A 113576-nucleotide genomic window follows, 5' to 3' on the forward strand; every position below is an offset into this window, starting at 1 on the left:
TTGCTGCTGTGACGGAAGATCTGGTTGGCCGGTTTAGTGCGGTCGATCTGGTTCGTGCTGCTTCTGCGGCCCTTGGTGGTGCAGGTGGCGGCGGTCGCCCGGATATGGCGCAGGCCGGCGGGCCGGATGGCGATAAGGCTGATTCTGCGATTGCAGCGGTCAAGGCACTCATCATCTAATGCAATAAAAGGCCGGGTTATCCCGGCCTTTTATGTTAACGGAATTAGGCCGCATGAACCGTACGGCTATCGTCAGGCGCTTCGTTTCGCTCATCCAGGCCGTAGTCGCGCATGACGCTGGCTACACGCAAACGGTAGTTTTCAAAAACGCCATTGCGTCCCTTTCCCTGCGCCACCCGATGAGACGGTAGGTTGCGCCATTCGCGTACAGCATCGTCGTCGCGCCAAAACGAGAGCGAAAGCAATTTGTCGGGATCGGCCAGGCTCTGAAAACGCTCGATCGACAGGAAACCGTCAATCCTGGAAAGATCTTCGCGCAGGCCTGCGGCAATATCGAGATACTGTTTGCGTCTGTGGCCATCGGCAGGCCAGACTTCGAATATGACGGCAATCATAGCTTGATGAACTCCCCATGCGGTGCGGATTGGAGTTTAAGGAAGATGCGGTCTTCGGATCGGATGAACTGTTCCCGACACGCAAATTCATAATTCTCGCGTCCCAGCGGATCGGCGGCGAGCCGTGCCCGGTATGCTTCATACGCGGCAAGGTTTTCGATTGAATAGACGCCGTAGGCTGTGGTTGAAGAACCTTCATGCGGCCCAAAATAGCCGATGAGATTTGCACCGTTACGCGGAATGGCCTGTCCCCAGTTGCGCGCATATTCTGCAAAGGCATCCGCCTTGAACGGGTCGATCTGATAGCGGATGAAACAGGTAATCATGCGTGTCTCCTTCAAATGCATGTCTTCGATGCTGACAATGTAGCAATTGAAATGCCTTCATAGTTCGGTTAGCATCGAAGTATGAAAGATGGTCCGATCATAGCTTCCGTTGCAGCACTCCTCGGTGATCCGGCGCGTGCAAACATGCTCACGGCACTGATGGATGGCCGCGCGCTGACAGTCAGTGAACTTGCATCAGCCGCGGGTGTGACGCTGCAAACCGCCAGCGGACATCTTGCAAAGCTCGATGCGGCCAATTTGCTGGTTGCGGAGAAGCAGGGGCGGCACCGCTATTTCCGGCTTTCAGGAACAGATGTAGCGCAGGTCCTTGAGGGACTTATGGGCCTCGCGCAACGCACTGGCGCTGTGCGGGTGCGGACTGGCCCGAAAGATCAGGCGCTGCGCAAGGCACGCATCTGCTATGACCATCTGGCCGGTGAGTGTGGCGTGGAAATGCTCGATGCTTCGCATCGGCTGGGATTGATTGTCGACGATAGCGAACCGGTGCTGACAGAAAAGGGCAAGTCGTTTTTCAGTTGCCTCGGCGTGGATGTGACCACTTTGGAGCAGGGCAAGCGTCCAGTCTGCCGTCACTGCCTCGACTGGAGTGAGCGTCGCAATCATCTGGGTGGAGCGCTCGGGGCCGCACTCTTGAACCATTTTATTTCACAAGGCTGGGCACGTCGTGAAGCGGGGCGTGTCATCGCCTTTTCGCCGAAAGGCGCGCAGGCATTCTCCCGCACATTCGAGCTGGCTGGCCAGATCGCATGACCCGACGTAGCCAGCGTTAGTATTGTCAATGCTGTGTGGCAGCAGCTGCAGCTTCGTCCAGTTCCGCAGCGCGCTTCATGGCGGGGCGATCTTTTAGTCGGTCCCAATAGGCGACGAACGCTCCTCGGGTAGGCAAAGTGCCGAAGCGCAGGCCCCAGCCGATGTGCGAGCCGACATAAACATCAGCAGCCGTGAAACGGTCACCGGTGATGTATGGATGGTGCGAAACGGCTTTTTCCAATGTGTCGACCACCGTGTCGTAATTACCGTATCCGACCATTCCCTGCTTGTCTGCGGGGATTTCAAAGCCGAGCGCATGGTTGGACAAGGCAGCTTCCACAGGACCTGACGTAAAGAACAGCCAGCGGAAGAAATCCGCGCGCTCATTGGGGTGCGGCGCCAGGCCAGATTCCGGAAACGTCGTTGCCAGATAAGCGCAGATTGCGGCTACTTCCGTCACCACCGCATCGCCATGGCGCAGGGCGGGAACTTTGCCCATCGGATTGATTGTGCAGTAGTCAGGCCCCTTCATCGGGGGGCCGAAATCCAGAATTTCCACATCATAGGGTTTGCCGACCTCTTCCAGCATCCAGCGCGCAATGCGTCCGCGCGACATCGGGTTGGTATAGAGCTTCAACTCAGCCATTTCATCCTCCCTGTAAGCGGTGGCAGGATGCGCTTTTTCCCTTGAAAAAGAAATGAAAAAACCCGGCAGCGGTGCTGCCGGGTTTTCCATATCGACAATAAAAGTCGAAGATTTTATTAGGCGGCCATGGCCTTCTGGAGGTTTTCGTCGATCTTGTCGAGGAAGCCGGTGGTCGAAAGCCAAGGCTGATCCGGACCGATGAGCAGGGCCAGATCCTTGGTCATGAAGCCACTTTCGACGGTGTCCACGCAGACCTTTTCCAGCGTGTCAGCAAAGCGCTTCAGCTCGGCATTGTCGTCGAGCTTGGCGCGATGCGCCAGACCGCGGGTCCATGCGAAGATCGAAGCGATCGAGTTGGTCGAGGTTTCCTCGCCCTTCTGATGCTGGCGGTAGTGACGGGTCACGGTGCCGTGTGCAGCTTCAGCTTCAACCGTCTTGCCATCCGGCGTCATCAGAACCGAGGTCATCAGGCCGAGCGAGCCGAAGCCCTGAGCCACGATATCCGACTGCACGTCGCCGTCGTAGTTCTTGCAAGCCCAGACATAACCGCCGGACCACTTGAGAGCCGAAGCCACCATGTCGTCGATGAGGCGGTGTTCGTACCAGATCTTTGCAGCCTTGAACTTGTCTGCGAATTCGGTCTGGTAGACTTCTTCGAAGATGTCCTTGAAGCGACCGTCATAGGCCTTCAGGATGGTGTTCTTGGTCGAGAGATAGACCGGGTAGTTGCGCTGCAAGCCGTAATTCAGCGAAGCGCGTGCAAATTCGCGGATCGATTCGTCGAGATTGTACATGGCCATTGCCACGCCAGCCGACGGAGCCTGATAGACTTCGTGTTCGATGGTCTCGCCATCTTCACCGACGAACTTGATCGAAAGCGTACCCTTGCCGGGAAACTTGAAATCGGTCGCACGGTACTGGTCACCGAAAGCATGACGGCCAACGATGATCGGCTGGGTCCAGCCCGGCACGAGACGCGGTACGTTCTTGCAGATGATCGGCTCGCGGAAGATCACGCCGCCGAGAATGTTGCGGATGGTGCCATTGGGCGACTTCCACATCTTCTTGAGCTTGAACTCTTCAACGCGCGCTTCGTCAGGGGTGATGGTCGCGCACTTTACGCCGACGCCATATTCCTTGATGGCGTTGGCTGCATCGATGGTGACCTGGTCGTTGGTCGCATCGCGGTTTTCAACCGACAGATCGTAATATTTCAGATCGACGTCGAGATAGGGATGGATCAGCTTGTCCTTGATGAACTGCCAGATAATGCGGGTCATCTCGTCGCCGTCGAGTTCAACGACTGGGTTCGCAACCTTGATTTTTGCCATGGATGAAGCCTCTTTTTCAATGCGTCGCGCCCGTATAGCACTCACGGCGAATAAGGCAAAGCGTAAGAGGCTTATTCTTTGGCCTATAGAGCGTTTAGGTGGTCAAAATTTCGGGAGAGATTTGCGAGGGGGGTGGAACGGCTTTCGGATGGCGCAAATTATGCGGCGTGGTTGTTAACGTGAGATTTCTCCCATGACGATTGCCTCTCGCGATAGTTTTCCTGTTCCCCGGCCAAAATTGTTTCCGCATCCAGTGTGGAGATGGCGGTTGACTTGTCGGTGGGAACAAGGCCGTTCAACTGTAGCGAAAGATAGCGTCCGCAGCAGACTCGCAGGAACGACGCAAAATTATCGAGGTCGTGCCCCTCATTGCGTGATTCATCGTAAAGTTTGCCGATCAGGCGGCTGACCGTGAGATCATCGCGTGCCGCAATATCTTCCAGAGCCCACCAGAAGAAATTCTCAAGCCGAACGCTTGTTACGACGCCGTCGATACGCAGCGAACGTGTCACGCTCAGCCAGAGTTCAGGATCGGCACCGATGAACAGCCTGCACATGATTTCCTCCGGATCATTCTCCCAACTTTACTGTCGCTCAGTTTCGCCCCACCTGCAACCTTGTTGGCAAACAGGCAGGGCGGTGTTGCGATCAGCTATGGGTGATCCTGGTGCCGAGCACAGTAAGGAACTGTGACAGCCATGCCGGATGGGCGGGCCATGCGGGCGACGTGACAAGATTACCATCCGTGACAGCCTGATCGACCGGAATGTCGGCATAGGTGCCGCCGGCAAGCTCGACTTCCGGGCGGCAGGCCGGATAGGCAGAGCAGGTGCGACCTTCCAGAACGCGCGCTGCGGCCAGCAATTGCGCGCCGTGGCAGACTGCAGCAACAGGCTTGTTTGCCTCGAAGAAATGCTTCACCACGGCGATAACCTTACCGTCGAGACGCAGATATTCCGGTGCCCGGCCACCGGGAATGACAAGTGCGTCATAGCTCTCCGGTTTCACCTCGGCGAAGGTAGCGTTCAACGTGAAGTTATGCCCCGGCTTTTCCGTATAGGTCTGATGGCCCTCAAAATCGTGAATGGCTGTCGCGATATGATCGCCAGCCTTCTTTCCGGGGCAGACCGCATGAACCGTGTGGCCAACCGCCAAAAGTGTCTGGAACGGGACCATGGTTTCATAGTCCTCACCAAAGTCGCCGCAAAGCATGAGTATCTTCTTACCGGACATGGTTTCCTCCCTTGATCCTGTATCTGGTGGAAGCAGTCTGGCATGAATGGGCGGCAAACAGGTGTTATCGGGCTACTACACAGGCTTTTCCGTAAAACACGTAAGGGGAATCTTTGCGATTCCGCGTCAATTATGTAAGGGAAACGCCACGATACGATTGCAAATGCGGAAGAGATCATGGCAGGAACAGATAAACAGCGCCCCTTTATCGCGGAAGGACCGGCGATCGTGCTGGTGGAGCCGCAATTGCCGGAAAATATCGGCATGGTGGCGCGTGCCATGGCGAATTTTGGTCTGGCTGAACTGCGTCTCGTTAATCCGCGCGAGGAATTTCCAAGCGAGAAGGCGAGGGCAGCAGCCAGCAAGGCCGATCATGTGATCGACAATGCGGTGGTCTATGACGACCTCCCTTCTGCTATCGCCGATCTCAATTTCGTCTATGCGACAACGGCACGCGAACGCGATGGTTTCAAGCAGGTTCGCAGCGCCGTGGAAGCGGGTGGCGAACTGCGCCGCCGTTTCAGGACCGGAGAGAAGACCGGCATCCTGTTTGGTCGCGAACGCTTCGGTCTCAGCAATGAGGAAGTCGGTCTGGCGGACGAACTGGTGACGTTTCCGGTCAATCCGGCCTTCGCATCGCTGAATATCGCGCAAGCCGTTCTATTGATGTCCTATGAATGGATGAAGTCGGGTCTTGAGACGGAGACTGAAACGGTGTTCCGTGGACCGGAGCTTGAGATGGCGCCGAAGCAGGAGTTGCAAGGACTCTTTAATCATCTCGAAGAAGCTCTTGATGTCAGAGGGTATTTTCGCCCGGAAGCCCGTAAGGAAATCATGGTCAATAATTTGCGCGCCGTACTGACGCGCGCCGGTTTCGCATCTGCGGAGCTGAAGCTGCTACGCGGCGTTGTTACGTCTCTTGACGTGTTCACACCGAAGAAGCCGCGTGGCTCGGGTGCCCCGGAAGGCCGTGCGCGCAAGCCTGTGAGCGAGGCTCCGGCAACAAAGGACAAGGACGAATGAAAAACGCACCCGCTTTAAGCTTTTCCGCCATGCCTTCTGCCGACGCCGAAAGACCCATTCTGGTTTTTGACAGCGGTATCGGAGGGCTGACGGTTTTGCGCGAAGCGCGGGTGCTTATGCCGGATCGTCGCTTCGTCTACGTTGCCGACGATGCCGGGTTTCCCTATGGCGGATGGGAAGAGGATGCGTTGAGGGAGCGGATTGTCGAGCTGTTCGGCAAGCTCATCGCTGCTTATGATCCCGAAATCGCGGTCATCGCCTGCAATACGGCCTCCACGCTGGTGTTGGACGATTTACGGCAAGCCTATCCTTCGGTGCCGTTTGTCGGCACAGTGCCGGCAATCAAGCCCGCTGCCGAAAGAACATCGTCGGGGCTCGTTTCCGTGCTGGCGACCCCCGGTACTGTGCGGCGTGCTTATACGCGCGATCTCATTCAATCGTTTGCTTCCCAGTGTCATGTTCGTCTCGTTGGTGCTGACCAGCTTGCGGCGGTAGCGGAAGCGCATATTCGCGGCGAGAAGATCGATGAGGCGCTGGTTGTGGACCAGATCGCCCCGTGCTTCATTGAGCAGGATGACAGCCGGACCGACATTGTCGTTCTGGCCTGCACGCACTATCCGTTTCTTGCCAATGTGTTTCGTCGTTTGGCGCCATGGCCGGTTGACTGGCTCGATCCTGCGGAAGCGATCGCCCGGCGCACTGTCTCCCTGCTGAAACCACGCCGCGCCGATGAAGAGCTACATCATCACAATGATCTAGCGGTGGTGACATCCCAAAATCCGGATTATGCCATTCGCAGGCTCATGCAGGGTTTTGGTCTGCATTTTGCATGAGGCTTAATTCTTAGGGCCTTGAATTTTCCGGACGTGTAGCGATCATGGGAATGATCGTTTCATAGGGGAAGATGCAATGACCGGCACCATACCACAAATTACGCTGCCTTCGGGCCGGACGGTTCCAGCGCTTGGGCAGGGTACCTGGTATATGGGTGAGGACAGCACGCAACGCCGCTCTGAAATCGAATCATTGAGAAGCGGTATCGATCTCGGGATGACGCTGATCGATACGGCGGAAATGTACGCAGACGGCGAGGCGGAAGATGTTGTGGGCGAAGCCATTTCGGGACGCCGTGACGACGTGTTTATCGTCAGCAAGGTATTGCCGTTCAATGCGTCACGGAAGGGCACGATTGAGGCCTGCGAGAGAAGCTTGCAGCGCCTTCGCACTGATCGTATCGATCTGTATCTGCTGCACTGGCGTGGGCGATATCCACTTGAAGAGACCGTCGCGGCATTCGAAGAATTGCAGCATGCCGGGAAGATCGTGAGCTGGGGCGTCAGCAATTTCGATACGGCTGACATGAAAGAGCTGGTCGGTATAACGGGTGGCAAGGCCGTCTCGACAAACCAGATACTCTACAATCTGACGCGACGAGGCCCGGAATTTGATCTGATGCCATGGTGTGTTGAGCGCAAAATTCCGCTGATGGCTTACTCGCCCATTGAACAGGGTCGCTTGCTGGGCAATCCCGTACTGGCAGAGATTGCAAGCGAAACGGGAGGAACGCCTGCCTCGGTCGCGCTTGCCTGGACGATGCGTAGCGGGAATGTCATTGCAATTCCAAAATCCTCCAACCCGCATCATGTGCGGGATAATAGAAAAGCCGCAGAGTTGCGGCTTTCCGAAGATCAATTGAAACGTCTGGATTTGGCTTTCGCGCCACCTGCCCGAAAGACGGCGCTGGAAATGCTGTAGCCATTCATTTTCAAGCTTGTTACCCAAATTAGCTTCCACTTTTGGGCAACAAGCTTTAGCCCGCTTCCTTCTGACGAGTATCCTTCTTTGCCTGAGCGACGCTGGCGGCCTTCCGAAGCCGTCCACGTTCTGCGGGACGGACAAGGCTGTCGTATTTTTCGTTCGGGATGTTGCGCATACCATTAAGCGCATGACGCGTGTTGAAATCCTTCCCCTTTTTCTCGTTTGCTTCTTTGGTCGCGAGTGCCTTTCGGGCATTGGCTATTAATTCTGCGCTGGCGGACATTCGACGACGACGTTCAACTTCGGTATTGATGCGACGCACGGCCATGGCCAGTACAGAAACTTTCAAGTGTGAACCTTCATCCGCCTTGGAGGGCGTTGCGCCGCGAGCCGTGCCCTTTCCACGCATTTCACGTCTGCGTTGGTGGGCCTGGTCTTTTGCCTTTTTACGGCGTTCGCGGATCAGCTTTGCCAGATGGGAAAGCTCTTCGTCGGGAACGTCTTGCAAAAAAGGATGATGCGACTTTTCCACCAACTCTTTTTCGTCGGCATTGAGAGCGCGAGCTTCCTGCTTTTTGGTGACGGCCATGGGACATCCTTTCTGCTAACGACAAGATCTCTGCTGAGGAGATATAGGCCTGAACGTCACGCCGGGAAGATGTGTTGCTCATTCTGGCTCTTGAGTTGTGTTTTTTTCACTTTGTGCTTCGAGACGTTTCAGAATTGCCTTCAATTCGTTGAGGGGCAGATGTTCCGCGCCAATGGTTTCGCTTTTGGTCGTTGAGACGATACTCAAGATTTCATCGAGTTTTGCTTGTGTGGCGCTTGCTTCTCGATCCTGTGCGTTCTGGATCAGAAACACCATTAGGAAGGTGATGATGGTAGTCGATGTATTCACCACCAATTGCCACGTGTCGGAAAAGTTAAAGAACGGTCCGCTGATACCCCATATGATAATCGACAAGGTAGCCAGAACGAATGCCAGATAATGGCCGGCAAGTTCCGCAGTTTTCTCGCTGAGCTTTGTGAAGAACTGTGACATCGCAACCTCCAAACGACAGGTATGAAACGCTTGATTGAGGGGCGCGGTTCCGTATTTGCATATGCGGACGGAACCTTCGGGCGCTGGTTACCGTTTGATCTACGCAAAGAACGCGGAGGTAAAGCGATGGAGATTGTCGAAACCCGCATCAGTTCCGTCGGGGGATTCAAGCTCTATATGGTGGAGTTTGTCACTGAGGGCGAAGAAAAGATCACCGTCAAGGTTGAGAACGAGGCAGAAGCCGAACTGGCACGTGATGAAGTGCTACGCCGCGCTGCGATCAAGCTCGGTGAAGCGTTGGGTGTTGCATGTATGGAATGCGGTATTCAGCCTGAAAGCCTGCTGACACGCCCAAGCGCACGCCGTGCTGGAGACCGGGCAGAGCTCGAGCGCCAACTGGACGAAGGGTTGGAGGATACGTTTCCCGCCAGCGATCCAGTATCTGTTACTGGCTCGACGATTGCCGGTTTTGCCGGGCCGAAAAACTGAACGATGGTTATAAGCAAGAAGCCGGGCTATTCACCCGGCTTCTGAAGTTGTTCAGAAAATGAGTCCTGTAATGGGCGTATCTATCTGAAAATATTCACAGATTGCGACGCTTGCCTTCCATCAGATCAAGCACGGCGCGGGCGCAGTCGAGCACATTCGAACCTGGTCCGAATACTGCCGCTACACCATGGTCGAACAGATACTGATAATCCTGACGCGGAACGACGCCGCCGCAGACGACGATGATATTTTCCGCGCCCTTCTTGCGGAGGGTGTCGACAAGCTGCGGCAGGAGCGTTTTGTGACCGGCTGCAAGCGACGAAACTCCAAGAACATGCACCTTGGACTTGATCGCCATATCGGCTGCTTCATCTGGAGTCTGAAACAGGGGGCCAGCCAATACTTCGAAGCCGATATCACCAAATGCTGACGCAATGATTTTGGCGCCGCGATCATGGCCGTCCTGGCCGAGCTTTGCCACCATCACTTTCGGGGTTTCACCGATCTGCTTCGAGAAATCACCGAGCCGCTCAACCAGCGTCTGATATTCCGGCTCGTCCTTGTAGGCCGCGCCGTAGACTTTCTTGACGACTTTCGGAACGGCGGCATGATCTCCAAATGCGTGGCGCATGGCATCGGAAATTTCACCGACGCTGGCGCGGGCGCGGGAAGCTTCAACGGCGGCCGCGAGAAGATTGCCTTCACCGGTCCTGGCGACTTTTTCCAACTCCGCAAGGGCTGCTTCGACTTTTACTTTGCTGCGCGTTTCCTTGATACGATTGAGACGTACAATCTGCGACTGGCGAACGGCGCTATTGTCGATTTCCAGAATGTCGATTTCGTCTTCCTGCTCGAGGCGGAATTTGTTGACCCCGACAATGACTTCTTCGCCCTTGTCGACTGCTGCCTGCCGTTTGGTGGCTGCTTCTTCGATGAGGCGCTTCGGAAGGCCGCTTTCGACAGCCTTTGTCATGCCACCGAGTTTCTCGACTTCCTCGATCAGTGCCCATGCCTTTTCGGCCAGTTCATTGGTGAGGCTTTCAATGTAATAAGAACCTGCCAGTGGATCGACTACTTTGGTCACACCGGTTTCGTTCTGGAGGATAAGCTGCGTATTGCGGGCAATACGAGCCGAAAATTCTGTTGGCAAAGCAATGGCTTCGTCGAAGGAATTGGTGTGAAGCGACTGGGTGCCGCCCAAAGCTGCCGACATGGCTTCGAATGCGGTACGAACAATATTGTTATAAGGGTCCTGTTCCTGAAGCGATACGCCTGAAGTCTGGCAATGCGTACGCAACATCAGCGAGCCGGGTTTCTTCGGATCGAATTCCTTCATGATGCGCGACCAGAGCAGCCGCGCAGCGCGCAGCTTGGCGATTTCCATGAAGAAGTTCATGCCTATAGCGAAGAAGAACGACAAGCGACCCGCAAAATCATCGACATTCAGGCCCTTGTTCAGGGCTGCACGTACATATTCACGGCCATCCGCAAGCGTGAAGGCCAGTTCCTGAACCAGCGTCGCGCCCGCTTCCTGCATGTGATAGCCGGAAATGGAAATCGAGTTGAACTTCGGCATTTCGGTAGCGGTATAGGCGATGATATCCGCAATGATCCGCATGGAGGGTTCCGGCGGATAGATATAGGTATTGCGGACCATGAACTCCTTGAGAATGTCGTTCTGGATCGTTCCGGAAAGCTGCGCGCGGGGAACGCCCTGTTCTTCACCCGCCACAATGAAATTGGCGAGAATCGGGATCACCGCGCCGTTCATGGTCATGGAAACGGAGATTTTTTCAAGCGGGATGCCATCGAAAAGAACCTTCATGTCCTCCACGGAATCGATGGCAACGCCAGCCTTGCCCACATCACCTTCAACGCGTGGATGGTCGCTGTCATAACCGCGATGCGTGGCAAGGTCGAAAGCAACCGAAACGCCCTGCTGACCAGCGGCAAGAGCCTTGCGGTAGAAGGCGTTTGATTCTTCAGCCGTGGAGAAGCCCGCATATTGCCGGATGGTCCATGGACGGCCCGCATACATGGTTGCACGCGGCCCGCGCAGGAAAGGCTCAAAACCGGGCAGGGTGCCCAGATGGTCGATGCCCTGCAGGTCGTCTTCCGTGTAGAGCGGCTTGACGTCAATGCCTTCCGGCGTATGCCAAGTGAGGCTGTCGACTGGCCGTTTCAGTTCCTTCTCGGCCAAGGTTTCCCAGTCTGCTCGGGTGGTGGGGCGCTCGCTCATATCGAACCTCACTCAAATTCCATAATCAGTTCATCCACGGCGAGGCTTGCACCTGCTTCCGCCGTAATGCGCTTTACGGTAGCACGGCGTTCCGCTCGCAGCACGTTTTCCATCTTCATGGCTTCCACGGTGGCCAGCGGCTGACCAGCCTCGACCGTTTCACCATCCTTGACAAGGATTGATGTGATGACGCCGGGCATCGGGCAGAGCAACATCTTTGACGTATCAGGAGGCAGCTTTACCGGCATGAGCTGTGCAAGCTCTGCGATGCGCGGCCTGCGGACGTGGGCAACTACGTCCATGCCGCGCCAGCGCAAACGCCAGCCAGTGCCCGAGCGCGAAACCTTGATAGCGATGGGCTTGCCGCCAACGGTAAACGAGCCCAGATGGCTGCCCGGATGCCAGTCGCTGGCAACTGGCAGGCTGCCGCCATCCACGAAATTGATCGTCGTTCCGCCTTCACCTTCTGCAATTCGAACCGGCAAAGTGAGCCCGCCAAGTGTCGCCACCCAGTCGGTCGCCACAGATTGCTGTTCGCTGGAAATCCGCCCGGTAATCTGCATATTGCGCTGTTCGATTGCCAGATTGATCTGGGCTGCAACTGCTGCAAGCACCCGCGCATCATCTTCGGAAACCGATACTCCGGCAAAGCCGTCCGGATATTCCTCGGCGATGAATGCGGTTGTGAGGGCACCCTCGCGGAAGCGTGGATGATCCATCACAGCCGACAGGAAGGGCAGGTTGTGGCCGATGCCTTCGACCTCGAATGCGTCCAGAGCATCTCCCATTGCATCGATGGCGCTGATGCGGTCCGGGCCCCACGTGCAGAGCTTTGCGATCATCGGATCATAATACATCGAAATTTCGCCGCCTTCGAACACGCCGGTATCGTTGCGCACGATTGTACCATCCGAATTGCGGCCTTCGACTGGAGGGCGATAACGGGTAAGTCTGCCGATAGAAGGCAGGAAGTTACGATATGGGTCTTCCGCGTAGAGGCGGCTTTCCATCGCCCAACCGCTCAGCTTCACGTCGCTCTGGTCGAAACGGAGCTTTTCACCGGATGCAACGCGGATCATTTCTTCCACAAGGTCGATTCCAGTGATGAGCTCCGTCACCGGATGCTCGACCTGCAAACGCGTATTCATTTCAAGGAAGTAGAATTGACGCGCGCCATCAACGATGAATTCCACCGTGCCGGCTGAAAAATATCCAACCGCTTTTGCGAGAGCCACGGCCTGTTCGCCCATGGCTTTGCGGGTCGCTTCATCAAGGAAGGGTGACGGCGCCTCTTCGATGACCTTCTGATTGCGGCGCTGGATGGAGCATTCGCGTTCGCCGAGATAGACAACGTTACCGTGCTGATCGCCCAGAACCTGAATTTCGATATGGCGCGGCTGGGTGACGAATTTTTCGATGAAGATGCGGTCGTCGCCGAAAGAGGACTTTGCCTCGTTGCGCGATAGCTGGAAACCTTCGCGAGCTTCGTCGTCGTTCCACGCGATGCGCATGCCTTTACCGCCGCCGCCAGCAGAAGCCTTGATCATCACAGGATAGCCGATGGATGTGGAAATGCGAACTGCTTCGTCGGCGTCCTCGATCAAGCCCATATGACCTGGCACAGTGGAAACACCGGCTTCGGCTGCGAGTTTCTTCGAGGTGATCTTGTCGCCCATCGCGTCAATTGCGTTCACCGGCGGCCCGATGAAGGCGACGTTGGCGGCCTTCAGTGCTTCAGCGAAACGCGGGTTCTCCGACAGAAAGCCATAACCCGGATGCACGGCGTCCGCGCCAGTTTCCTTGATCGCCGCGAGTATCTTGTCGATGACGATATAGGACTGATTGGACGGCGCTGGTCCGATATGGACTGCTTCATCTGCCATTTTGACATGCAGGGCGTTGCGGTCGGCGTCAGAATAGACTGCCACCGTCGCGATGCCCATCTTCTTCGCCGTCTTGATGACCCGGCATGCGATTTCGCCGCGATTGGCAATGAGAATTTTCTTGATCATGTGCTTTTACTCAAATGAACCGGATCATTGCCACGGCATGATCCCGAAAAGTGGGAACCGGTTTTCGGATAAGATCATGCGAAACTAAAGCGGGATGGTGTCGTGCTTCTTCCACGGCGTGCTTTGCTGCTTATTGCGCAGGCTGGCAAAAGCGCGGGCAATGCGGCGACGCGAAGAATGCGGCATGATGACTTCGTCAATGAAACCGCGTTCAGCAGCCACGAACGGATTGGCAAACCGCTCTTCATACTCCTTCGTGCGCGCGGCGATTTTCTCGACATCGCCCAGTTCCGAACGATAGAGAATTTCTGTTGCCCCCTTTGCACCCATGACCGCGATTTCCGCCGTCGGCCATGCATAATTGATGTCAGCACCGATATGTTTCGAGGCCATCACGTCATAGGCTCCACCATAGGCCTTGCGGGTGATAAGCGTGACCATCGGAACGGTGGCTTGCGAATAGGCGAAGAGCAGCTTTGCACCGTGCTTGATGACCCCGCCATACTCTTGTGCCGTGCCCGGCAGGAAGCCCGGAACGTCCACAAGGGTCAGGATCGGGATATTGAAGGCATCGCAAAAGCGAACAAAGCGGGCAGCCTTGCGCGATGAATCGATATCAAGACAACCGGCAAGCACCATGGGCTGGTTTGCGACGACACCGATGGTTTGACCGTCCATGCGAATGAAGCCGGTGATGATGTTCTTTGCAAAAGATTCCTGAATCTCGAAGAAATCGCTTTCGTCGGCTAGTGCGTGGATAAGCTCCTTCATGTCATAGGGCTTGGTGGCGCTATCCGGGATCAATGTGTCGAGCCGCATTTCGAGCCGCGCCGGATCATCGAATACCGGACGTACAGGCGGCTTTTCGCGATTGTTGAGCGGCAGGAAGTCGAACAGAATGCGGACCTGTTCCAGCGTTTCGATATCGTTCTCATAAGCGCCGTCGGCGACGGATGATTTTCTGGTGTGGGTCGAGGCACCACCCAGTTCCTCCGCCGTGACAATTTCGTTGGTCACGGTTTTCACCACGTCGGGGCCTGTCACGAACATATAGGAACTGTCACGCACCATGAAGATGAAGTCGGTCATGGCAGGCGAGTAGACCGCGCCGCCAGCACAGGGGCCCATGATGACGGAGATCTGCGGCACCACACCGGATGCATCCACATTGCGCTTGAACACGTCGGCATAACCTGCGAGCGACGCAACGCCTTCCTGAATGCGGGCGCCACCGGAATCGTTGAGCCCGATGACCGGCGCGCCGTTCTTCATGGCCATATCCATGATCTTGCAGATTTTCTGTGCATGGGTTTCGGACAATGAGCCGCCCAGAACGGTAAAATCCTGGCTGAACACATAGACCTGCCGACCGTTGATCGTGCCCCAGCCTGTCACCACGCCGTCTCCGGCAACCTTCTGCTTTTCCATGCCGAAGTCGGTGCAGCGGTGGGTGACATACATATCGAACTCCTCGAACGATCCCTCGTCGAGAAGCACTTCGATTCTTTCGCGGGCAGTGAGCTTGCCTTTGCCGTGCTGGGCATCGATGCGGCGCTGGCCGCCGCCAAGGCGGGCCTCCGCGCGACGGGCTTCGAGCTGTTCAAGAAGTTCCTGCATAAAGTCCCCACTTTTGGGCGGCCTTTGGAAGGCGAGTTATGAAACTGAAAAGATAGTCTTTTTCTCCTTTCCTGCTTAAAATCCGAAGGCGCTCCGGAAAAGCTTGAAAAGGTGCGATTGTATAGGATATTAATTTGCAAATAGCGAAATGCGAATTTGCAAATATGGCACCGAGAAAACTTTATATCGGCAGAAAGATACGCGAAATACGCGAGCAGCATAAGGCAACCCAATCGGGCTTTGCCGAACGACTTGGTATTTCAACGAGTTACCTCAATCAGATTGAGAATAATCAACGGCCTGTTTCCGCTGCGGTCCTGCTGGCACTGGCTGAAAACTATCAGATCGATATAGGCGCTATTTCACTGGGGGATGATGATCGGTTGCTTTCAGCAGTTTCTGAAGCGCTCGCCGATCCCGTTTTTGACAATTACAAGCCGAACCTGCAGGAATTGAAGCTCATTACGCAAAATGCGCCGGGGCTGGCGCATGCGCTGATAGCGTGCCATCAGGCCTATCGCCGTAACAGCGAGCAGCTCGCAAGTCTGGATAATCAGCTTGGCCGCGCTCCCTCCACTGCCGAGCCTGCGCCCTACGAGGAAGTTCGCGACTTTTTCCATTTTATCGACAATTACGTACATGAGATTGATATTGCGGCAGAAAAGCTTGCGGTGGAACTAAATATTCCGGGCAGGGATATTGGCGTGGCCTTGCCGCAATATATGGAGCAGCATCACCGGGTGCATATTGCGCGGGCTGGACCGGAGGAGGCAGTCCTGCGTCGGTTCGATCCTGCAGCACGGGTGCTTTATCTCAACCCCTATTCCCCCGCCTCAACCCGCAACTTCCAGATCGCGTTCCAAATCGCCGAACTGGAGATGGAAGAACTGGTGAGCACGATTGCTAGGCGCGCCGATTTTCGCTCTGCCGAGGCTGTTGAAATTTGCAAGATCGGCTTGCGCAACTATTTCGCCGGGGCGCTGATGCTGCCCTATCAGATATTCCTCTCAGCAGCGAAAGAACTGCGTCATGACCTGGAGCTGCTGGCATCGCGATTTGGGGCAAGTCTTGAGCAGGTCGCGCATCGGCTCAGCACCTTGCAGCGTTCCGGCCATCGGGGCGTGCCGGTGTTCTTTGCGCGTATAGACCGGGCCGGTAATATCACGAAACGACACAGTGCCGCCAAGTTGCAGTTTGCACGCTATGGTGCTGCGTGTCCGCTGTGGAATGTGCATCAGGCGTTTGAGACACCGGGGCGGATCATTCGCCAGCTGGCCGAAACACCGGATGGCGCGCGTTATCTTTGCATTGCGACAGAACTAACCAAGAGCGAGGGCGGCTTCAATGCGCCCCAGCGGCGCTATGCTATCGCCCTTGGCTGTGAGGTGGCTTATGCGCAGGATTTTGTCTATGCTGACGGGCTCGATATCGCTGTCCGTTCGGCCTTCGATCCGATCGGTGTTTCCTGCCGTATTTGCGAGCGTGCTGAATGCGTGCAACGGGCCGTTCCACCGCTAAAAAGCAGATTGGCGGTCGATCACGACCGCCGCGGAATTTTGCCTTATCGTTTGCTCTGAAGATCAGAAGCCAGCGTGTTCCTTAAGGAACTCAGCTTCCTCATGGGTCGTATCGCGGCCAAGCACCTCGTTGCGATGGGGGAAGCGTCCAAAGCGTTCGATGATATCATGATGCTGGCGGGCAAAGCCGAGCGAGAATTCGTCGCCGAGCCTTTCGTAGAGATCGACGCAACGCTTCTGGTCGCTCAGATATTCGCTATGCATGAACGGAAGATAGAAGAACTGGCGTTGTTCTGGTGACAGCTTCCGGTCGAAATCATGATCGAGCGCCTGTGCCGCCACATCGCGGGCCAATCCGTCGCTTTCGAAAGAACGGGGTGAACCACGGAACATGTTGCGCGGAAACTGGTCGAACAGAATGGTGAGCGCAAGTGCGCTTTCCGGCTGCTGTTTCCAGTGTTCCAGTTTGTCGGCGCGAGCATCTTCATAAGCTGCCAGAAATTTCTCACGAATTTCCGTGTCGATCTCATCACTTTTGCTGAACCAGTTTTCCCGCATCTTGGGCGAAAACCAGAAATCGAGAACGTCCTTGTGTTCGATAGCCATGACAGGCCTCCTCTGGTCTTATTGTGCTGGCTGGTTTGCGCCTTCCGGCTGCGGGCAGGGTGGTTCGCCCTTGAAATTGCGCGACATGCAGGCGAATCGGTCAAAGCTCTTGCCTGTGTCCATGGCAGCCTTGCCTGCTCCCCCACATCCTGCAAGAACAGCCAGAGAAATCAGAATGGCGAAGTTTTTCATGGGGGTCCTTTCAGGGGCCATGTGGTCTGCTCGTATAATAGGGACCGCAATCTGCAGCCGCAACTGCGGCACTGATCAACTAGCCTCTACCACGATAGTGGGGCACGCCTTGTTCCGGTATCCAGACGTTCTGCGGTGCCGCTCCTGTTTGGAAGAAAACGTCGATGGGAATACCGCCGCGTGGATACCAATAGCCGCCGATCCTGAGCCATTCCGGCTCCAGAAGCTCCACGAGGCGCTTGCCTATGGTCACGGTGCAGTCTTCGTGGAATGCGCCGTGATTGCGGAAGGAGAAAAGAAACAGTTTCAGGGATTTGCTTTCCACCAGCCATTGCCCGGGAACATAGTCTATCACCAGATGCGCGAAATCGGGCTGGCCTGTCATTGGGCAGAGCGAGGTGAACTCAGGCGCGGTGAAGCGAACACAGTAAGGCGTGCCAGCTTGCGGATTTGCAACCCGTTCCAGGATAGCTTCCTCCGGAGATTGCGGTACCGGAGTGCTTGAGCCGAGCTGCTTTAGATCGGAATATATTGTCTTTTCAGACATTTGCGTGCCTTTGTTTCAAGCCACGTCGCAGTCTTGTCGCGCACGATTGCGCTTGTCCTTGTTTTGACCGGGTAGGCTGCGACCGGTGGCAAATTGCCAATGATGGGGAGCTAGCAGACCACAACGATCCCGTAAAGAGTGCAAACAAAAGCCCGCGCATGGAGCGCGGGCATAAGCATCAGACTGTTCTTGCTGTTCAGCGGCGATCAGAAATGGCACATCCAATGGCAACGCCGATGAGAATGCCGATAATTCCGGCAGTTCCGAAAAGTGTCGTCGCTGTGCCCGGATTTTCCCGAACCGTCTCGGCAACCACTTGTCCGCGTTCACGCACGGCTTGCGCGGCATGACGGAAACGACCGGACGCATCATCCATGGCGTCCTCTGCGCGTTCTCTCAGCTCGCCAGAATGTGACGCCAGTGACTTTGAAAGGCGCTTCAGTTCATTGCGCATATCGGCGATTTGCTTTTCGAGAGCCTGCTGGATGTCGTTCGTGATCTTTTCGTCGGCCATTTGAAGTCTCCGTTGAATTGATGACGATAAAACGAGTGAAAACGCGTTCGGTTCCATGCTGCGACAATGCGGTTAACAAACATGGTAAACTGCTCGTAAACCATTTTAATTTAATCTTTTCGAATACAAGAACGATCTGGAGCGGGGCCAGAATGTATATCGAAAAAGATGCGCGTGTTGGCGGTTGCGAGCCGGTAGCTGGGCGTGTTGTCCGTGCAGCTCTATTGGCAAGACAATGCGTCGATCAACTTCAGCCGGACCACGTTCGTGCACGGGCTGAAGCGGCTTTGACGCTGCTGCTTGATGATCCTTCGCCGAGAGTGCGCATGACTATGGCAGAGGTGCTTTCAACCAGCGTGCATTCGCCCCTGCATATTGTGACGGCGCTTGCCGCGGACCAGCCTGAAGTTGCGGGATATATTCTTGCACGCTCGATGCTCCTCAGTGACGCAGATCTGATTGATCGTGTGGCCTATAGTGCACCCTCGATGCAGGTTTTGGTTGCTGCGCGCCCACATGTTTCATTCGCAGTCGCGGCGGCAATCGCCGAAGTTGGAAATAACGAGGCAGTTGCTGAAATGCTGTTTAACAGCTGTGCCCGTATCGCTCCCGTTTCATTCCGGCGCATAAGCGAACGCTGCGGTCATGATGCCCTCGTGCGCGAGGCTTTGCTGGCTCATCCGCGTCTTCCTGCGGAATGCCGTCATCTTCTGGCTGTGAAAGTCGGGGAGGTTCTACAATCTTTTCCGCTGGTGAAATTGCTTCTGGGTGAACGCCGCGCCGATAAGCTTGTGGGTGATGCGACGGCTCGCGCATCCATGCAACTGGCGGAAACTTGTTCGCAGGAAGAACTTCCGGCGCTGGTCGAGCATTTGCGTCTGCGCGGTGAAATCACGACAAGTTTTGTTATCCGTGCAGTTGCCGGAGGCCGTATAGACTTCTTCGCGAGCCTGCTGGCTGCGCTTTCCGATCTCGATGACGCACGGATCTGTGCGATTATTTCCGGCGGTCGTCCGGCGGCACTTGCCGCACTACTTCGCTCCGCGGGGTTGAGCGATGCGACGCATGCGCCCTTGATTGTTGCCATCGAGGCCTGGCGTGCGGTTGCTGCCGGACGGATGCGGATGGGCGCCGCTGAAATATCGGCTTTGATGTGCGAGGCCGCAGGGGGCAGTCGGTTTGCTGCCGCCAATGACGATCTGGCTGCTTTGTTGCGTTCGATTCATCTGGAGTTCATGCGTGAAACGGCACGGGACAGGCTGCAAGCTATTCCAGCAGCCTGATTAGCTTTCCTGCCGGAAGGGACGGATAAGGCTGAGGCCATAGCCAACAGCAATGCCAAGTATGGCTCCGGCAGCTTTGAAAACGAAGTCGATGAATTCGCCATGACGTCCGGGCGCGAGACGCTGCATCAGTTCGAAAAGTGCGGCGCAGCCAACGGTCAACAAAAGAACGCCCATCCAGTGGCGAGGGTAGGCAAGGGCAAATAAGGCGCCGACCAGAAAGAAAGCTGCAAACCGTTCAAGATCGACGGGCTCACCTGTTACGGGGCGGAATTTTATCGGACTAATCGTAACTGCAAGGATGGCCAGAAGTATCAGCCAGGCGCCAATGCGCAAAAATCGCTTCATGAAATGCGCCTTTATTCATCCTTATGATCGCCGGGAGGCTCGTCTTGTTTCGGGTCGCCACAACGTTGGTACATTCGGTCGGTTATTGATTTCTTCAGTGCGTTACCGAATGGCAACTCATAATGGGAAATGACATCGACGCCCATACACCATTTAACGTCATGAGGCGACAGGCCATAATTGGTTTCGAGAAAACCAAGTGCATAATTCATGCCTTCGTCACATTGGTCCGTCTGGCAGAAATTACCGTCTCTGGCGAGCTGGCGAATCGAGCCTTCACCAATCTTGACCACAATTGGTTCAACGGCAAATGGTGCAGCACCTATTACTGCGATGACGACAAGTCCGATTAATGTAAATTTTATTGAGCGCCGCATGAATCGCCATTTGTAACTGGTTTTCGCAAGTTCATAACGCATGAGCGGCAATATGATGGCAAGTCGCCACAACGCGAAATCAACGAAAATACGGGGGTTTCGGCCCGACTATTTCTAAAAATGCGTTCACTGTTCCCAGTGATACGATGGGCTGATTATCCTCGTTTTCACTAAATTGTAGCTAAATATATTTTAGCTGTATCGGTTTAATGTTGACTTTTACGTAAGCGCAGGAGCACAACGTTATGCTCTGAACCAATTGAGTTTAGAGCCTGGTCCGCTTGATATAAGGCAGGAATGTTGTGGTGCGCGAATATTATACGATCACAGAGTTGACGCGGGAGTTCGGTATTTCGACCCGTACTTTGCGCTTCTACGAAGATGAAGGCTTGATCGCTCCTGTGAGACGCGGTCGCACGCGACTGTTTCGCCCCGCCGACCGCCATCTTTTGAAGCAGATTCTGCGCGGCAAACGGCTTGGGTTTTCTATCGCGGAAATTCACGAGATCATCCAGATGTATCGCGAGCCGCCCGGTGAGACAGGGCAGTTGAAACTGCTCATGAAGCGCGTCGAAGAAAAGCGCGCTGATCTTCGCCAAAAGCGGCGCGACATTGAGGAAACGCTTGGCGAACTCGACCAGATCGAGGAATCCTGCATCGAGCGTCTCGCCGAACTGGGCGTCAATACTTGATCTTTTTTACTGGGCGTCAGGCACTGGCGAGCATATTTGTGCGATGTTCTGAACCGTGCTGTTGTTCTCTTGGTCGATCTTGCCGCTGAAGACATCATCAAACAGTTTGGCCCTGTCCAGTTCTGTCACGACACAGCCGCAGAACTGCTGACATAGCTGTTTGCCGCCGTTTTGCAGGCATGCTGCCACGCAGGACTGCGTGAAGGCTTCACGCGGCGCAGGCTGTGCGGGAGGCATCAGTTGCGAGAACACATAAACCAGCGCGATCAGTACCGGCTGATGAATGAGATAAAAAGCCAGGCTATGCCTGCCGATGAATGTCAGCGGCTTTTCCAGAAACTGTGGCTTGATTCCGCCAGCCAATAGCTGGAGCCAGCCGAAGCGCTGAGACATGCGAGCGACGGCTATGCCGATGAGAACCGCGCCGAACCATGGAAACAGCGGCACATAATCATTCGAACGCGGCATTACGGTCGAAAGACCAACCCAACTCAGTACAGGATGATTAAAAATATCGGCACGCGCATAGAGCGGAGCGCTAATGACAAGCACTGCAGCAGCCAAGGTTATAAGTGCGGGCAAGCGCAGGAAAAGAAGACCGAGTACACTTGCCAGAGCGATCTGGTGAAGGATGCCGAAAAAGATAAAGCTGTCTGGCGACATGTACCAGGTGACGGCTGAGATCGCGGCGGCAGCGACAACGACCTGCGCCAGCCGTTTCGCCATTGGCTTCCAGCGAATTCCGTTGCCATGCGCCAGGACGAGGCTGAAGCCGACGAGAAACAGGAAGCTTGAAGCGATACAGCGGGCGAAAAGCTTCCAGCCACCGTGGGCGGTCGTGGCAGGCGCCATATAACCGAAGAACTCAAGGTCCCAGCCAAAGTGGTAGATCGCCATGGCGATCAGTGCGATCCCGCGTGCAATATCGATACGCCCGAGGCGAACACGGGACGAAGTTACGGTATCCTGAGGCGTGATGTTAGACATGGTTCCTTCCGGCTGGATAGCAATGTCCGGCGGTTTCGATTCCCGGCAAATCTCTAACACAGCCTTTTGCAACACTATAGTATGTGGACGCACACGGATTCGTGCTGATTTTGGCGCGGGCAAAGAGCCTGATATTGGAGGGTTTGGTTGTTCTATAGTCTTTCGAAGATTTTTTGGCTGTTCTTTCAACCTGTCACGATAATCCTCATTCTTGTCCTGATTGCTTTTCTGGCCATGTGGCGCGGCTTCCGGCGGTTCGGCTTGGGAGCGCTGGGGCTGTCGATAGTCATTCTGTTCTTTGCGTCCTTTACGACGCTGGGTTCTGTTCTGCTCGCTCCATTGGAAGACCGTTTTGCAAAGCCGGATGAAATGCCGCAACGGGTGGACGGAATAGTCGTGCTCGGCGGCTATATGAATGGCGAGATCAATGCCGGACGCAAAGGTTTTGAATTGAACAGTGCGGCTGATAGGATTTTTGAGGCAATGCGGCTGGCAAGGCTGTATCCGGACGCTAAAGTCATTATCTCCGGCGGCGAGGGCGCCTATTTTGAAGAATCCGCCAAAGAAGCAGACAGCACACGCCAGATGCTGATCGATCTCGGCTTTTCAGGCGAACGCTATATTTATGAAAACAAATCTCGCAACACTGTGGAGAATGCGGTTTTCTCAAAGGAATTAGCTGAGCCGAAATCGGGTGAAACCTGGCTTCTGATCACCTCCGCATATCATATGCCGCGTTCCGTTGGCTGTTTTCGCAAGGCAGATTTCGACGTTGTCGCTTGGCCGGTGGACTATAAAACGCGCGCCAGTGAGCGTTTTGGCCTTTATCTCGAATCTCCAAATGAAGCGCTTTCGCGGTTCAGTGTGGCCATGCGAGAATGGGTTGGGTTGGCGGCCTACTGGTTCGCTGGCAAGACAGATATGCTCGTGCCGCAACCCTGATGCCGCATTTCTGCCGTCACTTTAAAGCTTTTGTTAAGGTTATCTATCGGTAACTTACTGATAAATATGATTTCCTGAAGCGTCCTGTTTGGCTTTTAGAATCTGTCGCCGCAATTCAGCCGTTTTTGGCCGTTGCGTTCCGATCATCACGAAGCTATATGATTGGTAACAGCGTCGTGATGGACACTGTGTAAAAGAGTTGCACAACAAGGTTGCCAAAATTTCCATGGACGAAACCGTTCAAAAATCCTGCTGGGGTGTTACGCTCTGGGCAGTCGTTGGTCTCGCTGCTGTCATTCTCATGGCCTATCTGTTCTCCGTCTAGAAGTCAGGCGGAGTTACGTAATCCGGAAATTTGATGCCGCATTTCGGCATTCCGTTTGCGTTGATCCTTTCCTACACTATCTGATAGAGATACGCGGTTTCAGCGTTAGCGACTTTTTGCCGATTTTTGTCTAATATAGACGATCAGGCAAATCGCGGGCGACACTGCGATCAGGAATCAATCAGCCGCGTGAAGGCTGCAGAAGGTGTGGAATGTTTCTGTCGGTTTTCGATCTTTACAAGATTGGCATTGGGCCTTCCAGTTCGCATACGATGGGCCCGATGACGGCTGCGCGCATGTTTCTCAATGAGGTAATCGGCGGAAACTGGCCGCGGCCCGCGCATTCGAAAATCCACCGGCTGAAAGCGAGCTTGCACGGCTCTCTGGCTTACACCGGCGTCGGACATGCGACGGATCGGGCTGTTATTCTGGGGCTTTGCGGTCATTTGCCGGATACGATTGATCCCGATATCATGGATGTCGAAGTTGAGAAGGTCTTCGTCGAGAAGAAGGTGAACCCTGACGGGCATCCAGCCTATCATTTCGACCCAAAGGTTGATCTTGTGCTGGATCGGAAAACGCCTTTGCCGGGGCATGCTAACGGAATGGCTTTCTCTGCTTTCGATGCCGAGGACAATCTCTTGTTGCGTCGTGCGTATTTTTCCATCGGCGGCGGTTTTGTTGTGACTGAGGAAGAGTTGAGCCGTGTTCAGCGCAGCGGGGCGAAACAGGACGATAAGGCTGATGTGCCGTTTCCTTTCCGTAGTGCCGCTGAAATGCTTGAGATGGCCCACGATAGTGGTTTGTCGATTGCCGAAATGAAACGGGCCAATGAAGAAAAGCATATGGCACGCGGCGATCTGGATAATGGTCTTGATCGTATTTGGGGCGCTATGCGTGGCTGTATCGAGCGCGGCTTGAGCCGGGACGGTGTTATGCCCGGCGGTCTGAATGTTCGCCGTCGTGCGCGACAGCTTCATGACAAGCTTCAGGACGACTGGCGCAACAACCGCAGCAATCCGCTTCTGGCTAATGACTGGCTTTCTGTTTACGCGATGGCGGTCAATGAAGAGAACGCGTCTGGCGGTCGGGTTGTCACCGCACCGACAAATGGTGCTGCAGGCGTTGTACCAGCCGTTCTACGCTACTATCTGCATTTTCATGATGATGCAGACGATAAAGGCATCAGAGATTTTCTCCTCACTTCCGCTGCCATCGGTGGCGTCATCAAGCATAATGCATCGATTTCAGGGGCCGAGGTTGGTTGCCAGGGCGAGGTGGGATCAGCATCGGCCATGGCTGCAGCGGGCCTTGCGGCTGTGCTTGGCGGATCGCCTGAGCAAATTGAAAATGCCGCTGAAATCGCGCTGGAACACCATCTTGGCATGACCTGCGACCCGGTTGCCGGGCTGGTGCAGGTGCCGTGTATCGAGCGTAACGCGCTTGGCGCTGTGAAAGCGGTGACCGCAGCATCACTGGCTGTGAAGGGCGACGGCAAGCATTTTGTGCCGCTTGACGCTTGTATCGAGACGATGCGCCAGACCGGTCACGATATGAGCGAGCGCTACAAGGAAACCAGTCAGGGCGGCCTCGCCGTCAACGTGGTAGCCTGTTGATTTGCAATTCTAGACAGAATGCGATGCTTCAGGCTTGAAGCTCGCATTCGTCTTGGCTAAATCACCCCTATGGCTCTCAATCTCGTCAAACTTTGTGTCGGCTGCGATAGTATCGAAGATCTTGCGGCTTGGATCGATTTCCGTCTTGCGGAACAGCGTGCGGCCGGTCTGGTGCCGGAACAGTTTCATACGACAAGAATGGTGCCAAAACGGATTGATGAGCTGCTGGAAGGCGGCTCGCTCTATTGGGTTATCAAGGGCAACGTTCAATGCCGTCAGCGTTTACTGGATGTCCGTCCGTTTACGGATAGCGAAGGCATTCATCGCTGCCACCTCGTTCTCGAACCCAAGGTTATTCCTACCGAGTGGCAACCGCGTCGCGCTTTTCAGGGGTGGCGTTATCTCAATGAAAATGAAGTTCCACATGACGAAGCGGCAGGTAAAGCGGGCAGGGCAGCCTTGCCTGCGGAATTGCGGCAGGAACTGGCGGCACTGGGGTTGCTTTGAAGATGATATATTTATGAAAAAGGCCTGCCGGTTAATCGGCAGGCCTTTTTTCATTTTATCTATGTCGATCAATTTTCTATGGTCAGGCGTACAGAAACTCTGTCGAAATTGACTGGCAAGGTCATGCGCATGGAGGCTCGAGGCTGCGCCATTCGCTTGTTGCGTGCTGCATGACAGACGAGCAATCCGACCAAATCTTTCGTCTGGAAGCCCGCGCCGCGCCGTGCATCAGCAATTCGCAGCGCAGCCTGCTTAAGTCCTTGTACCGAAAACAGCGCACCGAAGGCTGAAGTCCTGCCTTCATCCTGTGTCCAGTCACCGGTTTTAAACGGCGGTTGGCCGAAAGTTTCTCTCATATTTGACATCTCGAAACCCTCTACGCACTACAAATTCGGGTTTGAAGCTGGCAACGAGGAGGCAAAGCCCCTCGCAATCGATCAGTTCGCGACTGCATAACAGCCGAAGTTTTTCTTCTTCAGCGAGGCGCATGCATCCCATGCGGCCTGCTTGGAAGAGAAGCCGACAAAGCGTGCGCGGTAGAAAGTTGCGCTACCTTTGTTGAAGGTCTCGGTATAGGGCGATGCGGCACGCAGCGTACCGCCTGCCGTGGCCGAAGCCTTGGCCAGCATGTCGCGTGCCTGGCCTTCGCTCGGCAGAGAGCCAATCTGGATAGCCCAGCCACCGGCAGCAGGTGCGGACGCGGTCGTGACCGGATCGACATCCTGAGTCTGCGCAGACGGAACAGCGGCCTTCGGAGTTGGGCGAATAGCGGCCTGTGCTGCGAGAGCTGCCGGGCGCGCTGTTGGAGCTGCAAGCGCCAGAACCTGTGGCTGATCGCTGTCACCTTCGCCGCTTTCGTTATTGATGACATCCTCCACTGCGGCGGCCTGACGTGTCACAGGAACAGGGGCGTTCCGGGCCTTAGGGAGATCGACCGAAGCAACAACCTGCGGTGCATCGTTGCGCATTGCGACGAGCGGTGCAGCGTTGCGGCTACGCGTTGCCATAGGAAGATATTTGCGAATGAGCTGAGCCATATGGGCGTCACGGCTTGCACCGGTATTTCCACCCATCACGACAGCTACCAGTCTACGGCCATCCAGGCTGACCGAGGAGGCCAGATTGTAGCCCGATGCATTGGTATAGCCGGTCTTGATGCCATCCACGCCTTCAACGCGACCGAGCAAACGGTTGTGGCCATTGATAGTCTGGCCGCGGAAAACGAAGCTGCGACGCGAGAAGTAGGAGAATTCGGTCGGGAAATGCTGACGAAGCGCGATGCTGAGAATCGCCATGTCGCGTGCAGTTGTATGTTGCGCCATGTTCGGCAGGCCCGATGCGTTACGGAACGTCGTGTTGCGCATGCCAAGACGACGTGCCTTCGCAGTCATCATCTGGGCAAAGCGTTCTTCGGAACCGCCGAGATATTCGCCGACAGCTGTGGCTACGTCGTTGGCCGATTTCGTAATCATGGCTAGCGCGGCATCTTCAGCACGAATGCTCTGTCCTGGGCGAAATCCGATTTTCGTAGGTGGCCGTGCGGCTGCATAGGCGGACACGGGGATACGCGTGTCCTTGTTCATGCGGCCAGCCTGCATTGCCTCGAACAGCATGTACAGGGTCATCATCTTGGTGAGAGAGGCGGGATAACGCTGGGCATCCGCATTCGAGGCAAAAAGCGTTTTGCCGGTATTCGCATCGATTACGATAGCTGCGTATCTATCGCTTGCCGCTATCGCTGGTATCGTTGTCGAAGCTGTTGAACACCCCGTTACAACTGCTAGAAGAAGGGTGGCTTGCGCCGCTCTTTTCAAGGCATATGCGATTTTACTAAATGCGGTACGCACGATGATGACCTACCTGTATCCCGGATTTTTTGAACTGCTGCACAAAAGGCACACAGCGTCTAATTCGGTGATCCTACTGCCATCAGCGTTACCAATCCGTTTATGGTAACCGCGTTGTTCATAAATTTCGGAAAAAATTGGGGCTGCCGTGATGTCGGTGTCCGGGTTGGACGCAGCGCATATCTATCGCTCACGCAGATGTGTCATCGGAATTTGATCTATGTTTCGGATGATGGGAGGCTAGCCGCAGGCCAAAAAAAACTCGCTTGCGCGAGTTTGAATTTGTTGCTGCCTTATCCAGTTGAAAGGGAGAGGCAGCCATTAAAAATGGACGGGTTGTAAAAAAGTGCTTTCTGATATTATCCGAAGTGCGATTATTAATGTTTTTGTTATGTGCCAAAAATAGTATTTTTTACCCATTTCTGAAACGGCAACTTGTACTTCGTCTTTTATAGGGTTGAGTTTTTTCGTCCCAATAATTGAAGTCTGTATTTATGGGACCAACCGCTCCGACTGTTTTACATAGAGCTGTTTCGCCGAGGCCTATCGTTCGGACAATACTATATAACTGTGTCAAGCCTCGTTATTGCAATAAGTCCCGGTTGCAAGTGCCAATGAAGGGCTTAAAATCACCACATGACGACCTACATAATAGGGCAAGTTGGGTCAGGCAGATGGGCATCCGGGTAATAGGTTTCATGAGGCATCTCGATATATTCATGCAAAGCAAAACCGACGGCGGAAATGGTCCGGAAAACGGCACCGTTGTGGTTACGCGTACGCAGCCGAAAACCAAGAAGCCGAGCCTCTATCGTGTCCTGCTCCTCAACGACGACTACACACCCATGGAGTTCGTCGTTCATGTCCTGCAGCGGTTTTTCCAGAAGAACCAGGATGATGCCACGCGCATCATGCTGCATGTTCACAATCACGGGGTCGGCGAGTGCGGCGTATTTACATACGAAGTCGCCGAAACCAAAGTCAGCCAGGTCATGGATTTCGCCCGCCAAAACCAGCATCCGCTGCAATGCGTGATGGAGAAAAAGTGAGGTCATATGCCATCGTTCTCCCCAAGCCTTGAAAGGGCCCTGCATCAAGCCCTCACAATAGCAAACGAGCGGCATCACGAATATGCGACGCTCGAACATCTTTTGCTTGCCTTGATCGACGATCAGGATGCGGGCGCAGTGATGCGTGCCTGCAGCGTCGACCTTGAGCATCTCAAACGTATCGTTACCGATTATATTGATCGCGAACTCGATAACCTTGTCACAGGTTATGACGAAGATTCTAAACCAACCGCCGCTTTCCAACGCGTTATTCAGCGTGCGGTCATCCATGTCCAGTCCTCGAACCGTGAGGAAGTGACCGGTGCCAATGTGCTCGTTGCTATTTTCGCAGAACGGGAAAGCCATGCTGCCTATTTCCTCCAGGAGCAGCAGATGACCCGTTACGATGCCGTGAACTATATCTCGCACGGCATCTCAAAACGGCCGCAGAGCAACGAAACCCGTCCTCCGCGCGGCGCGGAAAGTGCCAGCGAAGAACGCACCAGCACGGAACAGGAAGAAAGCGCCAAGAAGAAGCAGGATGCGCTGTCCGCTTATTGCGTCAATCTGAATGAGAAGGCGAAGGCCGGACGCATCGATCCGCTGATCGGGCGTGATAGTGAAATCAACCGTACCATTCAGGTGCTCTGCCGCCGTTCGAAGAATAATCCGCTTTATGTGGGTGACCCTGGCGTTGGCAAAACCGCCATTGCCGAAGGACTTGCGAAGCGGATCGTTGAAGGACAGGTGCCGGAAGCACTTGCCGATGCGACGATCTTCTCGCTCGACATGGGTACGCTTCTGGCCGGCACGCGCTATCGCGGTGACTTTGAAGAACGTCTGAAGCAGGTCGTCAAGGAGCTCGAAGAGTATCCGGGCGCGGTTCTGTTCATCGACGAGATTCATACGGTCATCGGTGCCGGCGCTACTTCGGGCGGCGCGATGGACGCATCGAACCTGTTGAAGCCGGCGCTTTCATCTGGCGCGATCCGCTGCATCGGGTCAACGACCTATAAGGAATATCGTCAGTTCTTCGAGAAGGACCGTGCCTTGGTACGTCGTTTCCAGAAGATCGATGTCAACGAGCCATCGATCCCGGATGCGATTGAAATCATGAAGGGGCTGAAGCCCTATTTCGAGGATTTCCATAAGGTCAAGTATACGGTCGACGCCATCAAGACGGCGGTGGAATTGTCTGCGCGTTATATTTCGGATCGCAAATTACCAGACAAGGCAATCGACGTGATCGACGAAACAGGCGCCAGCCAGATGCTGTTGCCTGAAAACAAGCGCAAGAAGACCATTGGCGTGAAGGAAATCGAAGCGACAATCGCGACGATGGCCCGTATCCCACCGAAGTCGGTATCGAAGGATGATGAGCAGGTTCTCTCGCATCTGGATGCTGAACTGAAACGTGTCGTTTACGGTCAGGATCTGGCCATCGAAGCGCTGTCAGCGTCGATCAAGCTCGCCCGTGCGGGATTGCGCGAACCGGACAAGCCAATCGGCTCGTACCTGTTCTCCGGCCCGACCGGCGTCGGCAAGACGGAAGTCGCCAAACAGCTGGCAAGTTCGTTGGGCGTGGAACTCCTGCGTTTCGATATGTCGGAATATATGGAGCGTCACACTGTATCGCGGCTCATCGGTGCGCCTCCTGGCTATGTTGGCTTCGATCAGGGCGGTCTCCTGACCGATGGCGTCGATCAGCATCCGCATTGCGTGCTGTTGCTCGATGAAATCGAGAAGGCACACCCCGATCTGTTCAACATATTGTTGCAGGTAATGGATCATGGCTCGCTAACCGATCACAACGGCAAGAAGATCGACTTCCGCAATGTGATCCTGATCATGACCACCAATGCCGGTGCGTCGGATATGGCGAAGGCAGCAATCGGCTTCGGTTCCACGCGTCGCGAAGGCGATGACATGGAAGCGATCAACCGCTTGTTTACGCCTGAGTTCCGTAACCGACTGGATGCGATCATTCCGTTCGGTCCGTTGCCGGTTCCCGTCATTCATCAGGTTGTGCAGAAGTTTGTGCTTCAGCTTGAGGCACAGCTTGCTGAGCGCGGCGTGACCTTCGAGCTGACCGAAGGCGCAATCGCTTGGCTTGCTGACAAGGGTTACGACGAGCGCATGGGCGCACGTCCGCTTGCCCGGGTTATCCAGGAACACATCAAGAAGCCATTGGCTGATGAGGTGCTCTTCGGAAAACTCAAGCATGGTGGCACCGTTCGTGTAGATGTCGTGACGAAACCGGATGGAAAGACTGATCTTTCGCTGGAGAGCGTGTCTGATAAGCCGGTAAGTCCAAAGAAGGATATCCCGGCTGAAAAGAAGCAGCTGCAACGCAAGAAGGCTGCTCCGAAGAAGGCCGAGAAGGAAAAAGTGCTGGCGGGTAAGGACGAACCAGCGCCGAAATCCTCGTCGAAGGCTTCGGCGGCCAAATCGTCGGTGCCGAAAGTGCCACGTAAGAAGTGATAATCAATCGAAACGGCCCTCTCTGAGGGCCGTTTTATTTAGAGCATGAGACTGGTGTGAACGAAAACTGAGGTTTTCCGATCTGAGCGGTAAAAACCGGGTGCAACTGCATCGGTGCTTGCTCTAACGTGGCTCTATGCCACCGATTCATTCCGATCATCCCGAGCAAAATTCAGAAGATCATCGTCATCTGCGATGGTTCTTGCGCGGCTGCGCGCGCATTTGCAGCATTCCAGCTCTACTATTGATGAGTTCGTTTATCGGTTTTGCGGGACTGGCAATTGAAAGCGGCATCACCGTCGTTCAAGCCGTTTTCATGACACTGACCATCTGGGCGCTTCCGGCAAAGGTCGTTCTGATCGGTGCGATCAGCTCAGGTGTGGCCTTGCCTGCTGCGGCTCTCGCCGTGGGACTTTCGTCCGTGCGTTTGATGCCGATGGTGGTCGCGCTGCTTCCCGAGTTGCAGGGACCGAAAACGCGGAAGCTGACATTGATGGCCCTTTGTCATTTCGTTGCCGTCACCGCTTGGGTGATGGCCATGGAAGAGCTGCGCAAAATCCCGCGTGATATGCGAACCAGTTATTTTGCGGGGATCGGTATGGTTCTGGTGGGAACCAATGCGATTGTCGTAGCCATCGTCTATTCGTTATCGACGTCTTTTCCGCCAATTGTTTTCGCTGCACTTTTCATGCTGACGCCGATGTATTTTCTGACGTCGCTCTGGCGTTCGGCGAGAGAACGGGCGGGGCAGGTCGCAATGATTTCCGGGATCGTTCTGTTTCCCATATTTCATCATCTGGCACCCGGCTATGACCTGTTGATTACGGGGGTTCTCGGTGGGCTGATAGCCTTCGGCTTTCATCGGATGGGCCGCATATCGGTAGGAGCAGCCAAATGAACTGGGACAGTTTTTCGAGCTGGTGGTGGCCGTTTTTGTTTATTCTGCTGGCTGGCGCAGTTCCAACTTATCTGTTCCGCGTGATGGGCGTGCTGGTTGGCGGGCGCGTAAGGGAGGATTCTGAGGCGCTTGTTCTCGTGCGCTGCGTTGCGACCGCGCTGGTTGCAGGTGTTATCGCGCAGCTCATTCTCTATCCCAATGGAGAATTGGCCAACTCGCCGCTCTGGCTCCGCGCTGGTTCCGCCGTGGCAGGGTTTGCCGCTTTCATCATTACCGGCAAGCGATTGCTTGTCGGTGTGCTGGTTGCGGAAATCCTGCTGGTCATCGGCCTGCTTACGCTTTGAAAGTGTGAGTCATATCAGAGTGCTGCACGAATCTTTTCAGCGTTTGCAGAAAGAACGGCTGCGTCTTCCATCTGTCCGGTATGGGGTTTGAGCGCCACGCCTTCAAAGCGCGGGATCACATGGAAATGCAGGTGATAGACGGTCTGGCCGGATGCCGGCTCGTTGAACTGCATCACAGTTACACCATCGGCATTGAATGCCGTTTTCACGGCCTGCGCGATTTTTTGTACTACTTGAACAGCGTTCGCAAGGGTTTCCGGCTTGGCATCGAGCAGATTGCGGGAAGGGGCCTTTGGCACAACCAGCGTGTGACCCGTGCCTTGCGGCATTACATCCATGAAGGCAACGACGTCGTCCGTTTCATAAACACGGGTGGACGGGATTTCCCCGCGCAGAATCTTAGCGAAGATATTGTTGTCGTCATAGGTGGCAGACATGCGATTCTCTCCAATGCGTAATGTTTGACGGGATCAGATCGCATCAAGTCCCGTTAGGCAAGGTGTATAGGCTCAACCACCTCTGAATGGCGAATGCTCTTCCAAAGCATTATGGATTTGTTCGACTTCGTGACGTTCATGATCGAGATAGTCGCGCACGGCGTTTCGAAAGCCTTCATGGGCAATGTAATGTGCCGAATGGGTTGTGACCGGCACATAGCCGCGCGCCATTTTATGCTCGCCCTGTGCTCCTGCCTCCACGACGCTGAGCTTTCGATCAATCGCAAAATCGATTGCCTGATGATAGCAAACCTCGAAATGCAGATAAGGATGATCTTCGATACAGCCCCAATGACGGCCGAAAAGTGTATCACCACCAATGAAGTTGATCGCACCAGCAATGTAATGTCCATTGCGTTTGGCCATGACGAGTAGAATGTCTTCCGCCATGCTTTCGCCGACCAGCGAATAGAACTGCCTGTTCAGATAAGGCCGCCCCCATTTTCGGCTACCGGTATCCATATAAAACGCGAAGAAATCATCCCAGACGGCTTCCGTGAGATCGCTCCCGGTTAGCCAATCGATTTCGATGCCTTCCGATAGAGCTTCGCGCCGCTCTTTTTTCAACGCCTTGCGTTTCCGCGATACCAGCTCATTCAGAAAATCATCGTAGCTATTAAAGCCGTTGTTTTTAAAGTGAAATTGCTGATCCGTGCGATGAAGAAATCCTGCTCGCTCCAACGCGGTGATCTCATCCGGCAGCGCAAAGGTGACATGTGCAGATGAGACGCCGGTTTGATCCGCCAGTTCTCGCAGTCCGCCAGCTAATGCCAGCCGAACGGTTTCGCTCTCATAAGCAATGTGGTTGAGAAGGCGTGGACCAGTGGCTGGTGTGAAAGGTACTGCAGCCTGAAATTTTGGATAGTATCGACCACCGGCGCGTTCGAAAGCATCAGCCCATCCATGGTCGAAGACATATTCACCCTGGCTATGTCCCTTGAGATAGTTCGGCACGGCTCCGATGAGGCGGCCCTGATCGTCTTCAAGGCGCAAGTGGCGCGGAAGCCAGCCAGCCTTCCGTGAAACTGAGCCTGATTCTTCCAAAGCGAGCAGGAAGTTGCGGGTAATGAAGGGATTATAATGCGCGTCCTGCCGGGAGGCCCCGACAAGACTGTTCCATTCGTCTGCCGTGAATTCGCTGATACTCTCAACGACACGAAGAACGAAGCTCTGTTCATTCTGCGGATCTTCGTCGTTCACCGCTATTCCTTTGCCGTTATCGCGCGTATTTTGCGGCGCTCGGCGTGTTGTAGTCAAGCCATGAGGGCGCGCGGATCAAAGCCTTCGAACGTGATCTGGTCGACATTGAGATCGCTATGCTTCTGCATTTCCCGATCCCGCACCGTCCAACTGATCACCGGCATCTGCAACTTTTCCCGAACAAAGGTGACAAACGGATTGGGCAGGTGATGCACATTGTAGGAGACGAAGGAGATGCCATGCGCCAGCATGGAGAAATGTCTCTCAAAATCTTCCGTGCGCGTACCTTCGGCGGTGAGGCCGCCGGGAATACCCGGTGCGTCTGTCGTAAACCGGCGGATCAGGTGGTGATCGAAAGACATGATCGCGGCTTCGCCCTTATAGGACGCCAGTTCTTTGGCAACCGCGGCAACCAGACCGTCATCTTTGCCTTCGATGCCCTTCAACTCGATAACGAGGGGAACACGACCATTGACCAGATCAAGCATCTGGCGAAGCGTCGGTACGTGATCAGCGGTGCCGCTGATCTTCAGCGAGGTGGCTTCCGCCAGTGTCAGATCGCTGATGTAGCCTTCGCGACCGGCAAGGCGCTTCAGTTCATCGTCGTGAAAGACGACAACACCGCCGTCACGGGTGAGATGAACATCGCATTCGATCGCGAAACCCGCTTTGGCTGCTGCCTCAAAGGCCGAAAGAGTGTTCTCCCAGCGCTCTTTGTTGAGATCGTGCAATCCGCGATGGGCAACGGGACGCTTCTTGATCCAGTCGATGGAAGTCATGTCAGGCAACCTCGATGATCGCTTCTATTTCGACAGGTGCGTTGAGGGGCAGGCTCGCAACTCCCACTGCCGAGCGGGCATGTTTGCCGGCATCGCCGAGAACCGCCACGAGGAGATCGGAGGCGCCATTGGCCACAAGGTGTTGCTCCACGAAATCAGGCGTGGAGGCCACGAAGGCAGTAATCTTCACAATGCGCTTGATGCGGCCAAGGTCACCAAGAGCAGCCTTTGCCTGGGCAAGGATATTGACAGCGCAGGCACGCGCTGCAGCTTGTCCATGCGCAACGGTCAGCTCATCACCGATCTGACCCGTATGCACAAGCTTGCCGCCTTCCAGCGGAAGCTGGCCAGATGTGAGAAGCAGCGAACCACTTTGCGCAAAAGGAACGTAGTTGGCAGCGGGTGCCGCAGCTTCCGGAATGGATATACCCAGATTTTTAAGGCGGCTATCGATTGTATCGGTCATTGCATTAATCCTTGCTTGCAAAGGTACTTCGCGATCTACCTATAGGCAGAATCGGTGAAGCTTTTGGGAAGGGTGCGTTTTTTGCCTCGCTTCCGCCACGAGTTTTTTTATCATGCTCGTCAACTCATCGGGAGATTCATATATGCGTTTTTTCAAGAGTGCGGTTGCGGCGAGTGGAACGGCTGCTTGTGTATGGGCCGGATTTGCTGGTGTCGCTCATGCGGCCTCGACGGTAACGCTGGTTCCACACCGCGCAGTCTATGATCTGACACTAGATCGCGCCGATGAAAAATCGGGAATCAGCGGTTTGACCGGTCGTATGGTCTACGAGTTCAACGGATCTTCCTGTGAAGGTTACACAACCAATTTCCGTTTTGTGACGCGTATCGATATGGAAGAGCAGCCGCAGCGCGTGACCGACCAGCAGACGACAACTTTCGAAGGTGCAGATGGAAAGAACTTCCGTTTCGTCAACAAGACCTTCGTGGACAAGGAACTGGTCAAGGAAGTCCGCGGTGACGCGAAGCTCGAGGGTGGCAAGACAGTCGTTGAATTGAGCAAGCCGAAGGAAAACAAGCTTGACCTCAAGGGAACGCAATTTCCGACCGGACATATGGAAGAACTGATCGGCAAGGCGGAGGCCGGGCAGAAATTCTACCAGACCTCGCTTTTCGATGCTTCCGAAGATGCTGACAGGGTGGTCGCTACCACCGTTGTCGTCGGCAAGGAACAGGCAGTTTCGGACGACGAAACCAAGGTTATGGGTAAGTTTTCCAAGGATCAGGTCTGGCCTGTGACGATCGCTTACTTCGATGACAAGGAAAAGCAGGATGGCCTGCCGATCTACCGTATCAATTTCAAGCTCTACCGCAATGGTATTACTCGTGACCTCACCATGGACTATGGAGATTTCTCCATGCGTGGAAAGCTTGTGAAGCTCGATGTCTACGATGCGGCAAAAAATAAAGTCACCTGTGACAAGTAGCGGCAGCATTAACTATTGTTGTATTATACGACTTCATGTTTTTATGGGGTCGTATTATTCTTGATATAGGAGGATAATTGTTTAAAGTTTTAATTATTTAGCGGTGTTATTATGAAAAGATATATTTCTTTGTTATTTATTTGTGGTGCGGTTTTTGTGGCTCCACTTACTTCCTTCGCAGCGGTTGACGCAAAATCGGATCGCCTAAGTTTGGCAGTTGTCTCGGCGCGTTGCCATGTCCCTACAAAGGCGAAAGTAGCTGCGCTGTTTGAGCGTTGGAACAATTCACTGCGTACAGGCGACCCGGCAGAAGTGGCGGCGAACTACGCGGAAGATGCGGTGCTGCTACCGACGCTTTCAAAGGAGGTACGTCATACGCAAAAACAGCGTGAGGATTATTTCCGAGACTTTTTTAAAGAAAAAACCGGTCGGCCATATCGATAGCCGCACCATTCGAACAGGCTGTAACAAGGCTATAGATACGGGCACCTATACATTCTCCTTTGGTGACGGCAGCAAAGCTAATGCGCGCTATACATTCACCTATGTTTGGAATGGGAAGGACTGGCTGATCTCGTCGCATCATTCTTCCACTGTGCCTCATTAAGCGTTATTCTATGTGTGCAAGCCGATACGGGCAGGTAGGGGCCCTAGGTCACCGCCTGCCGTAATTCCTATGGCATGGGGTTGCATTTCACGGCGCGATCCGTTAACAGCGCGCCTATTCCACACACGGGATTGGGCTTTTGTCGGGAGAAATCCGGCAAAAACCTCCGGTGGCGAGAAATCGCCTCAGCCCGTGGAGGTTAAACCGGAAAAGGAAAATAAAGATGGCATTGCCTGATTTCAGCATGCGCCAGCTTCTGGAAGCTGGTGTTCACTTCGGCCACCAGACCCATCGCTGGAACCCGAAAATGGCACCATACATCTATGGTGACCGTAACAACATCCACATTCTCGATCTGTCCCAGACCGTTCCTCTGCTGCACAATGCGCTGAAGGTTGTTTCTGACACGGTTGCTCGCGGCGGTCGCGTTCTGTTCGTCGGCACGAAGCGTCAGGCTTCGGACATCATCGCCGATGCTGCCAACCGTTCGGCACAGTACTACGTCAATGCACGCTGGCTCGGCGGCATGATGACAAACTGGAAGACGATCTCCAACTCGATCCAGCGTCTGCGCAAGCTCGACGAACTTCTGGCTGGCGAAGCTCAGGGCTTCACCAAGAAGGAACGTCTCAACCTCGAGCGTGAGCGCGAAAAGCTTGACCGCGCCCTTGGCGGTATCAAGGACATGGGTTCGGTTCCGGACCTGATGTTCATCATCGATACCAACAAGGAAGCGATTGCTATTCAGGAAGCCAAGCGTCTTGGTATTCCGGTTGTTGCAGTGATCGATTCGAACTGCGATCCCGACCAGATCGACTACCCGATTCCGGGCAACGACGACGCCGCACGCGCTATCGCTCTTTATTGCGATCTGATTGCTCGCGCCGCTCTCGACGGCATTGCTCGTCAGCAGGGCGCAATGGGCATCGACGTCGGTGCACAGGTTGAAGCTCCTGTTGAGCCAGCTCTCGAAGCTCCGGCTGAAGGCGCTTAATCAGCGTATGATTTCATCCATCCGTCATATCTGTGATAGGGCGGGTGGATAATCTCGTTTCATCCCGGTGCGGGATTGTGATTCCTGAAGTGCAATGCTCAGGCTAATCGTGATCCAGAAATCAAGCGCCGGTTAAAAGTTGGCACACCCATCCGGTGTGCCTTCGCTTTCGTGAAAGGCGATATCATGAGCATTTCCGCATCTCTCGTCAAAGAACTCCGCGACCTCACCGGCGCCGGCATGATGGACTGCAAGGCTGCACTTGCTGAAACCAATGGCGATATCGACGCTGCCGTTGACTGGTTGCGCGCCAAGGGTATTGCAAAGGCCGACAAGAAGGCTGGCCGTACGGCTGCCGAAGGTTTGGTGGGCGTTGCAGCTTCCGGCAACAAGGCTGTTGTCGTTGAAGTCAATTCCGAAACCGATTTCGTTGCTCGCAACGAAGCTTTCCAGGATCTCGTCCGCAAGATCGCCCAGGCTGCCCTGTCGACCGATGGCTCGACGGAAGCCGTAGCCAACGCCGACGTTGGCGGCAAGACCGTTACCGAAACGGCAAAGGACGCTGTTGCCACCATTGGTGAAAACATTGGTTTCCGCCGTTCGGCTGCGCTGACCGTCCCCCAGGGCGTTGTCGCGACCTACATCCACAACGGTGTTGCTGACGGCCTCGGCAAGCTCGGCGTTCTCGTTGCCATCGAAACCACCGGTGACGCTGAATCTGCAAACGCATTCGGCCGCCAGGTTGCCATGCACGTTGCTGCAATCAACCCGCTGGCTTTGACTGCCGAAGACGTTGACCCGGCTGCTGCCGAGCGCGAGAAGGCGATCTTCATCGAGCAGGCTCGTGAATCCGGCAAGCCGGACAACATCATCGAAAAGATGATCGAAGGTCGTATGCGCAAGTTCTACGAAGAAGTTGTTCTTCTTTCGCAGGCTTTCGTTATCAATCCTGACCTGACGGTTGCAGCGGCCCTCAAGGAAGCTGAGAAGACCATCGGTGCACCGGCGAAGATCACTGGCTTTGTCCGTATCGCTCTCGGCGAAGGCATCGAGAAGGAAGAGACCGATTTTGCGGCTGAAGTGGCAGCTGCCGTCAAGAGCTAAACAGCTCTGATCTTCAGCGCGATTTGTCCCAAAGACTGGTTTCCGGTTTTTGGAATGCGCTGATTGCCAGAAAAGGCTTTTGATTATGAAGGGCATCGCGTGACAACGCGATGCCCTTCGTGTATCGGAACCCGAACACAACCCTTGATCTCGATCTGCGGAGAGCATCCAATGTCCGGTAAGCCCGCCTACAAACGTGTCCTTTTGAAAGCCTCCGGCGAGGCGTTGATGGGCAGTCAGGGCTTTGGGATCGATGTTTCCGTTGCAGACCGCATTGCAAACGATATCAAGCAGGCACGGTCGCTCGGCGTTGAAGTTGGCGTCGTCATTGGCGGCGGGAACATTTTCCGTGGCGTCGCTGTGGCTTCCAAAGGCGGCGACCGTGTGACGGGCGACCACATGGGCATGCTGGCTACGGTCATCAATTCGCTGGCGCTACGCACCTCCCTGCACAAGATCGGTGTTGATTCTGTCGTGCTATCGGCCATCGCTATGCCAGAAATCTGTGAGAGCTTCTCGCAGAGGCAGGCTACGGCCTATATGGATGAGGGCAAGGTCGTGATCTTTGCCGGCGGTACCGGAAATCCATTCTTCACAACGGATTCGGCAGCAGCTCTTCGTGCAGCGGAAATTGAAGCCGATGCACTCTTGAAGGGCACGCAGGTTGACGGAATCTATTCTGCCGACCCGAAGAAGGATCCGAACGCAACTCGTTTTGACAGTCTGACGCACAAAGAAGTTCTCGATCGCGGGCTTGCGGTCATGGATACAGCTGCTGTTGCCCTTGCGCGTGAGAACAACATTCCGATAATAGTCTATTCCATCCATGAAAACGGCGGCTTGGCCGAAATTCTGCAAGGCAAGGGGCGCTGCACGATCGTTTCCGATAATTGATCGACCTTTGCTGCGTATCGAAGGAGAAAATGTATGAGTGATGCTTTCGACATCAACGACCTGAAACGCCGCATGGAAGGCGCTATCAACTCTTTGAAGCATGACCTTAACGGTCTGCGTACGGGTCGCGCTTCGGCAAGCTTGCTGGAGCCGATCACCATCGAAGCCTATGGCTCAACGATGCCGATCAATCAGGTTGCCAATATCACGGTTCCCGAATCGCGCATGCTTTCGGTTTCCGTCTGGGACAAGAGCATGGTGGGCGCCGTGGAACGCGCGATTCGCGATTCTGGCCTTGGTCTCAATCCTATTACTGATGGCATGACCCTGCGCATTCCGCTGCCGGAATTGAACGAACAGCGGCGCAAGGAGCTGGTCAAGATCGCCCATCAGTATGCTGAGCAGGGCCGTATCGCTGCCCGCCATGTGCGCCGCGACGGCATGGACACTCTGAAAAAGCTGGAGAAGGACAGCCTCATCAGTCAGGATGACAGCCGCGTTCTATCTGAAAAAGTGCAGAAGCTGACCGACGAAACCATTGCAGAAATGGATAAGGTCGTTGCAGTGAAAGAAGGGGAGATCATGCAGGTCTAGGACTTGCATGGTTTTCAATGAGGGAGAGCTTCGCCATGTCCGATCCGCGCCACATAGCCATTATCATGGATGGCAATGGCCGTTGGGCGAAGGCACGCAATTTGCCACGCAGCGCCGGGCACCGGGCTGGGGTGGAAGCTCTTCGCGAGACTGTACGGGCAGCCGGGGATCGTGGTCTCGGCTACCTTACATTGTTTGCGTTCTCTTCAGAAAACTGGTCCCGCCCCAGCGGCGAGGTGAACGATCTTCTGGGGTTGTTGAAGATTTTCATCCGTCGTGATCTTGCGGAACTGCATCGCAATAATGTGCGGGTCAGCATTATTGGCGAGCGTGAGGAACTTGCGGCCGACATCCGTGCGTTACTGATCGAGGCGGAGACGCTTACGCATAGAAATACCGGCCTCAACCTGATCATAGCTTTCAACTACGGTTCCCGCGACGAGATAGTCCGTGCCGTTCGAAGCCTGGCGCGCGATGTTGCTGCCGGGCGGCTTGATCCGTCCTCTATCTCGGGCGAACTGATTTCTGCAAATCTTGATACTGCCGGGATACCCGATCCGGACCTCATTATCCGTACGAGCGGGGAAATGCGCCTGTCGAACTTTCTACTCTGGCAAGCGGCGTATTCCGAGTTTCTGTTCCTGCCAATTCATTGGCCAGATTTTCGATCCTCTGACCTAGATGCAGCTTATGAGGCATTTCGCCAGCGCGAGCGTCGATTCGGTGGTGTTGAAGTACGCGTCGGGCTGGAAGAACGTGAAGAAGAAATCGCATGTCCTTCGACCAAGGGGGCGGCTGTATAAAGTGGTTCCAGAGAGGTGGAACGACTGAAAATGCTCTAATATGGCGCAAGCCATTCTGTCGAAAGGTCTCAATGTCCAATCTGCAAACCCGCATCATTACCGCTATTGTTCTCGGTGCAGCCGCCTTGTGGCTGACATGGGTCGGCGGTTTGGGTTTCACGCTGTTTTCGATTGCGATCGGATTGGCCATGTTCCATGAATGGACAAGCTTGACTGCATCGAAACAAACGTCGTTTTCGCGCCTGTTTGGCTGGGGTTGGCTGCTGCTTACCAGCATTTTGCTCGTGATGGACCGGAGCGCATTGCTGACGATTGGTGTTCTGCTTGCAGGCACCCTCGTTCTATTGTTCACGCAATGGCGGGCAGGTCGCGGTTGGCCAGCCGCTGGACTTTTTTATGCCGGTTTCTCTGCCATTTCGCTTTCGCTTCTGCGCGGTGACGAGCCTTTCGGCTTTACGGCCATTGTTTTCCTCTTCGCCGTTGTCTGGTCCACCGATATTGCGGCCTACTTCAATGGCCGAGCGTTGGGTGGGCCGAAACTGGCGCCACGCTTTTCCCCGAATAAGACTTGGTCCGGCGCCATTGGTGGCGCTGCTGCGGCAGTAGCTGGCGGCATTCTGGTTGCATCTCTGGTGGCTGCGCCCGGCAGCTGGCTCGTGCCGCTGCTCGCACTGTTACTGTCTGTTGTTTCGCAGATCGGCGACCTTGCAGAATCATGGGTGAAACGCCAGTTCGGCGCAAAGGACTCTGGACGCCTTTTGCCTGGACATGGTGGTGTTCTGGATCGGGTTGATGGGCTTGTAGCCGCTGCCGCACTTTTGTACGTGTTTGGTGCAATTTTCGCTGAGCCAGACGTACCGTCCGCGATTTTCTTCAGTTTTTAAGGGCGCAACGAATGAGTTTACGGGATTGCTCAAGACTCATTCGGTTCTTCGGAAGCCCGCTAGCATTGTGCAAGGAGTAGTGATTTGCAGGAGGCGTTGGCCTTTTTTCTGGGTGGCGAAAGCCTGCTTGTCGGGACCATCATACCATTTCTCTTCGTTTTGACCGTTGTGGTCTTCGTTCATGAAATGGGCCATTATCTGGTTGCACGCTGGTGCGGTATTGGCTCGCAGGCCTTTTCTATCGGGTTTGGACCTGAGCTGATTGGCTTCACGGACCGTCATGGGACACGGTGGAAGATTTCCGCCATTCCGCTTGGTGGCTATGTCAAATTCATCGGTGATGAGAGTGCCACGAGCTCTCCTGTCGATGTGGATAATGCAAACCTGAGTGAAGATGAACAGCGCAGGGCATTTCATACTCAACCCGTGTGGAAACGCGCGGCGACTGTCTTTGCTGGTCCTGCTTTCAATATCATTCTGACAATTGTTATTTTCAGTGTTTTCTTTGCACTTTATGGCCGTCAGATTTCTGATCCGCTGATCGCTGGCGTCCAACCAGACAGTCCCGCTGCTCAAGCAGGGTTTGCAGCCGGAGATCGCTTTATCAGCGTTGACGGTGAAAAAATCACAACTTTTTCTGATGTGCAACGCATCGTGTCAGGTCGCGCGGGAGACAGGCTGAATTTCACCGTTGAGCGTGATGGCAAGATGGTCGATCTGCAGGCCGTCCCGGCAATTGTCGAACGGACCGATCCGCTTGGAAACAAGATCAGGCTTGGTGCTATCGGCGTGGAGACTACCGAAGCAGTCGGTAATTTCCGTCGGATTGAATATGGTCCCCTCGAATCAGTGGGACAAGCTGTCATGGAGACAGGCTATATTATCAGCCGTACGGGAGAGTTCTTCCAGCGTTTTGCGGTTGGGCGTGAGGACAAATGTCAGCTGGGCGGTCCGGTCAAGATTGCCAATATGGCCGGGAAGGCAGCAAGCCAGGGGTTTGACTGGCTCATTCAACTGATGGCGATGTTGTCCGTCGGTATAGGGCTTCTGAACCTGTTTCCTTTGCCGCCACTGGATGGTGGTCATCTGGTGTTCTATGCGGTTGAGGCCATCAAGGGTAGCCCGGTATCTACGGCAGCGCAGGAAATTTTCTACCGTATAGGATTCCTTCTTGTTATGGGATTCATGGGGTTCGTACTTTTCAATGACCTGTTTGCCTGCTAGATGACTCTCCGGCTGGCTCAGGTGGTGATCTTGGAGATCGGTGCAGGCTGGAGGGTTCCAGTCAGCTGACCGCTATGACGCGCATCTTCTCCGATGAGGATCGGGAAAGGTGTTAAACAGAAGTGAAAATTGGGAGTGACTGCTGGAAAAGCTAAGCGATTTGTTTACCATAACGCTTAAATCGCGTGGCGCGGATGCCACGCTGGTTGCTTAAGTAAACAGAATTTAACCGTGACGCTTGCTTGTATGGAAAAACCGGGTATGACGGTTGTATCTGTACGTGCTTTTCTGGGTTAATCGCCCCGGGGACAGAAAGAAACGAAGGTTCGGAAAGCCTATGACGGCAAGTTCTAAATTCTTTGGCGCCGCTTCTGCGCTCGCCATGTCAGTGGCTCTTGTGGCTTCGGGTACTGCTGCACTCTCGCTGACTTCGGTCAATGTAGCTGAGGCAGCTGTCGTTAGCCGTATCGAAGTGCGTGGTAACACTCGCGTCGACGCACAGTCCATCCGTGACAACATTGATATTCGTCCGGGCAAGGCTTTCACCAGCGCTGATATCGATGCTGCGGTGAAGCGTCTGTTCGCGATGGGCCTGTTCTCGGATGTTCGCATCAATCAGTCCGGCAGCACGCTCGTTGTGAATGTTTCCGAGCGTTCTGTGGTCAACAATGTCCTTTTCCAGGGCAATAAGAAGATCAAGGACCCTGATCTAACTCGTGCTGTTCAGCTCAAGCCGCGTTCGCCTTATGACGCTGCGACGATGGAAGCGGATGTTGAGGCCATCAAGGGAGCCTATGCACATATCGGGCGCAGCGATGCGACTGTAAATGCGCGCACGGTTGACCTTGGTCAGGGGCGTGTAAACGTCGTCTATGAAATCAACGAAGGTTCGCGCACGAAGATCGCAAATGTCGATTTCGTCGGCAATCAGGCGTTCAGTGCCCGCCGTCTGCGCGACGTGATTTCGACCAAGCGTTCGAACCCGCTTTCGTGGCTGACGCGTAATGACGTTTATGATGAAGGTCGTCTGCAGGCTGACGAGGAAACGCTCCGTCGTTTCTATTACAATCGTGGCTATGCGGATTTCCGCGTCATTTCGTCGAATGCAGTTCTTGATCCTTCGACGAACGAGTACACGATCACGATCACAGTTGATGAAGGTCAGCGCTATACGTTCGGCAATGTAAGCGTCGAAAGCAACGTTGAAGGCGTTGACGGGCAGGCTCTGGATCATCTGGTCAAGACCCGTTCGGGCAAGCCTTACAGTGCCAAGGAAATCGAAGATTCGGTTCTCGCGGTTACCGAGAATGTTGCTGGTAGCGGCTACGCTTTCGCAAAGGTTGAGCCACGCGGCGATCGTGATTTCGATAACCACACGATCTCGGTCGTTTATAGTGTTGACGAAGGCCCGCGTGCTTACATTCAGCGTATTGAAATCCGCGGCAATGATAAGACCCGCGATTTCGTGATTCGCCGTGAATTCGACATGAACGAAGGTGATGCCTTCAATCAGGTTATGGTGCAGCGTGCGAAACGTCGTCTCGAAGCGCTTGATTTCTTCCAGACGGTCAACATTTCGACCGCCCCTGGCTCCGAGCCGGATCAGGTTATCCTTGTCGTTGACGTTGTCGAAAAGTCGACGGGTGAATTCTCGATCGGTGGTGGCTACACGACCGGTGGTGAATCCCCGGGTGCGCAGGTCGAAGCTGCCATCACTGAGCGTAACTTCCTCGGACGTGGCCAGTATATCCGCATCAGTGCGGGGGCCGGTCAGGACGATATGCGCAATTACGGCCTGTCGTTCACCGAGCCATATTTCCTCGGATATCGTCTGTCGGCTGGTTTCGATGTATTCCGCCGCACGTACCGCGTGAATGACGATTACGACGTCGAACAGACCGGTGGTACGATCCGTTTCGGTTTGCCGATCACGGACAACTTCTCTGCAGGTATTGCGTATAACCTCGTTCAGGAAAAGTACGACCTTTTCCGTGCTGACCGGGAAGATTATTACGCACCGGCGTTGCTGGAAGCTGCTGAGCACAGCCCTTGGCTTCGTTCATCGATCAGCTACTCGCTGACCTACAACTCCATCGACGACATGAAGAACCCGCATGACGGTCTTTATGGCAAGTTTACGCAGGAGTTTGCCGGTCTCGGTGGTGACGCGAAGTATATCAAGACGACTGCTAAGGCTAACTACTACAAGACGCTTTCTCAGGAAGCCGACATTGTCGGTATGTTGGGCGTCGGCGGTGGTTATATCCACGAGTTTGGCAATGATGGCGTCCGCATCTTCGACTTGTTCAAGAATAACTCGGATATCATTCGCGGCTTCAAGTTCAACGGTATTGGTCCTTATCAGGATTCTGAAAGCGGTAAGCGTTATTGGCTGGGCGGAACGACCTATTTCAACGGTACGGCTGAAGTTCAGTTCCCGATGCCGCTCGTTCCAGAAAGCTTGGGCATCCGTGGTGCTCTGTTCGCAGATGCAGCAACGCTCTATGGCAATAATACCCCAGGTGCTCTTGGTGACGACAAGAAGCTTCGTGCTTCGGCAGGTGTCAGCTTGATGTGGGCCTCACCGTTTGGTCCCCTGCGCTTCGACTACGCGTTCCCGATCGCGAAGGCTGACACCGACAAGGTTCAGAACTTCAACTTCGGTGTTTCGACCAAGTTCTAATAGATTTGCCTTTTCCCGGGGCGTAATACCCCGGGGAAGAAAGTGTTTTGATGGCAGATCCTGTTTTTTTCGCGCCTTCGCGTGAACTCACGATTGGCGATATCGCAGATTTTACCGGTGCAAGACTTCGTGACCCGAAGCTTGCGCCGCGTTCTGTTGCGCGTCTTTCTTCGCTGAAAGACGCGGCTGACGGTTCGCTTGCTTTCGTCGAGGGCAAGAAGAACGCCGATGGCCTCTCCTCGATCAATGCTGCAGGTGTTCTCTGTACGGAAGCTCTTGTAGACAGTGTGCCGCAGCATATAGCGGCACTGGTTACCCGTAATCCGCAACGGGATTTCGCCTCTGTTGGTCGAATGCTTTTCCCTGCATCCGTCAAGCCGGTCAGCTGGTTTGGAGAAACGGGTGTTTCTTCCGCTGCTATTATTCACCCGTCAGCGCATATTGAGGATGGTGCGACTATTGAAGCTGGCGCGGTGATCGGCAAGGGCGTGACTGTTGGCTCCGGTACGCTGATTGCTTCAACGGCGGTCATCGGTGAGAACAGCCAGATCGGGCGCGATAGCTATATTGCACCAGGGGTCACGATCCAATGTGCTTTCATTGGTAATCACGTTTCACTTCATCCCGGTGTCCGGATCGGACAGGATGGTTTTGGTTATGTTCCAGGCCCTGCGGGTTTGGAAAAGGTTCCCCAGCTTGGCCGCGTTATCATTCAGGATAATGTCGAGATTGGTGCCAATACCACGGTTGATCGTGGTTCGTTGAATGACACTGTTATCGGTGAAGGTACGAAAATCGATAATCTGGTTCAGATCGCACATAACGTGCGAATTGGCCGTTTTTGTATCGTGGCTGCCCATTGCGGCATTTCCGGTAGCTGTGTCATTGGCGACCAGACCATGCTGGGTGGGCGTGTAGGGCTTGCGGACCATTTGATTATCGGTTCGCGTGTGCAGGTCGCCGCGGCAAGCGGTGTTATGAATGACATACCCGATGGGGAACGCTGGGGAGGCATTCCCGCGCGGCCTATCAAGCAGTGGTTCCGCGACATTGCGAACATACGCAGCATCGGGCAATCGAGAAAGGAGCAATCCTCTGATGAGTGATGCAAATCAGACAAAGCTGGAAGCAGCAGATATCCAGGATCTTCTGGCAGTGTTGCCGCATCGCTATCCGTTTTTGCTGATCGACCGAATTGTCGACATCGACGGTGATGTCTCTGCGACTGGCATCAAAAATGTGACGATCAACGAGCCGCATTTCACGGGACACTTCCCTGAAAAGCCGATCATGCCGGGTGTATTGATCATCGAAGCCATGGCGCAGACAGCCGGCGCTATTTCGCTGCTCCAGCGTAAAACTGGACGTCCCGGCGTGGTCTATTTCATGACTATCGATAATGCGAAGTTCCGTCGCCCGGTTATACCGGGAGATCGGCTTCTGCTTCACGTCAAGAAAATCAAGCAACGCGCAAATATCTCGAAATATGAATGCGTTGCGGAAGTTGATGGTGTAAAGGTTGCGGAAGCTGAAGTCGCTGCCATGATCAGCACAGCTGAAGAAAGCCAGTGAGCATATCAATGAAAGAAACATTCATTCACCCCACCGCTCTGGTAGAGCAGGGTGTGGAACTCGGTCAGGGTGTGTCTGTCGGCCCCTTCTGTCACATTCAGTCTGGCGCCGTCATCGGCGACAATTCGGAATTGATGAGCCATGTAGTAGTAACCGGTGCGACGACGCTTGGTGCAGGCGGAAAGGTTTATCCACATGCTGTTCTGGGGTGCGATCCGCAGAACAATAAGCATAAGGGTGGCCCGACCAAGCTGAATATCGGCGCAAATTGCCTTATCCGTGAAGGCGTGACCATGCACAAGGGGTCGGACAGTGCGCGCGGTTATACTTCTGTAGGCGATAACTGCTCGTTCTTGGCCTATGCGCATGTAGCCCATGACTGCGATATTGGCGATTACGTTACATTCTCCAATAATGTGATGATTGGCGGTCACACCTCAATCGGACACCACGCTATTCTTGGTGGCGGCGCGGCTATCCATCAGTTTGTGCGCATTGGACATCACGCTTTCGTTGGCGGTATGGCTGCCGTAGTAAGCGATCTTATCCCTTATGGCATGGCGATTGGTGTCCATGCTCATCTCGGCGGATTGAACATTGTCGGTATGAAGCGCTCCGGTATGGAACGCAAAGAGATTCATAATCTCCGTCATGCCGTCCGGATGCTGTTCGACCGCACTAAGCCAATCCGGGATCGTGCCAGGGACGTTCTGATTGCGATACCGGACTCTCCAGCTGTCATTGACATGATCGATTTCATCAATGTCGATACCAAGCGTGCCTACTGTACACCTCCGCTCGATGCGGTTCATGGTGGGGCCGGGCATGACAGCGGCGAAGATTGAGCAAATACCGCGTCTCGCAGATAGTGCGGGGCGCGTTGCGATTATCGCCGGTAATGGCTTGCTGCCGATCAATGTGGCCGAGGCCCTCGCAGTTGCAGGGAAGTCGCCTTTCCTCGTCCCATTGCGAGGAGAAGCTGATCCGCTACTTTACAAATACGAACATCAGGAAATTTCGATCGTAGAGTTTGCAAAGCTCGTGCGGTCGATGAAGACTGCCGGTGTGGATCGGGTTGTCCTTGCTGGCGGAGTGACCAGCAGACCCCATGTAAGCGACCTGAAGTTTGACTGGCCTACTTTACGTGCGGTGCCATACGTTTTGCGTGCGCTGGGGCAAGGCGACGATGCTTTGTTGCGTGCGTTTATTGGGCTGCTGGAATCCTTTGGCTTCAAAGTTGTCGGAGCTCATGAAGTTGCCCCTGATTTGCTTTCGCCATCACCGGCTCAAATTTTGACCCGAAAGATGCCAGACGCCCGAGAGCGTCAAAATCTTGAACTCGCGATGGAATCTGCGCTTCGATTGGGCGATCTCGATGTTGGGCAGGGTGCAATTGCAGTTGGTGGGCGTGTTGTGGCGCTTGAAGGAGCTGAAGGCACGGACCAAATGATCGAGCGTGTACGCGAGTTGCGTGCAGCTGATCGCATACCGCGCCGCGGCGGCGTTCTGGTCAAGATGGCTAAGCCGCAGCAGGACGAAAGAGCCGATCTCCCAACTATCGGAATTTCGACGGTTGATAACGCCGCAAAGGCGGGATTATCAGGAATAGCGGTTGAGGCGGGCAGGACATTCATTCTAGGCTTCGGCGAAACCATCGCGGCAGCGAATGAAAAAGGCATTTTCATAGAGACTGTCAGCCGCGGGCGAAAGGATACTAGGAAGTGAGCACCAACAGCCGGCCATTGAAAATAGCAATCGTGGCCGGTGAAGAATCCGGTGATCTTCTTGGTGCCGATTTGATTGACGCTCTGCGAAACCAGACTGACCGGCTGGTTGATATCGTCGGTGTTGGCGGCGATCACCTAGCGGCTAGGGGGATGACGTCCTTCTTTGACCCGCACGAGATTGCGCTTATGGGGCTCGGTGCAATTCTGAAGAACTTGCCGGGGCTAATGCGGCGTATCGGTCAGACCGCGCGGCGCATCGTTGCAGAGAAGCCAGATTGCGTTCTCCTGATCGACAGCCCGGAGTTTACCCATCGTGTCGCCCAGAAGATCAAGGCTGCCAATCCATCAATTCCTATTGTGAAATATATAGCGCCGAGTGTCTGGGCCTGGCGTCCGCAACGCGCCAGGGCGATGAAGGCATATTTTGACCATGTGCTGACTATTCTTCCGTTTGAAGTTGAGGTCATGCAACGATTGAGCGGACCAAGTGCAACGTATGTCGGGCACCGCCTTTCGAGTTATGGCCCGATCTTGCAAGCGCGGGCAGAGCAGAAGGCTTTGGAAAGAGGGCGAACTGCTGAATCCCGGAAAACATTGCTTGTTTTACCGGGTTCACGTCGCACTGAAATCCAAATGCTTATGGAGCCGCTCGGACAAGCTGTCGGTGAGCTCGCCGCGCGAGTTGAAAAGCTCGATGTCGTTCTGCCGACATTGCCGCGCATCGAGGAAATGGTACGGGATCTTTCAAAGAACTGGGCCGTCAAACCGCTCATTGTCTTAGGTGATGAGGAAAAGTGGAAAGCATTTTCGAAAGCCGATGCCGCGCTCGCCGCCTCCGGCACCGTCTCACTGGAGTTGGCCCTCTCGCGCATTCCAAGCGTGCTTTCCTATAAGGCGGACTGGTTTGCGCGCAAGTTCTTGATGCCGAAGATTACGATCTGGAGTGCGGCTCTGCCGAATATTATTGCCGACGAACCAATCGTGCCTGAATATTTCAATGAGTTTGTCCGTCCGGGAATGCTCGCGCGCAACCTTGAGCGGCTGATGCGGCCCGGATCGGCGCGACAAGCACAACTGGACGGATTTGACAGAGTTGCGTCGATCATGGCGACGGAGCAACCTTCCGGCGAGATCGGCGCGCGGGTCATTCTGGAACTGGCTGGCGATACCAGAAACTGATTTCGCCGCGCAGGCGCTTCGCATTTTTGCTGGGGCTGCTCCGGAAACGAAAAACCCGGTTGTTTTGGCAACCGGGTTTTTTCTTGCTGATTGATAATTATTTGCGCTTTGCGAGCGGCACGTAATCGCGTTCGGCAGCGCCGGTATAGAGCTGGCGCGGACGGCCAATCTTCTGCTGCGGATCTTCGATCATTTCCTTCCACTGTGCGACCCAGCCGACGGTGCGGGCGAGAGCAAAGAGAACCGTGAACATTTCGGTTGGGAAGCCGAGAGCCTTCAGCGTGATGCCGGAGTAGAAGTCGATATTCGGATAAAGCTTCTTCTCAATGAAGTATTCGTCCGTCAGGGCGATCTTTTCCAGTTCCATCGCAACGTCGAGCAATGGATCATCCTTGATGCCGAGTTCGCCCAGAACTTCATGGCAGGTCTTCTGCATGATCTTGGCGCGCGGGTCGTAGTTCTTGTAGACGCGGTGACCGAAGCCCATCAGACGGAACGGATCGTTCTTATCCTTTGCACGGGCGATGAATTCTGGAATACGGTCAACGGAACCAATTTCAGCCAGCATGTTGAGTGCAGCTTCATTTGCGCCGCCATGGGCAGGACCCCACAGGCAGGCAACGCCGGCAGCGATACATGCAAATGGATTGGCGCCAGAAGAACCGGCGAGACGCACGGTCGAGGTCGAGGCGTTCTGCTCATGATCGGCGTGGAGGATGAAGATTCGGTCCATAGCGCGAGCCAGAACCGGATTGACCTTGTAATCTTCGCATGGAACGCCAAAGCACATATGCAGGAAGTTCGATGCAAAATCGAGGTCGTTCTTCGGATACATGAACGGCTGGCCGATATGGTATTTGTAAGCCATGGCAGCAAGCGTCGGAACCTTGGCGATCAGACGGATCGAAGCGACCATACGCTGATGCGGATCGGTGATGTCGGTCGAGTCATGATAGAAGGCCGACATTGCACCAACGCAACCGACCATCACAGCCATCGGATGGGCATCGCGACGGAAGCCCGTAAAGAACTTCGTCATCTGTTCGTGGATCATCGTGTGGCGCGTCACACGATAGTCGAAGTCAGACTTCTGGGTTGCCGTCGGCAATTCGCCGTAGAGAAGCAGATAGCAGGTTTCCAGAAAATCACCGTGTTCGGCGAGCTGATCGATCGGGTAACCGCGATAGAGCAGCGTGCCTTCATCGCCATCAATGTAAGTGATCTTGGATTCGCACGATGCAGTGGACGTGAAGCCCGGATCGTAGGTGAACATCTGGGAATTCTTGTAGAGTGGACCGATATCAACGACGTCTGGTCCGACAGTGCCTTGTCGCACAGGCAGGTCGAATGTTTTGCCTTCTAGTGTAAAGCTGGCTGTCCTATCTGACATCGTGTTTCCTTTCATGTCCACTTTGCCGCCCGCACGACGGCAGAATTGTAATCGTCGTTATAATTTGTCTTTTATCTTTTGGCATGGTCCCCGGCTTGCGGGGGCCATCAGCGTTTCACGCATTATCCTAACGATTTTGCCCGTCAAACTATCCCAAACGGTTCGTGATGCAATGCGTAATTTGAACTATTTACGCCGGTTTTGTCACGTCAGCGTGAATGTTTCCACCTTAACCGATTTGATCGCGAATACGTCCAAGTGACTCTTCGCGTCCAAGGACGAAAAGCACGTCGAACACGCCCGGAGAGGTGGCGCGACCAGTCAATGCTGCACGTAGGGGCTGTGCAATCTTGCCCAGTTTCAGCCCGGTTTTCTCTGCGTGAGTCCGTACGACCGCATCAAGTGATTCAGCGGTCCACTCTTCAGCTGCTTCCAAATCCGGGAGAACGGATTTAAGGACGGAGCGGCCTTCCTCATTCAGGAGCGAAGCTGCCTTCTCATCAAGGTCGAGCGGACGGTCTGCGAAGATAAACTTCGATCCGTCGGCCAGTTCCACCAGAGTTTTGGCACGATCCTTGAGGCCCGGCATAGCGGCGAGCAATTGTGCGCTGCGCTTGTCGTCCAGCGCGTCCGCAATTTCCTTGCCGCCTTCGATTTCTGGTAGAACAGCGATAAGTGCATCGTAAAGCGCCTTGTCGTCGCTGGCGCGCATATAGACGCCATTGACTGCCTCAAGCTTCTGAAAGTCGAAGCGGGCCGCGCCCTTGTTGATGTCCTTCACGTCGAACCATTCGATCATCTGTTCGGTCGACATGATTTCGTCGTCACCGTGGCTCCAGCCGAGACGTACCAGATAGTTGCGCAAGGCCGCAGGCAAATAGCCCATCGCACGGTAGGCATCCACACCCAAAGCGCCATGTCGCTTGGAGAGTTTTGCACCGTCTGCACCATGAATAAGGGGGATATGCGACATTTGCGGCACGTCCCAGCCCATTGCATCGTAGATGACGGTCTGTCGCGCAGCATTGGTCAGATGATCATCACCGCGAATGATGTGCGTCACACCCATATCGTGATCATCGACAACGACTGCATGCATGTAAGTCGGCGTACCATCGGAACGCAGAATGATAAAATCATCCAGATCCTTGTTCGGAAAACGCACGTCACCCTGCACGGCGTCCTGCACGAGGGTTTCACCTTCCTGTGGAGCCTTGATCCGGATGACCGGCTTTACGCCAGCAGGCGCTTCAGACGGATCACGATCACGCCAGCGACCGTCATAACGCGGCGGGCGGCCTTCGGCCCGTGCTTTCTCACGCATTTCTTCCAGCTCTGCTGGCGTAGCATAACAATAGTATGCCTTGCCACGAGCGACGAGTTCTTCTGCCACTTCGCGATGACGAGGTGCGCGTTCGAACTGCGAGATGGCATCACCGTCCCAATCCAGGCCCAGCCAGGTCAGCCCATCGAGAATGGCAGCCGTAGCGGCGTCTGTGGAACGTTCCCGGTCGGTGTCTTCGATGCGCAACAGCATCTTGCCGCCATTGTGCTTGGCATAGAGCCAGTTGAACAAGGCAGTACGCGCACCACCAATGTGCAGATACCCCGTGGGCGAGGGGGCAAAACGGGTAACAACCGGTTTCGACATGATAGCTCCACTATGACATGCGCCTTTTAAGAGCAGCGGCAAATGCCGAGACACTAGCGCAAACTTGAATTCTGACGCCTGCGGGAGAAACTCCGGCAGGTAATCGGGGTCCACGATGCGAACCCACTCGATTTCGGCTGCGGTTCATGTAGCATAGGCAGCAATGTGCGCAAGGGTTTCGCATCCCTTTCGTGCTGATGTGCCGTCGTTCTTTCGGGGTATTTTGACGGTTGGGGCTAACTTTTGCGGTCAGGCGGGGGCATGACAGGCATCAGGGAAGCGAGCGATGTAAACGAACGGGCGCTTGTCAGAGGCATGCCCGACGGTTTGGTGCGCGCACTGCTGCCAGAGGTCTGGCCCCACAATGAAACGGAACTCCAGGTAAGTCCTGAGTCGGTCAAGCCGCCTGTACTGCGCCTGCGTGAACGCTTCCTCTCTTTTCCCTTCGTTGCGGCGGATCAGGTCTGGACCGCAATCGAAACTGAAGAAGGACGTGGCATACTCTTTCTTCTGCTGCCGGTTTTTGCCGGTATTGGCGCGATCATCTATTTTACGCTCTCATTCGAGCCTGCATGGACACCACTTTTGTCCACGCTCGGGATCGCCGTAGTATTGCGGATTGTGACGCGCAGACAATTCGCCGCTGCGCAAGGCGTGACATTGGCGATCGCTCTGCTGGCAGGGCTTTTGGTCGGCAAATGGGAGACGGAACGCCGTGCGACACCGATGCTGGGCTCCGATGTGGCGACACGCGTAACGGGCCGGGTTGTTGCTCTTGAATACCAGGATAACGGCAGCTGGCGGATAACGCTTGATGTGCTCCAGACCGAACGCCCCAAACTCCGTTTTCCGCCCAAGCGCATCCGCGTCAATGCAAGGGACATTCCTGCATCGACGGTGATCGGCGGCGGACTGACGGGTTGTGCCCGATTGCGGACCCCTTCAGGCCCGGTTCGCCCCGGCAACTATGATTTCTCGTTTCACGCTTATTTCAATGGGATTGGCGACAATGGTTTCTTTCTCGGAACACCCAAAGTGGCGACGGTTTCTCCGCCAGATGAACTGACTGCGGAAATTTCCCAGTGGATTGCCATGTTGCGTGTTCGGGTGTCTGAACGAATCGAGGAAGTGATAGGTGGGGAGGATGGCAGTGTCGCCTCGGCACTCGTAGCAGGCACGCGGGCGGGGATTAGTGAGCAGACGAATGAAGATCTGCGCAAAGCGGGGCTTGCGCATATTCTGTCGATCTCCGGCTTGCATATGGCGCTTGCAGCCGGAGTCGTCATGCTGACGTTGCGATCTCTTTTCGCTCTTTTTCCGGCTTTCAGCGTGCGGCATCCCGTGAAGAAGTATGCGGCATTTCTCTCCCTGCTAAGCTGTACTTTCTATCTTGCGATGTCGGGTGCGGATGTGGCGGCACAACGAAGCTATGTAATGATCGCGGTCATGCTTGGTGCATTGCTGGTGGACCGTGCTGCTATCAGTATGCGCAATCTGGCGATCGCGGCCATGGCTATGATTGCAATCTCGCCGCATGAAATATTGGGGCCGAGTTTTCAAATGTCTTTTTCGGCTACGGCCGCGTTGATTGCAGGTTTTGCCTGGTGGAGCGAGCGGAACGCGATCGGGCAGGTTGGAGCGGGAAAGCGTGGGAAGGCCACCTATGGCTTCGCTGGAAAAGTCCTGAAGCCTATCACAGCTGCGGCTGGTACTTCACTCATTGCCGGACTGGCGAGCGGGATTTTTGCAGCTTATCATTTCAACAACACAGCGCCGTTCGGCTTGGTAGGAAATGTCCTCGCTGAGCCCGTAATAGCTCTTCTCGTAATGCCGTTTGCCGTCTTCGGCCTTGTGTTGATGCCATTGCAACTGGACTGGGTGCCTTTGCAGATAATGGGCTGGGGTATCTTCGCTGTCAGACACATTGCCTCTTTTGTTGCGGCGTGGTCCCCCGATGGCAATCCCGGCGCCATGCCTGCACTCACTCTCGTTTTCTGGACCATTGCGCTTGTTCTGGCTGTTGTTCTGTCGACGAGATTGAAGGTGTTGGCGCTGCCCTTCATCGTTCTTGGGTTCGCTGCTTTCGTCAGGGAACCTTTTCCCGACATCGTGATATCAGAAGATGCCAAACTGGTTGGAGTCCGACTGGCTGATGGGAGATTTGCAGTCAATCGGAGCCGTCCGTCGCAATTTACAGTCGATAATTGGAAAACAGCATATCTGGTCGAAGAATTCATTGCACCGCCATCGGGTAAAAACAGAAAACGAACCGATGCGGACGGGTTCGAATGTGAAGATGGATTGTGCACGATCAACTTGCGCGATGGCCACACACTGGCCTACACAGCAGATATCGCAATGCAAGAGACCGCCTGCAACATCGGCGATGTGGTCATTCTCGCTGTTCCTGGCAAGGAATCTTCGTGCGGGCGCTCAACAACTCTGAGCATCAGTAAACGCGATCTGGCGCTAAAGGGATCTGTGGAGATAAGACTCGGAAAAACAGAAGAACAAAACCGAACTCATCAGGCCTTATCCTTAATTTCTCCCAAAACAACGAAAGCTGAGGCGGCGTCGCCAACATCTGAACTGCAACAGGACAGCCGGATAACATTTGCTGTCGATACACCGAGCCGTCCCTGGCATTTGCATCGCATCCATTCACGTCCGGCACGCGGTTTAGCGGAACGCGAGTACAAACCAAAATCCCGTTCTGCCCAAAATGCAGCAAGCTGTTCATCAGACGCCAATGATGATGCAAATCGCTGCGAATGATCCCAGAAGGCTCCCGGCTAAAAGGGAACTTTGGATACGTCCTATCTCTTTGCTTTACGCATTTTCCAGCGCAAAGCCGTTTCTCTTTTTGCCGGAAACATCTTAATAGCGGCGGATCAGGCCAACGAGCTTGCCTTGAACGCGCACTCGGTCGGGGCCGAAGATTCGTGTCTCATAGGCAGGGTTGGCTGCTTCGAGCGCGATGGATGCACCCTTACGACGAAAGCGCTTCAACGTGGCTTCTTCGTCATCGACGAGAGCGACGACGATTTCACCAGGATTTGCGGATTCGCCACGCTTGATGATGACTGTGTCTCCATCGAAAATTCCGGCATCGATCATTGAATCGCCTCTGACCTCGAGAGCGTAATGCTCACCCGCACCAATCATTTCTGGTGGAAGGCTGAGGGAATGGGTCTGATTCTGGATGGCTGAAATCGGCACACCAGCAGCAATTCGCCCCATGACCGGCACGGAAACAGTTGCGGACGTGTCGTCATTCGTGGCCACAGGGGCAGGGCGCAACGGTGGAGGCGACGGCGCTTTGCCAAGGCTGCCTTCGATAACGCTAGGAGCGAACTTCTTTTGTGCATTGAGCCCTGGAGCAATAGAATCCGGCAGGCGCAGGACCTCAAGCGCACGTGCTCGGTTCGGCAAACGACGGATGAAGCCACGTTCCTCCAGAGCGGTGATCAGACGATGGATACCCGATTTTGAAGCCAGATCGAGCGCTTCCTTCATTTCATCGAAAGACGGGGGAATGCCCGTTTCTTTTAGACGTTCATGAATGAACAGCAGAAGCTCGTGCTGTTTACGGGTTAACATGCGCGACACCCTCCCGGCCAAGAATCGAGAAAAACAAAACCAGAACGAACACTATATGTTCCAGTCTTGTTCTGCAATGGTTTTAAAATCATTAACGCTTGAGCCGAGAGCGAACGGAATGCCATGCTTGCAGAGCTTTATTTGCAAGTCAGGGCAATGTGAAGTTAAAATAATTTATAATTTACAATAGATTATATGTTGTTCTTCATGCATTATCGAGGTCGAACGTTGTGTCAAATCTATAGCATGAGGACACGGCAATCGTCGCCGACCGCAGCTTCTGGGGCGTTCTCATCCCTGATGAGAAGTGCTTTCGAGCCGACGAGAGCCGAAAGCATAGACGAATCCTGGATTGGAAATGGCTTTGCTATCAGAGTTCCATCCGGGGTTGATTCGATTGTAGCTCGGATATAATCGCGGCGGTGGTCATTCGCAGGTAGGGTAGCGCCCAGCTTTGCGGTCCGGATATCGGCATCGAGGCTGGTTCCGGCAAGCTTGGCGACAAGCGGACGGAGAAAGACAAGGCTACAGACGAGACTCGAAACGGGATTGCCTGGCAAGCCTATGACATGCACAATTTTGCCGTTCACACTGATGCGTCCGTACATCAGGGGTTTGCCCGGCCTCATGGCTATCTTCCAAAAATCGAGATTGACCCCCAATTTCTGAAGCGCACCATGCACAAAATCCCGGTCACCGACGGACGCGCCGCCAATCGTAACCAGAATGTCGATGCCACTTTGCAGGCTGTCTGCTATTGCCTGTTCGATCTTGGCAGGATCGTCCGGAATAATCCCCTTATCTTCAGGGCTGCCGCCCGCTCGCCTTATGATTTCAGCGATTCCGACACTGTTTGACGCAACAATCTGGTCTTTTCCGGGTGTTTCACCCGGCGCGACAAGCTCATCACCGGTCGCGACGATTGCTACCTTGGGTTTTTGGAATACGTCGATTTTCGCGTGTCCGCTTGCAGCGGCGAGCGACAGGGCAGCGGCATCCAACTCACGTCCGCTCGAAATGACGATATTACCAGGCGAAAAGTCGAGCCCCGCGCGGCGTATATGCCGTCCCGGCTCTATTCCTTCGTGAACAGTGAGCCGGTTACCCAAACGCTCGGTGTGTTCCTGAATGACAATTGTGTCTGTGCCTTTGGGCAGTGGCGCGCCGGTGAAAATGCGAACCGCCTGTCCGATCCCCAATTTGCCCTCGAAGCGGTTGCCCGCCGCCGATTCACCGATGATGTCGAAATCAACTGGATAAGAGATGTTGTCCGGTGCGATCAGGGCGTAACCATCCATTGCCGACCCGTCGAAAGGCGGCTGGAGAAAATGCGCCAGCACAGGTGTTGCAACCACGCGCCCGCCCGCATCGGACAAGGTGACTTGCTCTTTGCCGTGCGGTTCCGCAGATTTCAGGATGCGGGCCAGTGCTTCATCGACCGGGAGAAGGGACATGGTGTTTCCTCTCGAACTGAATTGTGGACCCGTTTAGAGCATAAAACCTGTCTGGAAGAATTGATCCAGAACAAGGTTCAGCGATTATGCCGTCCAGTCACCTGATTTGCCGCCGCTTTTTTCGGTAACGCGGATGCCGCCGATCTCCATATGTTTGTCGACGGCTTTGGCCATGTCATAGATGGTAAGACACGTTACGGAAACGGCAGTGAGGGCTTCCATTTCCACGCCAGTGCGTCCTTTGAGCTTGGCGAGTGCGCGAACGCGCAAACCGGGTAGTGCCTGATCCGGTTCGATTTCGACAGCGACTTTGGTCAGCATAAGCGGATGGCAGAGGGGAATCAGGTCGGCGGTCTTTTTTGCCGCCATGATGCCTGCCAGACGCGCAGCGCCAATGACGTCACCCTTCGCGGCATTGCCTTCCAGAATGATCGCCAGCGTTTCCGGCTTCATTCTGACTGATCCTTCGGCTGTGGCTTGGCGTTCGGTTTCATCCTTCGCCCCAACATCCACCATATTGGCAGCACCAGTCTGGTCGATATGGGTGAGCTTGGACGTCATCGGTCAGGCCTTGCCGGTCAGGAGTTCACGGGTAGCCGCAGTGACATCTTCCCGGCGCATCAGGCTCTCGCCGATGAGGAAGGTCCCGATTCCGGATTTTTCCAAACGCAGGCAATCTTCGTGTGTGAATATGCCGCTTTCACCAACCAGAACACGATCGGAAGGTGCCATTCTCGACAGGCGTTCCGACACGGCGAGATCAACCTCAAACGTACGCAAATTGCGATTGTTGACGCCGAGCAGACGCGACGAAAGCTTCAGTGCGCGTTCCATCTCGGTTTCGTCGTGAACTTCGATGAGTGCATCCATGCCAAGATCGAACGCGGTTTCTTCCAACGCCTTTGCCAGATCGTCATCGACGCTAGCAAGAATGATCAGAATGCAGTCCGCACCCCAGCTACGCGCTTCATGCACTTGGTAGGTATCGAACAGAAAGTCTTTGCGCAGGGCTGGGAGACTGCAAGCGTTACGCGCTGCTGTCAGAAATTCCGGTGCTCCCTGAAAGGACGGCGTGTCAGTCAGTACGGAAAGACAAGCGGCACCGCCGGTCTCGTAGGCTTTTGCAAGTGCTGGCGGATCGAAATCAGGGCGGATGAGGCCTTTCGAAGGGCTTGCCTTCTTGATCTCGGCGATCAGTGCAAATTCACCAGCAGCGCGTTTGGCCTCCAGCGCGCTGAGGAAACCGCGCGGCGCTTCCTGATCCTGTGCACGCGCCTTGAGATCGGCGACGGTGCGCTCGGCCTTGGCTGCGGCGATTTCCTCGCGCTTGTAAGCCTCGATCTTGCGCAGAATGTCGGTGGACATGACTTAATCCTTTCCGTCAGGCAGCTTTGTTGTTCGAAACGGCAATTACCTTCTGCAAGACAGCAAGTGCAGCACCGCTGTCGATGGATTGCGCTGCGAGAGCGATGCCTTCTTTCAGATCCTTCGCTTTGCCTGCAATGACGAGTGCTGCGCCTGAATTGAGCAGGACGATATCTCGATAGGCATTTTTACTACCTTCAAGCACGCCGAGCAAAGCCTTGGCATTCAGTGAAGCCTCGCCACCCTTCAGTTCTGCCGGATCGCAACGACGGAGTCCAACTTCTTCCGGCGTGATTTCAAAAGTACGGATTTGACCATTTTCAAGAGCGGCAACTTGTGTCGTGCCAGCGGTGGTCATTTCATCAAGCCCGTCGCCGTAAACCACCCAGGCTGCTTCGGAGCCTAGTTCCTTGAGCACTTCAGCCAACGGTACGAGCCATTGCGGCGCAAACACGCCAACAAGCTGACGCTTGACACTGGCCGGATTGGAAAGAGGGCCAAGGAGATTGAAGATAGTGCGTGTTCCGAGTTCGACGCGAGAGGGACCAACATGGCGCATGGCGGAGTGGTGCATCGGTGCAAACATGAAACCGAGGCCGGCTTCGGTGATGCTGCGGCCGATGATGCTCGCGTCGGCCTCGATATTGATGCCGAGAGCGGCTAGCGCATCGGCGGCACCGGAACGTGAGGAGAGGGCGCGGTTGCCATGCTTGGCGACAGGAACACCAGCACCAGCGACAACAAATGCCGAGCAGCTTGAAACATTGTAGGAACCCGACTGGTCACCACCGGTTCCGACAATATCGATTGCGTCGGCAGGAGCTGAAACTGCCAGCATCCGCGAGCGCATGGACGCAACCGCACCGGCAATTTCTGGTACCGTTTCACCGCGCACGCGCAATGCCATCAACAGCCCGCCGATCTGCGACGGAGTTGCTTGTCCCGACATCATTATATCGAAGGCGGTCCTGGAATCCTCAAGCGAAAGCGGCTCGCCTGATGCGGCTTTCGCGATATAGGGTTTTAGATCAGCCATTTTTGATGCCCACCGTCCTTAAAACGCCAGAGCGTTGTTGATGACGGCCTGATTTATCTTCACAGGGTACTGCTTCTGTAGTTCGCCGACGAGCTGTTCGAGAACATCGTCCGAGAGCGATGTGGCCAGATACTTCTGCTGCTGTTCCGGAATAGCTTCCGGACCAGCTCCTGCGGGTTCGGTTACTTCAACAACCTTGAACAGAATCTGGGCATCGTCCGAAGGTGCTGCAGCGCTCCCGGTGAAACCATCTGCTCCACGGAAAATCTGAGCCGCTGCGGCCGTTCCGATATCGGCATCGTTGGTCGTGCGGACAACACCACGCTTGGTCTGCTTCTCAACACCCATTTCGGAGGCAATCGTGTCGAGTGTCGCACCGCCGTCGAGGCGCTTCTTCAGGTCTTCCACCCGCTGGTTGAGGCGCTTGACAGCTTCCTCGCCCTTCCATGCCGCCACAACCTTGTCCTTGACCTCGTCGAGCGTACGTTCACGTGCCGGAGTTACGCCGTCGATCTGGTACCAGAGATAGCCGATATTACCCATGGTCAGGGCATCGTTGTCAAAACCCTGATCGGCCTGGAAAGCAGCAGAAAGCAATGCTTCGGAATTTGGTAGTTGAACGGGATTGCCGGAAGGATCGTTGCCCTCGGCATCAACGGCTTCCACGGTAACGGATTTGAGGCTCAGTTTCTTTGCCACATCAGCCATGGATGCGCCGTCGGAACGATCCTGTTCGTAGGAATCATGAATGCCGCTGATGCTGCTTGCCGCGATATTATTTGCAAGCGTGGTGCGAATTTCACCTTCAACTTCAGCCAGCGGCTTCACATGGGCCGGTTCAATCTGTGTCACGCGCAGGATAACAGGACCAAAACTGCCCTTGACGACTTGGCTCACGCCATTTTCTGAAAGTGCAAAAGCTGCATCGGCAACCGCCTGATCGGGAATAGCGGATTTTTCAAACGAACCAAGTTTCAAGTCGTCTTCTGTTTTGCCTTGTTCCTTGCCGATATCGACAAAGCTGGTTCCCGCGGCGATTTTCTGCTGGGCAGCTTCAGCTGCGGCTTCATCGGCAAAGCTCAACTGCTCGATGGTGCGCTTTTCGATCGTACTGAAGCGATCTTTGTTCTTTTCGTAATATTCGTTGATTTCATCCTGTGTGACGGCAGACGGATCGGCAATATCAGTCGGTTCCAGCTTCACATAGGTTATCTTCCGGTATTCCGGTGCTTTGTACTCGTCCTTGTGCGCATCAAAATAGGTCTTGAGCGCATTATCGGACGGGGCAGGGGTGGCATCGGCTTTTTCAGCCTGAATGGTTACATAATCAACGCTGCGGGTTTCACCCTGATAAAGGGCCAGCGCCTTCAACGCCGCATTCGGGAGCTTGATGCCATCGGTGGCGGCTTCCACGATCTGCTGGCGGCGGGCAACTTTCGCGCGGTTGTCGAGATAGTCCTGCGCACGAATACCGGATTGACGAAGTACCGCATCGAACTGTGCACGATTGAAGTTGCCGCTTGCGTCATGGAAAGCCGGATCTTCGCCGGTCAGCCGTGCAATTCCATCTTTGGAAAGGCCGAGCTGCATGTTGCGCGCACCTTCATCCAGCACGACACCGGCTGCGAGCTGTGCGAGTACCTGATTTTCGACGCCGAACGCCTGCGCCTGCTCCCGCGTCAGACGTTGGCGAAGCTGTTGCGACAAACGCATCATTTGTTGTTCATAGGCGAAACGATAGTCGGTGGCACTCACTTCGGAATCGCCTGCCGTCAAAGCGGCGTTGCCTGCCAGGCCGCCGCGAAAGACATCGGAGATGCCCCAAATCGCAAAGCTCAGTACAAGCAGGCCAAGCAGAAGCTTGGCGACCCAGGATTGAGCGGCGGAACGCAGGCTGTCGAGCATTGGAAACCCTTCAAGAATAAATTGAAGCTCGGCTTTTATAGATAGAGCCAGTCAGGGGATAACCTCAAGCCAGCCCTATATGCAAGGTCTCATTGCATATAGGCACTCAAGAACATTTGCATTGCGGCACGAATACGCTTAGTCAGTGGCAAATTTTGGCGCTGGTCCGCTTTTGCGAGGTGGTAGCGTCAACTGTTTTGAACAGGCGAGGAGAATGAAATGACTCCGGGAATCCGTCCGCTGGTTGCTGGCAACTGGAAGATGAATGGTACAGGAGAATCCCTGACCGAACTGCGCGCGATTGCTGCGGGTCTGAGCTCCGATCTCGGTCGCAAGCTCGATGCGGTTATCTGCGTGCCGGCGACGCTTCTTTCTCGCGCAGCGGAAACACTTGAAGGCGAAACCGTTGGCCTCGGCGGACAGGACGCTCACCATAAAGTGTCTGGTGCGCATACGGGTGATATTTCTGCTGCGATGCTCAAAGAGGCAGGCGCCACACATGTCATTATCGGCCATTCCGAGCGTCGGACTGACCATCATGAAAACAATGATGCCATTCACGCCAAGACCGAAGCCGCATGGGCAGCCGGACTGATCGCTATCGTTTGCGTTGGCGAAACCGCCGATGAGCGCAAGGCCGAGCGTACACTGGATGTGATCGGCAAGCAGCTTGCCGGTTCTTTACCTGATGGTGTCAACGCCGAGAATACGATCATTGCTTATGAACCGGTTTGGGCAATCGGTACGGGGCTGACGCCGACTGTGCAGGACGTGCGGGCTGCGCATGCCTTCATGCGCGAGCAACTGATCGAACGTTTCGGCACGAAAGGCGCACATCTTCGCCTGCTCTACGGTGGTTCAGTCAAGCCTTCCAACGCAACCGAATTGCTCGGTGTTGCAGATGTTGATGGCGCACTTGTCGGTGGAGCCAGCTTGAAGGCGACTGATTTTCTCGCCATATGCGAAACCTATCGTAATTTGTAATCGGCACATCGCGTCTGCCTATCTTGGTCTCGGGGCTTGGATTATCGGACAATAGCGTGTAAAGAGCCGCTCTAGTTTTAGGGATATAAAGACCGTAACCCATGCAGACCGTAATCATTGTCATTCACTTGTTGATCGTGCTGGCGCTTGTCGGCGTTGTGCTTATCCAGCGTTCGGAAGGCGGCGGCCTTGGTATTGGCGGTGGTTCAGGGTTCATGACGGCTCGCGGCGCAGCGAACGCGCTGACCCGCACGACAGCCATTCTTGCGATCGGTTTCTTCGCGACCTCGCTTATTCTCGGCATCATGGCGCGCTACGGCGAAAAGCCAACCGACATTCTCAATCGTATTCCGGCGGCAACCGGCAGTCAGACTGCTCCGGCGGGCGGCAATGGTGGTGGTATTCTGAATCAGCTGGGTGGCGAGTCTTCGCGTCCAGATACCAATCAGACTGCGCCGGCAGCTCCGGGCGCCGCAGCACCGGTGACGCAGCCTGATGCTACACAGCCGCAGGCTCCGGTCGTTCCAGAAACTCCGGCCAATCCGGTTCCAAGCTCGCAGTAAAGATACGAGCTAGATGAACGCAATACGAAACCGGCCCTTGAGGCCGGTTTTCTTTTTGTTAACCGTAGAGCCGCAAAGTGTTGCAGCTAGGCAATACGCTGCCGCGAATCGCATTGCAGAACGATGGCGGCGAATTGAGAACCGATTGGCTTTGCAGTAAGGAGATCGAAAGTCTGCTCGCAACTAATGTGGCAGATGTTTCTCCCTTGTGCTTGATTTTCGGGAACCGAACATGTTTTCACGCCGTATTCTGATGGCAGGTATTGCAAGTCTTTGCATTGGAGCGACCGCTCCGGCATTTGCAGCTTCGCCGGTAAGCGCTGAAGCGCAGCTCAATGAAGCTGCCGCATCCGTTCAGCAGGTTGCGCTTTCAAGTGACACCAAGGCCAATCCTGAGAAGCCGAAGAAGAAAAAGGCTTCCAAGAGCGGCAACGCGGTGAAGGCGAATAAGTACAATATCAATCCGAAGTTTCAGGCGCAGGAAGTCGCATTCACCGGCTACAAGCCGGGAACCATTGTGATCGATCCTAAAAACTACTTCCTCTATCTGGTAGAGACTTCAACGACTGCGCGTCGTTATGGCATTGCTGTCGGCAAGGTGGGTTTGGAATTCAAGGGCACGGCTACCGTAAATGCAAAACGTGAGTGGCCACGCTGGATTCCAACGAAGGAAATGATCGAGCGTGATCCGGCTCACTATGGCCGTTTCAAGAACGGCATGGATGGCGGCCCAGGTAACCCGCTTGGTTCGCGCGCCATGTATCTCTTTCAGGGCAACAAGGACACCTACATCCGTATTCACGGTACGGTGCAGCCGTGGACCATTGGTAGCTCGGCTTCCAACGGTTGCTTCCGCATGACGAACGACGATGTGCTGGATCTCTATGATCGCGTCGGTCTGGGCACCGAAGTGGTTGTTCTCTGATCTGTAAATGACTATGTGAATGTGGCCGGGCTTACGGGCTCGGCCTTTTCTTTTGTGTTCGTCACCATTCTTGCAGGCGGAAGCTGTGGATTTCGAGCTTCGACATGGCTTTATGTGAATAGGGACGCTAGAGAGTACAGACGTATTCGCTCCGGGGTTTCTGGCTCCGGTTTTTCTTTGTACAACGACGATTACCGCCTGGCTTCGGTGAAAAATACCGCCGGGGTGCATTTTTTTGTGGCGGAATCAATCAAGAAAGTCTAACGAGATAAGCCCATGGCGCGATATGTATTCATCACTGGCGGCGTGGTTTCTTCCCTTGGAAAAGGCATAGCTGCCGCAGCACTGGCTGCACTCCTTCAGGCACGCGGTTACCGCGTGCGTATCCGTAAACTCGACCCTTATCTGAATGTCGATCCCGGCACGATGTCGCCTTACCAGCACGGTGAGGTTTTCGTCACTGACGATGGTGCTGAAACCGACCTTGATCTGGGCCATTACGAGCGGTTCACCGGTCGTCCAGCCAACCAGCAGGACAACATTACCACCGGTCGCATCTACCGTAACATCATCGAAAAGGAACGCCGCGGCGATTATCTCGGTGCGACGGTTCAGGTCATTCCGCATGTGACCGACGAGATCAAGAACTTCGTCCTCGAAGGTAACGAAGATTATGATTTTGTTCTCTGCGAAATCGGCGGCACGGTTGGCGACATCGAAGCTATGCCGTTCCTCGAAGCCATCCGTCAGCTTGGCAACGAATTGCCACGCGGAACGGCAGTTTATATCCATCTGACCCTGATGCCTTATATTCCGGCCGCTGGCGAGTTGAAAACCAAGCCGACCCAGCATTCAGTCAAGGAGCTGCGCTCTATCGGTATTGCTCCAGATATCCTTCTGGTTCGCGCTGATCGCGAGATTCCTGAATCAGAACGCCGCAAGCTGTCGCTGTTCTGTAATGTCCGCGAAAGCGCAGTCATTCAGGCGCTCGACGTGGCTACGATCTATGATGTTCCGATCGCCTATCACAAGGAAGGCCTTGATTCGGAAGTCCTGTCGGCGTTCGGTATTGATCCGGCTCCAAAGCCGCGTATGGATCGCTGGGAAGAGGTTTCCAACCGTCTCCACAATCCGGAAGGCGAAGTGACCATTGCCATCGTTGGCAAGTATACCGGTCTCAAGGATGCCTATAAGTCACTGATCGAGGCGCTTTATCATGGTGGTCTTGCCAACAAGGTGAAGGTCAATCTCGACTGGATCGAGGCGGAAGTCTTCGAAAGTGAAGACCCGGCTCCATATCTGGAAAAGGTTCATGGCATTCTGGTGCCGGGTGGCTTCGGCGAACGTGGTGCAGAGGGCAAGATTCTTGCAGCGAAATTCGCTCGCGAACGCAAGGTCCCTTATTTCGGCATCTGCTTCGGTATGCAGATGGCTTGCATTGAAGCTGCTCGTAATCTCGTCGGCATAGAAAATGCATCATCGACCGAGTTCGGCCCGACCAAGGAGCCGGTTGTCGGTCTCATGACGGAGTGGCTGAAGGGCAATATGCTTGAGAAGCGCGCTTCGGCTGGCGATCTTGGCGGCACGATGCGTCTTGGAGCTTATGAGGCAACTCTTGCTCCTGGATCGAAGATCGCCGAAATCTACGGTTCGACCGATATTTCGGAACGCCATCGTCATCGCTACGAAGTTAATATCGACTACAAGGATCGCCTTGAAACAGCCGGATTGAACTTTGCAGGCATGTCACCGGATGGTGTTCTTCCGGAAACGGTTGAATATCCTGACCACCCTTGGTTTATCGGCGTTCAGTACCACCCGGAACTGAAATCCCGTCCGTTTGAGCCACACCCGCTTTTTGCTTCCTTTATCGAAGCGGCGATCGAGCAGAGCCGTCTGGTGTAGAGCGCTTCCGGTTAAAACGGGATCGTGGAACCGCTCTAACTTATTTGTGGCATTATCCGACGCAAAACCGCTTCGCACTTTTGCAGGAAATGCTCTAGAACTCTAACGCGCCTTTCGGGGCGCGTTTTCGTTTCGGCTTTCAGGTCGCGGTCTTGTTTTCGACCCACCTTTACGCCAGATAAGATGCCTGCAGGCATTCAGTATCGAGGTTCACGTTATGACGACTGCCAATTCATCTGTAAAAGTCGGAAATGTTACTTTTTCAAATAGCGCGCCATTTGCCCTGATTGCGGGACCATGCCAGATGGAAACGCGTGAACACGCTTTCGATATGGCAGGCCAGCTCAAGGAAATGACCGATAAGCTCGGCATTGGTCTCGTCTACAAATCCAGCTTCGACAAGGCCAATCGCACATCCTTGAAGGCTGAGCGTGGAATTGGTCTCGAAAAGGCAATGGAAGTTTTTTCCGATCTCAAGAAGGAATTCGGCTTTCCCGTTCTGACGGATATTCATACCGAAGAGCAATGTGTCGAAGTTGCTCCTGTGGTCGATGTCCTGCAAATCCCGGCATTTCTTTGCCGCCAGACCGATCTGCTGATTGCTGCCGCAAAGACGGGACGTGTCGTGAACGTCAAGAAGGGCCAGTTTCTGGCGCCGTGGGATATGAAGAATGTTCTTTCCAAGATTACGGAAAGCGGCAATCCGAATGTGCTTGCGACCGAGCGCGGTGTTTCTTTCGGTTATAATACGCTCGTTTCCGATATGCGTTCCTTGCCGATTATGGCGGGTCTTGGTTCGCCAGTTGTTTTCGATGCGACTCACTCCGTGCAGCAGCCGGGCGGGCAGGGCGGCTCGACCGGTGGACAGCGTGAGTTTGTGGAAACGCTGGCTCGGGCAGCAGTTGCCGTCGGTGTTGCGGGGCTCTTCATTGAAACGCATCAGGACCCGGATAACGCACCTTCCGATGGTCCGAATATGGTGCCGGTGGATAAAATGCCCGCGCTTCTCGAAAAGCTCATGGCTTTTGATCGTATCGCAAAAGGGCTTTAAACAGTTCTCGGAGAATTTAAAAAGGCGGGGGATTTTCCTCCGCCTTTTGTTTCGCTAAGGCTTAAAAAACTGGCCGGTGCATAATCTTTTCTGAAATGTCTGCAAACTTTCAGGATTATGCGCTAAGAAATGGCCGCATCGGATTTGTTAAGCGCCTCGCGGATATGGCGGGGCAATCTATAGGGAAGGACTGGTTCCTATGACTGCAATCATCGACATCGTCGGCCGCGAAATTCTCGACAGCCGCGGCAACCCGACCGTCGAAGTAGACGTTGTGCTTGAGGATGGCTCTTTCGGACGCGCTGCCGTTCCGTCCGGCGCATCGACTGGCGCACATGAAGCTGTAGAGCTGCGCGACGGTGGCAGCCGCTATCTTGGCAAGGGTGTTGAAAAGGCTGTTGAAGCTGTTAATGGCAAGATTTTTGACGCTATTGCAGGCATGGACGCGGAAAGCCAGCTGCTTATCGACCAGACGATGATCGAGCTCGATGGTTCGGCCAACAAGGGCAATCTCGGCGCCAACGCGATTCTGGGCGTCTCGCTTGCTGTCGCCAAGGCTGCGGCCCAGGCGACCGGTCTTCCGCTCTACCGCTACGTTGGTGGCGCAAACGCCCATGTTCTGCCGGTCCCCATGATGAATATCATTAATGGCGGCGCACATGCCGACAATCCGATCGATTTCCAGGAGTTCATGATTCTGCCGGTCGGCGCTTCATCCGTTCGTGAAGCCGTTCGTTACGGTTCGGAAGTTTTCCATACGCTCAAGAAGCGCCTCAAGGATGCCGGTCACAACACCAATGTCGGTGATGAAGGCGGTTTTGCTCCGAACCTGAAGAATGCCCAGGCTGCACTCGATTTCATTATGGAATCGATTGAGAAAGCCGGTTTCAAGCCCGGTGAAGATATCGCCCTTGGCCTCGATTGCGCAGCGACCGAGTTCTTTAAGGACGGCAATTACGTCTATGAGGGTGAACGCAAGACGCGCGATCCAAAGGCTCAGGCCAAGTATCTTGCCAAGCTCGCCAGCGACTATCCTATCGTCACCATCGAAGACGGTATGGCTGAAGACGACTGGGAAGGCTGGAAGTATCTGACCGATCTTATTGGCAACAAGTGCCAGCTTGTCGGTGACGATCTGTTCGTCACCAACTCGGCCCGCCTGCGCGACGGTATCCGCATGGGCGTTGCCAATTCGATTCTCGTCAAGGTCAATCAGATCGGATCGCTGTCGGAAACGCTCGACGCTGTCGAGACTGCTCACAAGGCTGGCTATACCGCTGTCATGTCGCATCGTTCAGGTGAAACGGAGGATTCGACGATTGCCGATCTCGCCGTTGCCACCAACTGCGGCCAGATCAAGACCGGCTCGTTGGCCCGTTCCGACCGTACGGCCAAGTACAATCAGCTTATCCGCATCGAGGAAGAACTCGGCAAGCAGGCCCATTATGCAGGCCGCAGCGCACTGAAGTTCCTCTAATTTTCCTGAGACTCATAAAAGGCGGGCTTAGGGCCCGCCTTTTTTCGTTTCAGCACTATATGAACCCAGATATTCGGCATTTGACCCAATGTAATTATATTGATATCAATGTTATTACATTGGTGTTCGAACTGATGAGGGAGCGGCTTAAACGCAACTGACGAAGCCGTGGGCGGATTTATCAACGGGAGAGAGAAAATGGCTTATATCGAAGGATTTGTTGTCGCAGTCCCCAAGGCGAACAAGGAAGTCTATCGCAAGCATGCCGCTGAAGCCGCTGTATTATTCAAGGAGTTTGGTGTGACGCGCATGGTCGAGGCATGGGGGGATGATGTGCCGGACGGCAAGGTTACCGATTTTCGACGTGCAGTTAAGGCAGAGGACGACGAGGAGGTTGTGTTCTCCTGGTTCGAATATCCCGACAAGGCGACGCGCGACGCTGCAAATAGCAAGATGATGAGTGATCCGCGCATGAAGGCAATGGGTGACCAGATGCCATTTGATGGCAAGCGCATGATCATGGGCGGGTTTTCCACTATTGTTGATGTTTGATTGAACTTTTTGTTCCGCTTGCAAAATCAAGTGTTCATCTGTCTGCCATTGTAGTTGACCGGCTATGGCGTACCCTGGAGCGCCGATCTGATTGAAGCAGATCGGCGCTCTAATTGTTTGTCCGAACGTGGATCTTATCAGAAAACCGTTTCACACTTTTCTGGATGCGCGCTAGGAGTTCATCTCGCTAGGGGGCGTTCATGAAATCTTACCTGATTAATCTTGACAGGAGCCGTGATCGGCTCGTCTTTATGACGGAGCAGTTTAGCAGGCTGGGATGTGACTTTGTGCGTGTAGCCGCCGTCGACGCGCGCATGTTCACTCCTGAGCTGGTTCAGGATACATTGGCCTCCAATCAAAAATGGCCACACCCTCTGACGCCAGCCGAGATAGGCTGTTTTCTTTCCCATAGAAAATGTATCGAACTCATTGCGCAGGGTGAGGAAAATTATGCTGCAGTCTTTGAGGATGATGTTGTTTTCGGTCGGGGGGCGGACAAGCTGTTTGCCTCGATCAACTGGATACCCGTCGATGCGGATATCGTTAAAATTGAGACACATGAAAAGACAGTGCTTCTCGGGCCACATCTAAACTGTACCGATACGGATTTTACGGTTGCACGGCTGCGAAGTCGACACCTTCTCTCGGCTGGCTATATTATCTCAAAGTCGGCCGCGCAGCGTATGCTCGCCTTTATGGAAAAGCCTTCGGCACCTCTGGACCATTTTCTGTTTGATTCCGAGTTTGGTCCATTCTCGAATTTTGCAGTTTATCAGACTTACCCGGCGCTGTGCCGTCAGGTCGGTCTGGAAAGTACAATTGGCGGGAATCGCAAGCATGCAAAAATCCGCCCTGCATTGATGCGGCTTTTGGTTCGGGAAACTGTCAGAATCTATAGACGCTTACGTCTCGTTATCATTGGTACTTGCGTAAACATGGGAGCTAGAAAGCGTTGGACGCCGATTCCCTTTGAGGCTGAGAATGAGATCGATTGAATAGCTTGCGAGCCAAAGTGTTTGCGGCAGCACGGAAAAATCAGGGTTACACGCTCCCGACATCTGTTCTTGGTAAATCTCTGTTAAGCAAAATAATGCTTGATGGTGGAATTCGGATTGACGCCCTTCGCAGGATTCGCGGCGGCATTGAATATCCGGGAAGGAAGCCGAAATGTGGACCAAGCAGAAGCGTAAATCGATCCGTGGGCGTTTTGTATTGCCCATTCTGACGGCCGCGTTTCTGAGCTATTTCGGTTTTCACGCCTATCATGGCGAATTCGGTCTCTATTCTCGTATCCAGCTGGAAGAGCAAAAAAGCCTTCTGGCCAAGCAGCTCGAACAGGTGACAGCAGATCGCACTGCGCTCGAAAAGCGAGTCACGCTTCTGCGCGACGGTTCCATCGAGAAGGATATGCTTGACGAGCAAGCACGCAGAGCGCTTAATCTCTCCCATCCCGATGAAGTGACAATTATCACCTCCAGGGAAGACCGATCAAATTAACTGAAATCCGGTTAATTGTCTTTTTGTGATATGTTTTTAAGGGCTTGGCGACATAGCAGCTATGCTCTGGGCGCATATTGTATCTTGTGATATGCCCGTATAACGTCACAATAGAACGACAATTTAGGGAGCGAGATATGGCACCGAGGGCTAAAAAGTCGCCTGCAAGCAAAACGCAGGCGTCTTCTGTGACTGCACCCAAGGCACCTGCACCTGTGAACTTCGACAAGAAGCAGGAGCTGGACGCTTATCGCGAAATGCTGTTGATCCGGCGTTTCGAAGAAAAGGCCGGCCAGCTTTATGGCATGGGCTTCATCGGCGGCTTCTGCCACCTTTATATCGGCCAGGAGGCCGTAGTGGTGGGTATGCAGATGGCGCTGAAGGAAGGTGATCAGGTTATCACCGCCTATCGCGATCATGGTCATATGCTTGCAGCGGGCATGAGCGCGCGTGGCGTTATGGCTGAACTGACCGGACGTCGCAGCGGCCTTTCCAAGGGCAAGGGCGGCTCTATGCATATGTTCTCCAAAGAGAAGAACTTCTACGGCGGTCACGGTATCGTCGGTGCGCAGGTTTCGCTTGGCACAGGTCTTGCGTTCGCGAATCGTTATCGCGACAACGACAATGTAACGCTGACCTATTTCGGTGACGGTGCTTCCAATCAGGGGCAGGTCTACGAAAGCTTCAACATGGCATCGCTGTGGAAGCTGCCGGTAGTCTACATCATCGAAAACAATCGCTATGCCATGGGCACATCGGTTTCGCGCTCCTCCGCTGAAACTGATTTCTCGAAGCGCGGTCTTTCTTTCAATATTCCGGGTATTCAGGTTGACGGCATGGACGTTCGTGCGGTCAAGGCTGCTGCCGATCTGGCTGTGGAATGGACGCGCTCCGGCAAGGGACCGATCATTCTCGACATGCAGACCTATCGTTACCGCGGTCACTCGATGTCGGACCCGGCAAAGTATCGCTCGAAGGAAGAAGTGCAGAAGATGCGCTCCGAACATGATCCGATCGAGCAGGTCAAGCAGCGTCTGATCGAAAAGGGTTGGGCAACCGAGGAAGAGCTGAAGGAAATCGACAAGGACGTCCGCGACATTGTCGCTGATTCTGCTGATTTCGCTCAAAACGATCCGGAGCCGGATGCATCCGAGCTCTACACGGATATTCTGCTCTAATTCCAGGAAGGTGTTGTCATGCCCGTAGAAATTCTCATGCCCGCACTTTCCCCAACCATGGAAGAGGGCAAGCTCTCCAAGTGGCTGAAGAAAGAAGGCGACAAGGTTACGTCCGGCGATGTGATCGCTGAAATTGAAACCGACAAGGCGACGATGGAAGTCGAAGCTGTCGATGAAGGTACGATTGGCAAGCTTCTTGTCGATGAAGGCACTGAAGGCGTGAAGGTCAATACGCCGATTGCCGTGCTTCTCGGTGACGGCGAAAGCGCTTCCGATATCGGTTCTGCTCCGGCTGCGAAGGCTGAAGCACTGAAGGAAGAGCCAAAAGCCGAAGAAAAAAAGGCTGATTCTGTTCCAGCTGCTCCCAAGGCTCCGGCACTCGAAGTCGCGTCCGACCCGGATATCCCGGCTGGCACCGAAATGGTTTCGATGACAGTTCGTGATGCGCTTCGTGATGCGATGGCAGAAGAAATGCGCCGCGACCCGAACGTTTTCGTGATGGGTGAAGAAGTTGCCGAATATCAGGGCGCTTACAAGGTAACGCAGGGACTTCTCGATGAGTTCGGTTCCAAGCGCGTTGTCGATACCCCGATCACCGAGCATGGTTTTGCCGGTGTAGGTGTTGGCGCTGCTTTTGCAGGTCTGCGCCCGATCGTTGAATTCATGACTTTCAACTTCGCCATGCAGGCAATCGACCAGATCGTGAACTCTGCCGCCAAGACGCTTTATATGTCTGGCGGACAGATGGGCGCTCCGATGGTCTTCCGCGGTCCGTCCGGCGCAGCTGCGCGCGTTGCTGCCCAGCATTCGCAGTGCTACGCAGCCTGGTACAGCCACATTCCGGGTCTCAAGGTCGTGATGCCGTACACGGCAGCCGACGCCAAGGGCCTGCTGAAGGCTGCAATCCGCGATCCGAATCCGGTGATCTTCCTCGAAAACGAAATTCTCTACGGTCATCATTTCGATGTGCCCAAGCTTGATGATTTCGTTCTGCCGATCGGCAAGGCCCGCATTCACAAGCAGGGCACGGACGCGACCATCGTTTCGTTCGGTATCGGCATGACCTATGCCATCAAGGCGGCCGAAGAACTGGGCCAGCAGGGTATCGATGTTGAAATCATCGATCTGCGTACGATCCGCCCGATGGATATTCCAACGGTTGTGGAATCGGTCAAGAAGACCGGTCGCCTGGTGACGGTGGAAGAAGGCTTCCCGCAGTCGTCCGTTGGTACGGAAATTGCTACCCGCGTCATGCAGCAGGCCTTCGATTATCTCGATGCGCCGATCCTGACCATCGCCGGCAAGGATGTTCCGATGCCTTATGCGGCAAATCTGGAAAAGCTGGCGCTGCCGACGGTTGCTGAAGTGGTCGAAGCGGTGAAAGCCGTTACTTATACCGCGTAACGAAAGGGTCTGGACATGCCGATCAATATCACCATGCCAGCGCTTTCTCCGACGATGGAAGAAGGCAACCTGTCGAAATGGCTGGTCAAGGAAGGCGACAAGATCGCTCCTGGCGATGTTATTGCTGAAATCGAGACCGACAAGGCCACGATGGAAGTGGAAGCTGTGGACGAAGGCACTGTTGCCAAGATCGTGGTTCCCGCAGGTACCGAAGGCGTCAAGGTCAATGCGTTGATCGCTATCCTTGCCGAAGAAGGCGAGGACGTGGCGGCTGCGGCCAAGGGCGCAGCGTCTGCTCCGAAGGCAGAAGCAAAGGCCGAGGCTCCGAAAGAAGAGCCGAAGCCCGCTGAAGCCAAAAAGGAAGCCGCAGCACCTGCAACGGTGCTCGCACCCGTCAAAGCGGACCAGCCTGCTGCTGCTTCGAATAAGGGCGACCGCGTATTTGCGTCGCCGCTTGCTCGTCGTATCGCCAAGGAATCCGGTGTCGATATCGCTGCCGTGAAGGGTACCGGCCCGCATGGCCGTGTCGTTCAGCGCGATGTGGAGGCCGCTCTGGCTTCCGGTGGAGCCAAGGCCGCTGCGCCGAAAGCGGAAGCGGCCTCTGCTGCCACGCCGAAGCCGATGTCGGATGATGCCGTTCTCAAGCTCTTTGAAGAAGGCACCTACGAGATCGTTCCGCACGATGGCATGCGCAAGACGATTGCCCGCCGTCTGGTGGAATCGAAGCAGACTGTTCCGCATTTCTATCTGACGATCGATTGCGAACTGGATGCGCTTCTCGCCCTACGTTCGCAGATCAATGCTGCATCGCCTATGATCAAGACCGAAAAGGGTGAGGTTCCGGCCTACAAGCTTTCGGTCAACGATATGGTCATCAAGGCGACGGCTCTGGCGCTGCGCGATGTTCCGGACGCCAATGTGTCGTGGACCGAAGGCGGCATGGTCAAGCACAAGCGCGCTGATGTCGGCGTTGCTGTCTCCATTCCGGGCGGTCTGATTACGCCTATCGTTCGTCAGTCGGACTCGAAGACATTGTCGGCGATTTCCAACGAGATGAAGGACCTTGCCAAGCGCGCGCGTGATCGCAAGCTGAAGCCTGAAGAGTATCAGGGTGGTTCGACCTCCGTGTCCAACCTTGGCATGTTCGGCGTGAAGGACTTTGCCGCGATCATCAATCCGCCCCATGCGACCATTTTCGCAATCGGTGCAGGTGAACAGCGTGCAGTGGTCAAGAACGGTGAAATCAAGGTTGCGACCGTTATGTCCGTGACGCTTTCAACCGATCACCGTGCCGTCGATGGCGCGTTGGCTGCTGAACTTGCACAGGCCTTCAAGCGTCACATCGAAAACCCGATGGGTATGCTGGTCTGATCGATCAACTTCAAGGGCGTCGTGTTCTGCTGAACTCGACGCCTGAGGTTTTTGAATGGCTGGACAACTGAACCTACGCCGGGCTGAACGCCGTGAAGCCGCTGAGATCGCCATTCTTGTCGATATCTCGTCGCACGGTTTTGCGTCATGGCTCTGGTACAGTGCGGTTCTTGACGGACAAACCGAAACGGCCATGGAACGCGGTCGGCAATATATGCGCGCCGACGGCACCGAGGGCTGGCAGAGTACGACGATAGCCGAGTGGGCTGGCGACATTGCCGGGCTTTCCATCGGCTTTACCGTGGACGAAAGCATTAACGATCAGTCGGCAAAACATCCGGTAATGGATCAGCTGATCGCGATGCAGCACAAGGTCATTGGCAACCGCTTTATAGACAGCGTTGGCGTTTATCGGGAGTTCCGCGGCAAGGGAATTGGCCGCGCTCTTGTCGCCAACGAGATTGACCTGGCTCGTCGGAACGGCAATCGGGCCATCAGCCTGATAACCGAAAGCCACAACGATGTGGCGCTTTCCCTTTACGGCGCCCATGGTTTCAAGGAAATTGAGCGGCTCGAAGCGATAGAACGCATTGGGCAGGACAAAAGACACGACTGGGTGCTGCTCACCCGAGAAGTGAACTGAGCAAAGGCAGGACAATATGGCCGACATTTACGACGTTATTGTTATCGGCTCGGGCCCGGGTGGTTATGTCACCGCAATCCGCGCTGCGCAGCTTGGCCTCAAGACGGCTATCGTCGAGCGTGAACATCTGGGCGGAATCTGCCTCAACTGGGGCTGTATTCCCACCAAAGCGTTGTTGCGTTCGGCTGAAATCCTGCATTTTGGCGAACACGCCAAGGATTACGGTCTGAAGCTGGAAGGCACAATTACACCTGATGTGACGGCTGTGGTGCAGCGATCGCGCGGTGTTTCGGCCCGTCTTAACGGTGGTGTCGGCTTCCTGATGAAGAAGAACAAGATCGACGTGATCTGGGGTGAGGCGAAGCTCGTAAAGGCTGCCTCGGGCAGCAATCCGGTTGAGATTTCGGTCGGCAAGTCGTCAAAGCAGCCGATGCAACCGCAGAACCCTATCCCGAAGGGCGTTCTGGGCGAGGGGACCTACAAGGCGAAGCACGTCATTGTCGCTACTGGTGCACGTCCACGTTCTCTGCCGGGCATTGAGCCGGATGGCAAGCTGATCTGGACCTATTTCGAAGCAATGGTTCCACCGGAACTGCCGAAGTCCATGCTTGTAATGGGGTCGGGTGCGATCGGTATCGAATTCGCTTCTTTCTACAATGACATGGGCGTCGATGTGACGGTCGTGGAACTGATGCCGCAGATCATGCCGGTTGAAGACGCTGAGATTTCCGCATTCGCGCGCAAGCAACTTGAAAAGCGTGGTCTGAAGATCATTACCGATGCCAAGGTTACCAAGGTAGAGAAGGGCGCAAACAATGTGACTGCCCATATCGAAACCAAGGATGGCAAGACTGAGAAATTGACCGTCGACCGTATGATCTCGGCGGTTGGCGTTCAGGGCAACATCGAAAATCTCGGCCTGGAAGCGCTCGGCGTCAAGACTGATCGCGGATGCATCGTCATTGATGGTTATGGCAAGACCAATGTTGCGGGCATCTATGCTATCGGTGACGTTGCCGGGCCGCCGATGCTGGCGCACAAGGCCGAGCATGAAGGCGTTATCTGCATCGAGAAGATTGCAGGACTTCCGAACGTTCACCCGCTCGACAAGAATATGATTCCTGGCTGCACCTATTGTAACCCGCAGGTCGCTTCCGTCGGTCTGACAGAAGCAAAAGCCAAGGAAAAGGGTTACGATATCCGCGTCGGTCGTTATTCGTTTGCCGCAAATGGCAAGGCGATTGCACTTGGAGAAGATCAGGGGCTGGTCAAGACTATCTTCGACAAGAAGACGGGACAGTTGCTCGGCGCCCATATGGTCGGCGCTGAGGTGACCGAGCTCATCCAAGGCTTCGTGATCGCCATGAATCTCGAAACGACCGAGGAAGAACTGATGCATTCGGTCTTCCCACACCCGACCCTTTCGGAAATGATGAAGGAAAGCGTTCTGGATGCGTATGGTCGCGTGCTGAATGCATAAGACGGAGAGACGCTCATTCCGCTGATCAAGAACGGAGGGCCATGGCGGCGTGCCGCCTGGCCCATCATCAAATGGTGTACCGTGGGAGGGCTGGTGCTGGGGTTTGCAGCTGGCACCTTGAGTGTTCTTGGCGGCAACACCATATCGGTCAACGGAATGGCCATAACCGGCTGGTACGGTGTCTGGGCGCTTACATTGGCGCTCGGCACTGCGGGCTTGGTGTTTGGCTTGATATGGGCATTGGTTTTCCGGGCTCTCGGACTGGCGGCGCGGCGATGAGTAGCAAATCGCTCAAGTTGACAGGGTAGAGAGCAGGGATTAGGACCGAACCGAATTTGGAAGCATTTCATGAAAATGTTTCGGATAGGCAGGGAAAAGCATGGTTACAGTTCTCGATCTGGTGAACCAAGGCAAGCGTGAACGGCATCCCGAGAAGGCGCATCGTCCGGACAATGTTGTCCTGAAGAAGCCTGACTGGATTCGCGTCAAGGCTCCTGTCTCGCGCGGCTACAGTGAAACGCGCGATATTGTTCGCTCGAACAAGCTGGTCACGGTTTGCGAAGAAGCCGGTTGCCCGAACATTGGTGAGTGCTGGGAAAAGAAGCACGCGACCTTCATGATCATGGGCGAGATCTGCACACGCGCCTGCGCCTTCTGTAACGTCTCGACCGGTATTCCGACAGCGCTCGATCCGAACGAACCGGAGAATGTTGCCAAGGCCGTCAAGCAGATGGGCTTGACGCATGTGGTCATCACGTCGGTGGATCGCGACGACCTTGCTGATGGCGGCGCGCAGCATTTTGCACAGGTCATTCAGGCGATCCGTGAAGCTACTCCTGCGACCACGATTGAAATCCTGACGCCGGATTTCCTGCGCAAGGAAGGCGCTCTTGAAGTCGTGGTCAAAGCCCGTCCGGACGTGTTCAACCACAATCTGGAAACAGTGCCTTCGAAATATCTCAAGGTTCGCCCCGGCGCTCGTTATTTCCATTCGATCCGTCTGCTGCAGCGCGTCAAGGAACTGGACCCGACCATTTTCACCAAGTCCGGTATCATGGTCGGTCTCGGTGAAGAGCGGAATGAAATTCTTCAGCTGATGGACGATCTGCGTTCAGCGGATGTGGATTTCATGACCATCGGTCAGTATCTCCAGCCGACCCGCAAGCATCATCCTGTCATTCGCTTTGTGACCCCTGACGAATTCAAGTCGTTCGAAACGATTGGCCGGACAAAGGGCTTCCTTCTGGTTGCGTCCAGTCCGCTGACGCGTTCGTCGCATCACGCTGGCGATGATTTCGCCAAGCTGAGGGCAGCGCGCGAGGCGCAGATTGCTGCACAGGTCTAAGACAAGAAATGCCGCAATTTACGACCGTCAGGCGTGCACATCACCGGGCAGATCAGATGTTCGGCCTCGTTGCTGATGTTGAGAAATATCCGCAGTTTCTGCCGATGTGTGAGGCTTTAACGGTTCGCTCCCGCAAGGAGCGTGACGGCAAGGCCCTTCTCATTGCCGACATGACGGTTGGTTACAAGCTCATACGCGAGACTTTCACCAGTCAGGTGCTGCTGAAGCCCGAGGAAAATGTCATCGATGTGAAATATCTCGACGGGCCGTTTCGCTATCTCGACAACCGCTGGACTTTCAAGCCGGTGGGCGATGAAAGCGAATGCGATGTTGAGTTCTTCATCGATTATGAATTCAAGAGCCGTACCCTCGGCCTCCTTATGGGAACGATGTTCGACCTCGCTTTCAAGAAATTTTCGGAAGCCTTCGAGAAACGGGCAGACCAGATTTTCGGTCTGGCCTGAAAAACCGTTTTACCCTTTTCAGGATGTGCTTTTACTGCGCTGTATAGCCGCCATCGACCAGTATGGATGCTCCGGTGACGAAGGAAGCTTCGTCGCTTGCCAGAAAAAGCACAACGCTGGCTACTTCTTCGGCGCGACCGAGACGACCTATCGGATGCAAGGCCACGAGCGCCTGTTTCTTGTCGTCCGGAATATCCTTGAGAAGCGGCGTGTCGATATAGCCGGGACAGACTGCGTTAACCCGGATGTTCTGCGCTCCGTAATCGATGGCAAGCGTCTGCGTCAAAAGTTTTACGCCGCCCTTTGCTGCCGCATAAGCGGTGACACCTGATTTACCGACGTGACTGTGAATGGATCCGCAATTCACGATCACGCCGCCGCCCTGCGAGCGCATCTGATCAATGGCGTATTTATCGCAAAGATAGACGCCGGTGAGGTTAATATCGATGGTTTTTTGCCATGCAGCTTCATCGAGCTCGTCTATCGGGCCGTCTGCGGCAATGCCTGCGTTGGCAAACATTATATCGAGGCGGCCATAGGTTTCGACGGTTTTGGCAATCAGTGCCTGCACAGCTTTCGTGTCCGTCACATTGGTTTTGACGAATAATGCCCGCTCGGTGCCGCCTGCAAGCTCGTTGGCCAGTTGCTGGCCATGCTCGGAATAATCCGCGATGACGACATTCGCTCCTTCGCGAACGAAGGCCCGAACAGTTGCTTCACCGATGCCGCTTGCTCCACCGGTTACGATTGCCACCTTACCATCGAAACGCATCGCCATGTTCTCCTTACCTGGTCAAGGACAAGGATAGGGCACCGTAGATAAAAGTATACGCTCTAAATTTATCGAAGGTTTTCCAGGACGAGGTCCAGTGCGGCGAGAACTGTCGTGTGGCGAATCTCAGCTCGGGTTTTGGGACCGAAACGACATTCGCGATGAAGGGTCGGGTAGCCTTTTCGCGCCGATGCGATGTGAACAAGCCCAACGGGCTTTTCATCGGAACCGCCACCTGGCCCCGCAATGCCGGTAACTGCCACCGTTACATCGGCACGGGAGTGAGAAAGTGCCCCTTCAGCCATGGAAAGTGCGACTTCCTTTGAGACAGCACCGACGCGATTGATCAATTCCATCGGAACGCCGATCATTTCGGCTTTCGCTTCGTTGGAATAGGTGACGAAGCCGCGATCCACGACATCGGACGATCCGGCGATGTCAGTCAGAGCTCCGGCTATAAGTCCTCCCGTGCAGGATTCTGCCGTTGCAATCATTATGCCGGCCTTGCGACAGGCATCCAACACGGCAACAGCTTTTTCTTCTGCAATCAGCGCGCTCATTCGGGCACCTCACCGGGATAGATGACGGTTGCCGTTGCAATGGCAGCGATACCCTCGCGGCGCCCGACGAAGCCGAGCTTCTCATTGGTGGTCGCTTTGACGGAAACCCGGTCTGCGGCAATTCCCAGCATGTCGCAAAGCGCTTCCGTCATTGCTGCGCGGTGTGGACCGATCTTGGGTGCTTCGCTGATAAAGGTCACGTCAACATTGGCGATACGCCCACCTGCTTCACGTACGATATTGGCGGCGTGTTCGACAAAGATGCGGGAGGCTGCGCCTTTCCACTGCGGGTCGGAAGGAGGGAAATGCGTACCAATATCACCCGCTCCTCGCGTCGCAAGCAGGGCATCGGTCAGCGCATGAAGTCCGACATCGGCGTCTGAATGACCATTGAGTTTTGCTTCATGGGGGATTTTCACGCCGCACAGCGTCACATGATCGCCGGGTTCAAAGGAATGGACGTCATAACCATTGCCAGTACGAATGTCGGGAAACGAGACGTGGTCTTGCCGCAGGCGCTTGTCAGCCATTTCAATATCCTTTGCCCAGGTAAGCTTTGTATTGTCTGCCGATCCTTCGATGATGCGGACGGCGATGCTTTGCCACTCGGCGATGGCGGCATCGTCCGTGAAATCAAAGCGATTGATCGCGTAGGCCTGTTCATGCGCATCAAGGATAGGCGGGTAGGGAAATGCTTGAGGTGTCTGTGCCGCGAAAAGGCCCGCGCGAGGCACCGTCGTTTTTACTGTTCCGTCCGTGGCTGACTGCTTGAGCGTGTCCGAAACGGCCAGAGCCGGTAGAACGCCTTCATCGGGTGCGAGGTTCTCGACAATAAGCTTCAGCAAATCCTGACTGATGAACGGTCTCACGCCGTCGTGGATCATGACATATTGCGGCGCATAATCTCTCAACGCAAGGAGGCCAAGACGTGTTGATTCCTGCCGGGTAGCGCCGCCATTCACGACGAGAATATTACCACAGTTTTCCGGGACGGCACGTTCGTAAAGCACATGGTCATCAGGGTGAATGACGACAACGATGCTATCAACCAGCGGGCAGTCGATAAAGGCGCGCAAAGTGCGGGTAAGTACGGCTTCGCCACCGATGCGCCGGTATTGTTTCGGCCCTTCGACGTTCTGCCCGGCTCGCTCCCCGCGGCCAGCCGCCACAATGACTGCTGCTATCTTTGAAATGGTTGTTGCCTCTGCCAAAGGTTGCATCTGTTCAAATCTGCGTTTCCAAGCCGAATAATGCCTTGCGCAGATAAATGCCAGACGACAATTGATTTATCGTGATTTTGCGCGCGCTTTTCCTTGCGTTGAAAAGTGAGGCTGATTAATGTATGTGCTAATTGCGCTATGCACATCAAATAGGCACCCATTAGTGAGTTTCCTCGATCAACCTTTGAGTATAGGCGGTGTGGCGCTTGCCAACCGTGTGTTTCTTGCGCCGATGTCGGGCGTTTCAGACCTTCCATTCCGCAGGCGCGCAGCAGCGGCTGGCGCGGGCATGGTCGTGTCTGAAATGGTCGCCAGCGCTGAACTTTGTAACCGTCACAAGGAAAGCCTTCTGCGCCTCTCAGGCGAGGGGCTTGGAACGCATGTCGTGCAGCTCGCGGGACGCGAAGCGCATTGGATGGGCGAGGCAGCCAGGATCGCCGCGGGCGAAGGTGCTGATATCATCGATATCAATATGGGTTGTCCGGCCAAGAAAGTGACAGGCGGTTATTCCGGGTCTGCGCTGATGCGCGATCTCGATCACGCAATGACCCTCGTTGAGGCCACTGTCAACGCGGTCGGCATTCCCGTTACGCTCAAGATGCGGCTGGGATGGGACGAGAAAAGCATTAACGCGCCTGAACTTGCAAGACGTGCCGAAAGTGCCGGTATCGCCATGGTGACTGTCCACGGGCGTACGCGTTGTCAGTTCTATGAAGGCAAGGCGGACTGGAATGCAATTCACGCCGTCCGCGACGCGATCAGGATTCCTCTGGTTGCCAACGGAGATGTGGCGTGTCGAGGTGATGCTGAGGAAATTATGCGCCGCTCTGGAGCTGATGCCGTGATGGTCGGGCGTGCCTCTTATGGGCAACCGTGGCTGGCCGGTGCAATTGCAGGAAGTGACTTTGCCCCACAGTCTCGAAATGAAGTTCTTGATTATATTATAAAGCATTACGAAGATATGCTCGAGCATTATGGAAGCACGACGGGCATCCGTCATTCCCGCAAGCATCTAGGTTGGTATATTGATCGCCATGCTGGCGCCGCATGTATGCCTGCCGAGAAAGCAGAAGTGATGACCCTGACCGACCGGCAAGCCGTCATCGACGCTTTGCGTCGTATATTCATGCGCGAAGCTTCAGAATCCGCGCTCAAAGAGGTTGCCTGATGCGCGAGAGAACTGAAACGAACGGCATTCCATCGGTCGTGCTCGATGCCATCAGCCAGCCGGTTATCATGGTCAGCGCCGAGAACTATATCGCCTATGCCAATCTGGATGCAGAACAGTTCTTTCGTTCCGGCTCGTCCATTCTGGCGCGCAACCGGCTGGAGTCCTTTCTGCCCTTTGGTAGTCCGCTGTTAGCGCTGGTCGATCAGGTTCGCACCAGCCAGATGCCGGTGAACGAATATCGCGTCGATGTCTCGTCACCGCGTCTTGGGGCGGAGCGTATCGTTGATATTTACGTAGCGCCGGTAGCGGAGCTGCCGGGCGCTGTGGTCATCCTCTTCAAGGAAAAGACGATGGCCGAAAAGATCGATCGCCAGATGACACATCGCGGCGCGGCGCGGTCCGTGACCGGGCTGGCATCGATGCTGGCTCATGAAATCAAGAACCCTCTCTCTGGTATCCGTGGTGCGGCACAATTGCTGGAACAGGTTGTCGGCGATGAGGATCGTGCGCTTGCGCGTCTTATTACCGATGAAACGGATCGGATCGTTTCACTGGTTGACCGCATGGAGGTTTTCTCGGATGAGCGCCCCATCGAGCGCTCTGCCGTCAATATTCATGCGGTTCTGGATCATGTGAAGGCGATTGCGAAGAACGGGTTCGCACGGAAGATCCGTTTTGTGGAAGATTATGATCCTTCTCTCCCGCCGGTTTTCGCCAATCGAGACCAACTCGTGCAAGTTTTCCTCAATCTGCTGAAGAATGCTTCGGAAGCCATAGGCGACCGTGAAGGCGGCGAGATTGTCCTATCCACGGCTTATCGTCCGGGCATTCGTCTGCAGGTGCCGGGTGCGCGGGACAGGGTGGCGCTGCCTCTCGAATTCTGCGTGCATGATAACGGACCGGGTGTGCCGCAGGACATGCTGCCACATCTGTTCGATCCCTTCGTGACGACGAAAACCAATGGGTCGGGACTGGGATTGGCACTCGTTGCGAAGATCATTGGTGACCATGGCGGTATTATCGAATGCGACAGCCATCCTTCGCGAACGACTTTCCGTGTTCTGATGCCCGCATGGAAAAATACGGAACTGGCAGCTGGAAATACTGGAGATAACGCATGACCGCAGGACGTCCGACAGGAACCATATTGGTGGCGGATGACGATGCAGCTATTCGGACCGTGCTGAACCAGGCATTGTCGCGAGCAGGCTACGATGTGCGTGTGACTTCTAATGCTGCCTCGCTTTGGCGCTGGGTGGCTGCAGGCGACGGTGATCTGGTCATTACTGACGTCAATATGCCGGACGAGAATGCCTTCGACCTCCTGCCACGCATCAAGAAGATGCGTCCCGACCTGCCAGTTGTGGTCATGAGTGCGCAGAACACATTCATGACGGCAATCCGGGCATCCGAAGCGGGAGCCTACGAATATCTGCCGAAGCCATTCGATTTGACGGAACTCATCAATATCGTCGGTCGGGCTCTGTCTGAACCAAAACGTAAGCCCATTGCCGCTTTATCGGATGAGCAGGCCGATAACATGCCGCTGGTCGGCCGCTCGCCTGCGATGCAGGAAATTTACCGTTTGCTGGCCCGCATGATGCAGACGGATTTGACCGTCATGGTTACGGGTGAATCCGGCACAGGCAAGGAACTGGTTGCGCGTGCCCTGCACGAATACGGGCGCCGCCGAAAAGGGCCGTTTGTAGCGATCAATATGGCCGCAATCCCGCGCGATCTGATCGAGTCCGAGTTGTTCGGGCACGAGAAGGGTGCCTTTACCGGCGCGCAGAACCGCTCGAGCGGCCGCTTTGAACAGGCAAATGGCGGAACACTGTTTCTCGACGAGATCGGCGATATGCCGATGGAAGCACAAACCCGTCTTTTGCGTGTGCTGCAGCAGGGCGAGTATATGACAGTCGGCGGACGCACGCCGATCAAGACCGATGTGCGCATCGTTGCCGCGACCAACAAGGATTTGCGGCAACTGATAGCGCAAGGTTTGTTCCGTGAGGATCTTTATTACCGGTTGAATGTCGTGCCCCTGCGCTTGCCGCCGCTTCGCGAGCGCAGCGAGGATGTGGCCGATCTTGTGCGCCATTTTTTCAAACGCGCTGCCGAAGAGGGGCTGCCGGAGAAGCGTATCAGCACCGCTGGCCTAGAAATGATGCGCCGGTATCCTTGGCCAGGAAATGTGCGTGAACTGGAAAATCTCGTCCGGAGGCTTTCGGCGCTTTATCCGCAAGAGGAAATATCGCCGGAAATCATCGAAACGGAATTGAAATCTGAACTGGCCAAGCCGGATGTCGTTCCCGCCGGTGGTGGCGTTATGGAGAATATTTCGATATCGCAGGCCGTTGAGCAGAATATGCAGCGTTATTTCGCGTCATTCGGTGCCGATCTGCCGCCGCCGGGGCTTTATCACCGGGTTCTGGCGGAACTGGAATATCCCTTGATCCTCGCATGTCTTACCGCAACACGCGGAAACCAGATCAAGGCGGCAGACCTTCTGGGATTAAATCGGAATACGCTGCGCAAGAAAATTCGCGAGCTCGGGGTCAATATATATCGCGGAAACAAAGGAAGCTGAACGATAATCAGGCGCTAATAACGCATTAACTACATTATTTAATGAGCAATTAAGTCTGTTCGACTACTGTTGGTTGCATGAGAAATCAGCATTCCACGCGAAGCAAGAAAACCCGGCGTATTCTCGAACCGGCTGTAAGGAGCGGCATTCTTGCCGCGCCTTTGATATTGATGCTTGCAATCGTCGTTATTCTGTCAGGAGCAGAGCCAAGGCTCTCCGCGATGATCGATCAAACCTTCACCGGATCGATTAGCCCCATCATAAAGTAATTACCAGTTGGCCTTGAAGAGGACGCCCGACTTCCTACTCTTTTAGGATAGCGAGAGCATTTCCTGTTGTGATCGAATCATCGGAGATTCTCTATCTATTTGTTTTTACGCATGTCTTTATCCCAAAACCGGTTCCCATTTTCGGGAGACATGCTCTAGAGGAGGTAATCATGCGTTTTGCCGTTACGACTTTGTTTCTTGGTATGTCCGTTGCTGCGGCCTATGCCGCTCCGCCGCCGGAAGGCACCAAGCTTTCGGAGATAATCGCGAAAATCGAACAGAACGCGGATACCGCTTTCATTGATGAAGTCGACTGGAATGATCGTGGCTACTACGAGATCGAATATGTCACCAAGGCTGGCGCCAAGGTTGAGGTGAAGGTCGATCCGAAAACCGGAGAAAATGTTCGGTGATTTTCAGCGCTCTTACGAGCGATTGTGCTGGAGCGGGTAGCGGGAATCGAACCCGCGCGTTCAGCTTGGGAAGCTGACAGGCTACCATTACATCATACCCGCAAACTGTAATGTATTTCAGCTAATTAGCGACAAGTTTGATGAGGCCGCATTAGAAAGTTTTACAGTTGGTTTTGCCAAACTATGTTCTCTTTCTGGTCTCGTCAAACTCTTTTGTCGACAGCTCGGCCCTGCCATCGCTTTCGCTCTCACGGCCTCATGAAACGCTACAGTATCGTGACAAATTTTTCATGAACCGTTCCATTGATATCCAGGATTGAGAAGCCATCTGCAGATGACGCTTCCAACCAAGCAGCCAGATTTTCTGGCTGTTGCAGATGACAGGAAATCCATGGGCAAGACCACAAAGCGCCGGGCACTGCTAATCGTAAATCCTCATGCCCGAAATGGCAGGGGATACGGCGCGGATATTCGCTCTGCGCTGGAACGTGGCGGTCTCCAGCTCATCGAGCGAAATCCGCAGGACGACGAGACGATTTCAGATGTGATCCTTCGCGAAAGAGATTGCGATCTCGTTATTGTCGGTGGTGGTGATGGGTCGCTGAACGCTGCGGCCAAAGGATTGATGGAAACGGGAATGCCGCTTGCAATTCTTCCGCTTGGAACTGCAAATGATTTCGCCCGAACCATCGGCATTCCTGCCGATCCGGTTGAGGCGGCGCGTCGCCTTGTTTCCTATGAGCTTCGGCCCATCGACCTGGGTGAAGTGAATGGTCATCTTTACTTCAATGTCGCGAGCATCGGGTTTAGTGCCGAACTGGCGCAGCAACTCAGTTCTGCTGCAAAGAAAAAGTGGGGAAAGCTCGGTTATGCGATCGTTGCGGCACGCATCCTCATGCGTTCGGAGCTTTTCACAGCCTATCTGGAGCATGACGGCATGACGGAGAAAATCCGTACATTGCAGGTTTCTGTCGGGAATGGAAAATTCTACGGTGGCGGTATGGCCGTCGAGAAGGATGCCACAGTGGATGACGGTAGGCTGGATTTCTATAGTCTGGAAGTCGATCACTGGTGGAAACTTTTGCGTCTTCTTCCCAGTCTGCGCCGTGGCACCCACTCCAGATGGGATGATGTGCGGGCTTTTCCGACGACCGAAGTGATCGTGCGCACCAAGAAGCCACGTGCCGTAAACACAGATGGCGAGCTATCGACCTGGACACCAGCTCATTTCCGCCTGTTGCCCAAGGCGATCAACGTCTACATGCCTGATCCGGCAATGAGGCCGTGATATTGACGAGGCAAAAAAAGACCCGCCTTGTTGGAGCGGGCCTAATCCATGACGTTAGGTGACTGGCTCGGAGGTCACTAGAGCCGTATGAATAACGATTGAAGGGCCTGAACGTTCCACATCTAAAAGAAAAAATACCAGATAAGCAGCACGACAACGAGTGGAACGCCCATCAGCCAAAGGATCATTGCTCTCAACATTCTTTTTCTCCTTCCTGTTGAAAATTCAACGCTTTGAATGAACGATCGTTCCACGAGACTAGAGGATACAGCTCGTCGGAGTTGAGTGGAGGTCATGCAGCGCGACTCAAAATATGCGGAATTCCAAAAGCTTTAATGATCCGTCAATGAATCGGTGACATCACTAAATTCTAAAAGGGCGCAACCAATGTTTTCGGTTGTGTTGTTGAGTAACGGGCGTGTGGCGTATGGATTCGAAACGAGGGCTGAAACATTCGGTCAACGGCAAGGCAGTGAAACTGCGCGACAAGCGCGGTTCCATCGCCATGTTGTCGTTCATGGCTATTGCGGTCGCCTTGGCGGGCTGTGCCTCGGCACCTCAGCCGAAATCGAAGACAAAGCGCTCAAAGGAATATTTCGCCGAGTCCAAATATGGCGTGAAAGCCAGCCCGCGCGTGGCTTTTTCGAAGGGAAAGCCTCTGCCGCGTGGCGGCGGGCGCGATCAGACCGGACAGCCCTACAAGGTCAAGGGCCGTTGGTATTATCCCAAGGAAGACAAAAAATATGTCAAGGTCGGCCACGCCTCCTGGTATGGCGAAGCTTTTCACGGCCGCCTGACGGCCAACGGTGAGGTCTATGACATGGCGCATCTGACAGCTGCGCATCCAACCATGCCGTTGCCGAGTTATGCCCGTGTGACCAACCTTGCCAATGGCAGTTCGGTCATCGTACGCGTGAATGATCGTGGTCCGTATGAATTCGACCGTGTCATCGATCTCTCCCAGAAAGCTGCCGAAATGCTTGATTACCAGCATCACGGCACGGCGAATGTGAAGGTCGAATATGTCGGCAGAGCGCCATTGGATGGCAATGACGACGCATTCCTGATGGCGTCTTACCGTCCGGCGGGTGGCGATGGGATCGGCCAGCCTGCAACTGGCGTCATGATGGCGATGAATGGGCCAACGCCGACTTCGCCGAAGTCACGCGTTCCTATGCCTGTGATGGACGCTGTTCCGGTCTCTGCGCCCATACCTGAAAACTCACCTTTTGCCGTCGATCCTGCTTATAGCGATCTGTCCGGCGGTCCAGCTCCGTTGTTGCCAGCGAATGTGCCTGTGCCGTCGCAGCGCCCTGGTTCAAGCTTCGGAGTGGCGAATGCTGCCGGTGTGAGCGGTCTTGCCGGCTATGCTTCTGACCGTCTTGCTGTAACCGCTTATACCGAAGAGCGTACCTATGGCAGCATCCTGACCAAGGATGCAATTTCGAGCGCCTGGAAGCGCCGCGAGGCTGAGGAGCATGGCGAATATGTCGAGCTTGGCACATTCAAGACGCTTGAAGAGGCAAGGCAGCTTCAGGCGTCGTTGCCACATTCAACCCGATTTACGCTTACCAAGATTCCAACCGACACCAGCGCGTCTTACGAGCTGACAGCCGTGGCAGGGAAAGACGGAAACGATGCCCTGTTGCGTGCGGCCTGGAAGGCGGGCGCAGTGAATGCGTTTGTCGTTCGTCTCGATTGATTGCTCACATTACGGTGATACACGCTGGCATATTGATTTTGGTCGGATTCGTTGCGTAAGCTCTATCTCATTGCTCACGTAACGGGATTTGCATGGGGCTGATTTCAAAAACATTGGTATTTGCGCGCGCGGCCTCTGTGGGCGTTTCGCTGGCTGCATTCGTGCCGGTTTTAAGTCAGGCGGCACCTGTTGAGGCGGCATTCGTTTCAAAGGCGCCGCAGGTGTTGCTTATCGATGACCGAAGCGGAACGGTGCTTCTTTCCAAGAATGCCAATGTTCCCATTCCGCCCGCATCTCTTGCCAAGCTGATGACGGCCGAAGTGGTCTTCGAAGCCCTTGATAAAGGCGCGACGACACTCGAAACGCCTTACATCGTCAGCGAAAATGCCTGGAGAACTGGTGGTGCCCCCTCGGGAACATCAACGATGTTCGCGCGCATCAAGTCGGCGCCAACGGTCGCTGATCTACTGCAGGGGATGATTGTTCAGTCGGCGAATGACGGCGCCATCGTACTGGCAGAAGGGCTGGCGGGCAGCGAGGAGGCTTTTGCAAAGCGCATGAATGATCGTGCGCAGGAGCTTGGTTTGACCGGCTCCAAATTTGTAAACTCGACGGGTTTGCCCGCCGAAGGGCAGGCGGTCTCGCTGCAGGATCTGGTCAGATTGGCGCGACATATCCGGACAGCCCATCCCGAGTATTATAAATATTATGCTCAACCTGCCTTCACCTGGAACAACATCATGCAACGCAACCGCAACCCCTTGTTGCGGCTTGATGTCGGGGCTGACGGCATGGGAACAGGTTTTACGGAAGCATCAGGTTTTGCGCTGGTCGGATCGGCGGAACAGAACGGCCGCAGGCTTTATCTGGCGATGAGCGGTCTTGCCAGCATCAAGGAGCGTGAAGAAGAAGCAAAGCGTCTCCTGCAATGGGGGATGACGGCCTTTGACGATGTTCAGCTTTATCCTGCGAACGAAATTGTGGGTGAGGCGCAAGTTTTCGGCGGTGCGCTCACGCATGTGCCGTTGAAGGTCAGGGATCGTGTCGAGCTGCTGCTACCGAAGGACGGTCGCGACAAGCTCAAGGCCCGGATTGTCTATAAGGGGCCGCTCGATGCCCCTATCGCCGACAACCAGCAGGTCGGTATTCTTCAGTTGGAGCTTAATGGTAGCATTCTTCGTGATATCCCTGTTTTCACGGCGCAATCTGTCGAGGAAGGAAGTCTCTCGAAGCGCGCCTTGGGGGCGGCGATGGAGCTCTCCACCGGCTGGCTGCGGAAGTATCTTTAGCCTGCGTTGGGTGTATTCCAGGCTCGACCTGATAGCCAAAGGCCGATAATAACTTTCACAGAAGTCCGTTCGGGCATCGATTCAAACATTTGGAAGTTGGTTTGTCGGGATTGTTCATCACATTCGAAGGCGGCGAAGGAGCGGGCAAGTCAACGCAAATCGCGTTGCTGGCCAAGCACCTGCGGGCATGCGGCTTCGATCCAGTCATCACGCGAGAACCCGGCGGCTCTCCTGGTGCGGAAGCAATTCGCCATGTCATACTGAGCGGCAATGCAGAGAATTACGGCCCAGCGATGGAAGCCCTGCTGTTCGCCGCTGCAAGGGCAGACCATGTAGACCAGCTTATCCGTCCCGCCCTGAACGAGGGGCGAGTGGTGCTTTGTGACCGTTTCATCGACTCAAGCCGTGCCTATCAGGGCGTTACCGGCAATCTCGACAGCACCTATATGGCGGCGGTGGAACGCATTGCCATAGACGGCGCCATGCCTGACATGACGATCATTCTCGACATTCCCGCGGAGAAAGGTCTGTCGCGTGCTGGAAAACGGCGTGGCAGCGAAACTGCGGACCGGTTCGAGAAAGAAGATATTGCTGTGCATGAGGCGCGACGGCAGGCCTTCCTCGCGATCGCCGAAGCGGAACCTGAGCGATGCAAGGTCATCGACGCTGACCGCCCGCAAGACGCGATTGCGGGCGATATCGCAAAAGAAGTTGATCATGTTCTGACGAAAAGGGGGCTTTTGTGATCGAGGAACTCGACGTCCCTAAAGCCCACGATTCTATTGAGGGTGTGCCAGAACCGTCGGCAAGCGATTATATCGCCGGGCACCGGGAGATCAGTGATTTTCTGGCGCAAGCCTATCGCGAGGGGCGTATGCATCATGCGCTTCTCTTTGAAGGCGCGCAGGGGATCGGCAAGGCAACGCTCGCTTTTCACCTGGCAGGCCATATGCTGGCCCATGGTAATAATGGCGAGGCACCGGAGCATATTGCTGCGCCGGATTTTGCGAAACCGCTCTGGCGGCAGATTGCAGGCGGCATGCATCCTGCTGTCCTGCATATCAATCGCCCATTCGATCAGAAGACGGGAAAATTCAAAACGGGTATCCCAGTGGAAGAAATCCGCCGGGTCACGCATTTTCTGACCAGAACGGCATCGGACCACGCCTGGCGCATCGTAATTGTCGACCCTGCCGATGATATGAACCGCAATGCCGCCAATGCGCTCTTGAAAACGCTGGAAGAACCTCCTGCACGGGCTCTCTTTATCCTGATTTCTCATTCGGCGGGGCGCTTGCTTCCGACAATTCGGTCACGCTGCCAGAGCATCGGCTTCAAGCCACTTGATGATAGTGCGCTGACAGATGCCCTCGCACATGTCGGCCCCGGTGTCGGAATGGGGGCTGATGCCGTATCGAAAACGCTGCTTCAGAGATCGGAAGGCAGCGCGCGCAAGGCACTTCTGCTGGTGGCGAATGGCGGTATCGAAATCGCCGATACGGTCGATTCCCTTCTTGAAGGACAAAATTTCGATTTGCCGAAAGCACAGGCGCTCGCCGGCATATTGAATGGTCGCGAGTCGGAAGTTCAGTATGAATTGTTCCGTGACCATCTGCTGGGGCGGGTTGCGATCGAAGCTCGCCATCGTGCGGAGGCAGGGCAACTGCGTGATGCAGACCGCTGGTCGCGTTTCTGGAGCGATCTGTCACGCGAAACCGCGGATGCCGAAACCTATAATCTCGACCGCCGGCAAGCTGTGGTAATTCTTTTGGAAAAAACGCATCGCGCTTTTCGTTCCGGTCAGCCTCCGCTTGCGTGACATGGCCGCCGACATGCGTTATGTCACCGCTGATAATTTTCTCCTCGTGTGTCTGCTAATCATTCAGGCGCGCTTTCAAACTTCGAAAGACCGGGTCCATAATGAGCCGCGAAAAATATTACATCACCACCGCGATTGCTTATCCGAACGGAAAGCCGCACATCGGCCACGCGTATGAACTGATCGCGACCGATGCAATGGCGCGTTTTCAGCGCCTGAACGGCAAGGATGTTTTCTTTCTGACCGGTACGGACGAACACGGTATCAAGATGCTGCAGAGCGCGCGCAAGGAAGGCATCACGCCGCGCGAGCTTGCAGATCGCAATACGGCTGCGTTCAGGCAAATGGCGGATGTACTGAACAGTTCGAATGACGATTATATTCGCACCTCGGAAGAGCGCCATTACAAGGCCAGCCAGGCCATCTGGAAAGCGATGGCCGACAATGGCGATATCTACAAGGGTGGATATGCCGGTTGGTACTCCGTGCGTGACGAAGCCTACTATGGTGAAGAGGAAACGGAAGTCCGCGAAGATGGCGTTCGTTACGGCCCACAGGGTACGCCTGTCGAATGGGTCGAGGAGGAAAGCTATTTCTTCCGTCTCTCAGCCTATCAGGACAAGCTGCTCGATCTTTACGAGAATAATCCGGGCTTCATCATGCCTGCGGAGCGCCGCAACGAGATCGTGAGCTTCGTCAAGTCGGGCCTGAAGGATCTGTCGATTTCGCGCACGACCTTCGACTGGGGCATTCCGGTGCCGGGCGACGAGAAGCATGTCATGTATGTATGGGTCGACGCCCTGACCAATTACATTACCGCTCTCGGCTATCCCGATACTACGGACGAAAAGTGGGGTTATTGGCCAGCCGATGCGCATATCATCGGCAAGGATATCTCGCGCTTTCACGCTGTCTACTGGCCTGCATTCCTGATGTCGGCTGGTATTCCGCTGCCGAAGCGGGTTTTTGCACACGGCTTCCTGTTCAACCGCGGCGAGAAAATGTCGAAGTCCCTCGGCAATGTGATCGATCCGTTTGGCCTGGTTGAGCGTTATGGGCTCGATCAGTTGCGCTATTTCCTGATGCGTGAAGTGCCGTTCGGTCAGGACGGCAGCTATAGCCACGACGCTATCGTCAACCGCACCAACGCTGACCTGGCGAACGATCTCGGCAATCTTGCCCAGCGCTCGCTGTCGATGATCGCCAAGAACTGTGAAGGCAAGGTTCCGGTTCCGGGCGAATTCTCGGACGCGGATAAGGCCATTCTCGATCAGGCCGATGCGGCGCTCGATACCGCACGCAAGGCAATGGACGATCAGGCGCTGCATCTTGCGCTTGGGGCGATTTTCGCTGTTGTTGCCGAAGCCAACCGTTATTTTGCGGGACAGGAGCCTTGGGCTTTGCGCAAGACTGATCCAGCACGCATGGGCACTGTCCTTTATGTGACGGCCGAGGTGATCCGGCGCGTTGGCATCATGGTGCAGCCGTTTATTCCGCAGTCGGCGGAAAAGCTTCTCGACATACTGGCTATTCCTGCCAACAAGCGTCAGTTCTCCGACGTTACGGCAAGCCAGCTTGTCGGCGGGACCGATCTGCCAGCTCCGCAGCCAGTATTTCCGCGCTATGCGGAAACAGAAGAGCAGAACTGAGTTCGATGATGCTTGTCGATAGTCATTGTCACCTCGACTTTGCCGACTTCGAGCCGGAGCGCGATGACATCGTTCAGCGCGCTCTGGATGCCGGGGTCAGGCGCATGGTGACCATTTCCACACGGGTCAAGAAGTTCGACACGATCCGTGCGCTCGCTGAAACCTATGATTCCGTTTATTGTTCGGTCGGAACCCATCCGAATAATGCGCATGAAGAACTGGACGTGACCGCCGATGATCTCGTGCGTCTGGCAGAGCACCCGAAAGTGGTGGCTATCGGCGAGGCGGGGCTCGACTATCACTATGATTATGCGCCACCTGCAGCACAGAGGCAGGGTTTTCTCGTGCACATCGAGGCGGCACGTCGTACTCAATTGCCGCTGGTCATTCATGCCCGTAGCGCAGATGAGGATATGGCCGAGATTCTGGAGCGTGAGACGGAGAAGGGCGCTTTTCCGTTCATCCTGCACTGCTTCTCTTCCGGTCGCGCTCTGGCTGAAAAGGGCATCGCGCTCGGCGGTTACGTCTCTTTCTCGGGAATTCTGACTTTCAAAAACTCAGCCGAAATCCGCGAAGTTGCTTCCATCGTTCCGCGTGATCGTTTGCTCGTCGAGACGGATGCTCCTTATCTGGCGCCGGTTCCTTATCGTGGCAAGCGCAACGAGCCTTCTTTCGTGCAGCATACCGCCGCCGTACTTGCCGAGACGATTGGCGTGAGCGGGGAAGAAATTGCGCAAATTACCAGCGAAAATGTCTTCCGCCTGTTCTCCAAGATGCCCATGCCAGAAGATTTGGCCGCAAAAGGAAATTGATCGTGACAGCGCCGCGTAATTGCCTGCGTTTTACGCTTCTGGGCTGCGGGTCGTCTCCCGGTGTACCGCGTATCAACGGTGATTGGGGCAGTTGCGATCCGGAGAATCCGAAAAACAGGCGTCGCCGTGCATCGCTCCTGGTTGAGCGATTTGACAATGCCGGTAACAGCACAACGGTCGTGATTGATACGGGGCCGGATTTCCGCGCCCAGATGATCGATGCTGGAGCGCACAGCCTCGATGCGGCTGTCTATACCCATCCGCATGCAGACCATATTCACGGTATCGACGACCTTCGCACTTATGTTGTTGAAAATCGTCGGCTCATGGATGTTTACGCCAATCGGCTGACGCGCAACCGGCTCTTCGAGGCATTCGGCTATTGTTTCGAGACACCCGTCGGATCGAATTATCCACCAATTCTGAGTATGCACGACATCGCTCCAGAGACCCCGTTTTCCATATCGGGAGCTGGAGGTTCAATCCGCTTCGAGCCGTTCAGTCAGGTGCATGGCGATATTGAATCGCTGGGCTTTCGCATAGGTTCTGTCGTTTATTGCACGGACGTGAGTGCTTTTCCCGAACCAAGCCTCAAGCATTTGGATCACGCCGAGGTGCTTATTATCGATGCGTTGCAATATCGTCCACATCCAAGCCATTTCTCGCTTGGCGAAGCACTTGAATGGATCGCGAAGCTTGCACCTCAGCGCGCCATTCTCACGCATATGCATGTTCCACTCGATTACGAAACCGTCATGCGCGAGACACCGGACAATGTCGAGCCGGGATATGATGGGCTTCGTTTCGAGGTGCCGGTTTAGTCCGATATATTTCCAGGCCATGAACAAAAAGCCCGAACCATATGGTCCGGGCTTTTGTGTTCTTGCGCGAGATTGTTAATCGAGAACGTAGCAAGCCTTGGCCTTGCCGCGTGCGGGATCGCCAAAAGCGCGGTTATCGCACTGAACGCCATTCCGGAAGACGCCTTCTGTGAACCGGCCATTTGCGCCGTAACGGACGCGCTTGCGACCATAAAAATCGCAGAACCCACCTTCTTTCGCGCAACGGCTCCAGTCACGGTCACTATCGTTGTAACGGTCGTCATAACGATCCGGACGACCGGGGCGATCAGGGCGGCCCGGACGATCCGGTCTGTCCCAGCGGTCCTGAACCACGAAGGAGCAGCTTTTCTTTTTGCCCGGTGCCGGGTCGCCGAAGACACGATTGGAGCAGGTAACCTGTGGCCGATCAATGAAACGCGACGTGTTCCGCCCGCCGGTTCCATAAACCACTTCGGCCGGATAGGGCAGTTGGCAGACTCCGTTTTCGCTGGCGCAGCGCTGCAGCTGGGCTGCAGACGCCTGTGTGACGAGTGGCGAAAGGACGGCCACCAAGCCGCCAAGGCATAATGAAGTAACAGTCGTCTTGAGTGCAGGTATCATGATGAGTCCCTCTGATATCGGTGAAATATGCTGTAGTTCCGGTATCTTGAACAGAGGATGAATGTGCAGCGTCCAATGGGAATTTTGCGAGGTGGTTAAAAATTCAAAGTGACGGGGTCGACAATCATTTCCTGCTCTGGTTTGGTTGAGGCAGGAATGAGGATCGGAAATGCACCATCTGCCTTTCAGTTTCAAATCGATTGCCGTTGTTTTGGCGGCCATGATAGCTACCGGGTTATATGTCGGTCACAAGACCAAGGAAGTGCGCCAGACCTCGCTTGTTCAGCGCGTCGCGCCCACTGAAGCTGGAATATAGTTCAGCGTATCACGCCGGAACCGCTTTCTTTCCCGCTGCTTTCATGAAATGAGAGTGAAACACTCACGTTCACTCTTCGGAAAGTTTGTACCCATGCACGGCGAATACAAAGTCCACGGCGGAAAGCTTGTCGTTGTCGATCTGGATGTTCGTGATGGACGCCTGAGTGATGTACAGGTGGCGGGCGATTTTTTCCTGGAGCCGGACGAGGCGCTGGAGGATATCCGTAACGCTGTCGAGGGACTCTCTGCCGACGCGTCGTCGGAGCAGATTGCCGATGCGGTGAGGGCAGGCCTGCGGCCCGACGCCATGATGCTCGGCTTCAGCCCGGAAGCGGTTGCAATTGCCGTCCGGCGCGCTTTGGGCGTTGCCCGCACATGGCGGGATTTCGAATGGCAGATCGTTGAAATGCCGGCGGTTTCGCCTGCCATGCATCTCGCGCTGGATGAGGTTCTGGCGCAGGAAGTTGCTGCGGGGCGCCGCGCGCCGACATTGCGCTTCTGGGAATGGGAACGCCCGGCCATCATCATTGGCGCGTTTCAGTCATTGCGCAATGAAGTGGATATGGACGCGACGCGGGAATTCAGCGTCGAGACTGTCCGTCGCGTGACTGGCGGCGGAGCCATGTTTGTGGAGCCCGGCAGCACCATAACCTATTCGCTCTATGCGCCAGGTGAACTTGTGCGTGACATGAGCTTCGCCGATTCCTACGCATTTCTGGATGATTGGGTGCTGAAAGCGCTCAATTCGCTCGGCATCGATGCCTTCTACAAGCCGCTGAACGATATTTCGAGTTCCAAGGGAAAGATCGGCGGCGCTGCGCAGAAGCGCTTCTCCAAGGGGACCGTTCTCCACCACGTCACCATGGCCTATGACATGGATGCCGAGAAAATGGTGAAGGTTTTACGCATCGGGCGCGAAAAGCTGAGCGACAAGGGCACCGCAAGCGCAGTCAAGCGCGTCGATCCGGTGCGCAGCCAGACGGGGCTGCCGCGCGAAGAAGTCATCAAGCGTATGAAGGACACTTTTGTGTCGCTGAATGGCGGCGTGAGCAGCAAGATTACACCCGAAGAATATGCGGCGGCGGAAAAGCTTGTGGTCGAAAAGTTCTCGACGCAGCAATGGCTGCACAACATTCCCTAAGCCACCCGCCAGCTCTTCAATCGCGAAGTGGGGTGACTTGCCCGTGTCATCATGGCATAGGAGGCCGCAACGCGACCACCTCCCACTCAACGCCATCTCGCAAAGTCTTCCCGTTCCATGATCCGCATCGACAATATCAGCAAGTCCAACAGCCATCGCATTCTCTATATCGAGGCTTCCGCCGCTTTGAATCGCGGTGAAAAGATCGGCCTTGTCGGTCCCAACGGCGCAGGTAAGACAACCCTGTTTCGCATGATTACTGGTGATGAACAGCCGGATGAGGGGCAGGTTTCCGTCGAAAAAGGTGTGACGGTCGGCTATTTCGACCAGAATGTCGGCGAAATGGGTGGTCGTTCCGCTGTCGCGGAAGTGATGGAAGGTGCAGGCCCCGTCAGTGTGGTCGCAGCAGAGCTCCGCGAGCTGGAAGCCGCGATGGTCGATCCGGATCGTATGGGTGAGATGGATGTCATCATCGAACGCTATGGCGAAGTGCAGGCGCGATACGAGGAGCTTGATGGCTATGGTCTGGATGGCCGTGCACGTGAGGTTCTGGCGGGTCTCAGCTTCACGCAGGAAATGATGGATGGCGATGTCGGCAAGCTCTCCGGCGGCTGGAAAATGCGTGTTGCGCTGGCGCGCATTCTGCTGATGCGCCCGGACGTGATGCTGCTCGACGAGCCGAGCAACCATCTCGATCTCGAAAGCCTGATCTGGCTGGAAGCATTCCTCAAGAACTATGACGGTGCACTGCTGATGACCTCGCACGATCGCGAGTTCATGAACCGCATCGTGACCAAGATCATTGAAATCGATGCTGGCTCGCTGACGACCTATGCTGGCGATTATGCCTTCTATGAGGGCCAACGGGCGCTGAATGAAAAGCAGCAGCAGGCCCAGTTCGAGCGCCAGCAGGCCATGCTTGCAAAGGAAATCAAGTTCATCGAACGGTTCAAGGCGCGCGCTTCTCATGCTTCACAGGTCCAAAGCCGCGTGAAGAAGCTGGAGAAGATCGACCGCGTGGAGCCTCCACGCCGTCGCCAGACGGTCGCCTTCGACTTTGCGCCTGCGCCGCGTTCGGGTGAGGATGTCGTGAGCCTCAAGGGCGTCCACAAGACTTATGGCAGCCGCACGATCTATGACGGTTTTGATTTCATGGTTCGCCGCCGCGAACGCTGGTGCATCATGGGTATCAACGGCGCAGGAAAATCGACGTTGCTGAAACTGGTCGCAGGCGCTGCCGAACCGGACAAGGGTAATGTCAATATCGGTGCGAGCGTCAAGCTCGGCTATTTCGCGCAGCATGCGATGGATGTGCTTGATGGCGATGCAACGATATTGGAATGGCTGGAAGAGCGTTTTCCAAAGGCAGGCCAAGCGCCGCTTCGTGCTTTAGCTGGCTGCTTTGGTTTTTCAGGCGACGATATCGAAAAGAAGTGCCGTGTGCTTTCGGGTGGTGAAAAGGCGCGTCTGGTCATGGCGGCCATGCTGTTCGATCCGCCGAATTTCCTGGTTCTGGACGAGCCGACCAACCACCTTGATCTCGATACGAAGGAAATGCTCATCAAGGCGCTGGCTGCCTATGAGGGCACGATGCTGTTCGTATCGCACGACCGGCATTTCCTAGGCGCATTGTCGAACAGGGTTCTGGAACTGACGCCGGATGGTATTCACCAATATGGCGGCGGCTATACGGAATATGTGGAGCGGACGGGACAGGAGGCTCCAGGGTTGCGTTCGTAACGTGTTTGTTCTGGCGCGCATCTTATCCGAAAATCGTTTCACACTTTTCGGGATGCGCTCTAACGGCAAAATTTGCGTCGCTTAATCAAAATAGGCCATTGATGCATATGCGCGGTTCAGTTAGAAACGCGCATGAAAAGGCTTCGAGCCTTCCGGCGATGCACCCGTAGCTCAGCTGGATAGAGTGCTGCCCTCCGAAGGCAAGGCTGAGTCAAGTGTGTTATGGGTGAAGGTCGAAAAAACTGAGGGAAACCAAGTGATTGGCGGAACTCGAAGGAAGCAGAGAAACTGCTTCCGTGGTCACGGAAGCGCCGCGGAAGCAAACTGAAGGAAGCTGTAGAGTACGAACGACCACAATCGGCAGTGCCTTGGGCCCGCACCGTTTGCGATCGTTTGAAAGTTGGAATCGAGATTGACCCTGGTCGACCTCGGACACTATTTGAAGATAAATGCACCCATAGCTCAGCTGGATAGAGCGCTACCCTCCGAAGGTAGAGGCCTCAGGTTCGAATCCTGATGGGTGCGCCATCTCCAAAAGAGTTTTGCGAAAACAGCGCCGTCAAAAAGGATGGAGCGCCGTCGCTTATTCAATGACCGATTCCGGTGCGAACAACCGTTTAAGCATTGGGACGGTGATGGGATCTGCGGACTCAAATTCGGCGGAAGGTCTGCTCTCAAATGACAGAGTTGGCTTAAACTGTTGGGTCCGGCTGAGCCGGAACTGACCCATAGGCACCTGGCTCGCGCGGCCGCAATGGTCAGGGTGCTGCGGCCGCAGCGGCTCGACGAGCCGCCTCAATCGTTAGTGCACGCAGCAGTTCCACCATGTTCAGGATCGTGCGGTCGTCTTCTTCGGTGGAGTATGCAGAGATGAACTCCCCATGCATGACGCGACCCCTGACGCTGCGCCAAGAGGCGATCTGATAGAGCGTTCCAACGCCGTCGCGTGCGAGATCCCGAAGCGCGCGCTCAGGAGAAATCTCGTCAGCGCGGCCGATGACATCCATTGCCCGGTCTCGGAGCCTGCTTGATCCCTGGAAAGCTGAGATGTAAGCGCGCATAGCGTCGATAGCGGCCTGGTCGGCATCAGTGCGCAATAAGCCTCGAGGCGACAGAATCCGGATAAGGCCTTCGATGCTGCTGGCCAGGGTCAACGCCCAAACCCATCGAGACCCCCGGCTCGCCTGGATCACCTCTTCGTAGAAGCTAGTGACCGTATGGCTCTCGAATCCGCTTCCCCGTGCGATAAGGGTCAGGAGATTGCCGTAGAGGGTGAAAAAGCGCTCGTCATCGGCTAACCGTAAATCGCTGACCCACAATCCTGTCCATGCGGAGTCCAGCGTCCAAGCCGGCGAGCGCCGAACCCACAGCATCGAGGTGCCGTCCGCCAGCCGCCGCTCGACCAATCGCGGATACACGAGTTGGCCGAATAGGATCCGAAGCGGTTCTCCGAGCCAATTCTCCGTTGCATGGGCCGGGAGTGCTGGCGAGTGCGCGGTCGAGATCGACAGCATATTAGCTTCGTTGTCGAACCGAAACGTCACGGCCTGCCCAAGCACCTCAATGGTCCGAACCGGCAGAGGCTCGGCTCCCTCGCGCGCCGTTTGAACGAAGCGTCTCAGGGCGATCGAGGCGCTGAAGTTGCGCGGAATGAGAAACCGGGCCTCCGCGCCGCTGTCCTGGGGGCTTGCCACCCTGCTGCCCGTGATCAGGCCATCCGACGTTCCTGTGAAAATCCACTCCTCGCCTTCGAGATCGGCTTCGAGTTCGACCCAGCCCGCGTTCCATTCGCGGCCGCCCACATCGGTTAGCAGCAGCCGAAACATGCTGAGGACATTATAGGTGTCAGATCTAGATCGCGTGAGGGCAGCCAGGCTGTGGCCCATATCCACAGGCCGCCCGGTCATGCGGAACCTGAACTCGCTTTCGGAGACGATCTCGAACACACCCGCCCCCTCGGCGAGCGGCGGCTCGAAGTCGCGACAGAGTAACACCATTCGCGGGCAATCGAGCGTCATCGGGCTGCGCAGAAACGGCATTAGGGTACCCAACCCCGGTGTAGATTCGTCGAATTCTAAGTCTGGGCGGCTCGCCTCATCGGCCGGCCTCGTCAGCGGGATGCGCACCCGCCGGAAAAGGCTATAGAGGACTTGGATGATGCATCTGGGCATTTTCACTCAACCGGATGAGTTATCGACCAACGGAATTAGTCTCACGGGTGAGGCGGTGATCGAGAGCGGCAGCACGCGGCCGGCAAACTGGTACCAGTTCGTGACTACGGTTAAGGGCCGCCATCGCCGGGCGCACAAATCGAATCATATCGCGACCTCGGGCACGCCGGCGGACGTGAGGAGCTGATACAGTTCAGCCACATTGTTTCGATTTCCACGTTGTTGGCAGAAGGCGAAGATGGCGCGCTGTTTCGCCCGCGAGAGGGCGACGAAAAACGCGGCGACGCCTTCAGGGTCGCCGGGAGTGTGAGCCCACCAAGCTCGGTCATCGAGGCCGACGAAGATAATGGTGTCGTATTCCAGCCCCTTGCTCTTATGGACGGTCATCATCGGGATCTGACCGACGCCCTCGAACGCATCGAGGCATGCTGTCCAGTTCGGCGCGCCATTGGCGCAAGCGAAGAAGTGGACGCAAAACGCTTCGAGGATGATCCGTAGCTGGTCGCCAACGCCATACTCGGCATAGGTTCTGGCGATCGCATCAAGGTCCAGATAGTCGAAAACCCGTTTGGCGAAGTCGAGGGCGCTTTGCTGCGACGGGGCGGTGGCCGCCATGTCGGTGCGCAGGGCCGCGAGGAATGCAGTAAGGTCCGCCTCGACCTTAGTCGCGCGCGCATCATCGTCTGGGCCGGTAGCGCGCAGCGCAAGCACAGATGCCGAGACCAACTGCCATGCGGCCGGTGCGCGGCGTGTCGCGCCCAGGCGGAAGATCGCGATCGCGAGCCGGCTTAGGTCATCGGAAAGCAAATCCTGAAGCGAGGTTTTGCCGAGGGTATGGCTCTCGTTACGGATCCGGAGACCGTGAACGGCGAAGGCTCCAGCGAGTTCGTGCTCATAATCATCAGATTTCTGCTTCACGAGGAGCGCGTAATCGCGCGGTGCCCGGCCTCGGGTGGCCATGTCGTTGGCGATCCATTGCGCCAGGTGGGCGGCTTCCGACGCCATGGTCTGGCTGGACCACACCTGAGCCACGTCGCCATCGACGTGGCGCACAGTCTGAGCGACCGTTCGCACGGTGTTCGGATCAAGGGCGCGTGCGACGACATGCTGGATCGCGACTAGGTCGGGCGAGGAACGGAAGTTGAAGAGGAGCGGGAAGCGGGTGCCTCCGAAATCCGCCTCCAGTCGCTGAAAGGCGTCCTGGCGCGCGCCGGCGAAGACCATGATCCGCTGCTTGTCGTCACCGACGCCGGTGATGATGGTCTGCCCGCCAGAGAACGCCGAGTGCAGAAAGTCGTATTGCGCATAGGTCGTGTCTTGGAATTCATCGACGAAGACGAAGGGATAGGTGGCAACAAGCGCCCGCCGGATGTGGGGATTAGCGCGGAGCAGCAACTCGGCAAGGCGGTTGATGCCCACGAAGGTAAGGGCAGAAGTTTGCCCCGGCCGCAATTGCGTCGCCCACCAGCGGGCGATCGTGAACTCGGCAGCGTTCTGGGGTGCGATAGGTCCGGTTGGCAGGCGGAAGCTGCCGACGATCTTGGACTCGAAGTCGCTCGCGCTGTAGCCGGCGATCTCGGCCTGCCATTGGGGCGGCGCACTTAGCCGGGCGAGCGTGAGGAAGCCTTCTATTGCTTTGCGCTTTGGGAAGGCGATTTCGTAGGGGCGCGTCGGGCGCCAGTCTTGGGGGACGGCGTTGAGAAAGCGATCGACTAGGCTCTTGGTGAAGGCGTCGAAGGTGACCGATACGAACCGATTGGCGAACTCTGGCGGGCAACGCTGGCGGACGCGGGCCGCGAGATTGTTGGCCGCATCGGTTTTGAACGAAATCGCGAGCACGCGGTGCGGTGCACGGCAAAGGCCCGTCTCGAGCAGATAGTCGGCGCGCTGGGCCAAGAATTCGGTCTTGCCGGCGCCAGGGCCAGCGACCACGCAAGCCGAGCCGGCGTGGCGCAGGGCATTCCACGCTGCCGGTTCAAGATCGTCAATGCCGCTGGGCCTCCAGTCCTCTGGCCGAACAAGCCGCATCGTCAGAAGCCTGCCAGCGGCGGCGGGGGCGCGAGGCGAGCAACGATTGAGGTGAGGAGTGCGCGCAACTCTTCAGGGGCGCCGGCTGCTAGCGCGGCCGGGTCTTGCGCGCTCAACACTCGGACATGGGTGCTCGGCTTGCCGCGTCCGAGGAACAGATAGCGATACCAGCGCATCAACGCGTCCTGGTCGGCGGCGTACAGGTGAGCCAGGCCGTCGTCTCCAAGAACCGCCGTGCGCGGTTCGCCGACGGGCGACGGTCCCTGACGGCCGGGCTCAATGACCTGATAGGCCAGCGGAAAGGCCTTCAGCATAGAATAGTCGAGGTCGAGCGGCGTGCAGAAGAAGACGTTGAACTGGCGCAGCCACTGCGCCCACTGGGTGAGGCTCGCAAAGTCCGCTGGCGGCAGAGCGTCAAAGGCGACGAGGTTCGCCGCCGGGCCTAGCGGGTCGAGGTGTTGTCCGAAAATGGCCTGAGGCGTGACGTTGTTTGCGAGCAATTGAGTACAGGCCGTCTTGATACGCCCCCATCCGCCACCGGCTCGGCCCCAGTCCAGATCCAGCAGGGTGGCGTGGGGAATGTCGAGATCGGTGAGCAGTCGCCAGAGATGGTTCACATGGCGACCGCCTAACGGAACGACCGCGACGAAGGATCGATCGATGTCGAGACCCATCGCCTCGGCGAGGCGTGGAAGAACGACCTCCTCCGATGCGCCTTCCCCCAGCACGACGAAGCGCGCGAAATAGAGTTCAGGATAGGTCCGCACGGCCTCGCGGATGAATTTCGACGCTTCTTCCTCGCCGACCGGGAGGCCGATCGGGCGGATGCGGGCCGTTCGATCAAGAGGATCAAGGCGGAAATGCCGGACTTGCGTTGGGTCGACCCTGGCTAGGATACTTGGAGAATGGCTGGAGACCACGGCCTGCGCCTGCGACGACTTCGTCAGGTCCTGTATCTGCCCGATGATGCGGGAGAGATAAAAGGGGGCGAGATTGTTCTCCGGCTCTTCGATCGCGATGAGGGTGAGCGCTGGCAGCGGTACGCCGCCAGCCTGGAACCCGGCGCCAGCGGGATCAGCGACGATCCCGGCTTCCACATCCAGAGTCGCCGCAGTCATCGCTAGATGGAAGAGCGACCTCTGGCCGTCGCTCAGGTCATCGAGGGCACGCTCCCGGCCGACCTCGTCGGGACGGAAGACCACCTCAACCTTGCGGATGAAATGCTCGAAACGCAGATCCAGCGGGCGGAAGACCGGCGCGGTGTCGGTCCCGGCTGTGTACACTTCCTGCCACCGCCGCGTCACCGCTGCGGCAATCACATCGACGGCCGGCTCCCCGGCAAATGCGCCGTTCAAGGTGGCGCCGGCGTTCGTGAACGTGTCCCGCACCTCCTGCGACCAGTTGATGGCGCGCCACAGCCTGCCGCGCAGAAAGGCCGTCACCTGGGAGGCGCCGTCCCGTGTCGCCGGCACGTAGATCATTTGGATTCGCGCTCGGTCGGTCGCCTTCAACTCGGTGCAATCAGCGTCGGTGAACGCCCCGAAAGTTCGGACCGCCCAGTATTTCTGTTCAATCGCACCATCGAGCGAACCGTCATCGGTCCAGGTCGCTTCGAGACGCAGGCGGCATTTCAGCTTGCCCGCCTCTTCAGCGGCCATCTGGTGGAAGAATTCCGGAATTGCCGCGCCGCCGGCGCCGTCGGCGTCCAGCTCCGGAAAGGCAATGATTGCCTCTAGGACGAAGGTTCGCTGGAGCGGCGCGATCAGCTCCGTGGAAGGGACATGGAAATCCTGGCGCCGTAGACGTCGCTGATCCCCGGTCACGCCGAAGAGGCGCTGCAGGGCCTGCATCAGAGCCGTCTTTCCAGCGCCATTGACGCCGACAAACGTAGTAAGACCGGAGGTGAGGTCGACGCTGGTCGCTTCAGGTCCGAAGCAGCGGAAATTCGTCAGACTAAGCCGCTCGATAAACATGTTTCCGCCTTCCCCCTTATGGTCGGCTTATTGCGTCAAGTTTCCCTTGATCAGCCGCCCCACCCTTCCATGATTTTGTCACCCTATACTTCATCAATCAGTACAAGGCGTGCTTAAGTCTTAAAAGCGCGAGGAACGTCACGCGCGCCGCTTTCCTCAGTCGGTTGGCGCGGCGCTTGATGGCTTCGAAAAAAGCGCGTGGCGAAGTTCGATCTGTGATCCGGTTGGACGGGTGTGCCTTGTGCGGAAGCGCTCAATCGTCTCGATCGCGGCAAGGGGTGTAGGCCCCTCAGCGAGCGCGAGAGGAACATGACCGCCGATGGCGTCGGCAATCCGCGAACGAGCGAAGGGCACGTCGCCGTCGAGCACGTAACCGATCATGCACCCCACTGGCAGCCGTTCAGCATATTGCTCCGTGAGAAAACGCATCATGCCCTGAGTGACATACACAGTAGCCAGGGAACTGCGGTTTCCGCCGTTGATCACGTTGAGCCGCTTGCACTCATAGGCCAGGTATCGCTCCCGCTCCCAGTCGAAGAGCACGGCGATGTCGATGATGCCCTTGCTGTATTTCGACCCGTCCGCAGCAAGACCGAACGGCTCGAACTGATATTCGACCCAGTGGCACATCCGACGCACCACGACGTCCTTGGCGAGGTGATCGACGAGGTTGATAGTGATGTCATCTTCGCCGGGCTGCTCGGGGAGAACCGCCATACAGGGCGGCCACGCCGCCGCGACTCTCTCCAGGAAGCGGTCATCAAACGAAACGAAGTTGTCGACCCACCCCTGCACATCGCCGATCAACATCAGTTCGCGCCCCGCTGACGCGGCAGGGTAGCGGCTTGCTGGAGGTCGAGCGCTATTCCATCGGCATCGGCGAGCGCGGTGGAGCGTAGCCAGAAGCGCATTTGCATCGGCTTGATGAGGTACAGGCACTCACCAACGAAGACGCGCATGTCCGGCATGAGCTGGAAATTGCCGTCGAGGGGCCTGTGGATGTGGGCTGCAAGTTGCTCGAGCACGTCGCTGAGTTCGCCGGCCGCATCCTCGGCATAGTCCTCGTGGCCGCCCAGGTGCAGGCGAAGTATCGCCAGGTCAGCGCCACGAGCGACGAGTCGCGCATCGATCTTCTTGCCTTTGAACCAGTCTGCGAGGCTGGTTGCCAATGTGTGGGCGTATTGCGCTCGTTGCTGTTCGTCCGGCGCCCCCCACAGCTTTGGGTAGTGGCCTTCATGGGGCTGAAGTGCAGGCAGAATCGCCTCGACAGTATCGTCGATAAGCGCAATTTCATCCGCTGACAGGCAAAAGTACTGATACGCGAGCCGATCGATTGCCCGAAGGATCGCCCCGTCGTCGACCTGCATCGAGAAAGGTTCGTTGGAGCGTTCGCGTGCGTGGTCCACAATCGCAATCAGCTCAAGGGCGGCTTGAGCGGCGGCGGCTCGATCGGGGACATCGTCTGGCGATGGAAAGGGCAATCGCAGCAGGTCGGCCTGCTGGACCTCGGGTCGATCCGAACCGAACGAAGCGGTGCCATGAAAGGCGTACCAGACTGCAATGCGACTATTGAGTATCGCGGTCAGGACCTTCGCACGGTCGCTCTGGCCGTCCGGCACGACGATGGCTTGGAAGATATGCTGGAAGGTCAGCGGCTGATCGCAGTAAGCGGCCCGAAGGCGGTTTTGCGACGTCTCGACTCCCCTCGGGATAAGAATACGAGAGCCATCGAACCCGGGCTCGAATCCGCGCCTGCGCACCGTCGATGACGCGGCCGGCTGCAACCCTTCTGCCGCCTGAGCCAAGCGTGAATAGGCTGCAATTGGCAGGTCGGGCAGTCGGCCGACGTACTCGCTGGCGAGCGGCGGGGCGTCGCTTTCGCTGTCCTCATTGAAAGGCTGATACCCTTGCCCGATCACCCAGCGATCGCCTGGCTCTTCGCGGCGACGGCTCAGGCTGCCGTAATCGCTGACGAAGGCTCCTAATTTGGGCAGCCTCGCGAGGTAGCCGAAGAGCTTGGCGTCTGGCTCGCGCATCCAAAGGCGCTGCTTGAAGACGAGCGGGTTATCCAGGACCGCACCCACACTTAGTGCGGCCCTGTCAGCGCTGCTCAGCGTAATGACGCGCTTGATGCGCAGATTGAGGTCGGCCTTTGGCGCCCAGTAATCGAAACGATACGGGAAATTATCTAGGCTTGGGCCGCCGTAGATGATCAGAGCAGCAGGGCGATGGGCCTTCTCGAATAGCTGAAATCGGAGATCAGCGAAGTTGATGATGCGGCGGACCTGAGATTTCCGGAAAAACGCGTCGCGGGCTTCAACCGTGTTTTGGGCGTGGTTGTGTAAAAACCCCATCGCCGGCAACAGGAACGCGATTAGCCCGCCGTCGGCGAGATGCGATAGAGCTTTCCAGCTGAATGCCCATGCGTCCTCGCCACCGGGCATCGGATGCCCCGCCTTTTTGCTCCACTGGACGGACGAACGCGCCGGCCCGCGCCGGCTGGTCCATGGCGGATTGCCGATGATGACCTCGTATCGGGCGCTGTCCGGCGGCACTTCGAAAAAGTCGCGGCAGACAAGTGTCTTGCCCCAGAGTTCCGGAAGGAGTTTTCCCCGGGTGATCAGTTTACGGATGTCGCGTGGCGACACCTCCTCGAGTAGGGCGACGTAGAGCGAGAATACGGCAACCCGAACGGCGCCGCCGTTCAGATCCCAGCCATGAATTTGGCTCAGTAGGGACAGCAGCGTCTTCCAGGAAATCGTCTGGGTCTTATGCTTGGCGCGCCAGTGCTCACACAGCCGCTGGAACGAGCGGACGAGGAAAACGCCTGAACCGCAGGCGGGGTCGAGGAACATTCCGGTCGTCCGTGTCGCATCCGGCAACATCTCCCAAGCTTGGGAAACGACGGTGTCGGCAAGGAACATGGGTGTGTAGTAGGCGCCGTTGGCGCGACGTTCAGCCTCGCGCTCCCCGAGGAAGCGATCGTAGACGGCGCTGACCAGCTCGATCGGGATATAGCGGAAGTCATAGCCCCAGAACCGCTGCTGGCCTGAATGCGCCATTTCTTCGCGGCCTGACCGGAACCGGGCCAGGATAGTCAGATGAGCGGGTGTGACTTCTGGCGCTTCGCCCATGGGCTCGAATGAGCACGGCGCGACAAACAGATCGCCGTTGAAATCCGCATGGAGCGTTCGAAAGAAGGACCGGAAGAGATCGACGTCGCCCTTTTCCAGCAGCGCGGAAAAGCTGTCGGCGCGCTTGTCGGAGACCGCCGCAAAATAGGCGGGCGTTACGATCTCCCGGTCTTCCAGATAGGCGATAAACATCGCTTGTATGAGCAGGGCTTGCGCCGCATCAGGGGCGAGTGCGGCCTTCTGCAGGAGGTCGTGGGACGCATTCAGGTTGTCGAGGAGAACTTGATCGATGCGTTCTTTCGGAGGGAAATACTCTCCGTAGTCCTTCCAAAGGCGTCCGGATTCCGCGCCGTAGATTAGATTCTGAAACCTCAGGGCTTCGGTCGTCAGGCTGAGACTATCGATGAGACAGCGGGCCTCGAAGGCGTCCCCTGGATCGCTCAGCGGAGTGCGGGCGAGCGAAAACGCTCTGAGCGTGCCGTCGGCGATGACCAGCAACAGGCTGGCCAAGCCCTGATTCCAGAGCGCGCCGTGGAGATCAATGATTGCGGCGCGGTCGTAGTGATCGGCTTCCAGGATCGCGACAGTTGGAACACCCTGAACGCAGAAGATCGCCGATACGCCCATTTCAGTGAGGGCGGCTCGGATAGCCGGCGCGTGCGGCACGTCGCTGACGGCCTCGGCTGACTCGTAGAGTTCAGGCGAGCGCCGATGTGTGAGCCCCAAGCGGTCTTTCCACTCCGGCGCCAATGCGGTTGCCAGGGTGGTGGTCATGCTCGCTTCCCGCGCCGTTCTGGCTGCATACCTACTGAGGTTGGGGGAAACTGCAGATGGCCCTGCACCTGATCGACTTCTGTCGCCGTAAGCGCCGCGCGCAGACGCGCTATGATGGGCGCGCACGGCACGCAAAGGGTGGAAGCATCTGGTGAGCGTAGATAGGCGAGGCTTGCGTCGACTAGGCGGAACCTGTCGCCTTCGAGCAGGGCGACGCAGTTTTCAAGCGAAAGCCAGGATTGCCCCCCGCACGCCTGGAAAAGCTGATCGAAACGATCACCTACCGACCCCACGCGCATACCGAAGTCTCGGACGAGTTCTGCGACGATGGCCATGGCTACGACGTCCCCCGGCGTGAAGCTGGGGGCATGCCCTTTGTGCTGAGCCAATGCAGGAATGGCATCCCGCCACGTGCGAAAGGCATCCACCGAAATGGAAAGCAGTTCGCGAATCTGGCTCTGAGTATAGCGCATTAAGCTACACTAGTTTGTAACACTCCCCGGATCAATACGGGGTTAACCCCGTATTCGTTCTTTATGTGTTCCTTTTTCCGTCGTTGTCTGAAGCCAAGTCGGCAACTGGCGCAGACCAGAAGCCAAATCGCTTGCTTCCTGGGACGGTGGAAGCCACCCGCGCGCGGCGAGGCGGAGAACAGCCCGTAATGACCTGAGGCGGCAACGAATAACAGGCCACCAATAGCTAGCGAGGATGGTGGCTCGGTCCCTTAGGCAAAGTCCTCATCAACGCGCGTGAGGCCCAGCTTCTCGAACGAGAGGGACTCGGCCAGCGTCCTGTCTCGGGTCTGCTCAAGGGCCTCGACGTCTTCGTTGGTCAGCCCGATGCGGCGGCTGTGTTCAGCCAGCATGCTGCCAAGACGCAGGTGAGGTTCGGGATGGGAGTGTCGATCCTGCGTCAAGCCGCCAAATGCTCCTCGGGGACCGGCCCATCGTCGGGCGGGCTGCACATCTTCTTCAGGAAGCGGGTCAGAGTAGCCTTCCTGGCGCCGCGGTCGAGCGCATAGGACGTCTGCTTAAATTCCACGCCGTCCAGAAGTCCTCCAATATAACCAGAGATCGTGTCCGCGGCCATGATCAACGCCGCGTCCAGCGTGTGAATATATTTGCTCGTGACCGTGCCCCGAGAGTGTCCGATCAAAGCTGCGATCGTTGTCTCCGTAAAGCCCAGGTCATTCGCCACACTCGCAAAACTATGACGAAGCACATGCGGCGTGACATCCGCCAAGGACGTATTCCGGAAGATTTTCTCCCAATGATTGGGAAAGCTGCCGAAGGGGTTGTCCTCCCCGCCGCCGGGGAACACGTAGGTCTTCGAAACCTTCGATCTACGCTCCTCAAGGTATTCCATAACGGACAAACCAATCGGCCGGACGGATGCTCCCTCCTTGCTATCGGCCAGGCGCAAACAGCTTGATGCAATGTCGACGTCATCCCAACGAAGCGCCACGATCTCACACCGGCGGCATCCGGTGAGCGCCAGCTGCCGAACGATCTCTACCGTCATCCGGTATTTGTCGTCCTTGCCTGCTGCCCGCAGGATGGAGCCGAGTTGTTGGTACTCGGTGTCATTGAGTCGACGGGTTCGCACGTTATCTTTTGGCCGTCGAACCCCGTGCGCAGGATTGGATCCTATGATTCCCGCCTCGACGGCGTAAGTCAGTATCCCGCTGAGAAGTCCCACTGTACGCGATGCCGCCCCTATGCCGCCTCGCACGATGGTTTTGCCGCGGAGCTTTCCCGTTTTGAAACTGCAATTGGTTTTGCCCGCGATCTCATCTTTCAGGACTTTATTGATATCCGCCTTGGTGAGGTCCTTCACCCGCCGCGTCCCAACCAGCGGGACGATGTGGCCGTGGATTCGACCAATGTCGGTGAGGACGGTTGTCGGCTTCTTTGGCCGTCCGCCTTTGCCCATGATCAAGCCGGCTTGCAGATCCTCAAGATAGCGCTCGCATAGCTCCTTGACCGTGATGGCCTTGTGATTGAGCTGGCGCTGTTCCGAGGGGTCTTCGCCTCCCGCTATCTTCCCGAGGAGAACTCTTGCCTCCTGCCGCGCAAGCTCGGGCGTCCAGAACCCATGTAGTCCGATCGTGAACCGGCGAGAGCGGCCGGCGAACCTGTAGTGAATGACATAGCTGCGCTTGCCAGAGGCATAGACCCGGAGCCCCAGGCCAGGAAGTTCGGTGTCCCAGATAAAGGGCTCTGTTGCAAACTGTGATGACGGGCGCAGTTCGTCTCATGGCTGTTCGAGCGGTGCCCATTAGGCTGCTTCAAGTTCCATCCGTTTGCCGATGAGTTGAATGGCTTCGGTGAGGGCGCAAGCGCCGAGGCCGAAGGCACGCTCGACCAGCCGCGCCTCGCCGCAAATGTCGCGGGTGAGATTGAAGGCAGCTGCCTGTCCCTTGCGCAGGGCCCGCATCACCTCGAAGCCTTTGATCGTCGCATACGCCGTCTTCAGTGTCTTGAAACCCCGCACCGGCCGGATCAGCTGCTTCAGCTTGCCATGGTCAGCCTCAACGACGTTGTTCAGATACTTCACCTGGCGATGCTGGGTATCCTTGGGACATTTGCCTTCCGCTTTCAGTTCAGCAATGGCGGCGGTGTAGGTCGGCGCCTTATCGGTATTGATGATCTCGGGTTTCTCCCAGTCCTTCAACCCGCCCAGCGCCTTGCCCAGGAAACGCTTCGCAGCCTTCGTATTCCGCGTTGGCGAGAGATAAAAATCGATCGTGTTCCCGTCCTTGTCGACCGCGCGATACAGATACGTCCAGGCACCACGAACCTTGATATAGGTCTCATCGACCCGCCAACTCGTCGAGGCAGGGCGGCGCCATTGCCAGCGCAGCCGCTTCTCGATCTCCGGGGCGTATCTCTGAACCCAGCGGTAGATCGTGGAATGGTCAACATTCACGCCACGTTCGCCCATCATCTGCTCAAGATCCCGGTAGCTGATGCCATACCGGCAGTACCATCGCACCGCCCAAAGCACGATCTCACCCTCAAAATGCCGCCCTTTGAACCCTGACATCGCGCCACCCTCACTCTCGGCAAGACAGATCACCGAAAATCGGATCAGTTTGCAACAGAGCCAGATAAAGTAGTCCTTCTTCCGCGCTTTGGCGGATTCCGCGGTGCGTTTTGTGAGTTTTGGCATGTGCTGCGATCGGTTTTCCCTTCGCGAACGCGCCAAGGAAGCGCTGCGAACGAGGAACGCCAAAGAGCAACTCGCTAGTCTGGTTTCCCCGGCGGGATTCGCATTTTAATTTCAGTGTCTTACACGGGGTAGCGCGGCTGTGCTAACCAGTGTCGCTGACTACATCCCTCCGAAGGTGGAGGCCACACGTTCGAATCGTGTCGGGCGCGCCATTTCATACCTGAACCATGAACACTTCTGCCGCTGTTCCCAAGATCGAAGTGGAACGGGGGAGTAAGGTTTTCGATCCTGACCCCGTGATCCAGTTCACCTAGCAACGCACCTCAAGCTCCGAAATAAAATCCGCTTATGCAGCTTGCGGACGGTCCCTCTCGAATTCCTATGCAGCAGCATCCTAGAAATAGCTGCGCACTGGAGCGCCGAGGGAGCGCTCATCGCAAATGGCTGGAAATGGTAGGGTCCGGAAGAATCAGAACGAGGCGCCGCGCCCTCAGAAAGAGCCAGGGAATGGTGGGCTTGGCTTGCTGCTTGTCCTGGCGATTACCGCGATCGGCGTTGGGTATGT

General features: G+C 55.5%; 109 protein-coding genes, 2 tRNA genes and 1 pseudogene (2 of these 112 only partly in view). 66 read left to right on the top strand and 46 right to left on the bottom strand.

Translation table 11 applies throughout. The annotated features are described in order from the left end of the window. Positions 1–179: the 3' end of an alanine--tRNA ligase gene (gene alaS, locus MKS82_RS01800; RefSeq protein ID WP_109987729.1), read on the top strand. The gene continues 2479 nt to the left of window position 1, outside the view; the window shows 179 of its 2658 coding nt (coding positions 2480–2658); its start codon lies beyond the left edge, outside the window; its stop codon occupies positions 177–179. 44 nt (positions 180–223) lie between these two features. Here alaS and MKS82_RS01805 read toward each other — a convergent pair whose 3' ends face one another. Further along, positions 224–574 (bottom strand): antibiotic biosynthesis monooxygenase family protein, encoded by a 351-nt coding sequence (locus tag MKS82_RS01805; protein WP_109987730.1) that lies wholly within the window; start codon positions 572–574, stop codon positions 224–226. Further along, positions 571–900 (bottom strand): NIPSNAP family protein, encoded by a 330-nt coding sequence (locus tag MKS82_RS01810; protein ID WP_109987731.1) that lies wholly within the window; start codon positions 898–900, stop codon positions 571–573. The genes MKS82_RS01805 and MKS82_RS01810 overlap by 4 nt, the downstream gene beginning before the upstream one ends. 81 nt (positions 901–981) lie before the next feature. On the opposite strand from MKS82_RS01810, the gene MKS82_RS01815 reads away from it, so the two are divergent. Continuing rightward, a complete protein-coding gene (locus MKS82_RS01815; RefSeq protein WP_109987732.1) occupies positions 982–1671 on the top strand; it encodes an ArsR/SmtB family transcription factor in 690 nt (229 codons plus the stop codon). Between the two features lie 25 nt (positions 1672–1696). Here the strand turns inward: MKS82_RS01815 and MKS82_RS01820 are convergent, their stop codons facing one another. From MKS82_RS01820 to MKS82_RS01835, 4 genes are all read right to left on the bottom strand, one after another. Then, positions 1697–2317 carry a glutathione S-transferase family protein gene (locus MKS82_RS01820; RefSeq protein ID WP_109987733.1) on the bottom strand — a complete coding sequence of 207 codons (621 nt, stop codon included), beginning with the start codon at positions 2315–2317 and terminating at the stop codon, positions 1697–1699. A gap of 116 nt (positions 2318–2433) precedes the next feature. Further along, the gene (locus tag MKS82_RS01825) at positions 2434–3648 is read right to left on the bottom strand and encodes an NADP-dependent isocitrate dehydrogenase (RefSeq protein WP_104756395.1); all 1215 of its coding nucleotides are present in this window, start codon (positions 3646–3648) and stop codon (positions 2434–2436) included. A gap of 158 nt (positions 3649–3806) precedes the next feature. After that, positions 3807–4205, bottom strand: a complete 399-nt coding sequence (locus MKS82_RS01830) for a ribbon-helix-helix domain-containing protein (RefSeq protein WP_109987734.1) — start codon at positions 4203–4205, stop codon at positions 3807–3809. A 91-nt stretch (positions 4206–4296) separates the two neighbouring features. Beyond that, positions 4297–4881 carry a DJ-1/PfpI family protein gene (locus MKS82_RS01835; protein ID WP_109987735.1) on the bottom strand — a complete coding sequence of 195 codons (585 nt, stop codon included), beginning with the start codon at positions 4879–4881 and terminating at the stop codon, positions 4297–4299. A 177-nt stretch (positions 4882–5058) separates the two neighbouring features. On the opposite strand from MKS82_RS01835, the gene MKS82_RS01840 reads away from it, so the two are divergent. The 3 genes from MKS82_RS01840 (at position 5059) to MKS82_RS01850 (ending at position 7659) form a co-directional block, all read left to right on the top strand. Next, on the top strand, positions 5059–5904 hold the full coding sequence (locus tag MKS82_RS01840) for an RNA methyltransferase (protein WP_109987736.1): 846 nt from the start codon (positions 5059–5061) through the stop codon (positions 5902–5904). Next, positions 5901–6737: a glutamate racemase gene (gene murI / locus MKS82_RS01845; protein ID WP_109987737.1), complete on the top strand. Its 837-nt coding sequence runs from the start codon at positions 5901–5903 to the stop codon at positions 6735–6737. Before MKS82_RS01840 ends, murI begins: the two co-directional genes overlap by 4 nt. Before the next feature lie 76 nt (positions 6738–6813). Beyond that, on the top strand, positions 6814–7659 hold the full coding sequence (locus MKS82_RS01850) for an aldo/keto reductase (RefSeq protein ID WP_109987738.1): 846 nt from the start codon (positions 6814–6816) through the stop codon (positions 7657–7659). 55 nt (positions 7660–7714) lie between these two features. Here the strand turns inward: MKS82_RS01850 and MKS82_RS01855 are convergent, their stop codons facing one another. After that, on the bottom strand, positions 7715–8251 hold the full coding sequence (locus MKS82_RS01855; RefSeq protein WP_109987739.1) for a hypothetical protein: 537 nt from the start codon (positions 8249–8251) through the stop codon (positions 7715–7717). A 78-nt stretch (positions 8252–8329) separates the two neighbouring features. Next, complete coding sequence (locus MKS82_RS01860; RefSeq protein WP_109987740.1) at positions 8330–8704, bottom strand: low affinity iron permease family protein; 375 nt, start codon at positions 8702–8704, stop codon at positions 8330–8332. Positions 8705–8830: 126 nt separating this feature from the next. Here MKS82_RS01860 and MKS82_RS01865 point away from each other — a divergent pair, with 126 nt between their 5' ends. Continuing rightward, the gene (locus MKS82_RS01865) at positions 8831–9193 is read left to right on the top strand and encodes a hypothetical protein (protein ID WP_109987863.1); all 363 of its coding nucleotides are present in this window, start codon (positions 8831–8833) and stop codon (positions 9191–9193) included. A 94-nt stretch (positions 9194–9287) separates the two neighbouring features. Here the strand turns inward: MKS82_RS01865 and scpA are convergent, their stop codons facing one another. The 3 genes from scpA to MKS82_RS01890 all read right to left on the bottom strand — a co-directional run bounded on the left by scpA (position 9288) and on the right by MKS82_RS01890 (position 15061). Then, complete coding sequence (scpA, locus tag MKS82_RS01870) at positions 9288–11432, bottom strand: methylmalonyl-CoA mutase (RefSeq protein WP_109987741.1); 2145 nt, start codon at positions 11430–11432, stop codon at positions 9288–9290. Positions 11433–11440: 8 nt separating this feature from the next. Then, positions 11441–13444, bottom strand: a complete 2004-nt coding sequence (locus MKS82_RS01885; RefSeq protein ID WP_445558052.1) for an acetyl-CoA carboxylase biotin carboxylase subunit — start codon at positions 13442–13444, stop codon at positions 11441–11443. A gap of 84 nt (positions 13445–13528) precedes the next feature. Then, positions 13529–15061 carry an acyl-CoA carboxylase subunit beta gene (locus MKS82_RS01890; protein ID WP_240578287.1) on the bottom strand — a complete coding sequence of 511 codons (1533 nt, stop codon included), beginning with the start codon at positions 15059–15061 and terminating at the stop codon, positions 13529–13531. A 164-nt stretch (positions 15062–15225) separates the two neighbouring features. On the opposite strand from MKS82_RS01890, the gene MKS82_RS01895 reads away from it, so the two are divergent. Beyond that, on the top strand, positions 15226–16638 hold the full coding sequence (locus MKS82_RS01895) for a helix-turn-helix domain-containing protein (protein ID WP_109987864.1): 1413 nt from the start codon (positions 15226–15228) through the stop codon (positions 16636–16638). Positions 16639–16641: 3 nt separating this feature from the next. On the opposite strand, the gene MKS82_RS01900 is transcribed toward MKS82_RS01895, so the two are convergent. The 4 genes from MKS82_RS01900 to MKS82_RS01915 form a co-directional block, all read right to left on the bottom strand. Continuing rightward, positions 16642–17184: a DUF924 family protein gene (locus tag MKS82_RS01900; protein ID WP_109987744.1), complete on the bottom strand. Its 543-nt coding sequence runs from the start codon at positions 17182–17184 to the stop codon at positions 16642–16644. Between the two features lie 18 nt (positions 17185–17202). Further along, a complete protein-coding gene (locus MKS82_RS01905; protein ID WP_176037424.1) occupies positions 17203–17376 on the bottom strand; it encodes a hypothetical protein in 174 nt (57 codons plus the stop codon). A 79-nt stretch (positions 17377–17455) separates the two neighbouring features. Continuing rightward, positions 17456–17923, bottom strand: a complete 468-nt coding sequence (queF, locus tag MKS82_RS01910; RefSeq protein WP_109987745.1) for a preQ(1) synthase — start codon at positions 17921–17923, stop codon at positions 17456–17458. Between the two features lie 196 nt (positions 17924–18119). Further along, complete coding sequence (locus MKS82_RS01915; RefSeq protein ID WP_061346182.1) at positions 18120–18437, bottom strand: DUF883 family protein; 318 nt, start codon at positions 18435–18437, stop codon at positions 18120–18122. Between the two features lie 152 nt (positions 18438–18589). On the opposite strand from MKS82_RS01915, the gene MKS82_RS01920 reads away from it, so the two are divergent. Then, entirely contained in the window at positions 18590–19720 is a 1131-nt protein-coding gene (locus MKS82_RS01920) for a DUF2336 domain-containing protein (RefSeq protein WP_109987746.1), read from the top strand. Here the strand turns inward: MKS82_RS01920 and MKS82_RS01925 are convergent, their stop codons facing one another. Together MKS82_RS01925 and MKS82_RS01930 are read right to left on the bottom strand one after the other, a co-directional pair. Continuing rightward, positions 19721–20068 (bottom strand): VanZ family protein, encoded by a 348-nt coding sequence (locus tag MKS82_RS01925; RefSeq protein ID WP_109987747.1) that lies wholly within the window; start codon positions 20066–20068, stop codon positions 19721–19723. An 11-nt stretch (positions 20069–20079) separates the two neighbouring features. Further along, positions 20080–20445: a hypothetical protein gene (locus tag MKS82_RS01930; RefSeq protein WP_109987865.1), complete on the bottom strand. Its 366-nt coding sequence runs from the start codon at positions 20443–20445 to the stop codon at positions 20080–20082. A gap of 305 nt (positions 20446–20750) precedes the next feature. Here MKS82_RS01930 and MKS82_RS01935 point away from each other — a divergent pair, with 305 nt between their 5' ends. Continuing rightward, positions 20751–21137 (top strand): MerR family transcriptional regulator, encoded by a 387-nt coding sequence (locus tag MKS82_RS01935; RefSeq protein WP_010659960.1) that lies wholly within the window; start codon positions 20751–20753, stop codon positions 21135–21137. Positions 21138–21143: 6 nt separating this feature from the next. Here MKS82_RS01935 and MKS82_RS01940 read toward each other — a convergent pair whose 3' ends face one another. Further along, the gene (locus MKS82_RS01940; protein WP_109987748.1) at positions 21144–22124 is read right to left on the bottom strand and encodes a heparan-alpha-glucosaminide N-acetyltransferase; all 981 of its coding nucleotides are present in this window, start codon (positions 22122–22124) and stop codon (positions 21144–21146) included. Between the two features lie 147 nt (positions 22125–22271). Between MKS82_RS01940 and MKS82_RS01945 the strand changes: the two genes are divergently transcribed. The 3 genes from MKS82_RS01945 (at position 22272) to MKS82_RS01955 (ending at position 25514) form a co-directional block, all read left to right on the top strand. Further along, positions 22272–23066, top strand: a complete 795-nt coding sequence (locus MKS82_RS01945) for a YdcF family protein (RefSeq protein ID WP_109987749.1) — start codon at positions 22272–22274, stop codon at positions 23064–23066. Positions 23067–23603: 537 nt separating this feature from the next. Beyond that, on the top strand, positions 23604–25007 hold the full coding sequence (locus MKS82_RS01950) for an L-serine ammonia-lyase (RefSeq protein WP_240578288.1): 1404 nt from the start codon (positions 23604–23606) through the stop codon (positions 25005–25007). A 69-nt stretch (positions 25008–25076) separates the two neighbouring features. Then, on the top strand, positions 25077–25514 hold the full coding sequence (locus MKS82_RS01955) for a DUF1489 family protein (RefSeq protein ID WP_109987751.1): 438 nt from the start codon (positions 25077–25079) through the stop codon (positions 25512–25514). 68 nt (positions 25515–25582) lie between these two features. Here MKS82_RS01955 and MKS82_RS01960 read toward each other — a convergent pair whose 3' ends face one another. Both MKS82_RS01960 and MKS82_RS01965 read right to left on the bottom strand, forming a co-directional pair. Next, positions 25583–25879, bottom strand: a complete 297-nt coding sequence (locus MKS82_RS01960) for a hypothetical protein (RefSeq protein ID WP_109987752.1) — start codon at positions 25877–25879, stop codon at positions 25583–25585. A gap of 72 nt (positions 25880–25951) precedes the next feature. Next, on the bottom strand, positions 25952–27361 hold the full coding sequence (locus MKS82_RS01965) for a D-alanyl-D-alanine carboxypeptidase family protein (protein WP_109987753.1): 1410 nt from the start codon (positions 27359–27361) through the stop codon (positions 25952–25954). Between the two features lie 719 nt (positions 27362–28080). On the opposite strand from MKS82_RS01965, the gene clpS reads away from it, so the two are divergent. The 4 genes from clpS to MKS82_RS01985 all read left to right on the top strand — a co-directional run bounded on the left by clpS (position 28081) and on the right by MKS82_RS01985 (position 32133). After that, positions 28081–28410: an ATP-dependent Clp protease adapter ClpS gene (gene clpS / locus MKS82_RS01970; RefSeq protein WP_061346484.1), complete on the top strand. Its 330-nt coding sequence runs from the start codon at positions 28081–28083 to the stop codon at positions 28408–28410. A 6-nt stretch (positions 28411–28416) separates the two neighbouring features. Beyond that, positions 28417–30891, top strand: coding sequence for an ATP-dependent Clp protease ATP-binding subunit ClpA (gene clpA, locus MKS82_RS01975; protein ID WP_109987754.1), 2475 nt, complete (start codon positions 28417–28419; stop codon positions 30889–30891). Positions 30892–31138: 247 nt separating this feature from the next. Continuing rightward, positions 31139–31789, top strand: a complete 651-nt coding sequence (locus MKS82_RS01980) for an AzlC family ABC transporter permease (RefSeq protein WP_240578289.1) — start codon at positions 31139–31141, stop codon at positions 31787–31789. Next, a complete protein-coding gene (locus tag MKS82_RS01985; RefSeq protein WP_109987756.1) occupies positions 31786–32133 on the top strand; it encodes an AzlD domain-containing protein in 348 nt (115 codons plus the stop codon). The genes MKS82_RS01980 and MKS82_RS01985 overlap by 4 nt, the downstream gene beginning before the upstream one ends. 14 nt (positions 32134–32147) lie before the next feature. Here the strand turns inward: MKS82_RS01985 and MKS82_RS01990 are convergent, their stop codons facing one another. The 4 genes from MKS82_RS01990 to MKS82_RS02005 form a co-directional block, all read right to left on the bottom strand. Further along, a complete protein-coding gene (locus MKS82_RS01990; protein ID WP_109987757.1) occupies positions 32148–32570 on the bottom strand; it encodes an HIT family protein in 423 nt (140 codons plus the stop codon). Positions 32571–32642: 72 nt separating this feature from the next. After that, a complete protein-coding gene (locus MKS82_RS01995; protein WP_109987758.1) occupies positions 32643–33830 on the bottom strand; it encodes a GNAT family N-acetyltransferase in 1188 nt (395 codons plus the stop codon). Between the two features lie 53 nt (positions 33831–33883). Continuing rightward, entirely contained in the window at positions 33884–34609 is a 726-nt protein-coding gene (locus MKS82_RS02000; RefSeq protein WP_109987759.1) for a glycerophosphodiester phosphodiesterase, read from the bottom strand. 1 nt (position 34610) lies between these two features. Next, positions 34611–35075, bottom strand: a complete 465-nt coding sequence (locus MKS82_RS02005) for a RidA family protein (RefSeq protein WP_006471616.1) — start codon at positions 35073–35075, stop codon at positions 34611–34613. Between the two features lie 142 nt (positions 35076–35217). On the opposite strand from MKS82_RS02005, the gene eipB reads away from it, so the two are divergent. The 15 genes and pseudogenes from eipB to lpxB all read left to right on the top strand — a co-directional run bounded on the left by eipB (position 35218) and on the right by lpxB (position 50325). Beyond that, positions 35218–36060 carry a cell envelope integrity protein EipB gene (eipB, locus tag MKS82_RS02010; RefSeq protein WP_109987760.1) on the top strand — a complete coding sequence of 281 codons (843 nt, stop codon included), beginning with the start codon at positions 35218–35220 and terminating at the stop codon, positions 36058–36060. Between the two features lie 111 nt (positions 36061–36171). Then, positions 36172–36667 (top strand): annotated as a pseudogene (locus tag MKS82_RS02015) (SgcJ/EcaC family oxidoreductase). Positions 36668–36890: 223 nt separating this feature from the next. Then, entirely contained in the window at positions 36891–37661 is a 771-nt protein-coding gene (gene rpsB, locus MKS82_RS02020; RefSeq protein ID WP_109987761.1) for a 30S ribosomal protein S2, read from the top strand. Positions 37662–37847: 186 nt separating this feature from the next. Then, positions 37848–38765 (top strand): translation elongation factor Ts, encoded by a 918-nt coding sequence (gene tsf / locus MKS82_RS02025; RefSeq protein WP_109987762.1) that lies wholly within the window; start codon positions 37848–37850, stop codon positions 38763–38765. Positions 38766–38936: 171 nt separating this feature from the next. Continuing rightward, on the top strand, positions 38937–39659 hold the full coding sequence (gene pyrH / locus MKS82_RS02030; protein WP_010659978.1) for a UMP kinase: 723 nt from the start codon (positions 38937–38939) through the stop codon (positions 39657–39659). Between the two features lie 33 nt (positions 39660–39692). Continuing rightward, on the top strand, positions 39693–40253 hold the full coding sequence (gene frr, locus MKS82_RS02035; protein ID WP_109987763.1) for a ribosome recycling factor: 561 nt from the start codon (positions 39693–39695) through the stop codon (positions 40251–40253). A 17-nt stretch (positions 40254–40270) separates the two neighbouring features. Continuing rightward, on the top strand, positions 40271–41056 hold the full coding sequence (locus MKS82_RS02040; RefSeq protein ID WP_268904579.1) for an isoprenyl transferase: 786 nt from the start codon (positions 40271–40273) through the stop codon (positions 41054–41056). A 71-nt stretch (positions 41057–41127) separates the two neighbouring features. Then, complete coding sequence (locus tag MKS82_RS02045; RefSeq protein WP_109987765.1) at positions 41128–41940, top strand: phosphatidate cytidylyltransferase; 813 nt, start codon at positions 41128–41130, stop codon at positions 41938–41940. A gap of 84 nt (positions 41941–42024) precedes the next feature. Further along, on the top strand, positions 42025–43164 hold the full coding sequence (gene rseP, locus MKS82_RS02050; RefSeq protein ID WP_109987766.1) for an RIP metalloprotease RseP: 1140 nt from the start codon (positions 42025–42027) through the stop codon (positions 43162–43164). A gap of 337 nt (positions 43165–43501) precedes the next feature. After that, positions 43502–45847 carry an outer membrane protein assembly factor BamA gene (gene bamA, locus MKS82_RS02055; RefSeq protein WP_109987767.1) on the top strand — a complete coding sequence of 782 codons (2346 nt, stop codon included), beginning with the start codon at positions 43502–43504 and terminating at the stop codon, positions 45845–45847. Positions 45848–45897: 50 nt separating this feature from the next. Beyond that, positions 45898–46953 (top strand): UDP-3-O-(3-hydroxymyristoyl)glucosamine N-acyltransferase, encoded by a 1056-nt coding sequence (gene lpxD / locus MKS82_RS02060; RefSeq protein ID WP_109987768.1) that lies wholly within the window; start codon positions 45898–45900, stop codon positions 46951–46953. Beyond that, entirely contained in the window at positions 46946–47419 is a 474-nt protein-coding gene (gene fabZ, locus MKS82_RS02065; RefSeq protein ID WP_109987769.1) for a 3-hydroxyacyl-ACP dehydratase FabZ, read from the top strand. The genes lpxD and fabZ overlap by 8 nt, the downstream gene beginning before the upstream one ends. 8 nt (positions 47420–47427) lie before the next feature. Continuing rightward, the gene (gene lpxA, locus MKS82_RS02070; protein ID WP_109987770.1) at positions 47428–48264 is read left to right on the top strand and encodes an acyl-ACP--UDP-N-acetylglucosamine O-acyltransferase; all 837 of its coding nucleotides are present in this window, start codon (positions 47428–47430) and stop codon (positions 48262–48264) included. Beyond that, positions 48245–49144, top strand: coding sequence for an LpxI family protein (locus tag MKS82_RS02075; protein ID WP_109987866.1), 900 nt, complete (start codon positions 48245–48247; stop codon positions 49142–49144). Before lpxA ends, MKS82_RS02075 begins: the two co-directional genes overlap by 20 nt. Then, positions 49141–50325: a lipid-A-disaccharide synthase gene (gene lpxB, locus MKS82_RS02080; RefSeq protein ID WP_109987771.1), complete on the top strand. Its 1185-nt coding sequence runs from the start codon at positions 49141–49143 to the stop codon at positions 50323–50325. The genes MKS82_RS02075 and lpxB overlap by 4 nt, the downstream gene beginning before the upstream one ends. A 97-nt stretch (positions 50326–50422) precedes the next feature. Here lpxB and gltA read toward each other — a convergent pair whose 3' ends face one another. Together gltA and gltX are read right to left on the bottom strand one after the other, a co-directional pair. Then, a complete protein-coding gene (gene gltA / locus MKS82_RS02085; RefSeq protein WP_061346486.1) occupies positions 50423–51715 on the bottom strand; it encodes a citrate synthase in 1293 nt (430 codons plus the stop codon). A 229-nt stretch (positions 51716–51944) separates the two neighbouring features. Continuing rightward, entirely contained in the window at positions 51945–53366 is a 1422-nt protein-coding gene (gltX, locus tag MKS82_RS02090) for a glutamate--tRNA ligase (protein ID WP_109987772.1), read from the bottom strand. Positions 53367–53627: 261 nt separating this feature from the next. Here gltX and MKS82_RS02095 point away from each other — a divergent pair, with 261 nt between their 5' ends. Then, the gene (locus MKS82_RS02095; RefSeq protein ID WP_109987773.1) at positions 53628–56141 is read left to right on the top strand and encodes a ComEC/Rec2 family competence protein; all 2514 of its coding nucleotides are present in this window, start codon (positions 53628–53630) and stop codon (positions 56139–56141) included. 102 nt (positions 56142–56243) lie between these two features. Here MKS82_RS02095 and lexA read toward each other — a convergent pair whose 3' ends face one another. The 6 genes from lexA to MKS82_RS02125 all read right to left on the bottom strand — a co-directional run bounded on the left by lexA (position 56244) and on the right by MKS82_RS02125 (position 62726). Beyond that, positions 56244–56966, bottom strand: coding sequence for a transcriptional repressor LexA (gene lexA, locus MKS82_RS02100; protein WP_109987774.1), 723 nt, complete (start codon positions 56964–56966; stop codon positions 56244–56246). 239 nt (positions 56967–57205) lie between these two features. Beyond that, a complete protein-coding gene (locus MKS82_RS02105; protein ID WP_109987775.1) occupies positions 57206–58420 on the bottom strand; it encodes a molybdopterin molybdotransferase MoeA in 1215 nt (404 codons plus the stop codon). An 84-nt stretch (positions 58421–58504) separates the two neighbouring features. After that, a complete protein-coding gene (gene moaC / locus MKS82_RS02110; RefSeq protein ID WP_109987776.1) occupies positions 58505–58981 on the bottom strand; it encodes a cyclic pyranopterin monophosphate synthase MoaC in 477 nt (158 codons plus the stop codon). Between the two features lie 3 nt (positions 58982–58984). Then, positions 58985–59785, bottom strand: coding sequence for an indole-3-glycerol phosphate synthase TrpC (trpC, locus tag MKS82_RS02115; protein WP_109987777.1), 801 nt, complete (start codon positions 59783–59785; stop codon positions 58985–58987). Positions 59786–59801: 16 nt separating this feature from the next. Next, entirely contained in the window at positions 59802–60821 is a 1020-nt protein-coding gene (gene trpD, locus MKS82_RS02120) for an anthranilate phosphoribosyltransferase (RefSeq protein WP_109987778.1), read from the bottom strand. A gap of 18 nt (positions 60822–60839) precedes the next feature. Beyond that, complete coding sequence (locus MKS82_RS02125) at positions 60840–62726, bottom strand: peptidyl-prolyl cis-trans isomerase (RefSeq protein ID WP_109987779.1); 1887 nt, start codon at positions 62724–62726, stop codon at positions 60840–60842. A gap of 219 nt (positions 62727–62945) precedes the next feature. Here MKS82_RS02125 and tpiA point away from each other — a divergent pair, with 219 nt between their 5' ends. The 17 genes from tpiA to MKS82_RS02210 all read left to right on the top strand — a co-directional run bounded on the left by tpiA (position 62946) and on the right by MKS82_RS02210 (position 79565). Beyond that, a complete protein-coding gene (gene tpiA, locus MKS82_RS02130) occupies positions 62946–63710 on the top strand; it encodes a triose-phosphate isomerase (RefSeq protein ID WP_109987780.1) in 765 nt (254 codons plus the stop codon). 101 nt (positions 63711–63811) lie between these two features. Next, positions 63812–64273, top strand: a complete 462-nt coding sequence (gene secG, locus MKS82_RS02135; RefSeq protein WP_109987781.1) for a preprotein translocase subunit SecG — start codon at positions 63812–63814, stop codon at positions 64271–64273. A 232-nt stretch (positions 64274–64505) separates the two neighbouring features. Next, positions 64506–65198, top strand: coding sequence for a L,D-transpeptidase (locus MKS82_RS02140; RefSeq protein WP_109987782.1), 693 nt, complete (start codon positions 64506–64508; stop codon positions 65196–65198). 276 nt (positions 65199–65474) lie between these two features. Further along, positions 65475–67103, top strand: a complete 1629-nt coding sequence (locus tag MKS82_RS02145) for a CTP synthase (RefSeq protein ID WP_109987783.1) — start codon at positions 65475–65477, stop codon at positions 67101–67103. Between the two features lie 217 nt (positions 67104–67320). Then, a complete protein-coding gene (kdsA, locus tag MKS82_RS02150) occupies positions 67321–68154 on the top strand; it encodes a 3-deoxy-8-phosphooctulonate synthase (RefSeq protein ID WP_109987784.1) in 834 nt (277 codons plus the stop codon). A gap of 199 nt (positions 68155–68353) precedes the next feature. After that, entirely contained in the window at positions 68354–69631 is a 1278-nt protein-coding gene (eno, locus tag MKS82_RS02155) for a phosphopyruvate hydratase (RefSeq protein WP_109987785.1), read from the top strand. A 198-nt stretch (positions 69632–69829) separates the two neighbouring features. Continuing rightward, a complete protein-coding gene (locus MKS82_RS02160) occupies positions 69830–70183 on the top strand; it encodes a DUF1428 domain-containing protein (RefSeq protein ID WP_109987786.1) in 354 nt (117 codons plus the stop codon). A 200-nt stretch (positions 70184–70383) separates the two neighbouring features. Next, positions 70384–71178, top strand: a complete 795-nt coding sequence (locus MKS82_RS02165) for a glycosyltransferase family 25 protein (RefSeq protein WP_109987787.1) — start codon at positions 70384–70386, stop codon at positions 71176–71178. A 172-nt stretch (positions 71179–71350) separates the two neighbouring features. Then, positions 71351–71680 (top strand): FtsB family cell division protein, encoded by a 330-nt coding sequence (locus MKS82_RS02170; RefSeq protein ID WP_061346222.1) that lies wholly within the window; start codon positions 71351–71353, stop codon positions 71678–71680. Between the two features lie 137 nt (positions 71681–71817). Then, entirely contained in the window at positions 71818–72858 is a 1041-nt protein-coding gene (gene pdhA, locus MKS82_RS02175; RefSeq protein ID WP_109987788.1) for a pyruvate dehydrogenase (acetyl-transferring) E1 component subunit alpha, read from the top strand. Between the two features lie 18 nt (positions 72859–72876). Next, positions 72877–74262 (top strand): pyruvate dehydrogenase complex E1 component subunit beta, encoded by a 1386-nt coding sequence (locus MKS82_RS02180; RefSeq protein WP_109987789.1) that lies wholly within the window; start codon positions 72877–72879, stop codon positions 74260–74262. Positions 74263–74277: 15 nt separating this feature from the next. Next, positions 74278–75633: a pyruvate dehydrogenase complex dihydrolipoamide acetyltransferase gene (locus tag MKS82_RS02185; RefSeq protein WP_109987790.1), complete on the top strand. Its 1356-nt coding sequence runs from the start codon at positions 74278–74280 to the stop codon at positions 75631–75633. 55 nt (positions 75634–75688) lie between these two features. Beyond that, complete coding sequence (locus MKS82_RS02190) at positions 75689–76276, top strand: GNAT family N-acetyltransferase (RefSeq protein WP_109987791.1); 588 nt, start codon at positions 75689–75691, stop codon at positions 76274–76276. Between the two features lie 16 nt (positions 76277–76292). After that, positions 76293–77756, top strand: coding sequence for a dihydrolipoyl dehydrogenase (lpdA, locus tag MKS82_RS02195; protein ID WP_109987792.1), 1464 nt, complete (start codon positions 76293–76295; stop codon positions 77754–77756). A gap of 81 nt (positions 77757–77837) precedes the next feature. Then, on the top strand, positions 77838–78035 hold the full coding sequence (locus MKS82_RS02200; protein ID WP_109987793.1) for a hypothetical protein: 198 nt from the start codon (positions 77838–77840) through the stop codon (positions 78033–78035). 100 nt (positions 78036–78135) lie between these two features. Continuing rightward, positions 78136–79101 carry a lipoyl synthase gene (gene lipA / locus MKS82_RS02205; protein WP_109987794.1) on the top strand — a complete coding sequence of 322 codons (966 nt, stop codon included), beginning with the start codon at positions 78136–78138 and terminating at the stop codon, positions 79099–79101. Positions 79102–79109: 8 nt separating this feature from the next. Then, positions 79110–79565 (top strand): type II toxin-antitoxin system RatA family toxin, encoded by a 456-nt coding sequence (locus tag MKS82_RS02210; RefSeq protein WP_109987795.1) that lies wholly within the window; start codon positions 79110–79112, stop codon positions 79563–79565. Between the two features lie 31 nt (positions 79566–79596). Here the strand turns inward: MKS82_RS02210 and MKS82_RS02215 are convergent, their stop codons facing one another. The 3 genes from MKS82_RS02215 to MKS82_RS02225 all read right to left on the bottom strand — a co-directional run bounded on the left by MKS82_RS02215 (position 79597) and on the right by MKS82_RS02225 (position 82117). Beyond that, on the bottom strand, positions 79597–80337 hold the full coding sequence (locus MKS82_RS02215; protein WP_109987867.1) for an SDR family NAD(P)-dependent oxidoreductase: 741 nt from the start codon (positions 80335–80337) through the stop codon (positions 79597–79599). Positions 80338–80405: 68 nt separating this feature from the next. Next, positions 80406–80897, bottom strand: a complete 492-nt coding sequence (locus MKS82_RS02220) for a CinA family protein (protein ID WP_109987796.1) — start codon at positions 80895–80897, stop codon at positions 80406–80408. Next, entirely contained in the window at positions 80894–82117 is a 1224-nt protein-coding gene (locus MKS82_RS02225; RefSeq protein WP_109987797.1) for a bifunctional 2-C-methyl-D-erythritol 4-phosphate cytidylyltransferase/2-C-methyl-D-erythritol 2,4-cyclodiphosphate synthase, read from the bottom strand. The genes MKS82_RS02220 and MKS82_RS02225 overlap by 4 nt, the downstream gene beginning before the upstream one ends. 163 nt (positions 82118–82280) lie before the next feature. On the opposite strand from MKS82_RS02225, the gene dusB reads away from it, so the two are divergent. The 4 genes from dusB to MKS82_RS02245 all read left to right on the top strand — a co-directional run bounded on the left by dusB (position 82281) and on the right by MKS82_RS02245 (position 86560). Continuing rightward, positions 82281–83285 carry a tRNA dihydrouridine synthase DusB gene (gene dusB, locus MKS82_RS02230; RefSeq protein WP_181394279.1) on the top strand — a complete coding sequence of 335 codons (1005 nt, stop codon included), beginning with the start codon at positions 82281–82283 and terminating at the stop codon, positions 83283–83285. Next, complete coding sequence (locus MKS82_RS02235; RefSeq protein ID WP_109987799.1) at positions 83285–84409, top strand: two-component system sensor histidine kinase NtrB; 1125 nt, start codon at positions 83285–83287, stop codon at positions 84407–84409. Before dusB ends, MKS82_RS02235 begins: the two co-directional genes overlap by 1 nt. Continuing rightward, positions 84406–85878, top strand: coding sequence for a nitrogen regulation protein NR(I) (gene ntrC, locus MKS82_RS02240; RefSeq protein ID WP_109987800.1), 1473 nt, complete (start codon positions 84406–84408; stop codon positions 85876–85878). Before MKS82_RS02235 ends, ntrC begins: the two co-directional genes overlap by 4 nt. 439 nt (positions 85879–86317) lie before the next feature. Then, positions 86318–86560, top strand: a complete 243-nt coding sequence (locus MKS82_RS02245; protein ID WP_109987868.1) for a PepSY domain-containing protein — start codon at positions 86318–86320, stop codon at positions 86558–86560. Positions 86561–86588: 28 nt separating this feature from the next. On the opposite strand, the gene MKS82_RS02250 is transcribed toward MKS82_RS02245, so the two are convergent. Continuing rightward, positions 86589–86662, bottom strand: a tRNA-Gly gene (locus MKS82_RS02250). A 289-nt stretch (positions 86663–86951) separates the two neighbouring features. On the opposite strand from MKS82_RS02250, the gene MKS82_RS02255 reads away from it, so the two are divergent. The 8 genes from MKS82_RS02255 to MKS82_RS02290 all read left to right on the top strand — a co-directional run bounded on the left by MKS82_RS02255 (position 86952) and on the right by MKS82_RS02290 (position 95940). Then, positions 86952–87848 carry a lipid kinase gene (locus tag MKS82_RS02255; protein WP_109987869.1) on the top strand — a complete coding sequence of 299 codons (897 nt, stop codon included), beginning with the start codon at positions 86952–86954 and terminating at the stop codon, positions 87846–87848. 427 nt (positions 87849–88275) lie between these two features. Continuing rightward, positions 88276–89550, top strand: a complete 1275-nt coding sequence (locus MKS82_RS02260; RefSeq protein WP_109987802.1) for a septal ring lytic transglycosylase RlpA family protein — start codon at positions 88276–88278, stop codon at positions 89548–89550. A gap of 92 nt (positions 89551–89642) precedes the next feature. Beyond that, positions 89643–90839 carry a D-alanyl-D-alanine carboxypeptidase family protein gene (locus MKS82_RS02265; RefSeq protein WP_109987803.1) on the top strand — a complete coding sequence of 399 codons (1197 nt, stop codon included), beginning with the start codon at positions 89643–89645 and terminating at the stop codon, positions 90837–90839. Between the two features lie 101 nt (positions 90840–90940). Further along, positions 90941–91585 carry a dTMP kinase gene (tmk, locus tag MKS82_RS02270; protein WP_109987804.1) on the top strand — a complete coding sequence of 215 codons (645 nt, stop codon included), beginning with the start codon at positions 90941–90943 and terminating at the stop codon, positions 91583–91585. Next, positions 91582–92658, top strand: a complete 1077-nt coding sequence (locus tag MKS82_RS02275) for a DNA polymerase III subunit delta' (RefSeq protein WP_109987805.1) — start codon at positions 91582–91584, stop codon at positions 92656–92658. Before tmk ends, MKS82_RS02275 begins: the two co-directional genes overlap by 4 nt. A gap of 101 nt (positions 92659–92759) precedes the next feature. Further along, complete coding sequence (gene metG, locus MKS82_RS02280; RefSeq protein WP_109987806.1) at positions 92760–94307, top strand: methionine--tRNA ligase; 1548 nt, start codon at positions 92760–92762, stop codon at positions 94305–94307. A gap of 8 nt (positions 94308–94315) precedes the next feature. Beyond that, a complete protein-coding gene (locus MKS82_RS02285; RefSeq protein ID WP_240578645.1) occupies positions 94316–95119 on the top strand; it encodes a TatD family hydrolase in 804 nt (267 codons plus the stop codon). A gap of 2 nt (positions 95120–95121) precedes the next feature. Continuing rightward, on the top strand, positions 95122–95940 hold the full coding sequence (locus tag MKS82_RS02290; protein ID WP_109987807.1) for an MBL fold metallo-hydrolase: 819 nt from the start codon (positions 95122–95124) through the stop codon (positions 95938–95940). Positions 95941–96015: 75 nt separating this feature from the next. On the opposite strand, the gene MKS82_RS02295 is transcribed toward MKS82_RS02290, so the two are convergent. Beyond that, complete coding sequence (locus MKS82_RS02295; protein WP_109987808.1) at positions 96016–96561, bottom strand: hypothetical protein; 546 nt, start codon at positions 96559–96561, stop codon at positions 96016–96018. A 169-nt stretch (positions 96562–96730) separates the two neighbouring features. Here MKS82_RS02295 and MKS82_RS02300 point away from each other — a divergent pair, with 169 nt between their 5' ends. The 4 genes from MKS82_RS02300 (at position 96731) to MKS82_RS02315 (ending at position 100288) form a co-directional block, all read left to right on the top strand. Next, positions 96731–96877, top strand: a complete 147-nt coding sequence (locus tag MKS82_RS02300) for a hypothetical protein (RefSeq protein WP_181394280.1) — start codon at positions 96731–96733, stop codon at positions 96875–96877. Between the two features lie 93 nt (positions 96878–96970). After that, positions 96971–98020 carry a lipoate--protein ligase family protein gene (locus MKS82_RS02305; protein WP_109987809.1) on the top strand — a complete coding sequence of 350 codons (1050 nt, stop codon included), beginning with the start codon at positions 96971–96973 and terminating at the stop codon, positions 98018–98020. A gap of 117 nt (positions 98021–98137) precedes the next feature. Next, on the top strand, positions 98138–99760 hold the full coding sequence (gene abc-f, locus MKS82_RS02310; RefSeq protein ID WP_109987810.1) for a ribosomal protection-like ABC-F family protein: 1623 nt from the start codon (positions 98138–98140) through the stop codon (positions 99758–99760). Between the two features lie 451 nt (positions 99761–100211). Further along, positions 100212–100288: transfer RNA gene (locus tag MKS82_RS02315), tRNA-Arg, on the top strand. Positions 100289–100518: 230 nt separating this feature from the next. On the opposite strand, the gene MKS82_RS02320 is transcribed toward MKS82_RS02315, so the two are convergent. From MKS82_RS02320 to MKS82_RS02360, 9 genes are all read right to left on the bottom strand, one after another. Next, complete coding sequence (locus MKS82_RS02320) at positions 100519–101799, bottom strand: hypothetical protein (RefSeq protein WP_240578290.1); 1281 nt, start codon at positions 101797–101799, stop codon at positions 100519–100521. A 276-nt stretch (positions 101800–102075) separates the two neighbouring features. Next, positions 102076–103959, bottom strand: coding sequence for a UvrD-helicase domain-containing protein (locus MKS82_RS02325; protein WP_240578291.1), 1884 nt, complete (start codon positions 103957–103959; stop codon positions 102076–102078). 2 nt (positions 103960–103961) lie between these two features. Further along, positions 103962–105932 carry an AAA family ATPase gene (locus tag MKS82_RS02330; RefSeq protein WP_240578292.1) on the bottom strand — a complete coding sequence of 657 codons (1971 nt, stop codon included), beginning with the start codon at positions 105930–105932 and terminating at the stop codon, positions 103962–103964. Positions 105933–106088: 156 nt separating this feature from the next. After that, positions 106089–106742 carry a hypothetical protein gene (locus MKS82_RS02335; protein WP_240578293.1) on the bottom strand — a complete coding sequence of 218 codons (654 nt, stop codon included), beginning with the start codon at positions 106740–106742 and terminating at the stop codon, positions 106089–106091. Next, positions 106742–109840 (bottom strand): N-6 DNA methylase, encoded by a 3099-nt coding sequence (locus MKS82_RS02340; RefSeq protein ID WP_240578294.1) that lies wholly within the window; start codon positions 109838–109840, stop codon positions 106742–106744. Before MKS82_RS02340 ends, MKS82_RS02335 begins: the two co-directional genes overlap by 1 nt. After that, positions 109837–110313 (bottom strand): hypothetical protein, encoded by a 477-nt coding sequence (locus tag MKS82_RS02345; RefSeq protein ID WP_240578295.1) that lies wholly within the window; start codon positions 110311–110313, stop codon positions 109837–109839. The genes MKS82_RS02340 and MKS82_RS02345 overlap by 4 nt, the downstream gene beginning before the upstream one ends. A gap of 251 nt (positions 110314–110564) precedes the next feature. Then, the gene (locus MKS82_RS02350; protein WP_240578296.1) at positions 110565–110756 is read right to left on the bottom strand and encodes a hypothetical protein; all 192 of its coding nucleotides are present in this window, start codon (positions 110754–110756) and stop codon (positions 110565–110567) included. After that, positions 110753–112087 carry a tyrosine-type recombinase/integrase gene (locus MKS82_RS02355; protein ID WP_240578646.1) on the bottom strand — a complete coding sequence of 445 codons (1335 nt, stop codon included), beginning with the start codon at positions 112085–112087 and terminating at the stop codon, positions 110753–110755. Before MKS82_RS02355 ends, MKS82_RS02350 begins: the two co-directional genes overlap by 4 nt. Positions 112088–112117: 30 nt before the next feature. Next, entirely contained in the window at positions 112118–112885 is a 768-nt protein-coding gene (locus tag MKS82_RS02360; RefSeq protein WP_066521070.1) for an IS6 family transposase, read from the bottom strand. A gap of 566 nt (positions 112886–113451) precedes the next feature. On the opposite strand from MKS82_RS02360, the gene MKS82_RS02365 reads away from it, so the two are divergent. Beyond that, positions 113452–113576 carry the 5' portion of a hypothetical protein gene (locus MKS82_RS02365; RefSeq protein ID WP_240578297.1) on the top strand. Its footprint extends 37 nt past the window's final position, so only the first 125 of its 162 coding nucleotides appear in the window; the start codon lies at positions 113452–113454; its stop codon lies beyond the right edge, outside the window.

Source organism: Ochrobactrum sp. A-1 (assembly GCF_022488005.1).
Lineage (GTDB): Bacteria > Pseudomonadota > Alphaproteobacteria > Rhizobiales > Rhizobiaceae > Brucella.

Excerpts from the sequence above, each read along its gene's own strand:
- MKS82_RS02045 (WP_109987765.1), top strand. The coding sequence starts at position 41,128 with ATGTCCAATCTGCAAACCCGCATCATTACCGCTATTGTTCTCGGTGCA.
- MKS82_RS02220 (WP_109987796.1), bottom strand. The coding sequence starts at position 80,897 with ATGAGCGCGCTGATTGCAGAAGAAAAAGCTGTTGCCGTGTTGGATGCC.
- MKS82_RS02265 (WP_109987803.1), top strand. The coding sequence starts at position 89,643 with ATGGGGCTGATTTCAAAAACATTGGTATTTGCGCGCGCGGCCTCTGTG.
- MKS82_RS02360 (WP_066521070.1), bottom strand. The coding sequence starts at position 112,885 with ATGTCAGGGTTCAAAGGGCGGCATTTTGAGGGTGAGATCGTGCTTTGG.
- MKS82_RS01895 (WP_109987864.1), top strand. The coding sequence starts at position 15,226 with ATGGCACCGAGAAAACTTTATATCGGCAGAAAGATACGCGAAATACGC.
- clpA (WP_109987754.1), top strand. The coding sequence starts at position 28,417 with ATGCCATCGTTCTCCCCAAGCCTTGAAAGGGCCCTGCATCAAGCCCTC.
- MKS82_RS01835 (WP_109987735.1), bottom strand. The coding sequence starts at position 4,881 with ATGTCCGGTAAGAAGATACTCATGCTTTGCGGCGACTTTGGTGAGGAC.
- MKS82_RS02210 (WP_109987795.1), top strand. The coding sequence starts at position 79,110 with ATGCCGCAATTTACGACCGTCAGGCGTGCACATCACCGGGCAGATCAG.
- MKS82_RS02255 (WP_109987869.1), top strand. The coding sequence starts at position 86,952 with ATGGGCAAGACCACAAAGCGCCGGGCACTGCTAATCGTAAATCCTCAT.
- rpsB (WP_109987761.1), top strand. The coding sequence starts at position 36,891 with ATGGCATTGCCTGATTTCAGCATGCGCCAGCTTCTGGAAGCTGGTGTT.
- eno (WP_109987785.1), top strand. The coding sequence starts at position 68,354 with ATGACTGCAATCATCGACATCGTCGGCCGCGAAATTCTCGACAGCCGC.
- metG (WP_109987806.1), top strand. The coding sequence starts at position 92,760 with ATGAGCCGCGAAAAATATTACATCACCACCGCGATTGCTTATCCGAAC.
- MKS82_RS02075 (WP_109987866.1), top strand. The coding sequence starts at position 48,245 with ATGACAGCGGCGAAGATTGAGCAAATACCGCGTCTCGCAGATAGTGCG.
- MKS82_RS01830 (WP_109987734.1), bottom strand. The coding sequence starts at position 4,205 with ATGTGCAGGCTGTTCATCGGTGCCGATCCTGAACTCTGGCTGAGCGTG.
- MKS82_RS01985 (WP_109987756.1), top strand. The coding sequence starts at position 31,786 with ATGAACTGGGACAGTTTTTCGAGCTGGTGGTGGCCGTTTTTGTTTATT.
- MKS82_RS02000 (WP_109987759.1), bottom strand. The coding sequence starts at position 34,609 with ATGACTTCCATCGACTGGATCAAGAAGCGTCCCGTTGCCCATCGCGGA.
- abc-f (WP_109987810.1), top strand. The coding sequence starts at position 98,138 with ATGATCCGCATCGACAATATCAGCAAGTCCAACAGCCATCGCATTCTC.
- MKS82_RS02215 (WP_109987867.1), bottom strand. The coding sequence starts at position 80,337 with ATGCGTTTCGATGGTAAGGTGGCAATCGTAACCGGTGGAGCAAGCGGC.
- frr (WP_109987763.1), top strand. The coding sequence starts at position 39,693 with ATGAGTGATGCTTTCGACATCAACGACCTGAAACGCCGCATGGAAGGC.
- lpxD (WP_109987768.1), top strand. The coding sequence starts at position 45,898 with ATGGCAGATCCTGTTTTTTTCGCGCCTTCGCGTGAACTCACGATTGGC.
- MKS82_RS02300 (WP_181394280.1), top strand. The coding sequence starts at position 96,731 with ATGCACCATCTGCCTTTCAGTTTCAAATCGATTGCCGTTGTTTTGGCG.
- MKS82_RS01885 (WP_445558052.1), bottom strand. The coding sequence starts at position 13,444 with ATGATCAAGAAAATTCTCATTGCCAATCGCGGCGAAATCGCATGCCGG.
- MKS82_RS01990 (WP_109987757.1), bottom strand. The coding sequence starts at position 32,570 with ATGTCTGCCACCTATGACGACAACAATATCTTCGCTAAGATTCTGCGC.
- MKS82_RS02170 (WP_061346222.1), top strand. The coding sequence starts at position 71,351 with ATGTGGACCAAGCAGAAGCGTAAATCGATCCGTGGGCGTTTTGTATTG.
- MKS82_RS01825 (WP_104756395.1), bottom strand. The coding sequence starts at position 3,648 with ATGGCAAAAATCAAGGTTGCGAACCCAGTCGTTGAACTCGACGGCGAC.
- MKS82_RS02285 (WP_240578645.1), top strand. The coding sequence starts at position 94,316 with ATGCTTGTCGATAGTCATTGTCACCTCGACTTTGCCGACTTCGAGCCG.
- MKS82_RS02340 (WP_240578294.1), bottom strand. The coding sequence starts at position 109,840 with ATGACCACCACCCTGGCAACCGCATTGGCGCCGGAGTGGAAAGACCGC.
- MKS82_RS02225 (WP_109987797.1), bottom strand. The coding sequence starts at position 82,117 with ATGCAACCTTTGGCAGAGGCAACAACCATTTCAAAGATAGCAGCAGTC.
- MKS82_RS01850 (WP_109987738.1), top strand. The coding sequence starts at position 6,814 with ATGACCGGCACCATACCACAAATTACGCTGCCTTCGGGCCGGACGGTT.
- eipB (WP_109987760.1), top strand. The coding sequence starts at position 35,218 with ATGCGTTTTTTCAAGAGTGCGGTTGCGGCGAGTGGAACGGCTGCTTGT.
- lexA (WP_109987774.1), bottom strand. The coding sequence starts at position 56,966 with ATGTTAACCCGTAAACAGCACGAGCTTCTGCTGTTCATTCATGAACGT.
- MKS82_RS01950 (WP_240578288.1), top strand. The coding sequence starts at position 23,604 with ATGTTTCTGTCGGTTTTCGATCTTTACAAGATTGGCATTGGGCCTTCC.
- MKS82_RS01890 (WP_240578287.1), bottom strand. The coding sequence starts at position 15,061 with ATGCAGGAACTTCTTGAACAGCTCGAAGCCCGTCGCGCGGAGGCCCGC.
- MKS82_RS02125 (WP_109987779.1), bottom strand. The coding sequence starts at position 62,726 with ATGCTCGACAGCCTGCGTTCCGCCGCTCAATCCTGGGTCGCCAAGCTT.
- MKS82_RS01905 (WP_176037424.1), bottom strand. The coding sequence starts at position 17,376 with ATGAAAAACTTCGCCATTCTGATTTCTCTGGCTGTTCTTGCAGGATGT.
- MKS82_RS01860 (WP_109987740.1), bottom strand. The coding sequence starts at position 8,704 with ATGTCACAGTTCTTCACAAAGCTCAGCGAGAAAACTGCGGAACTTGCC.
- moaC (WP_109987776.1), bottom strand. The coding sequence starts at position 58,981 with ATGACGTCCAAGCTCACCCATATCGACCAGACTGGTGCTGCCAATATG.
- pdhA (WP_109987788.1), top strand. The coding sequence starts at position 71,818 with ATGGCACCGAGGGCTAAAAAGTCGCCTGCAAGCAAAACGCAGGCGTCT.
- MKS82_RS02140 (WP_109987782.1), top strand. The coding sequence starts at position 64,506 with ATGTTTTCACGCCGTATTCTGATGGCAGGTATTGCAAGTCTTTGCATT.
- MKS82_RS02345 (WP_240578295.1), bottom strand. The coding sequence starts at position 110,313 with ATGCGCTATACTCAGAGCCAGATTCGCGAACTGCTTTCCATTTCGGTG.
- clpS (WP_061346484.1), top strand. The coding sequence starts at position 28,081 with ATGCAAAGCAAAACCGACGGCGGAAATGGTCCGGAAAACGGCACCGTT.
- MKS82_RS01930 (WP_109987865.1), bottom strand. The coding sequence starts at position 20,445 with ATGCGGCGCTCAATAAAATTTACATTAATCGGACTTGTCGTCATCGCA.
- gltX (WP_109987772.1), bottom strand. The coding sequence starts at position 53,366 with ATGTCGAAACCGGTTGTTACCCGTTTTGCCCCCTCGCCCACGGGGTAT.
- MKS82_RS02005 (WP_006471616.1), bottom strand. The coding sequence starts at position 35,075 with ATGACCGATACAATCGATAGCCGCCTTAAAAATCTGGGTATATCCATT.
- MKS82_RS01900 (WP_109987744.1), bottom strand. The coding sequence starts at position 17,184 with ATGGCTATCGAACACAAGGACGTTCTCGATTTCTGGTTTTCGCCCAAG.
- tsf (WP_109987762.1), top strand. The coding sequence starts at position 37,848 with ATGAGCATTTCCGCATCTCTCGTCAAAGAACTCCGCGACCTCACCGGC.
- MKS82_RS01865 (WP_109987863.1), top strand. The coding sequence starts at position 8,831 with ATGGAGATTGTCGAAACCCGCATCAGTTCCGTCGGGGGATTCAAGCTC.
- scpA (WP_109987741.1), bottom strand. The coding sequence starts at position 11,432 with ATGAGCGAGCGCCCCACCACCCGAGCAGACTGGGAAACCTTGGCCGAG.
- MKS82_RS01810 (WP_109987731.1), bottom strand. The coding sequence starts at position 900 with ATGATTACCTGTTTCATCCGCTATCAGATCGACCCGTTCAAGGCGGAT.
- MKS82_RS01940 (WP_109987748.1), bottom strand. The coding sequence starts at position 22,124 with ATGTCTAACATCACGCCTCAGGATACCGTAACTTCGTCCCGTGTTCGC.
- lpdA (WP_109987792.1), top strand. The coding sequence starts at position 76,293 with ATGGCCGACATTTACGACGTTATTGTTATCGGCTCGGGCCCGGGTGGT.
- MKS82_RS01820 (WP_109987733.1), bottom strand. The coding sequence starts at position 2,317 with ATGGCTGAGTTGAAGCTCTATACCAACCCGATGTCGCGCGGACGCATT.
- MKS82_RS01855 (WP_109987739.1), bottom strand. The coding sequence starts at position 8,251 with ATGGCCGTCACCAAAAAGCAGGAAGCTCGCGCTCTCAATGCCGACGAA.
- MKS82_RS02235 (WP_109987799.1), top strand. The coding sequence starts at position 83,285 with ATGCGCGAGAGAACTGAAACGAACGGCATTCCATCGGTCGTGCTCGAT.
- MKS82_RS01960 (WP_109987752.1), bottom strand. The coding sequence starts at position 25,879 with ATGTCAAATATGAGAGAAACTTTCGGCCAACCGCCGTTTAAAACCGGT.
- MKS82_RS02295 (WP_109987808.1), bottom strand. The coding sequence starts at position 96,561 with ATGATACCTGCACTCAAGACGACTGTTACTTCATTATGCCTTGGCGGC.
- MKS82_RS02245 (WP_109987868.1), top strand. The coding sequence starts at position 86,318 with ATGCGTTTTGCCGTTACGACTTTGTTTCTTGGTATGTCCGTTGCTGCG.
- tpiA (WP_109987780.1), top strand. The coding sequence starts at position 62,946 with ATGACTCCGGGAATCCGTCCGCTGGTTGCTGGCAACTGGAAGATGAAT.
- MKS82_RS01925 (WP_109987747.1), bottom strand. The coding sequence starts at position 20,068 with ATGAAGCGATTTTTGCGCATTGGCGCCTGGCTGATACTTCTGGCCATC.
- MKS82_RS01815 (WP_109987732.1), top strand. The coding sequence starts at position 982 with ATGAAAGATGGTCCGATCATAGCTTCCGTTGCAGCACTCCTCGGTGAT.
- MKS82_RS02260 (WP_109987802.1), top strand. The coding sequence starts at position 88,276 with ATGGATTCGAAACGAGGGCTGAAACATTCGGTCAACGGCAAGGCAGTG.
- kdsA (WP_109987784.1), top strand. The coding sequence starts at position 67,321 with ATGACGACTGCCAATTCATCTGTAAAAGTCGGAAATGTTACTTTTTCA.
- queF (WP_109987745.1), bottom strand. The coding sequence starts at position 17,923 with ATGTCTGAAAAGACAATATATTCCGATCTAAAGCAGCTCGGCTCAAGC.
- fabZ (WP_109987769.1), top strand. The coding sequence starts at position 46,946 with ATGAGTGATGCAAATCAGACAAAGCTGGAAGCAGCAGATATCCAGGAT.
- MKS82_RS02305 (WP_109987809.1), top strand. The coding sequence starts at position 96,971 with ATGCACGGCGAATACAAAGTCCACGGCGGAAAGCTTGTCGTTGTCGAT.
- MKS82_RS02320 (WP_240578290.1), bottom strand. The coding sequence starts at position 101,799 with ATGCCGTTTCTGCGCAGCCCGATGACGCTCGATTGCCCGCGAATGGTG.
- MKS82_RS02095 (WP_109987773.1), top strand. The coding sequence starts at position 53,628 with ATGACAGGCATCAGGGAAGCGAGCGATGTAAACGAACGGGCGCTTGTC.
- pyrH (WP_010659978.1), top strand. The coding sequence starts at position 38,937 with ATGTCCGGTAAGCCCGCCTACAAACGTGTCCTTTTGAAAGCCTCCGGC.
- lipA (WP_109987794.1), top strand. The coding sequence starts at position 78,136 with ATGGTTACAGTTCTCGATCTGGTGAACCAAGGCAAGCGTGAACGGCAT.
- MKS82_RS01840 (WP_109987736.1), top strand. The coding sequence starts at position 5,059 with ATGGCAGGAACAGATAAACAGCGCCCCTTTATCGCGGAAGGACCGGCG.
- trpD (WP_109987778.1), bottom strand. The coding sequence starts at position 60,821 with ATGGCTGATCTAAAACCCTATATCGCGAAAGCCGCATCAGGCGAGCCG.
- MKS82_RS02330 (WP_240578292.1), bottom strand. The coding sequence starts at position 105,932 with ATGTTTATCGAGCGGCTTAGTCTGACGAATTTCCGCTGCTTCGGACCT.
- MKS82_RS02040 (WP_268904579.1), top strand. The coding sequence starts at position 40,271 with ATGAGGGAGAGCTTCGCCATGTCCGATCCGCGCCACATAGCCATTATC.
- MKS82_RS01955 (WP_109987751.1), top strand. The coding sequence starts at position 25,077 with ATGGCTCTCAATCTCGTCAAACTTTGTGTCGGCTGCGATAGTATCGAA.
- MKS82_RS02165 (WP_109987787.1), top strand. The coding sequence starts at position 70,384 with ATGAAATCTTACCTGATTAATCTTGACAGGAGCCGTGATCGGCTCGTC.
- gltA (WP_061346486.1), bottom strand. The coding sequence starts at position 51,715 with ATGTCAGATAGGACAGCCAGCTTTACACTAGAAGGCAAAACATTCGAC.
- MKS82_RS01980 (WP_240578289.1), top strand. The coding sequence starts at position 31,139 with ATGAGTTCGTTTATCGGTTTTGCGGGACTGGCAATTGAAAGCGGCATC.
- MKS82_RS02180 (WP_109987789.1), top strand. The coding sequence starts at position 72,877 with ATGCCCGTAGAAATTCTCATGCCCGCACTTTCCCCAACCATGGAAGAG.
- MKS82_RS02145 (WP_109987783.1), top strand. The coding sequence starts at position 65,475 with ATGGCGCGATATGTATTCATCACTGGCGGCGTGGTTTCTTCCCTTGGA.
- MKS82_RS01915 (WP_061346182.1), bottom strand. The coding sequence starts at position 18,437 with ATGGCCGACGAAAAGATCACGAACGACATCCAGCAGGCTCTCGAAAAG.
- ntrC (WP_109987800.1), top strand. The coding sequence starts at position 84,406 with ATGACCGCAGGACGTCCGACAGGAACCATATTGGTGGCGGATGACGAT.
- murI (WP_109987737.1), top strand. The coding sequence starts at position 5,901 with ATGAAAAACGCACCCGCTTTAAGCTTTTCCGCCATGCCTTCTGCCGAC.
- MKS82_RS02190 (WP_109987791.1), top strand. The coding sequence starts at position 75,689 with ATGGCTGGACAACTGAACCTACGCCGGGCTGAACGCCGTGAAGCCGCT.
- MKS82_RS02185 (WP_109987790.1), top strand. The coding sequence starts at position 74,278 with ATGCCGATCAATATCACCATGCCAGCGCTTTCTCCGACGATGGAAGAA.
- trpC (WP_109987777.1), bottom strand. The coding sequence starts at position 59,785 with ATGTCCACCGACATTCTGCGCAAGATCGAGGCTTACAAGCGCGAGGAA.
- secG (WP_109987781.1), top strand. The coding sequence starts at position 63,812 with ATGCAGACCGTAATCATTGTCATTCACTTGTTGATCGTGCTGGCGCTT.
- bamA (WP_109987767.1), top strand. The coding sequence starts at position 43,502 with ATGACGGCAAGTTCTAAATTCTTTGGCGCCGCTTCTGCGCTCGCCATG.
- MKS82_RS02335 (WP_240578293.1), bottom strand. The coding sequence starts at position 106,742 with ATGTTGATCGGCGATGTGCAGGGGTGGGTCGACAACTTCGTTTCGTTT.
- MKS82_RS02160 (WP_109987786.1), top strand. The coding sequence starts at position 69,830 with ATGGCTTATATCGAAGGATTTGTTGTCGCAGTCCCCAAGGCGAACAAG.
- MKS82_RS02325 (WP_240578291.1), bottom strand. The coding sequence starts at position 103,959 with ATGCGGCTTGTTCGGCCAGAGGACTGGAGGCCCAGCGGCATTGACGAT.
- MKS82_RS02105 (WP_109987775.1), bottom strand. The coding sequence starts at position 58,420 with ATGTCCCTTCTCCCGGTCGATGAAGCACTGGCCCGCATCCTGAAATCT.
- MKS82_RS01920 (WP_109987746.1), top strand. The coding sequence starts at position 18,590 with ATGTATATCGAAAAAGATGCGCGTGTTGGCGGTTGCGAGCCGGTAGCT.
- lpxA (WP_109987770.1), top strand. The coding sequence starts at position 47,428 with ATGAAAGAAACATTCATTCACCCCACCGCTCTGGTAGAGCAGGGTGTG.
- MKS82_RS01805 (WP_109987730.1), bottom strand. The coding sequence starts at position 574 with ATGATTGCCGTCATATTCGAAGTCTGGCCTGCCGATGGCCACAGACGC.